Raw genomic sequence first — 115,343 nt, 5'->3', positions numbered from 1 at the left:
TCTTCTCTTGTTGATTGGTGTGATTGCCTTTGCTGTTATCTACTTTGTTGTATTTATGGAGCGTGGTCAGCGTCGTATCGTCGTTAACTATGCGAAGCGTCAACAAGGTCGTAAAGTTTTTGCAGCACAAAGCACTCATCTACCTTTGAAGATTAATATGGCAGGTGTTATTCCTGCGATATTTGCATCAAGTATTATTCTTTTCCCTGGTACCTTAGCTCAATGGCTAGGTCAAAACGGAGAGAGTGCAACCTTTGGTTGGTTAACAGATGTTTCTTTGGCGTTAAGCCCAGGTCAACCTCTGTATACTATACTTTATGCTTCAGCAATTATTTTCTTCTGTTTCTTCTACACAGCGTTGGTATTTAACCCTCGTGAAACAGCAGATAATTTGAAGAAGTCCGGTGCATTTATACCCGGTATCCGCCCAGGCGAGCAGACAGCGAGATATATTGATAAAGTTATGACTAGATTAACTCTAGCTGGCGCTCTTTATATCACCTTTATCTGTTTGATTCCTGAGTTTATGATGGTCGCTTGGAACGTTCGTTTCTATTTCGGCGGCACATCACTACTAATCGTAGTGGTTGTTATCATGGACTTTATGGCACAGGTACAGACTCATCTGATGTCTCAACAGTATGATTCTGTGTTGAAAAAAGCGAATCTTAAAAACTACAGTCGTTAATAACTAGTTTTCTAGTGTTTAGTAACCCATTGTTTTTAGATTAGATTTACGGAGTTTAGCAATGAAAGTTCGTGCTTCCGTTAAAAAAATCTGCCGTAACTGTAAAGTTATCAAGCGCAACGGTGTTGTGCGTGTAATTTGCAGTGAGCCAAAGCATAAACAACGCCAAGGCTAATTAGCAGAAATTTTTACTTGAAAAATTAGGCTAGGCCGAGTATGATTCTCGGCCTACCCTTTTGTGTGTGAAAGAAGTAGCAAGTCGCAGCGTATCCTCAACGGGCTTTGCTGTGACAATTTCTTTTTTGTAAATACTAGGAGTGAATAGTGGCCCGTATAGCAGGCATTAACATTCCTGATCAAAAGCATGCTGTAATCGCATTAACTGCAATCTACGGCATCGGTAAAACTCGTTCTCAAGCTATTCTAGCTGAAGTGGGTATTGCTGAAAATGTTAAGATCAGTGAACTAACTGAAGAGCAGATCAACCAGCTGCGTGATGGTGTTGCCAAGTACACTGTAGAAGGCGATCTACGTCGTGAAGTTTCCATGAACATCAAGCGTCTAATGGATCTTGGTTGTTACCGTGGTCTTCGTCACCGTCGCAGTCTACCGTTACGTGGACAGCGTACTAAAACCAACGCTCGTACCCGTAAAGGTCCGCGCAAACCGATCAAAAAATAATCGGATAAGGTAGAGAGTACAATGGCAAAGCAACCTACTCGCGCTCGTAAGCGCGTTCGTAAGCAAGTCGCAGATGGCGTCGCGCACATTCATGCGTCTTTCAATAATACAATCGTTACCATCACTGACCGTCAAGGTAATGCACTAGCTTGGGCTACTGCAGGTGGTAGTGGTTTCCGCGGTTCTCGTAAATCTACTCCGTTCGCAGCGCAAGTTGCAGCAGAACGTTGTGGTGAAATGGCCAAAGAATATGGCTTAAAGAACTTGGAAGTTATGGTTAAGGGCCCAGGTCCTGGTCGTGAGTCTACAATCCGCGCTCTAAACGCAGCGGGTTTCCGTATCACAAACATTGTTGATGCGACTCCGATCCCTCATAACGGTTGTCGTCCACCTAAGAAACGTCGCGTTTAATTCGTTTCTAGGAATATTGGAGAAAGATCATGGCAAGATATTTGGGTCCTAAGCTGAAGCTTAGCCGTCGCGAAGGTACTGACTTATTCCTTAAGTCTGGTGTCCGTGCGATCGATACCAAGTGTAAAATTGATAACGCACCAGGTGTACACGGCGCTCGTCGCGGTCGTCTATCTGAGTTTGGCGTTCAGCTTCGTGAGAAGCAAAAAGTTCGTCGTATGTACGGCGTTCTAGAAAAACAATTCCGCAACTACTATAAAGAAGCTGCACGCCTTAAAGGCAACACAGGTGAAAACCTGCTTCAACTTCTTGAAGGTCGTCTAGATAATGTTGTTTACCGTATGGGTTTTGGTGCTACTCGCGCTGAATCTCGTCAGCTAGTTAGCCACAAAGCTATTCTAGTAAACGGCAAAGTAGTTAACGTTCCTTCATTCAAAGTTTCGGCGAATGACGTTGTTTCTATCCGTGAAAAAGCTAAACAGCAATCACGTATTAAGGCTGCTCTAGAAGTTGCTGAACAACGCGAAAAACCAACTTGGATTGAAGTAGATGCTAGCAAGATGGAAGGTACATACAAACGTATCCCAGAGCGTTCTGATCTATCTGCTGACATCAATGAACACTTGATCGTCGAACTTTACTCTAAGTAAGGTTTAAATAAAAGAGAGGACACAATGCAGGGTTCTGTAACAGAATTTCTTAAGCCACGTCTAGTTGATATTGAACAAGTTAACTCGACACATGCAAAAGTAACTCTTGAGCCTTTAGAGCGTGGTTTTGGCCACACTTTAGGTAATGCACTTCGCCGAATTCTTCTATCTTCAATGCCAGGTTGTGCAGTGACAGAAGTTGAAATCGACGGCGTTCTACACGAGTACAGTACTAAAGAAGGCGTTCAAGAAGATATTCTTGAGATTCTTCTAAACCTTAAAGGTTTAGCTGTAAGCGTTGCCGAAGGCAAAGATGAAGTGTTTATTACACTGAATAAATCAGGCTCAGGCCCTGTTGTTGCAGGTGACATCACCCATGATGGTGATGTAGAGATCGCTAACCCTGATCACGTTATCTGTCATCTTACTGATGACAAATCTGATATCGCTATGCGTATCAAGGTTGAACGTGGTCGTGGTTATGTTCCGTCTTCAGCTCGTATCCATACAGAAGAAGATGAGCGTCCAATTGGTCGTCTACTTGTTGATGCTACTTACAGCCCGGTGGATAAAATCGCCTACTCTGTAGAAGCAGCACGTGACGGTGGTCGTACAGATTTGGACAAGCTTGTTATCGATATGGAAACGAACGGTACACTTGAACCTGAGGAAGCAATTCGTCGTGCAGCAACTATTCTTGCTGAACAACTTGATGCGTTCGTAGATCTACGTGATGTACGTGTACCTGAGGAGAAAGAAGAGAAGCCGGAATTCGATCCTATTCTTCTGCGTCCTGTAGACGATCTTGAACTAACAGTTCGCTCTGCTAACTGTTTGAAAGCAGAAGCGATTCACTACATCGGTGATCTTGTACAGCGTACTGAGGTAGAGCTTCTTAAAACGCCAAACCTTGGTAAGAAGTCTTTAACAGAAATTAAAGATGTTCTAGCGTCTCGCGGTCTTTCTCTAGGTATGCGCCTAGAAAACTGGCCACCAGCGTCGATTGCTGAAGATTAATTGATATTAGTTAGAAGGATTAGGTCATGCGCCATCGTAAGAGTGGTCGTCAACTCAACCGCAACAGCAGCCATCGTAAAGCGATGTTTAGCAATATGGCTAGCTCATTAGTTCGTCATGAAATTATCAAGACAACTTTGCCTAAAGCAAAAGAGCTACGCCGCGTAGTTGAGCCTTTGATTACATTAGCTAAGACAGACAGTGTTGCTAACCGTCGTCTAGCATTTGCACGCACTCGTGATAACGAAGTTGTTGCAAAACTATTTACAGAACTAGGTCCACGTTTCGCGAGCCGTCAAGGCGGTTATACTCGCATTCTTAAATGTGGTTTCCGTGCAGGTGATAAAGCTCCAATGGCATACATTGAGCTTGTAGATCGCCCTGAAGCTGCAGCTGAAGAAGCGGCAGAATAAGACGCATAAGTTCTTAAAATTAAAAAACCGAGCCTAGGCTCGGTTTTTTTTATATCTAAATTTTAAGGTGCAATTAAGCCATAACTTGAAATGAGTTCTAAAATAAACGCTCTAGGGTTCAGTTACCAATAGAGCGTTATATTTTTGAGTTCTTTTTAAGTATGCTGTGTTTTTATTTTGCAGACCAAGCGCTAGATAGCGCAGATAACAATGAACTATCCACGCCTTGTCCTTCTAAGTAGCTTTGAATGATAGGTGTAAATTGAGAAACCATATCTGAATCTAGGCCTAATTGCTCAAAAACACTCTTAACTGAGCTTAGATTTGTGATTGAATCTAGGCTGTCTGAGCTGTTTAATAACGTATCTAGACCTGGAACACTTTCACTCAATGCTTTCATATTTTCGCTTGAAAGGTTTTCTTGTGCCAGAGCAAGCAGTGCAGCGCTGCCACCCGCAGCTTGTTTGGTTGAGATACCGAGTTGGTCGGTCAATTGATTTACTAGCTGCATACCTTGTTCACCAGAATTCATGACATCGGTGATCTTATCTACGCTAGATGTATCGACACCCATTGATGATGCTGCACTTTTTAAAGAATCAGTGCTTTCATCACTCAGACCAAATAAAGCATAACTTGGGCTAGATACAACAGCTGTCATAAGGATGAGAGAGGCGAGTGTTTTTTTCATAATAAAGTCCATCTTGATGTTAATAACATGTATTTGTTTTGTGTGACTTTAGTTATACAGGAATTATGGATATAAAAAAAGCGACACAAGGCCGCTTTACAATTTTATACAAGTTTTGATGACTTATATTTTATATAACTTATTTTTTATTAAAGAATCGCTAGAAGCTCAACTTCAAATACTAGTGCTGCAAATGGAGGGATTGCAGCGCCAGCGCCACGCTCACCATATGCAAGATCTTGTGGGATATATAGTTTCCACTTAGAGCCTACAGGCATAAGTTGAAGAGCTTCAACCCAACCTTTAATTACGCCAGTTACTGGGAACTCAGCAGGTTGACCGCGCTCAACAGAGCTATCAAATACAGTGCCGTCAGTTAGTTGACCGTGGTAATGAACACGTACTTGCTTGTCTGAAGTTGGGATTTCACCTTCGCCTTTTGTAAGTACTTCATATTGAAGACCTGACTCAAGAACAGTAACTTCAGAGCGAAGCGCATTGTCTTTTAGGAATGCTTCACCATCAGCTGCCGCAGCTTTTGCTGCATCGGCACGTGCTGCTTCTGCACGAGTGTGGATTTCACGAAGAGCGTTGTTGATATCATCAACTTCGATCTCAGGCATATCGCCTGTAAGCGCTGTTGCAATACCTTTAGCGATAGCGTCTACGTTTAGACCTTCTAGGCCACTACCTGCAAGTTGTTGACCCATTTGTAGACCAATACCATAGCTTGCTTTTTGCTCAACAGTTTCTAGTTTTACTTCAGACATGAAAATCTCTTGTTATCTTTAGTGAATGAGGCATAAGAATAGCAGTTATGCTTCCTATTCTCAAACTAGATATATCTATGTAAGCCTTAGCTAGTGTAAGATGTTTTGCTTTGACTTGTATATATATTGAACCTTGCTTGGCATGAATATACAATCAAACTATATGTTAAATAAATTTAGTTTGAATGAGGGCGTGAAATGAACAAAAGAAGACGTCAGAAAGGGAATACTCGCAAGACTAATGCCCCATCTATGAATTTAGAAAAGATCAAAAATTCGACTCCAGTATTGTATTTTAAATCTTTCTGGCAAAAACTACCTAAGCTTCATCAAAAGATCTTAAGCATCTTAGTTCCAGTGTTACTTGTGATTTGGATTCTGCCTTTAGGATCAAGCGAGCAAGTTAGCGAAGAGGTTGTTCTTGAGCCGCCACAAGATTCAAGTCAAACGCGAGTGGCGATTGGTTTAGATATTCCTGGTGTAGAAAAAGAGCCAGCTGCAAGCGCAAAAGATAAGCCTGCGCGTGTGAGTTTAAATCCCGAGCAAGAGCAAGCTCTTGAAGAGAAAGAAGACACGACAGCAGGGCCTAAACCTTGGACTGAATATGTCGTCCAAGCTGGAGATAACCTTTCGAGTATCTTCCGTCGTTATGATTTAGACCCACATGAGCTGAATGCATTATTAAAAGTCGAAGGCAAGGGCAAGCCTCTAACACAATTAGCTGTCGGTCAGACGGTTCGCTTTCGTAAAACCAATCGTGGTTACTTAGATATTTTACAACTTCGCAGTGCGCAAGGTGAAGTCATGTATTTCCGCTTGTCTTCTGGCGGTTTTGCTCGCGGCGACTAACGCTATTGTCTTTGGCACTTACTTAAATAATAGCTAAGTGCCAAGTTTCTTTACTCTTAATTTAATTCTTGAGTGATAGCGAATAGCTTTTCGCAGATCAATTAAGCTTCACGGATCATTTTGATGTGTTCAATATTGTCTTCAAGGTAAATTTCAGAAGCTTTCTCAAAGCCATGTTTGGCATAAAACTTTTCTAAATGTGCTTGTGCACTGATCACAATTCTTTGCTTACCCCATATTTTCTGCGCGTCATCCACTGCCTTTGCCATCAAAACGTGTCCAAGTTTTTGCGCTCGTGCGCTTTCTAAGACACAAACCCTACCGATATGAATGTCTTGATCAATAATGCCTTGCGGGATCAGGCGAGCGGTTGCAAGAATATTTTGCTCTTCATCTTGGCACCATAATTGATAAACCTCTGGCTTAAGATCTATACCATCAAGATCTAAGTAAGGGCAGTCTTGCTCGACCACAAAAATATCACATCTTAACGCGAGTATTTTGTACAAGGTATGGCTTGTCAGTTGGTCAAAGGAGCTCGTATTCCAGACTAAATTTTCCATTTAAGATCCTGTTTTTTCATTATTTGTATTGTTGGTTTTATATCTATTTATTATATTAAATGAATATACAAAACTAGTGGCAGAGATCAAGGTCTGATATATATCTATCTTCGTCGTGATCTCTTTAACATCGCCAATCATATAAGGATATAAGATGTTGGAACTCTATTTTGTTGTCATGTTGCTTTGTGCCATGCTGATTGGCTTGGTTGGCACGTCTATTCAAGCGAGTTATATCTTTGGTTGGGCAGCGATTGCTATGTTTCTGTCTGGCTTTGTATCTATCGATAAATTAGCAGGAAATTTTGCTAATCCTTCATTACTGACACTTGTTTTGTTGATGCTGGCATCTTGCAGCTTGGAAAAAACACGACTTGTGAGCACCATTAGCCATAAAATATCCAAGGGGAACCTAGCGACTGTAATCACCAAACTAACGCTTTCTACCGCTTTTTTGTCTTCCTTTACTAATAATACAGCAATAGTTGTTGCCTTAATTGGTGCGATTAAACGCAATTTAACACATCCGCCATCTAAACTTTTAATTCCTTTGTCTTATGCTGCTATTTTAGGTGGCACTTTAACCTTGATAGGCACCTCGACCAACTTAATAATTAATAGCTTTGTGATTGATGCTGGCCTACCTAGCCTAAGTTTTTTTGCGCCAACTTTAATCGGCCTTGCTGTATTGCTTGTCGGTGTGTGTGTCTTGATCCCTATGAGTTATACCTTGGATAAGCAAAAGTCAGATACAGAACAAGATCTCCCGTATTTTATTGAAGCGCGCGTGTGCCAAGACTCTCCCTTGATCGGCAAAACGATCCAAGAAAATAATCTTAGATCACTACGTCAATTATATTTAGCTGAAGTGATCCGTGAAAAGCAAAGTTTTGCTTGGGTCGATCCAAACTTGATCTTGCATGCAGATGATAGGTTAATGTTTTGCGGAGATGTCGATAGCGTTTCAACCTTACAAGAAATTTCAGGCTTAGAGTTTTTCAGCCAGCATCACTTGGATGGGCAAAACTTAGTTGAAGTGGTTGTTAGCCAATCAGCCACGATACGTTATCAAAGCTTAAAATCATGCCAATTTCGTGAGCGTTTTGATGCGGTTGTAGTCGCTATTCGTCGGGGGCATGAGCAATTAAAAGGTGGGTTAGGCAATATACGTCTGATTGCGGGCGATGTATTAGTATTGGTTCCAGGAAAAAATTTCTCAAGTATGCGTGAGAGTTTCAGCCGCGAGTTTGTATTTATCAACGATCTTGATAGTTCAACCAAGCTAACGACTAAAAAGTCTTGGATGGTACTCGTCGGGTTTGCAACCGCATTAACGCTTGGGATCACAAATGTGGTGCCAATTTTAGATGCTTTGTTGGTTTACACTATTTTTGTATTATCGATAAAGGCCGTGACCTTAAATGAGCTTAAACGTCGTTTTCCACTAGATATCTTTATGATAGTTGGCGCTGCATTATCTATGGCGCAACTCATGACCTCATCTGGGCTTTCTAATATTATTGGCCAGTTCTTTATGACGAGTTTTTCGGACTATGGCGTGTTTGGTGCTTTGGTGGCGACTTATTTACTTACCTTGGTGATGACCGAATTTATCACCAATAATGCCGCAGCAGCTTTAGCTTTTCCGATTGGCTTATCTATGGCTCAGGCATATGGCGCTGATCCTATGCCATTTATTATGGCAGTGCTTTTTGGGGCAAGCGCAAGTTTCATTTCTCCTTATGGTTACCAAACGAATTTATTAGTTTACCGAGTGGGAGGCTACCAATTAAAAGACTACTTTAAAATGGGCTTGCCGATGTCATTAGCCTATTCTATCGTGGTGTTAACTTTGATCCCTATTTTGTATCCTTTCTAAACATAAATTCTCAAGATGTAAAAAAGCCGCTTTGCAAAATTACAAGGCGGCTTTAGATTCAGGTTATAAATAGCTTAGAGTTGTGCTTTAACTAAATTTAGTACTTGCTCAATTTCACTATCTGATAATTTTCCTTCTTTAAAATAAAGCACTTTGCCGGCTTTATCTTGCACAATAATTGCAGAGTTTTCAGGTGCTAATGCCCATGCTTTAGCCGCCACGCCATTTTCATCTAAGACAACAGATGACCAACTAAATTCTTTTTTACTTGATTCTGCTGATGACTTAACAAAGCTACCGGTTCCCCAAATCGAATCACTTTGATTGACTATAGTGGTTGTTTGGTAGTTTGCTGGATCAAATTTTGCAGCAGTAATTGCTGTGGTGAGAGGCTCGTTCATTGCTTTGGCGCCAGAGCGGCCTGCAATCGCCTGAATGACTCTCACTTTACCTTGCATGCTTTTGCTAGCCCAAGTTTGATAAGTGATCGCATCGTTTTGAACCATCATCTCACCGGCTTTACTTACTGTGACAGATGGCAAGCTTTGACCAACCTTTACATTGGCAGCAAAGGCCGAGCAACTAACGGCTAGGCTCAGTCCAAGAATGCAAGATTTTAGAAAAGAGTTTTGAGATAAAGCTGTTTTAATCGAAGCCTTGTGCATGTGCGCCATAGTTGTACCTATAAAATGAAGGGTTGTCTTTTTAAGGTAGGCGATAATACAGCGACTTGTAGTGTTCAGCTATAAAATTGTGGTCTGACAAGCATAAAAAAGCACAACCTTAAAAGATAAGATTGCGCTTAAATGATGGTGAAAATTAGAAATTTACGCGAGTGAACTTGGGTAACAGACGCCTGTACCACCAATGCCACAATAACCATTTGGGTTACGCGCTAGGTATTGTTGATGGTAAGTTTCAGCAAAGTAATACTCACCTAGCGGTGCAATTTCAGTGGTAATTGCTTGTGCTTGCTGTTTAGAAAGCTCACCTTGATAAACTTCTAAACTAAGTTTTGCTGCAGCAAGTTGCTCGTCACTTGTTGTATAAATGGCAGAGCGATACTGGGTGCCAACATCATTACCTTGGCGCATTCCCTGGGTTGGGTCATGGTGTTCCCAAAAGACAGCAAGTAATTTTTCAAGTGAGATGACTTCAGGGTTGAAAATGACTCGTACAACTTCAGTGTGACCCGTTTCGCCAGTGCAAACTTCTTGATAGGTCGGGTTTGGTGTGTAGCCCCCGCTATACCCAACAGAGGTGCTATATACGCCGTCTAATTGCCAAAAAATACGTTCAGCACCCCAAAAACAGCCTAAACCAAAAACAATTTCTTGATGACCGGCTGGCACTGGGGCAGTTAAATCCGTTTGATTGACAAAGTGAGGTTCAATCACTGGCATAGTGTCGCTGCGACCTGGTAGTGCGTTTGTCGGGTCGATCATTTGTGTTTTTTTATGCATAACAGCCTCATGACATTTGAATGTGAATAACTCGTTTATCTCAAAATTTATTCATGTAATAATTGAGCGAAGCATTCACTATTCGTCGCTTAAAAGAAAATTAGAATCTAAATCCTTAAGATTCAATATTTCACTGGTCTAAATGATAACCAAGGAAGGAAATACTTAGCCTTACTTTTACATAAAAAGTAATAGATATTAAGTATACTCACAAGACCTTTTAGTTACGGTTTTCATTTCTTAGTTTAGGTTACATGAATGTAACTGTTTGTTTCAACTACTTGTGAGTTTTTATCAGGGTGTAAATTTAGTAAACATGAAAAACATAACTCCTATTTTTTTAGCGAGCTTGATCTACTTGTCAATCACGCCCCAAGCGTTAGCTGAAACAACGTCTGACTCTGCTACTGATCTTGCTACGCAAGAAGAAGGAGAGAAAGCGAATATACAGCAGGACGCTAATCAAGCCACTCCCATAAATAATGTTTCTGATGATGATTTAGATGATGAGTTCGATGATAATGACGCGGCATCACAACACTTAACGCCAGAAGAAAAAAAGGCCCAACGTGCTGAGCGCCGCAAAGCAAGGCAAGAAGCCCAAAAACGTGCCAACCTTAAAACTGATATTAGTATTGAAGGTTTATCCGGTGCGTTAGAGGATAACGTTGATGCCTACATTTCAAATATTCCGGAAGATAGCTATTCTACTTCTTTACGTTTCCAATCTGAGCTAACTGAGAATATTGAAAATGCATTAAAAGCTTTGGGCTATTATAGTCCGACTATTTCTTATGAAGTGGTTGAAGAAAGCCAAGATGAAAATGAGCTGATTGCCCACATCGATGCTGGTGAACCGACGATGATATATCAAAGTGATATTGTTATTTTGGGTGAAGCGGCTGATGATCCTGACTTTCAAAAAGCGATTGATGAGTCGAAATTAAATTTAGGTCGAACGTTAAACCACGCCAATTACGAAGCTCTAAAAAGTAAGCTTGCGAGCCTTGCCTTGCAAAAAGGTTACTTTAAAGGTGATTTCACTCAAAACCTATTTCAAGTCTCTCCAACGCGTAATCAAGCGATTATCAAAATTACTTACGATAGTGGACCTAGATATAAATTTGGTTATACCGAAATACTGAATAGCCAAATTGAAAATCACAGAGTCGAGTCTTTGATCCCTTATAAAGAAGGGGATTACTATAATGCGAACAGCATAGGTGAGCTGAATCAAAACCTTTCCGGCACTAAGTGGTTCTCAAGTATTGCTGTGGAACCGCAGCCTCAAGGCGTGAATGAAGAACTTGAATTGCCGATGAAGGTACACCTTAAACCTGAGATCCGTAACCAAATGGAAATGGGCTTAGGTTACTCAACAGATGTTGGGGTGCGTGGTAAGTTTTCTTGGACCAAGCCTTGGCTGAACAAATATGGGCATAGCTTAAATATTAGTACTGAGCTTTCACAGCCTGAGCAGCAAATTACCGCAAGTTATAAAATCCCACTCGAAGATGCGCTCAATGAGTACTATCAAATTCAATATGGCTTTAAAAATGAAGATAACCGTGACACAGACAGTTTAGAACAAAACTTAACTTTTGAACGTCACTGGTTATATGAAAACGGCTGGCACCAAACCGTATTTATGCGTTTACTTTATGAAGACTTTACTCAAGGTGAGTTATCGGGACAATCATTGTTTGTGTTACCAGGCGTAACGTGGAGCCGTATTCGCCAACGTGGTGAAGGTTTACCTATGTGGGGCGATAGCCAAAGTTTCACGCTTGAATATGGCGATCCAGGTTTCTTCTCGGATGCACGTATTATTCGAACGCAAGCGCATACAGGTTGGATCCGTGGACTTGGTGAAAACCATAGGTTCCTTACTCGCATTGATGTTGGCGCTAACTTTGTTGAAGATGATGATTGGGATGACGTGCCGCCGTCGTTGCGTTTCTTTGCTGGTGGTTTGAACTCGCTTCGTGGTTATGGCTATGAAGAAGTTTCACCACTTGATGACTCTGGCGATCTCGCTGGTGGTCAATACATGGCAACATCGACCCTTGAATACCAATATCGCTTAGTCGGCAATTGGTGGGGGGCTATGTTTATGGATTATGGTGATGCATGGACAGACTCCGTGGACTGGAAAACTGGCGTTGGGGTAGGTGTACGTTGGGCATCGCCTGTCGGGCCGGTACGTTTTGATATTGCTTATGGCCCAGATGTGGTCTTTGGTGATGATAAGTATCAATTCCACTTCTCTATTGGACCTGAGTTTTAGTCTTTGGACCTTAAATTTTAGAAAAAAGGTATTTCATGATTTCTGTTCCTCGCTGGTTTAAACGTGTATTGGTTGCTGTGCCGGTTACACTTTTGATTTTTGTTTTATTACTCGGCGGCTTGACTTTAACGCATACAGGTCTAGTCGCTGTTTTGTGGGCTGCACAAAAATTTGTTCCAAGCCTATCGGTTGGTTCAAGTGAAGGTCGCCTGTTAACAGGTTTTACCTTGTATGATCTTGCTTATCAAGATGAGGCGCAAACCACAGATCTTAAAGTTAAAGAAGTAGGTTTTCATATTGGCCCAGGGTGTTTGCTTGAGCGCTCGATCTGTATCGACGATCTAAATTTAAATGGCGTTGACTTTAGGCTAACAGAAGTGCCGGCAAGCACTGAAGAAGTTGAGGAAGAAGAGGATTCAACTTCAAGCCGTATTTTTATTCCACTTCCAATCTCTATCTCAAACGTGAATATCAATGATATCTCTCTTGATATTCTAGATAACCAAGCTTCTTGGAAAGTCTTCCATACCGGCATGTATTTACAAGGTAGCAAACTAACAATCGAGCCAACGACTTGGCAAGATATCTTAGTTAAGCTTGCTGATCCGACCGATGTTGATGAAACTGACATTGAAGAAGCAAAACAAGAAGCTGAAACTGGCGTTGAAACCAATCAACAAACTCAAGTTGCAAATTCAGATGCTGACTCGCAAGAAACTTTAGATGTGAAGCAAGAAGTCACGGATGAAGCAGTAGAGACAAGTCAAGAAGTAGCGCAAGCGACTAAAGAAGAAGCGCAGGAGCGCATTGAAGCTGAGGTCCCGCTGAGTGAAAAGCCAGATATTGAACTTCCTGAAATTGTTTTGCCACTGGATATTGAGCTCAAACCTTTTGTGATTGAAAACTTTAAACTCGAAGGTGAAACACCGGTTGAGGTGAATCGCTTAAGCTTAGCTGCAAATATTGAAAATCAAAATGTTGAAATTTCTGAGTTTAAGATTTTGATGCCACAAGGTGACCTAGATCTAACTGCAAAGGTAGGTTTAGAAGATGAGTTTCCTTTGGATGTAAAAGCTAAGCTTAATGTTGAAGATCCTATGGCGCCAGGACAAAGCCTAGATTTAGCATTATCAGGCAGTGTTGAAAACCTTGCAGCTAATCTAGCTCTCGATGGACCAGCTAAAGCTAAGCTTGAAGCTAATTTACAGCCGCTGAAAGCGATTTTACCTTTCGATATCGCATTAACTAATGTTGATGTGAGCTGGCCTTTAGTTGGGGATGCTGAGTATGATTTAGATGTACCAAGCTTAACCGCAAAAGGGAATCTAGAAGGTTATGAGTTTAATCTCGACGCTGCAGCGAAAGGGTTGACGATCCCAGATATTGCGTTAAACCTAGATGCCAAAGGTGATCTTGAAAAAATTGATTTAACTCAGCTTGCGATCAATACCTTAGGTGGCTCGATTAATGGCAAATTGAATGCGACTTGGGCTCCGGGTATTACTTGGAATACTGAGCTTGCGATTAAAAATATTCAGCCAAATAAACAATGGCCAGATATTCAAGGTGATATTAGCGCGGACATAAAAACCTCAGGTAATTTAACCGATAAAGGCGGCTGGGCAATTAAACTTCCACAGCTTAAGCTTGATGGCAGCATTATGAATAATCCAATAGCAATTGATGCGAGCTTAGATGCAAGCGATAGCGATGCAGATGGTTTATTCTTTGTTAAAACTCCGGGCGTGAAAATTTCGCATGGCGTCAACCATGTCTCACTTGTGGGTAAACTAAATAAAAATTGGGACATGAACCTAGATGTGAATGCGCCTGATTTAGCCAAAAGTGTGCCGGGATTAAAAGGTAAATCTGTCGGTACATTAAAACTAACCGGTCCGCAAAATACGCCAAAAATAGATACCGACCTAAATGTGTCAGGCATCGACTGGCAAGGTCAAACTAAGGTTGAATCGGTTGCCTTAAAGGGCAGTATTAAGCCTTTACCCGTTCCTGATGGCGATCTTGATTTAGTTGTGCGTAATATCCAGTCAGGTACACAAAAAATAGATAGTGTTATTTTAGATTTGAAAGGCGGCTCTGAAAGTCACCAAGTTCAACTTGATGTCAAATCTGCGGATATTAATAGCCACCTAAAACTAACTGGTAGCTTAGATCAAAAACCAAGTATGAAGTGGTCAGGCAGTTTAGCGGATGCTTGGGTTCAGCTTGGTAAGAGCCGCTGGGCGATCGATCATCCAGTGAAGCTTGGTTATGATGTTGATAAGGCGAGCGCTTTTGTTCAAGCGCACTGTTGGCAGCAAAACCCAAGTAAAATTTGTATCACCAAAGATGTGAATGCTGGTGAGTCAGGCGAAGCAAATCTTGCGATTCAAAACTTCAAGTTTTCTAAAATTAGCCAGTTGATCCCACCTGACTTCCGCCTACGTGGTGAAGTTAATGCGACGGCGCAAGCAAAATGGTCACCAAAAGCTGCACCAGCAGTCAAAGTGAATGTTGACTTACCTGAAGGCTTAGCGCGTCAGCGTGGCGCTCAAGGGGTCAAGCTTGCATGGGATAAAATCCAACTTGCAGCAAATTTGGCAAATAACAAGTTGGATGTGAGCTGGTTGCTTGATTTTAGTAATAACGGCAACATTCAAGGTCAAGCAAGCATCCCAGATGTTCGCCAAGAAAATATGTCGATATCAGGGACGAATAAGATCACTCCAATCAGTTTTGATTTCTTAAAACCGGCAATTGGGGATGGCAATAATATTCAAGCTAAGCTGCAATCAGATGTTAGCTTTAGTGGCCCAATCATGCAGCCTAAAGTGAATGGGAAGCTTGATATTATAGATATTGATCTTGAAGGCCGCGCCTTCCCGCTTGATATTGATAACTCAAGTCTACAGCTTTTGTTCAATGGTTATTCGGCGCAATTGAGCTCAGACTTAATGACCCAAGATGGGAAACTAGCTCTGACGGGAGATGCGAATTGGGCACAATTAGAGAACTGGCGTTTAAACTTAGGCATTTTAGCAGACAAACTCTATGTTGAAGTCCCGCCTATGGTGAAACTACGCACCGATACAGATCTAAAGATTAATGTGACGCCGCAAGCGGCTAAAATCTCAGGGACTGTCGGTGTACCATATGCACGGATTAAAGTTGCTCAATTGCCAGCAAGCGCTGTTGGCACATCAAGCGATGAAGTGATTTTGGATGAAAATCTAAAGCCCGTTGTCGAAGATGAAGGTTTACCTATGCTAATGGATTTAGCGATTGCTGTGAGTATCGGTGATGATGTGCATGTTTCAGCATTTGGTTTAGAAACTAATCTTGAAGGTAATTTACGCGTCAGTCAGAAAAACAAAGGACCTTTTGTCTTAGGTGATATTGAAATGATTGACGGGACATATAAGTCATTTGGTCAAGATTTACAGATCACTGAAGGTAAGATCACCATGAATGGTCCTGTTGATCAGCCATATGTGTCGATTAAAGCAATTCGTAATCCTGATAGCACCGAAGATGATGTGATTGCAGGTATTCAAGTGACAGGCCCAGCGTCTGAGCCAAAAGCTGAAGTCTTCTCTGAGCCATCTATGTCACAAACTAATGCCTTGTCTTACCTATTAAGAGGCCGCGGTGTGGATGATGATTCAGGCGGCAGTAGTATGACCACAGCCTTGCTTGGCCTAACTCTTGCACAAGGCAACCAAGCAGTTGGTAGTGTCGGTGAAAAGGTGGGTATCGAAGATATGCAACTTGGTACTGCAGGGACAGGTGATGATGCGCAAGTGACTGTTAGTGGTTATATTGCACCGGGTCTGCAAGTTATGTATGGCATGGGGATCTTTGATGCGGTCGGTGAATTTACCGTTCGTTATGAATTATTCAAAGATTTCTATGTGCAAGCCGTGACTGGGGTAGATAGCGCAGTTGATGCCTTGTATCAATTTGAGTTTGATGATTGGTGGTAATAAGCACTAATCATTAGATGCTAAAAAGCTCATACAGTGTCTCTCTTCATTTTTAGAGATGGCTGTATGAGCTTTTTTATTTATACTTTAATTTTAATCAGAATGCTTCAAGCAATGATTAAGCTTTTTGCGCACGCTCATAAGAGGTCAAGATTTCTTGGCGAGCCGCTTCAACATCTTCCCAGCCGTCAACTTTTACCCACTTGCCAGCTTCTAGATCTTTATAATGCTCAAAGAAGTGAGTGATTTGTGCTTTTAGCAATTCATCAATATCACCGACATCTTGAATGTGATCATATTCTTTTGACAGTTTGCTATGTGGAACAGCGATAACTTTCGCATCTTCACCAGATTCATCTGTCATTTTTAAAACGCCAACAGGGCGGCAACGTATCACAGCGCCAGGCATTAATGGGAAAGGCGTTGGGACAAGTACGTCTACCGGATCACCATCAAGCGAAAGCGTGTCATTTACATAACCGTAGTTACATGGATAAAACATAGGTGCAGACATAAAACGATCAACAAATACTGCGCCAGTATCCTTGTCAACTTCATACTTGATTGGATCTGCATTCGCAGGGATTTCAATCACAACATACAAGTCATCAGGAAGTGAAAGACCAGCGGGAATATGTTTTAAACTCATGAGTAAGATTTCCTTATGTTAAAATTTGGTGTACTTAGTTAAATCTAAGTGACGCCAGCCGATTATATATGAGTTTGTATAAAATATAACCCAATAAAGTATAAGTTTATTGGTCTTCGTTTGGATAAGCCTTCATAAACTCTTCAATTTTATCAACCATTTTAGTTGAGCCGACAAAGAAAGGTACACGCTGGTGTAGCTCGGTTGGCTTGATATCTAAGATTCTTTGATAACCATCAGAAGCTTTTCCGCCAGCTTGTTCAGCTAAGAAAGCAATAGGGTTGCACTCATATAAAAGGCGCAGCTTACCTTGCGGGTAGCTTTGTGTGCTTGGGTACATATAGATCCCACCTTTTAGAAGATTACGGTGAAAATCTGATACTAAAGAACCGATATAACGAGAGGTATAAGGACGATTGTCTGCAGGCACAGATTCCTGGCAATATTTAATATATTTTTTAACCCCTTGTGGGAAGCGAATATAGTTGCCTTCATTTATCGAATAAATATTACCATCTTGTGGGTGCTGAATGCTTTGATGAGAAAGGCAATAAACCCCAAGTGACGGATCATAAGTAAAGCCATGAACACCATTCCCTGTTGTGTAGACAAGCATGGTAGATGAACCATAAATGACATATCCGGCAGCGACTTGCTTGTTACCTGGCTGTAAGAAGTCTTCTTCTACTGCAGGGGTTCCAATAGGAGATATGCGGCGATAGATAGAAAAGATTGTACCAACCGATACATTCACATCTATATTACTTGAGCCATCAAGCGGATCCATCAAGACGACATACTTAGCATTTTGATTGAGCTCTTTGTTAAATGCGACTGCTTCATCTTCTTCTTCACTGGCAACGCCACAGACTTGATCACGAGCTTCAAGCGCTGCTTTGAATTTATCATTGGCATAGACATCAAGTTTTTGCTGTGCCTCACCTTGAATATTTTCACTGCCAAATGCACCTGTAATATCGACCAAACCGGCTTTGTTGATTTCCCTGTTTACAATTTTTGCAGCCAATTGAATTGAGCTTAGAAGTGAAGATAATTCACCACTGGCATGTGGGAAGTCATGTTGCTTTTCAATAATAAATTCACCTAAGGTGCACATATTTGACATGGAGCAGTCCTTTAAAAGTATATAGTTTTATGTGTCATTTGTCTGACAATATACTACTCCATGGTATTTTTTTAGCGTATTGAAGTAATTCATTTTGTGTAGAAAATACAATCTGTAGCGTACTTTTTAGGAAAAATCGGTTAATATGCGGCATTATTTAGATTAATAAACTTCACTAATTTGGAAGAGCTTTATGCATATTCATATTCTTGGTATTTGCGGCACATTTATGGGCGGCGCTGCAATGCTTGCACGTCAACTTGGGCACAAGGTGACAGGTTGTGATGCCAACGTTTACCCACCGATGAGCACCTTGCTTGAGTCACAAGGAATTGAAATTATTCAAGGCTTTGATCCGTCGCAACTGGAGCCAGCACCTGATTTAGTTGTGATAGGCAATGCGATGAGCCGTGGCAACCCTTGCGTTGAATATGTTTTAGATAAAAATTTAAAATACACTTCTGGGCCACAATGGTTACAAGATTTCTTGCTACATGACCGTTGGGTGCTGGGCGTATCTGGCACGCATGGCAAAACCACGACAGCAAGCATGCTGACTTGGATTTTAGAAGATTGTGGTTACCAACCAGGTTTTTTAGTGGGCGGTGTTTTAGGCAACTTTGGCATTTCGGCGCGTTTAGGTGAAAGTATGTTCTTCGTGGTCGAATCCGATGAATACGACAGCGCCTTTTTTGATAAACGTTCTAAGTTTGTCCATTATCACCCTCGCACACTGATTATGAATAATCTTGAGTTTGATCATGCGGATATTTTTGATGATCTTGAAGCGATCAAGCGTCAATTTCACCATTTAGTACGAACTGTGCCAAGCAATGGGCGAATTTTAGTTCCGGCTCATGATGAGGCACTTGATGATGTGATTCAACGCGGTTGTTGGAGTGAGCTCGAAACCATTGGTGCATCTGAAGATAAATCTGGTCATTGGTATGCGAATAAATTGATTGCGGATGGCAGTGAATTTGAAGTGTTACTTGATGGCAATATTGTTGGCACAGTTAAATGGGATATTATCGGTGAGCACAATGTGAATAATGCCTTAATGGCGATTTCTGCGGCGCGTCATGTAGGCGTTGACCCATCACTTGCATGTGAGTCTTTAGCTAAATTTATCAATACAAAACGCCGCCTTGAAGTCAAAGGTATTGAAGCCGACGTAACTGTTTATGATGACTTTGCACATCACCCAACTGCGATTCACCTCACTTTAGATGGGTTGCGTAAAAAAGTTGGTGAGCAAAAGATCATTGCCGTGTTTGAGCCAAGATCAAGCACAATGAAAATGGGCGTGCATAAGGATACCTTAGCAAAATCTTTTGCTTTGGCTGATGAAGTTTTCTTATATCAACCTAGTAACATTAAGTGGTCAGTACAAGATGTCGCGAATGCTTGTCCGCAACCAAGCCAAGTTGGGGATGAAATCGATAGCTTTGTCGATTCGATTATCAAAAATGCTCAAGCAGGTGATCACATCTTAGTGATGAGTAACGGTGGCTTTGAAGGCATTCATGGCAAAATTTTAGCAAAATTAGCTGAAAATAAAGCCTGATTTGAATTTGGCTGACGAAGAGATGATATGACAGAAACAACTAAGAAAATGTTGAAAAAGCAAAAATCAATTACATTAGCGTGGACTGGCGCTTCAGGTGCTCCCTATGGCCTGAGACTGCTCCAGCAATTGCTCGCGGCTGATTATCGTGTCTATCTTTTGATCTCTTCCGCTGCGCGTGTGGTTATGGCTACAGAGCATCAATTGAAATTACCAAGTGGTGAGAAGGCGGCTGAAATATTACGTAAGCATCTGCAAATTGATTCGGGTGAGTTAATTGTATGCGGCAAAGATGATTGGTTTTCGCCGGTTGCTTCGGGATCGGCTGCGCCAAAGCAGATGATAGTTTGCCCATGCTCAGCAGGAAGCTTGGCATCCATTGCACACGGGATGTCAGATAATCTACTTGAGCGCGCAGCGGATGTGGTGCTTAAAGAGCGTGGCCAATTATTGCTAATGGTACGCGAAACACCGTTTTCAACCTTACATCTTGAGAATATGCTAAAGCTCTCCAAGATGGGCGTGACGATTATGCCCGCAGCACCAGGTTTTTATCACAACCCTGAGTCGATTGATGATTTGATTGATTTTATGGTTGCGCGTATTTTGGATCATTTAGGCATCGAGCAAGCGCTTGTGCCGCGTTGGGGCTATGATCAGCGCTAATTTCAAACCTAGATATTACATAGGCTAGATACAAAAAAGCTAGAGCACGTTCGATAAGCGTCTCTAGCTTTTTTTATACTTCAAAGCATTTGATGCATTAAGCTTTTACGCCATCAATTGCTTCTTGTTTTTGTGTTGCAAAGCTTATCTCTTGGCTTGCTTTAAATTCAGATAAATAACTTAATCCTGAATATAAAAGTACGCAATAAGCCATTAATTCGGTCGACTCTTCAATACTGCTTTTTACTGCGCCTAAATTATCGCCAAGTAGATAGTGCCAGTAGCTAGACATACCTTGCAAACGAGAGAACACAAGTAAAAGAGCTAAGCCTAGACATAAGGTTGTAAAGTGACGGCATTGAATAAAACGCACAAAGCCTTCAAGACACTTATCAATATTACGGCTCGCTTTATATATACAATAGGTTGCAGTGATAATCACAGGGCCTTTCCAAGTACCAGGCAATAAATCATCAAAGTAGCTATCTAGCTCGCGCAAGAGCATGCACGCAAAAAAACCACAAGCGAGAAAACCGAAATAGCGCAAGTCTGTGCTTTTACGAGTGATATACCAAAAACAGCCGAGCGTCATAGCAAGAAATATTTGTTGGGTTGCCTCGGTGACGGAGACTTCCCCTATATTATTATTCAATACCATCACATCGATTCGCATTGCAATAATAGGGATTGTCATCATCAAAGCGAGCATAAAGAAGCGGCCCGCAGCTTTCAAAATTGTATGATATGCCTGATTGCGAGACATAAATCCTCCAAGATAAATTAACCGATAAATAAGTTAACTCGAGTAAGTGTTTAAGCTTGCATGGTTAGTATCCTTTCTTACCCGCTCTAAGCTTGAGAGATTAATGCCTAAAAATGATACGCCTTGATTAAAAAAACTCAATAAATTTTCTTAATTTTTTAAGTTTCATTGATGTATAACAAAGCTCCATCAAAGGATTTGCGCTATTTGCATTTTGTTACATTTATTTTGTTTCACTGGATCACGGTAAAATCAAGAGTGAAAATTGCCTATAATAGTGAGTGATTTTATTGTAAGCATCACGTAAAATATGTTCCTTTTTAAGAAAGTTAACGAAGAGGTTATCTAAATGACATTTGCGATCGGTCAGCGTTGGATTAGCGATACAGAAAGCGATTTAGGACTTGGAACTGTGATAGACCTTGATGGACGAACAGTGACCTTGATGTTTGCTGCATCGGAAGAAAATCGCGTTTATGCGCGTACAGACGCTCCGATCACCCGAGTGATTTTTCAAGTCGGCGATGAAATTGATAGCCAAGAAGGTTGGCGCTTAACCGTTTCAAATGTAGAAATTAATGATGGTTTGTGTACGTATCAAGGTATACGTCAAGATACTGAGCAAGAAGCTGAGTTACGTGAAATCTTTTTAAGCCACCAAATTCGCTTTAGTAAACCTCAAGATAAAATGTTTGCCGGCCAAATTGGCCGCATGGATAACTTTGTTCTTCGTTATCAGTCACTTGAAAATCAACATGCGCAAATGAAAAGCCCTATGCGCGGCCTTGTCGGAATGCGCGCAGGTTTAATTCCGCATCAGCTATATATCGCACATGAAGTCGGACGTCGTTACGCGCCACGCGTTTTACTTGCAGATGAAGTCGGCTTAGGCAAAACCATTGAAGCTGGGATGATTATTCATCAACAAGTCCTTTCTGGACGCGCTTCGCGTATTCTTATTCTCGTCCCAGAAACTCTGCAACATCAGTGGCTGGTCGAAATGCTACGCCGCTTTAATTTACATTTTTCAGTATTTGATGAAGAGCGCTGCCTTGAATCTGCGCATGAGGCAACAAATCCTTTTGATACGCAACAGTTTGTTCTGTGTTCGATTGATTTCTTGCGTAAAAATGAAAAGCGCTTTCAGCAAGCGTTCGCCTCAAGTTGGGACTTGCTAGTTGTTGATGAAGCGCACCACTTGGAGTGGTCGGTTGATGCACCAAGCGCTGAATATCAAATGGTTGAGTCACTTTCACAAAAAATCGCATCTGTTCTACTATTGACGGCAACACCTGAGCAGCTTGGACACGAAAGTCACTTTGCGCGTTTGCGCCTGCTTGACCCGGATCGCTTCTTTGATTATCCAACCTTCGTTAAAGAAGAAGAGCAATATGCACCGGTAGCAGAGTCCGTTGAGTTTTTGATGTCTGAAACTAAGCTCACCAATGAAGCGAAAAACGCAATAACTGAGCTATTGTCAGAGCAAGATGCTGAGCCTTTATTTCGCGTTTTAGATAGTCAAAGTGCATCAGATGATGAGAAGGCGTCAGCGCGTCAAGAACTTATTGATAACCTGATGGACAGACATGGCACAGGGCGTATTTTGTTCCGTAACACCCGCGCTGCGATTAAAGGTTTCCCAAAACGTGAACTGCATTTGATTGAGCTTGAAATGCCATCTCAATATCAACGTGCGTTACGTGTATCGAACATGATGGATGGGGATTTATTACCGCAAGCGCAAGCAATGAAAAACCTTTACCCTGAAGCGGTACTACAAGAGCTTGAAGGGGATAAAACCTCATGGTGGAGTTTTGATCCGCGCGTCTCTTGGTTAATTGACAAAGCGCTCGCCAAGCGTAATGAGAAAATTTTGGTGATAGCATCAAAAGCAGAAACTGCCTTACAGCTTGAACAAGCTTTGCGTGAGCGTGAGGGGATCCGAGCGACTGTCTTCCATGAAGGCATGAGTATTTTAGAGCGTGATAAAGCGGCGGCATATTTTGCTCAAGAAGAAGCTGGCGCACAGATCTTAATTTGTTCTGAAATTGGCTCAGAAGGGCGCAACTTCCAGTTTGCGAATCAGTTGGTAATGTTTGATTTACCTTTCAACCCAGACTTACTTGAGCAGCGTATTGGTCGCTTGGATCGTATCGGACAAAAAAATGATATCGACGTGCATGTGCCTTATTTAACAGGCTCTGCGCAAATGATGCTGGCTAAGTGGTATCACTATGGTCTGAATGCTTTTTGTGAAACCTGCCCAACAGGGCGCAATGTGTATGATCGCCATTTTGAAGACTTAGTTGATATTTTGGCTGATCTTGATGCAGAGAATAAGCTTGAAGATCTGATCGCAGACAGTGCAAAATTTAATGCGAGTCTAAAAGCGCAAATGGATAAAGGACGTGATCGCCTGCTTGAAATGCATTCTCATGGTGGTGAAAAAGCACATCAAATTGCAGAGCAAATCGCAAGCCATGATGGGGATGTCAAGCTTGTGACTTTTGCCTTTAGCTTATTTGATAGCGTTGGTTTAAACCAAGATGATAAAGGTGATAATGCGCTTGTGGTGAAACCATCTGAGCATATGTTAGTTTCAAGCTATCCGGGTTTACCTTCGGATGGCGCAACCATTACCTTTGATCGCGATACTGCGCTATCACGTGAGGATATGCATTTTATCAGTTGGGAACACCCAATGATCCAAGGTGGTATGGAGCTGCTCTTTAGTGAAGGCGTTGGTACCAATGCTGTTTCCTTACTTAAAAATAAAGCGCTTCCAGTCGGTACACTTTTCCTTGAGCTCGTTTATGTTGTGGATGCGCAAGCACCGAAAAACTCAGGCATTAGCCAGTTCTTACCGAAAACGCCAATTCGTTTATTGCTTGATGCAAAAGGTAATGATTTATCTGCGCAAGTGCCGTTTGATAGCTTTAACCGTCAGCTAAGCCCAATTAACCGTCATATGGCGAGTAAGTTAGTTGCATCTGTGCAGCCAAACATCGCAAGTTTAATTGAGGCGGGTGAAAAAGCAGTTCAGCCTGAAATTCAAAAAGTACGCGATACAGCTTTGATGGAAATGAAGCAAAATCTACAAGCTGAGCTTGATCGTCTGTTAGCTTTGAAAGCTGTGAACCCAAATATTCGTGATGAAGAAATCCAGATCATTGAATCACAAATTGAATCACTGACGGGATACATTCAAGGCGCGCAATGGCAGCTCGACTCATTACGCGTTATCGTTGTGACGCATCAATAATTCATAAGGCGTAAACTTATGGCTATGCTTGCCTATGATCCACCTGTGTCACCTTGGTTAGATATACACTATCAAGATGATGATATTTTAATTGCAAATAAACCGGCAGGGCTTTTGTCTGTGCCGGGACGTTTGCCTGAACATCAAGATAGTTTGTGGCGCAGACTAAGGGAAGAGTATCCTGAAATTGAAGTCGTGCATCGCCTTGATATGGCCACCTCTGGTTTAATGTTGCTGGCAAAGCATAAAGACGCAGAGCGACATTTGAAAAAACAGTTTCAATACCGCTTAACGCATAAAACTTATTATGCACGTGTACTTGGGCATATTTTTGATGACGAAGGAGAGGTGGATTTACCTTTAATTTGTGATTGGCCAAATCGACCAAGGCAAAAAGTTTGCTTTGACGATGGCAAGCCGTCACAGACGCGTTATCAAGTGGTGAGCCGAGATGAAGATGAGAATGGGGTGCTAACAAGCTTAGTGCGTTTGCTACCCATAACTGGGCGTTCGCATCAATTAAGGGTGCACATGATGGCACTTGGACATCCGATTTTAGGCGATGAATTTTATGCGGATACGCAGGGGCGAGAGCTAAGTGAGCGTTTACTGCTGCATTCAGCTGAGCTTAGTTTCTATCACCCAGCGACAGATAAACTCACTTATGCATTAGTTGAAAGTGAGTTTTATCCGCAGGCCAAGCCTATGCTTGCAACCCTTTATCAGCAAGCAGAAAGCCTGCCTGATTATAAGCTATTAGTGTCGAGCTAAATGATATTTGTGAGGAGATTAACCTTTAAACTCAAATAACTCACATACAGAAGCAAAGAGCTCTTCAGTTGTCATATCTAGTGTCGGAGTGATAAAAATCGTATCATCTCCGGCAACAACACCTAAGATGCCTTCTGATTTACCCAGTGAGTCCAATAGGCGGGCGATTAACTGTGCAGCGCCAGGGCCTGTATTGATGACAACCAAGGCATTGTTATAACCTACATCTAACACTAATTCACGTAGTGAGCTTGACGCCGTTGGCACGCCAAGTTCAGCAGGTAAACAATACACCATTTCCATTTTCGCATTACGCGTACGTACCGCGCCAAATTTAGTCAGCATACGTGAGACTTTAGATTGGTTGATATTATCGAAGCCTTCTTGCTTAAGCGCTTCAACAATTTCACTTTGAGAACCAAAACTTTCAGCCTTGAGTAACGCTTTAAATGAGCGTACTAAATTATCTTGCTTATCGTGTGTTTTCATAATCTTCTTTCAATTATATACATAGTTTTGCACCATTTTCGCATAAAGTATCACTTTATACCAAGTTTAGATGAGATATTTTTGAGACAGAGTTAGCATCTCGAAGCTTCTATTAGACTGTTTCCTTGTTTCTTTTTAAAAATATTCCAAGTATGCGAACCAAGACAAAGCTTAATTTTGTTAACTTGATCGTGTCTTGTTTAAATCCTTTGTTTTCAGTTCGCAAAGGTTATTTGTTTATATTGTAATCGTTTCTTGAATCAGTTAGCTTATGTTTATTCAGTGTAAAAAAGGACATAAGTCACTATTTTATTTATGGTTTTTTGGTGTTTATAAATGCTTTTTGAGCTTTTAAGTGGGATAATTTAAGGAAGATAATAAGTGGCTTATGCTCATCATTATTGCTGCTAAGCATCAAGGGTGAAGAGTATATAACTGAAAAATTAGTGATTATTATTTTAATAACGAACAAAAGGAGAAATCCATGAAAGTTTCTGTCATTGGTGCTGCTGGTGGTATTGGCCAAGCACTCGCTTTGCTGTTAAAAAATGGTTTACCAGCGGGCTCTGAACTTGCTTTATATGATATTGCACCTGTCACGCCTGGTGTGGCAGCAGATCTTAGCCATATCCCAACTCCTGTTTCGATCAAAGGCTTCTCCGGTGAAGATCCGACGCCTGCGCTTGAAGGTGCGGATGTTGTTTTAATCTCTGCTGGGGTGGCGCGTAAACCTGGAATGGATCGTAGTGATCTGTTTAATGTCAACGCTGGGATCGTTAAATCTTTAGCGGAAAAAATCGCAGTGACATGTCCTAAAGCTTGTGTTGGGATTATCACCAACCCAGTCAACACGACTGTTGCAATTGCTGCGGAAGTACTTAAAAAGGCCGGCGTTTATGATAAAAACCGTCTCTTTGGGGTAACGACTTTAGATGTGATCCGCTCTGAAACTTTTGTTGCTGAGCTTAAAGGTAAAGCGCCAAGTGAAGTCAAAGTTCCTGTGATTGGTGGTCACTCAGGCGTCACAATTCTACCTTTGCTTTCTCAAATTGAAGGCGTTTCATTTACTGCTGAAGAAACCGCAGCACTAACTAAGCGTATTCAAAACGCGGGCACAGAAGTGGTTGAAGCAAAAGCTGGTGGCGGCTCAGCGACCCTATCTATGGGGCAGGCAGCGTATCGCTTTGGTCTATCACTGGTTAAAGCGCTAAATGGTGAAGAGGGCGTGGTTGAATGTGCATATGTGGAAGGCTCTGGTGAGCATGCTCGTTTCTTCGCGCAACCTGTACGTTTAGGTAAAAACGGCATCGAAGAGATTTTAGACTTTGGTGAGTTAAGTGCATTTGAGAAAGAAGCTTTTGACAGCATGCTCGATACACTAAAAGGTGATATTGCTCTTGGCGAGGAATTCGCTGCCAAATAAAATTATCTTCATATTTGAAATTATTGCTGCGTTAGCTGCACTGCAAAGACCTAGTCACATATTGTTATATGCTTCTAGGCTCTTTTCGTTTGCTTCCTTGCATTAAATTCAACTATTTGATAATTAATCTTATTCATATTTAAAGTGCTAGCTATGTAAATTTTGCTAGCACTCTAATTAATTCTTCAGTAATTATTTGTTGCGCTTAACCGCTGAATGCGCGAGTGCAATCAGCGCTTCTTTATATTCCGAATCTGGTAAGATCTTTAATTGATCTATGGCTTTATCTGCTTCTTGGTGCGCTTTTTGAGTCGTATATTCAAGTGATCCTGTCGCATGCATCGCAGCTAAGATCTCATCCAAACGCTCCATACCATTAGAGTGCTCAATCGCCTCACGGATCATCTGCGCCTGCTCTGGTGTGCCATTTCGCATTGCATATAAAAGCGGTAGCGTTGGTTTACCTTCTGCAAGATCATCCCCGACGTTTTTACCCATTTCTTTACCATCTGCAGTGTAATCGAGGACATCGTCAATTAATTGGAACGCAGTGCCAAGGTAGCGACCATAGTTTTGCATCGCGATTTCCACTTCAGGGTTTGACTCAGCTAAGATTGCACCGATCTGCGTAGCAACTTCAAATAAGCGAGCTGTTTTGGAATAGATCACTTGCATATAGTTTTCTTCAGTCGTTTCAGGATCATTGCAATTCATTAATTGCTGAACTTCACCTTCTGCGATCACATTTACCGCATCGCTCATTAACTTGAGGATCTTCATTGATCCTAGCTCTGTCATCATTTGAAATGAGCGCGTATAGATATAATCACCCACCAAGACGCTGGCAGCGTTGCCAAAGGCTGCATTGGCCGTTTCTTTACCACGACGCATGTCTGATTCATCCACCACGTCATCGTGCAGCAGAGTCGCTGTATGGATAAACTCAACAAATGATGCCGCCATAATATGACCGTCACCTTGGTAACCAACAGCCTTAGCCGATAATAAAGCGAGTAGGGGGCGAATACGTTTGCCACCGCTACTGACAATATAAAAGCCAAGTTGGTTGATCAGAGAGACTTCTGAATTTAACTGTGCGTGAATCGTTTGGTTTACTTTTGCCATGTCATCGGCGGTTAATTCTTGGATTGCTTTAAAGTCCATGGTTCTTCCAGCTGCTGAGCTTTTTAAGTAATAAGATCGGTTAAATTTTCATCAAAAAATGAAAAAAAGTCCTGATTCGACTAAAAAATAAAAATTCTTTTGCATAATACACGAAAAAACGTTGATAAAAATAGCACTAAACGGCATCATTAGAGCACTTTTTACAGGCGATGAAGTTTTCGCCATTTTTTTTAATAATTGTCTTGTCAAATGGTTCAGACTCCAGTAGAATCTGCGCCCTATTGATGACAAGTTTAAGCGCACACCCGATATGCCAAAATAAAGGCATGAAGCTGTGCGGAAAAAGCGGAGTAAAATATGTACGCTGTTTTCCAATCTGGTGGTAAACAACACCGTGTAAGCGAAGGTCAAACTCTTCGTTTAGAGAAATTGGACGTAGAAACTGGTGCAAGCGTTGAGTTTGACACAGTTCTTTTAATTGCTAACGGTGAAGAAATCACTGTTGGTGCACCATTAGTTGCTGGCGGTAAAGTAACTGCGGAAGTAGTTAAGCACGGTCGTGGCGATAAAGTTAAAATCGTTAAGTTCCGTCGTCGTAAGCATTCTCGTAAGCAAATGGGCCATCGTCAATGGTTCACTGAAGTCAAAATTACTGGCATCAGCGCTTAATTAATTTCTAAGGAGAAGCTAACATGGCACACAAAAAAGCTGGTGGTTCTACTCGTAACGGTCGCGACTCAGAAAGCAAACGCCTAGGTGTTAAGCGTTTTGGTGGCGAATCAGTTCTAGCTGGTAACATCATCGTTCGTCAACGTGGTACTAAATTCCACGCTGGTAACAATGTAGGTATCGGTAAAGATCACACTCTTTTTGCTTTAACTGAAGGTAAAGTAAAATTTGAAGTGAAAGGTCCTAAGAACCGCAAATTTGTAAGCATCGAATCTGAATAAGTTTCGTTGACTACAAGCTAAAATTTAAAAGCCCTGCCTTTATGGTGGGGTTTTTTATTTACTCAAAAATTTGAGTAAACTGATTATATAAGCGAGATCTTAGACGATAGGATGCATTGGGCTATTGATTAATCCTAGTCTAAAATTAAGATTATCGTCTGTGATTTTGCTTTCCCTGTAAGTGGAGTAAAAAATGAAATTCGTTGATGAATCTATTGTAAAAGTTGAAGCTGGTGACGGCGGCAATGGTGTTGTAAGTTTTTGGCGTGAAAAATTCGTTGCTAAAGGCGGCCCTGATGGTGGCGACGGCGGTGATGGCGGCGATGTATATATGATTGCTGATGAAAACCTAAACACACTTGTTGATTATCGTTTCGAGCGCTTCCACAAAGCTGAACGCGGAAAAAATGGTAGCGGCGGTAACTGTACGGGTAAACGTGGGCAAGATAAGGTCTTGAAAGTGCCAGTCGGTACGCGCGCTGTCGACATTCACACCAATGAAGTTGTGGGTGAAGTCACCGAGCATGGTAAAAAAGTTATGCTTGCCAAAGGCGGCTGGCATGGTTTAGGTAACACGCGCTTTAAGTCTTCAGTCAACCGTGCGCCACGTCAAAAGACTATGGGTACGCCGGGCGAAGTACGTGAACTACGTTTAGAGCTTCTACTTCTTGCTGATGTGGGCATGCTAGGTTTGCCGAATGCGGGTAAATCAACCTTTATTCGCGCTGTCTCTGCGGCAAAACCAAAAGTTGCGGACTACCCGTTTACAACACTTATTCCAAGTTTAGGTGTGGTACGTGTTGGCTCTGAAAATAGCTTTGTGGTGGCCGATATTCCAGGTCTTATTGAAGGCGCAGCCGATGGCGCAGGTCTTGGCGTACGCTTCTTAAAACACTTAGAGCGTTGTCGCGTGCTTTTACACGTGATTGACCTAATGCCAGTTGATCAAAGCGATCCAATCGAAAATGCGTTAACTATTTTTGCTGAGCTTGAGCAATATAGCGAAAAAGTAGCAGCTAAACCTTGTTGGTTATTGTTCAACAAAGTTGATTTGATGTCTGAAGAAGAAGCGGATGAAAAGATCCAAGGGATCTTAGATGCGCTAGCTTGGGAAGGCGAATATGCGAAGATTTCTGCGGTAAATAAACAAGGCACGAAAGAGCTTTGTTATAAACTTGCTGACTTCATGAAAACTCTGCCTGTTGAAGATGAAGCTGAAGAAGCTGCACAAGATGTTGAGTTCATGTGGGATGATTACCATAAGAATGCAATGAGTGGTAAAAACGTTGTCACTGAAGAATGGGATGACGATGATGATTGGGATGACGAAGAAGATGACGGACACGTTATCTATGTTCGTGATTAAGTCTCATTACCTGATTAATAGACCTTAGTCTAAACTTGATATATCAAAGAGCTGCTCGAAAGGGCGGCTTTTTTTGTTTTTATGCATTAAATTTTATTTAAATCATCATTTTTGCGATGGACTTTGGGTATATTATAGGCATTAGTGTAATTTTTAATTCAAGGATAGAGACAGATGTCAGCCCCAGGAGCGGATGCACAGCAGCCCAATTTAAACTATTCCACCCAACTTCCTTTTGAAACCTATATCAAACTCGAAGAAAAACAGCGTCAGAGAACTCGTCTTGTGGTGCGTGCGGGGCAATTGCTCCATAGCCATGGCGCAGAGACACGTTTAATTGTCGGCGTCGTTGAGCGTATGGGACGAGCGGTTCACTTTGATGAAATAGATGTTTCACTGTCTGCTCGCGCTATGGTCGTGACTACAATCGATAAACGACATTGCATCACAACAGCAAGACGTTGCCCTGACTTGGGGATAAACATGCGCGTGGTGACTGAAGTGCAGCGAATCTGTATTTTGCTTGAAAAATCTATTATTGATATGGAGCAAGCGGATCAGAAGCTATCACAAATTCAGCCTAAACATTATCCTAAGCCGCTTGTTGTTTTAATGGTAGGCTTATCTTGCGCCTCGTTTGCGCGTCTTGCTGGCGCAGATTGGTCAGTTTTCTTGATTACTTTTATCGCTTCTGCTTTAGCCATGATGGTGCGTCAGCGCTTAGCACGGCTACACTTTAACCCTTTCTTAAATTTCTGTATTACAGCCTTTGTTGCGACTTGTGTGTCCTCTCAAGCTGTGATCTTTGAAGTCGGTAATGATCCTTTTCTTGCGATGGCATCTTCAGTGCTTTTATTGGTTCCTGGTTTCCCATTAATTAACTCCATTGCTGATTTATTAAAAGGTCACACTAACATGGGCGTCGCAAGGTTCTTAACTGCAAGTATGTTAAGTTTTGCAACTTGTCTTGGGATTTTATTAGCAATGTCAGTTACGCAGACATGGGGATGGGTTAATTAATGGAGCTATTACTTGGCCTTTTAAATGATATGTTCTTTGCAGCTATTCCTGCGATTGGCTTTGCACTTATTTTTAATGTGCCGCAAAAAGCACTGAAATATTGCGCATTAGGTGGCGCGCTTGCTCACGGTAGCCGTTTCTTAATGCTGCATTTTGGGATGCCAATTGAGTGGGCTACTTTTATTGCCGCGAGCCTTGTCGGCTCAATTGGGGTGTATTGGTCGCATCGATTTTTGGCCCACCCTAAAGTCTTTACTGTGGCTGCGATGATCCCTATGGTGCCGGGTGTGTTTGTTTTTCGCGCCATGCTTGCTTTTGTGCAAATTAACCGTTTAGGTTATTCAGAAGAGTTGTTTGCTGCGGGGATCACTAACTTTTTGCAGGCACTATTTATTATCGCCTCGCTTGCGGTAGGGCTTGCTATGCCTGGTTTATTATTCTATCGACGTAAGCCAGTGGTTTAAATCTAGTTAGTTTTTAGGCATACTTGCTTGAACCTGTACCGGCTTCACAAAGGCGCTGCAAGCCATCCTTGGGCGCTTTACTCAGCACATCTATGTGCTTCGACCCTTTGTTGCGCTGGTACAAGCACAAGCAAGTTGAACGAAACATTAAAACTAATAATGGAAGCCAAGAATGATCATCAGCATGATAGCTGCTGTAGCAAGCTGCGCAGAAAAGAAAGATAAATACGTCATCGGCAAAGATAACCAAATGTTATGGCACCTACCTGCTGATTTTGCATGGTTTAAACAGCAAACCTTAGGCAAACCTATCGTGATGGGGCGTAAGACTTATGAGTCGATAGGTCGACCGCTTCCTGGGCGTTTAAATATAGTGATCACGCGCGATCCTGCGTTAAAGATAGAAGGCTGTACTTGTGTGACTAGCCTTGAGCAAGCACTGCAAACCGCTCAAACTGAAGGCGCAGAAGAATTAATGGTCATAGGTGGCGGGGCGATTTATGAAGCCTTCTTACCCCTTGCTGAGCGCTTATATCTGACCTTTGTTGAGACTGAGCTTAAAGGCGATACTTATTTCCCTAACTGGCAACAAGCGCAAGTGACTTGGCAAGAAACAAGCTCTCAAAGCTATTTTGCAGATGAAAAGAATCCATACAATATGCGCTTTACGATATTAGAAAAGCAAGCTTCTTAGTTCTTAAACAGTTAAAAACTAACGATTGAGCGCTGCTTGAGTAAAGTAGCGTTTATCTTCCCAACGTAGAATCGTTAAATGCTCTCCCCATACACAACCAGTATCTAAACCTATCACATTGGCTTTAGGATCATCACAACCCATCAGCGCCGCCCAATGCCCAAAAATAACGGTTTTTTCAAGCTCTACGCGTTTTGGAACTTTAAACCAAGGCAAGATATTTGGATTAGTGATTTCATCGGGTGGCAACTTACACTTCATCTCAAAACTGCCATCGGTGTAGCAAAAACGCATCCGCGTAAAAGCATTGATGGTATATCTAAGTTTATCAACCTTTTCGAGATCTTTGCTCCAAGTCGTTGGGCTATTGCCATACATATTGGTGATAAGACTTTGCCAATCTTTCCCTTTAAGTTCTTTTTCGACTTTTTTTGCGTATTTACGCGCAGTTTTAAGATCCCAAACCGGCGAAATTCCAGCATGGCAAATCACAAACTCATCGGTTTCACGAAGTAAAGGTTGATGGCGTAACCAATCTAAAAGGGTATCCCGATCTGGGGCTGAGAAGATATTCTCGGTATGATCTTTGGGATTCAGTTTGTGGATCCCTGAGGCGACAGCCAACAAATGCAGATCATGGTTGCCTAAAATGCAGCGTGCGCTATCCCCAAGATCATATAAAAATCTTAGCGTTTCAAGAGATTGCGGACCTCGTGCAACAAGATCGCCGGCAACGTATAAGGTGTCTGTTTGCGGGGTAAATTTGATTTGTTCAAGAAGGGCTTGAAGCTCTGCAAAGCAGCCTTGAATATCACCTACAATATAAGTTGCCATCAGTTTTCCTATTACAAGAAGTTTTATTTAATGTATCAAAAACTTAGCAATAAAAAAACTGATAGCAAAAAATTAGTCGATTCAAGACATTATGAGTTTGAAAAGATCTTAAGCAAAGGTACGGCGAAGGTATTCAATAATATCTGAAGACTCATACATCCATTGATCTTTTTGACCTTCTTCTTCCATGCGTAGGCAAGGGATCATGCGCTTACCCGCATTGGCAACTAAAAAATCATAGCTAGCAGGATCTGCGTAGACATCCACAAGCGGGATTTGCTCACTTAAACCAAGCTCTTCAATCACAGCGCGAACTTTCAAGCAGTAAGGACAAGTTTGCTTGTGGTATAGGCTATATTTCATTGTATTTCCTTATATTGTTGGAGTTAGGTGCAAATTATCATGCCAGTTTCATTGAAACGAAAGCGTCAAGCATTTCATTCTCTCTACTTTATATCTGAAAGCAATCAATGAAACTAGCATCTTGCTCACTATTTTTGAGCTTCAGCTTTATTTGCTTGATCTTGGGCGTGCAACTTGTTAGCTAAGTCAACGAATTGATCAAGTCTTAAACCTTCAGGGCGCATGCTTGGATCAATGCCAAGATCTTCTAGGCCTTGCGCATCAATGAGCTTTTTAAAGCAGTTACGCACAGTTTTACGACGTTGGTTGAACCCTTCACGGCATACGCGATCAAGCCATTTTAAGCTTGTTGCAGGGTATGGCAGAGTTTCATATGGACTCAAGCGTACAACTGCTGAATCAACTTTAGGTGGCGGCACAAATGCTGTTGGCGGCACTTCAAGGACTGGCGTCACTTTACAGTAATATTGCGCCATCACAGTTAAGCGGCCATAAGCTTTGCTGCCTGGGCCTGCTGCGAGACGATTGACCACTTCTTTTTGCAGCATAAAGTGCATGTCTTGGACATCTTTATGGAACTCAAATAAGTGGAACATCAAAGGCGTTGAAATGTTATATGGTAAGTTACCAAAAATGCGCAGCTTATTGTTTGGCTTAACCAGTTGGTTGAAGTCGAAACGCATTGCATCGCCTTCATGGATCGTCAGTTTATCACCGAGTTCAGGGTGATGACGTAAGCGATCCGCCAAGTCGCGGTCAAGCTCGATAACAGTGAATTTATCGACTAGACGGCCAACAGGTTCAGTAATTGCTGCAAGGCCTGGGCCGATCTCGACAAGATTTTGACCCGGAAGTGGGTTAATCGCTGAAACGATACCATCGATAATATAAGGATCGTTTAAAAAGTTCTGACCAAAGCGTTTTCTTGCTTTATGCCCTAAATGAACATCATTGCTCATAAAAATTCTCTTTTATTAATAAATAGGATATGCATGGCGCTGCAATGGGTACATTATATTGAACCGATTAAGCTTTATGATGCTTTGCATTCGCCATTGTGATTGCTTGAGTTATAGCTGTATAAAAGCTACCCGTATCGGCTATCCCTTTGCCTGCAAGATCAAGCGCAGTGCCATGATCGACCGAGGTTCGAATAAAAGGCAAACCTAAGGTTATGTTGACTGCATTGCCAAAGCCTTTATATTTTAGAACCGGTAAACCTTGATCATGGTACATAGCTAAAATGCTATCTGCTTGTTCCAAATAATTGGGGTTGAAAATAGTATCTGCAGGTAATGGGCCCACTAGATCTATCCCTTCTTCTTGCTTTAATTGGTTCAAACAAGGAATGATAATATCTATCTCTTCACGGCCTAGATGACCATCTTCCCCTGCGTGAGGATTTAAGCCGCAGACATAAATTTTCGGCTGCTTAATTCCAAATTTTTGTTTGAGATCTGTGTTTAATATACGGATCACTAACTTGAGTTTATCAGGTGTGATAGCGGCGCTAATATCTTTTAGCGGCAAATGTGTTGTGACCAAAGAAACGCGCAAACCTTCGGTTGCAAGCATCATCACAACTTGCTTTGTGTTTGATATATCAGCAAAAAACTCAGTATGACCACTGAAACTTACACCTGCATCATTAATGACACCTTTATGTACAGGGGCGGTAACCAAAGCATCAAATTCTGTATTTAAACAAGCCAAGGCGCCGTATTCTAATGTGTTGAGCACGTATTGGCTATTATTTTTATCAAGTTTACCTGCTATAACTGGGGTCGATGTCGGGATATGAGCAACATATATTTGGCCAGCTTTTGCTGGAGATGTATGTATATCTTTTTGATAATCAATTATTTCGACATCAATATTGAGATCTTTGGCGCGCTCTAAAAGCATCTCTTTATCTGCGCAGACAACAATTTTATCATCCCATTGTTGCTGACAAAGACTTAAACAAAGATCTGGGCCAATCCCGGCAGGTTCACCTGATGTGATAATAATTGATTTCATAAATCCCTCTTAAAATAAAAACGCTCTGCTTTAGATAAATTTATCACAGGCAGAGCGTTTTTTATATGTATTGCGCATACTAGGTTGATTTTGTTATGCGGCTTATTCTGGTGCTAGGCTTGGATCTTTGTACTCGATATAAGCTGCAGCACGTAACTCTTGTAGCCAAGCGCCTGCTTCATCATTAAACTTACGCTTCATAAGCACTTGATAAGCTTGATTACGCATCGCATCTTGAGTTCTATCTACTTCACGGCGATCTAGTACTTCTAAGATATGCCAGCCATATTGAGTTTTAAATGGTTGACTGATTTGACCCGTTGGCAGCGTCTCAACTTGCTTTCTAAACTCTGGGACATAAGTATCTGGGGTTTGATAATCTAGTACACCATCTGCAATTGCAGAGCCTGTATCTTGACTATATTTGCGCGCGAGTTCAGCAAAGGTTTTTTCGCCAGATTTGATTTCGCGAATATATTCATTTAGCTGAGCTTTTGCACCTTCATCACTTAAAATTACTGAAGGTTTAATCAAAATATGACGAACTTTAGCTTCAGTCACAGAGACACTTGGCATTCCGCGGGTATCTTCAATCTTTAGAATATGGTAACCCACACCACTGCGAAATGGACCAATTAAAGCGCCTTTGCCTTGAGTCGTGATATGATCAGCAAAGATAGTTGGCATTTCTTCTTTACGCATCCAACCCCAATCACCACCTTCTAGGGCGTGTTCACCTTTGGAATAACTATAAGCTAAGGTTGCAAAATCTTCACCTTTCTGAAGGCGTTTGAACAGATCTTGAGCTTCTTTTTCAGTCGCTTTTTTGTCATCACCAAATTCAACTTGGATATGACTGAGTTTATATTGCACTTGCGCTGTGGTTTGCTCTGCCATCATTGCAGCAAGGCTGTCAATTTCGGCATCAGAAGCAGTAATACGGCGACGCACTGATGCATTACGAACTTCGCTGATCATAATCTCTTTGCGGATTTGCTCACGGAAAGTATTGTAATCTTGTCCTTGTGCTTCGATAGTTGCGCGAAGTTGTGGCACTGTTTTTTTATTTTCAATAGCGATATTTGCGATTGCATCATTTAAACGTGCATCGTCAATCTCAACACCAATGCGTTTGGCTTCTTGAACTTGCAACTCATCAAGAATAAGTTTATCTAAGATTTGGTTATCCAAAACATCTCGGCTTGGTAAGCTTTTACCTTGCTTATTTGCTTGGAGTTGGATGTTTTGCACTGCATTATCAATATCGCTTTGCAAAATCACGCCATTATTAACCACAACAACAACTTTATTAAGCTCTGTCATTGCTTGCGCTTGAATTCCGCTTAATAGCAAAATGCTTGCAAACAATCCCTGATACCATTTTTGCTTTAAACTATGGTTTGGTTTAAAAAAACTGATTTTCATTTAAAATTCCAAATTACTCTAATTATTCAAACTAAATGGGCGTGTGTAACCAAGCGCATTATCATCTTCACCACGTTCAACGGTAAAGTTCGTGCCAAACCCGCGGATCCCAACAGTGATCCCCCATTCTTGTTCATTATTATCCCCAAAGCGGTCTGTTTCGACTTTTGGTGCTTCAATATGACGGCTATAGGTGACGCCAACTGTCCAGCAATCATCTGTATAGGTTAGGCCTGCGACACCTTCAAGCATGATGTTTTCTTTGACATCATGAAAGTACTCAAGTTTCGCACTCACTTTATCTGTTATTTTTGCTTGGCTGGTAATGCCAACTTGGGAAATCCCTTCATTGGTAATAGTGCCATAGTCTGTATCATCTTTTGAGATGTTATTTAAGTTGGTCGCATTATCTTCGATATAAGATTTGGCGACATAACGATAACTTAACTGGGCAAAGCCAAAAGGTTTACGGTATTCAATTGCCGCATTGGCAATCTGCATATCAGATAAATCTGTATCGTATTGCAGTTCTCCGTCAAAGAACCAAGTGTCAGCAAAGTTAAACTCTGTATTGGCCGCAATAGCTGAGAAATCTTCTCTTTCTTCCTCATCCACATCTAAGTAATCAGAGGTGTTGTGATTTAGATAAATGATCTGACCGATAGAGAAGTTAAAGCGCTCTTTATAGTTGCTATCATAAAAACGCGTGGTAGCACCATAGCTAAACTGGTTAGCAGGGGCGATATAGTCGATACTACTATATTGGCGATCGCGGAACAGACCATAATAATCGCCTTGTAACTGAGTTGTATCGTAGCCACTGTATATATCACGCTGATCTTTATCCTCAACATATAGATATTGAAGTTGCGGTTCAATCGTTTGAGTATACCCGTGCCAAGTGGTTTTCTTATCTATATTCAGATTACCTTTGACGCGCACTTCGGGGATGAAACGATCGACATGCTCTTTTAGATCATCATTGGTGCTATCTTTGAGATCCTGATCATAATAGGTATAAAGCATCTTCGCTTCGGTCGTCAGCGAGCCCCAAGGTTTATTGAGTGGTAATACAAGACCCGGCTCGATGTGCACACGCGTGGCATCCGGCAGTCTTTCGCTATCGGTATCAAAGCGACTGATATGGGCATCAAGTTCCACATCAAGTGGACCTAACTGTTCAATCCCATAATATTTACTGCGTAGTTGTGGCAATAAACGATATGGAGTTGCATTGGTTAAAGCTTGGAAATCACGCGCCAATAAGGTGGTCGAAGAGTTTGTGGTACGGTACGAAACTTCACCTGTTTGCAATAGCTGACTATCTTCACGTTCACCGATATCTGAGCTTAAATCTTGGAAGTAGTCTTTATCGCTGACGCGAGAGAAATCGACTTCATATTTCCAATGTGAATCATAAATGCCTTCGTGGGTCCAGTTAAAGCCCCAGCGATCGCCATCACCGTCATAATCTCTATCATTTGGCATATAGTCAAATAGGATACGACCTGAACCAAAACCTTCAGTGAGATAGCGGAAGGTGTTTTCAAACTGCACCCCTTGGTGCTGATAAACATTAACTTTAGTCGTTAAGTCATAGTTTGGTGCGAGGTTAAAGTAAATCGGAACATTGATTTCATAACCATCGTCTGAGTTATAGCTAAAGCTTGGAAATAAAAAGCCGGTTTTACGCTTATCGCCAATTGGAACGGTGACATATGGCCAATAAAAGACAGGCACATCGAGAATTTCAAAACGCGTATGTTTTAAGGTGGCTTCTTCAGCTTCGTTATCGATATCAATTGATGATGATTTTACGCGCCAAGACTGATCACCTTCAGGGCAAGACGTTAAAGAGCCATCTTGCATACGATAAATGGATTGACCATCTTTTAAAATATATGCCGCATCGCCACGTCCTGGTTGGCAAAGCAACTGGTATTTCGTTTCGGTAAGCTCAGTTTGATTTCCTTCTAGATCAGAAACTGCTAAGTTAGAGATAGAATGAAGTTGCCCATCATTAAAATAAACATTACCGCGCGCCGTGACGTTGTCTTGAGATTGGTTCACCGTAATGGTGTCGGCCTTCATCGTCTTATCACCTTGGGTGACGACGACATCGCCCGTATAAGTCGCTTGGTTTTGTCCAAAAGCTTGCGCATTATTCGCTTCAATATTAACAGGTAACTGCTGTGAGTCTTGATTAGACGTTGGCGCAATACATTGCCCTGCAGGAGGCAAGGTTAGGTTTTCTCGACTAACATTCTGCGGGTTATCTTCGGCAAGTGCGCTTGGAATATGCGAAAACACAGCGCCAATAACGGCGGCTAAAAGGGTGCGGGACATTGGCTGCATGTTAATGAATTCATCCTATGAAACTAAAAACCATGGGCTAGAGATTAGCCAAACGAAAAAAGGTATCATATCATACACTGAAATGGGGGATAGATGCGAGTCCTGAGCAAGATTCTCGTAGCTAGGTGGGATCTAAATAGAAGTTAGGTAGTTTAATGATAGGTAAAATATTAGGTTTTATTTTTGGTTATATGCTTCTCAAAAGTTTTTTTGGTGGCTTAATCGGTTTATTTATTGGCCATCAATTTGATAAGGCCATACGTCGCAATGCATTCAATAATACATTTAGTGGTTTTGGACAAAAAAATACTGCTGATAACCAAGCTGAATTTTTTAAAGCGGCGTTTGCCGTGATGGGGCATGTGGCCAAAGCGAGCGGACAAGTGACGCAAGAAGAGATCACACTCGCAGCCATGATGATGGATAAGATGAATCTTAATCCGGAACAAAAACGTGCAGCTCAACAAGCATTTAGAGAAGGCAAAGATCCAGGTTTCCCGTTAGTTGATACGGTTCGTCGAGTTCGCTTTGCTGCGGGTCGTCGTCGTGATTTATTGCAATTTTTCTTGGAGCTACAAATATCTTCAGCTTTTGCGGATGGTTCACTCGATCCAAAAGAAGTTGATGTACTGAAAATTGTTGCGATTGAGCTTGGCTTTAGCGAAATGTATTTGCAGCAACGTATTCGCATGCAAGAAGCTGCATTTCGTTTTCAACAAGGCGGCGGTTTTGGTGGTTATTCAAATGGCGGTTACGCTGGTGGACAGGGCGGTTTTAATCAAGCCAGTACTCAAAGTCAACTTGATGATGCGTATAAACTATTAAACGTTGATAAAGACGCAGATCCTAAAACGATTAAGAGGGCGCATCGTAAATTAATGAATGAACACCACCCAGATAAGCTTGAAGCCAAAGGTTTGCCACCTGAAATGAAAGAGATGGCAAAACAAAAAGCGCAAGAAATTCAAAGTGCTTACGACTTAATTAAAACAGCCAAAGGCTTCAAATAGTCGCTTAACTAGGTGAATAGCGTTAAATACTTATTTAGCGTCATTTAAAGCCCAGTTATAATCATACTCAGGCTTGGTTGGTATTGCTTTTAAATCATTACGTTTTGATTGCAAATACTGCCAAGCCTTTGCTTTGCTACCTGCGCCAAACTTGCCGCCAAAATCTGCTGCATACCAGTCAAAAATGCTCGAAACTATAACTCCTTCAGGTGTGACTCTCGCACCTTTATTACTATGAATAAATTCTATTTCTGCTTGGGCGAGTAAGCCTGCACTATTTTTTGCGCTGAAGGCTTTTTGCTGCAAGTTCGGGCAACCTAAACTCGCACAGTTGACGGCATAATGAATGCGATAATCTTGCCAAATCGGGCGTAAGACTCGATGCTCAATGTCATTTAAACTCAGTTTTTGTCCCGTGATTGTTAACGATTTTTCATCCCAAGGCCCATAGCTAAATAGGCCGCCAAGCTTAGTTATCGATTTTAAAGGATAATTTTTTAGGATGAGTTGAACCGTATGCGCATTATATAAGTTTACCCAATACGCAAATTGCTCTTTTTTATTGTATTGTCTCGGGTCAAGTGAGATGAGAGATTGCACGTAGGCATTGAGGACGGATTTATCAGCGGGCGTCACTTTTGAATAGCGAAATAGAGTGTTTTCACCTTGTTTAATAAGGTATTTATCGAGTAAGTTTTGCCATGCTTGATGAGAGATAGTTTGAGCGTTGGCTTGATTCGTTTGATTCCAATACGTCCAAAGGTCTGATTTTGGCGCAGCATAGCTATGAAAGCTAAACAAAATTAAAATTGAGGTGAAGAAAGAGAGAGACGTTAGTTGTTTTCTCTTGCGAGTAAAGCCAGTTAGCATAATACTTTCCTTGTGATTCGTTTCGAAGTTAAAGTTTCTCAACATAGATGACAGGGGAAGTTAATAAAAAAGCTCCAGCCAAAACGACTAGAGCTTAATTTTTTCGCTTTAATATTCAGATAACTAAGTTTAAAGCTAGCTAAATTTAAGCATAGCTAGACTTAAACCAGAAAGCTTGGGATCGCAGCTTCATATTCGGAAATTTTGGCTTCATGCTGCAAGGTTAGACCAATATTATCTAAACCGTTTAACAAGCAGTGGCGACGAAACTCATCGATTTCAAATGAATAGGTTTTGCCGTTAGCAAGTACTTGCATGCTTTCTAAATCAACTGTTACCTCAGCGCCTTCGTTAGCTTCAACAAAGTTAAAGATTTCATCAACTTCTGCTTCAGTTAAACGTACAGGCACCATTTGGTTATTGATACTATTGCCATAGAAGATATCGGCAAAGCTTGGCGCGATCATAACTTGGATGCCGTAATCTGCCAGTGCCCAAGGGGCGTGTTCACGCGATGAGCCACAACCAAAGTTTTCACGAGCAAGTAGGATGCTCGCACCTTGATAGCGAGGTTTATTCATCACAAACTCAGGGTTTGGCTGCTGACCTGCATCATCTAAAAAACGCCAGTCATGGAAGAGGTGCTGGCCAAAGCCGAGGCGAGTCACTTTTTGTAGAAACTGCTTCGGAATGATTGCATCTGTATCAATGTTAGCAATATCTAATGGCACCACAAGGCCTGTGTGTTGTTTAAATCCTGACATATTATCTCCTTACGCCTTGCTTGTTTGGTTGGTATTAGCTAGTTCACGAATATCAACAAAATGACCAGCAATCGCTGCCGCAGCTGCCATTGCAGGGCTCACCAAGTGAGTACGTCCACCACGACCTTGACGGCCTTCAAAGTTACGGTTACTGGTTGATGCACAACGCTCACCTGCGCCTAATCTATCATTGTTCATCGCAAGGCACATAGAGCAGCCCGGTAAGCGCCATTCAAAGCCAGCTTCAAGGAAGATTTTATCTAAGCCTTCTTCTTCTGCTTGGCGTTTTACTTGCTCAGAGCCCGGAACGATTAGCGCTTGCACATGGCTTGCAACTTGACGACCCTTTGCGACTTGCGCTGCTGCGCGAATATCTTCGATACGTGAGTTAGTGCAAGAGCCGACAAAGACTTTATCCACGCTATAATCAGTTAGTTTTTTACCTGCTTCAAGTCCCATATAGGCCAATGCTTTGGCAGCAGAGGCTTGCTCGACTGGGTCACTAAAGCTTTCAGGTGCAGGGATAATGCCATCCACTGCCATTACTTGGCCTGGGTTAGTTCCCCAAGTGACTTGCGGCGTGATCTCGCTTGCATCTAAGATCACTTCGTGATCAAATTTGGCGTCTGGATCAGTTTTTAGCGTTTTCCAATACTCGACAGCTTTTTCAAAGTCTTCGCCTTTTGGCGCAAATTTACGATCTTTGATGTAATCAAATGTGGTTTGATCCGGCGCTATAAGGCCAGCTTTTGCGCCAAGCTCGATTGCCATGTTACAAACCGTCATGCGACCTTCCATAGATAAATCAGAAATCGCTTCACCCATAAACTCAACTACATAACCAGTACCACCAGCAGCCGTAGTTTTGCCGATAATCGCAAGCACAATATCTTTTGCCGTAATGCCTGGCGCTACTTTGCCTCGCACTTCGATTTTCATTGTTTTCGCTTTGGCTTGTTTTAAGGTTTGAGTAGCAAGTACGTGCTCAACTTCTGAAGTGCCAATGCCAAACGCAAGTGAGCCGAATGCGCCGTGAGTTGCGGTATGTGAGTCCCCACAAACAATCGTCATGCCTGGTAGGGTAATGCCAAGTTCAGGCCCCATTACATGCACAATGCCTTGATATTTGTGGTTTAAATCATACAGACGGACCCCAAATTCTTCGCAGTTTTTTGCCAAGGTTTGCATTTGAATACGCGCCATTTCACCCGAAGCATTGATATCTTTGGTTGTTGTGGAGACGTTGTGATCCATAGTTGCAAAGGTTTTGTTCACTTGACGGACTTTACGTCCTTTCTCACGCAGACCATCAAAGGCTTGTGGAGAGGTCACTTCATGCACCAAGTGACGGTCAATATAAAGAATTGGGTTTTCGCCTTGCGCTGCCACGGCAACGTGCGCATCATAAACTTTTTCGTATAGTGTTTTAGCCATAATTATATCCTGTGCTTATACTTTCGCGATTGCTCTGCTTCTTATCTTTGTTTATCGTTGCACTTGCTTGGTGTTATGCGCTCGCCACATAAGCAGCAATTTTATCGCCCATTTCAGAAGTAGTAAGTGCTTGCTTATTGCCAGAGAGATCTGCGGTTAATTCACCTGCAGCAAGGGCTTTAGATACTGCATTTTCAATCGCTTGAGCTGCATCTTCTTCGCCTAAGCTATAACGTAGCATTAAGGCTGCTGACAAGATTTGCGCGACAGGGTTCGCAATATTTTTACCTGCGATATCTGGCGCACTACCACCTGCTGGTTCATATAGGCCAAACTTAGAGTCGTTTAGACTTGCAGAAGGTAGCATACCCATTGAGCCTGTGATCATTGCGCATTCATCGGAGATAATATCGCCGAAGATGTTTGAGCAAAGCAGGACATCAAACTGGCTTGGATCTTTAATTAGCTGCATGGTCGCATTGTCGATATAGATATGTGAAAGCTCGACATCTGGATAATCTTTAGCAATGTCTTCGACTACTTCGCGCCATAAAATAGAGCTTTGTAGAACGTTTGCTTTATCGACAGAGCAAACTTTTTTTGAACGTAAACGCGCAGATTCAAACGCAATTTTTGCAATACGTTCTATTTCATAGCGATGATAGATTTCAGTATCAAATGCTTTTTCTTGTGCGCCTTCGCCTTCACGGCCTTTTGGCTGACCAAAATAGATGCCGCCAGTGAGTTCGCGTACCACAACAATATCAAAACCGCGCTCAGAGATGTCTGCGCGTAGTGGTGAGAAGCTTTCTAGACCTTGGTGGATTTGAGCAGGGCGCAGGTTACAAAAGAGTTGGAAGTGTTTACGTAGTGGAAGCAGTGCGCCACGCTCTGGTTGTTCGTTTGGTGGTAAGTTTTCCCATTTCGGGCCGCCAACTGAGCCAAATAAAATTGCATCAGAATCTTCACAAGCTTTTAGCGTTGAGGCGGGTAATGGGCTGCCGTGGTTGTCGATTGCAATCCCGCCGACATCATGCGCTTCGCGCTCTAGTGTGATATTGAATTTTGTTTCTACCGCATCAAGCACCTTGTGTGCCTGCGCCATAACTTCTGGGCCAATTCCATCTCCGGGTAGAACAGCAATTTTGTACTTGCTCATCAATTTATTTCCTTATTTGTATAATATTGTGTTTTTATATTTGTTTATTGCGACGATTCAGTTTAGCTCGATTGTGTCTGTATCATGGAACAAAGTTTAGAAATACAAGGATGTATTTCTCAAAGCGACCATGGATGGCTTGAGCGTCTTTGTGTAGTGATACAGACATGAGCGAGTTTCCTCGAAGCCAACTATTTTGAATTCAGCTTAATCTGCTCGATTTGCTCAGCGCGATAAATGCTATTGATCACATGCAGTAGCGCTTGGCCTGAAGCTTCAACAATATCCGTCGCAAGGCCAGTACCGTGATATTTACGACCTTTATAGTTAGCAATAATATCCGCTTGACCTAAACCATCTTCGCCTTCGCCTTTTGCGGTTAAATCAAACTTATCCAAGACAATGTCATAACCAGTTAGGCGATAAATACACTGGTATAAAGCATCAACCGGACCGTTTCCGACTGCCGCTTCTGACTTCTCTTCATCACCACATTGAAGCTTGACACTGGTTGTTGCCATAATGCTACCAGATTGCACACTTAGATAATTTAGTTTGAAATAATCATCTTCATCACGCAAATTAGCAAAGAACATTAAAGATTCTAAATCATAATCAAAGACTTGACCTTTACGGTCAGCTAATTTCAAAAAGTCTTCATAAAGCGTGTCTAGGTCATATTGATCTTCGTTGTAACCCATCGCATCCATGTGACTTTTCACTGCAGCGCGGCCTGAACGACTAGTCAAGTTCAATGCTTGCTTTTTCAAACCAATTGACTCTGGAGTCATGATTTCATATGTGTTTTTATTTTTTAGCATGCCATCTTGGTGAATACCAGAAGAATGACTAAATGCATTCGCGCCAACAATCGCTTTATTACTTTGAATTGGCATATTACATAGCTGGCTGACAAGTTTGCTAGTGCGATGAATTTCATCATATTTAAGGTTCGTGCCGACACCTAAAAGCTCTGAGCGGGTACGAATAGCCATAGCGACTTCTTCTAGAGCGCAGTTGCCCGCGCGTTCACCAATACCATTAATTGTGCCTTCAACTTGACGTGCGCCGGCTTGGATAGCGGAAAGTGAATTCGCAACCGACATGCCTAAATCATCATGGCAGTGCACAGAAATCACGGCTTTATCTATATTTGGAACACGGTTAAATAGGTTTTCGATGATGCCGCCAAATTCACTTGGAAGGGTATAACCAACTGTATCGGGAATATTTACTGTGGTTGCGCCAGCGTTAATTGCAGCTTCCACCATGCGGCATAAGTTATCGATATGAGTACGCCCAGCATCTTCACATGAAAACTCGACATCATCTGTATAACGACGTGCGCGTTTCACAGCATTGATTGCCATTTCAATCACATCATCATAGCTTTTCTTTAGTTTGTCTTGAACATGGATATTCGAGGTGGAGATAAAGGTGTGGATTCGAAATGCTTCAGCAACTTTTAGCGCTTCGGCAGCAACATCAATGTCTTTTTCTACTGCGCGGGACAAGCCACAAATACGGCTATTTTTAATTTCACGAGCGATCGTTTGTACAGACTCAAAATCACCAGGCGAAGAAACAGGGAAGCCTGCTTCAATCACATCGATTCCAAGACGCTCTAAAGCGAACGCAATTTGTAGTTTTTCTTTGACCGTTAAACTTGCAGATAGCGCTTGCTCACCATCGCGTAATGTCGTATCAAAAAATATTACCTTGTCATCTTTCATGATGTATTCCTTATCCCTGTGTGTCTAGTCAGTCGATTGCTGTTGCAATGTCCATAGATTTTAAATACAAAAAAGCCCGCGTTGATGATTGCGGGCTAGTCGTAAACTTGTGTTTTTGCAGTGCACAGCCTACCCGCGTGAAATATCCACGAGAAGCAGGAGGAGGTTTGCTTTGCTGATTGTTGCTGTTTGTTTAGCATTATCAAAAAACATATAAAGTCCGATGCACTGTTAAAAAAATAAACTGATTAAATTATTACCGCATCTTAGGGGGCAGAGTCAAGGGTTAAGGTGAAAAAGATCAGATTAATTACTTATTCGGGGCAAATCGGTTTGAATCAAACTCGCCATATATTGATACTTTATATATAACACAACTATAGGATTAACTATTTGGGTACATATTTAATGCATAAACTTGAATATTTATATGGTGAATATGTGCTCGAATGGATAAATCAAAACGGCGTTCAAATGTTACAGAGGATGACAAAAGATTGACCTTGATGACAAAAGCATGACTTTTTTTATAAAAATTTTATGTTTTTCGCTTTTTAGGATTTTTTAGAAAATTATTATATTTTTGATTTTTATAGGTTTTATTGTGGTATGGGTAAAATGTTGTCAAATCTTCTCAAAGTATTTGTGGTTTTAATGAAATATAAGGGATAGTTATCCCAAGACAATGATTCCCAAGTGTTTGCAGAAAAATTAATCTATTTTTGATTTGCTCAAGCTACAGCGGGTATTCATTAAATAAATCAATTACAAAAGGATAGAGTGATGAGTATTCAGGATAGAATTGGCGACTCAATGGGAATGAAGAGTGAAACTGAGTCAAAACTACGTAGTGTTGATTTAAACCTACTGACTGTCTTTGACGCTGTGATGCAAGAGCAAAACATTACCCGTGCAGCGCAATACTTAGGAATGTCTCAACCTGCAGTAAGTAATGCTGTTTCTCGTTTAAAGCTGATGTTTAATGATGAGTTATTTATTCGTCATGGGCGTGGCATTCAACCAACAGAGCGTGCTCGTCAATTATTTGGCCCAGTTCGTCAATCTCTACAATTGATTTTAAATGAATTACCTGGCTCTGTGTTTGAAGCAAGTTCATCGACTCGAACTTTTAAATTGGCCTTGTGTTCGCCTTCTGATTTACGTTTTGCGCCATCAATCATGCGCGCCGTCGAAGCGAAAGCACCAAATGTTGAGTTGAATGTGACGGCAGATCTTAATGAAAAATTGGCCGAAAAACTAAAATATCAACAACTCGATTTTGTTGTCGACTATTTACATTTTGATGAACCTGGCTTTCGTAGCACAGAAATTTTTCGTGATGAATTAGTTGTTGTCGCTGCGCACACACACCCAAGACTGAGCGATAAAATTAACCAAACTGAATTTTTGGCAGAAAAGCATGCATCGCTTTCAAAGGTAGAAGGTGTACGTAGTTTCTTTGACCATGTATATGGCAATTTAGATTATTCATGCGCATATCAAGGTACAAGTCTAAGCAATATTTTATATGTGGTGAGTCAATCTGACATGATCACAGTAGCGCCTCGTTGGTTAGCTGAAAGTCTGCCGAACCAAGAACAATATAAAATCTTTGATTACCCATTCGCTGATAATCAAGTTTCGGGTTACCTGAGTTGGCACGACTCTAGCGAAAAAGATAAAGGCCATATTTGGATGCGTGAAAAATTAATGAAAGTTTGCGGCAAAGAATTAAATTCTAGCCTATAACAGATTTAATCTAGATCTTTAGTATAAAGCTTCATTGTCAGTTTATTTGCCCTGCCATTATGGTGGGGCTTTTTGTATCTGCTTGACGCATATTGTATAAATCGTGACCTTTATGACATTTTAGGCGTAGACAAAGTGGTTAAAATTTAGTTAATCTCTAAGCTAGCTTGTGAGTTTAAACTTGGAGACAAACCTCACGACTGAGTGTTGAGAAGATTATATCTGAAGTTCTCAACTTGCTAGGCGTTATCACGCTTAGTGCAACATAGTCTTTTCCTTTGTAGAGCACGAGCATTTGCAGCCTTGCAAAATAAAGGATGTATTTTTTAGGCTAAAAATAAGCCCTAACTATGTAAATCTTATACAGGCTCAACCATACATTGGGTGGGTGTAAGGTTTAAGGAGATAAAATGGAATATTTATCTGGCGCGGACATGATTGTTCGCTCTTTAATTGATGAAGGTGTGGAACACATCTTTGGTTATCCTGGCGGCTCAGTGTTAGATATCTATGATGCGCTGCATGAAAAAAGTGATATTGAGCATGTGCTGGTGCGTCATGAACAAGCGGCAGTGCATATGGCTGATGGTTACGCGAGGGCAACCGGTGAAGTCGGTGTCGTTCTCGTTACTTCTGGCCCTGGCGCAACAAATGCCATCACAGGTATTGCAACGGCTTATATGGACTCAGCGCCTATGGTGGTTTTATCGGGTCAAGTGCCAAGCAGCCTTATCGGCAATGATGCTTTCCAAGAGTGTGATATGGTTGGGATCTCCCGTCCAGTAGTTAAACATAGCTTTTTAGTTACCAAAGCTGAAGATATCCCTGAAACCATTAAAAAAGCATTTTATCTTGCTTCAACCGGTCGCCCTGGACCCGTCGTTGTCGACTTACCTAAAAATGTTCTAAATCCTTTAGAAACATTCCCTTATCATTATCCTGAATCGATTAAAATGCGTTCTTATAACCCGACCACAACAGGGCACAAAGGACAAATTAAAAAAGCATTTAAAGCTTTGGTTGAAGCTAAAAAACCAGTGCTTTATGTCGGTGGTGGTGCAATTATCTCAGGTGCAGAGAAATATTTACTCCAATTAGCTGAAAAGCTGAATATTCCTGTCGTGAGTACCTTAATGGGCTTGGGAGCTTTTCCAGGGACACATGAGCAATCTCTTGGAATGCTTGGAATGCACGGCACCTTTGAAGCCAACAGTGCAATGCACAATAGTGACTTGATCTTCGGGGTAGGCGTGCGCTTTGATGACCGCACCACAAATAATGTTGAAAAGTATTGCCCAAATGCGAAGATCATTCATATAGACATAGATCCTTCTTCGATCTCTAAAACCGTACGCGTGGATCTACCTATTGTTGGTTCTGCGGAAATTGTATTAGAGCAAATGCTTAAACTACTTGAAGAGTGCGAATGTGAGCAAGATTCACAAGCGATTGAAGCGTGGTGGCAAGAGATCCAAACGTGGCGCGCACGTCAATGTCTTGAGTTTGATCGCACCTCAGACAAGATTAAGCCGCAAGAAGTGATTGAAACGCTTTATAAGCTCACTCATGGCAATGCATATGTTGCTTCCGATGTTGGCCAGCATCAGATGTTTGCCGCACTTTATTATCCATTTGATAAACCAAGACGTTGGATCAACTCTGGCGGGCTTGGCACTATGGGCTTTGGCTTACCAGCGGCGCTTGGGGTTAAGTTTGCGATGCCTGATGAAGAGGTGGTTTGCGTTACCGGTGATGGCAGTATTCAGATGAATATTCAAGAGCTTTCGACTGCGATGCAATATGATATTCCGGTGAAGATCATCAACTTGAATAACAGATTTCTAGGTATGGTGAAGCAGTGGCAAGATATGATTTATCAAGGTCGCCACTCTTCTTCTTATATGGACTCTGTGCCAGACTTTGCTGCGATAGCAGAAGCTTATGGCCATGTTGGGATCCGCATTAATACTAAAGATGAGCTTGAAGCTGGGCTTGAAAAGGCGTTAGCGATGAAAGATCGCCTAGTCTTTGTTGATATTAATGTTGATGAAACGGAGCATGTTCATCCAATGCAAATTAAGGGTGAGGCGATGGATAAAATGTGGTTAAGCAAGACGGAGCGCAGCTAATGAGACATATCATTTCTCTTTTATTAGAAAACCAACCAGGTTCTTTATCACGCGTTGTCGGGCTTTTCTCACAGCGTGGTTATAATATCGAATCACTGACAGTATCCCCAACCGATGATGCAACGCTTTCACGTATCAATATTACGACGGCGAGTGACGCCATGGTACTTGAGCAAATTCAAAAGCAGTTACATAAGCTTGTTGATGTATTAAAAGTTCAAGAAGTGACAGAGTGCCCACATATTGAGCGTGAATTGATGTTGGTAAAAGTCAAAGCGAATGGCGCAAGTCGTTCTGAAGTGCATCGAATCTCTGATATTTTCCGTGGCCAGATTGTCGATACAACAGCGACCCTGTTTACGGTTCAACTTACTGGTGACAGCGCTAAGCTTGATGCTTTTATTCGCGCTATGTCTGAGGTCACTGAAGTGATCGAAGTTGCGCGTAGTGGCGTGGTTGGGATAACTCGAGGTGAGCGCGCTCTAAAAGCTTAAATTAGTGCACTTAACATGAGCGCGATTCACGATATAAAAGCCAGCCAAGTGCTGGTTTTTTTGTCCTTATTTTTATACTTGGTCATTTTTATTTGCTTTAAAAGTAGTTTAATCGACACACTTTTTAGGTGTGAGGAATATATGTCACGAAAGTATCTTGTAAGTTTCACTGAATATTCAATTAAGAGAAGATTATTCAATACAAAAACAAGTGATATTGCTCAAGGTTTAAACACTTAAAATCATTTTTAGATTAAATTTATACTTCTGATAAATTTCTATCTTTTATCTATCTGTTTGATTTATATATTTAATATAACATTGTTTGATTGTCCTTATTAACATCTAATTCTTTCATTTTTATGGCGAAAATTCGTGATATAGCTCGAATTTTTTCATGGAAGTGTCACATTTATTGGTTGTAATAGCCTCACTTTTGAAGCAACTTGATTTGCTTCGATTTAATGAGCTAATTAAATTGATAATAAGGATATTCCCTTGAAAACTTTCTATAAATCTTTAATCGCTAGCGCTGTTTTAGCTTCTTCTATGTCGGCTTTTGCTGTTGATCTACCTGTTACTGTTTACGGTAAATTAAACATTTCGGCGCAGTCGAATGATGATGATGTTGATGATGAAACTCGTATTCAATCAAACGCATCGCGCCTAGGTGTGAAAGGTGATTTTGATATCAACCAAAGCGTAACTGGTTTTTATCTTTTAGAATATGAACTGGTTACTGATAATGATGGTGGTGATGATTTTAAAGCGCGTAACATCTATGCGGGTCTTAAAGGTGACAGCTGGGGTCAGATGATGCTTGGCCGTAATGATACGGTATTGAAAAACTCTCAAGGTAAGGTTGATCAATTTAACGATTTAAGTGGTGATCTTAAAAATCTATTTAAAGGTGACAACCGTTTTGATCAAACTTTTACTTACCTAACACCTAAATGGAATCAACTCCAAGCTGGCTTTACTTATGTTGCATCGGATGATGAAGACCAAGATAAAGCTTATTCAGATTATGATATGGATGGTAAAGATGGTTTCAGCTCTGCATTGATGTATGGTGACTCAGGCCTGAAAGACACACCAATTTTTGCCTCAGTTGCTTATGATACACAAGTTAAAGGCTATGATATTATCCGCGCAAGCATTCAAGGTAAGATCGGCGATCTAACCTTAGGCGGCATGTATCAAGATCAAGAAAAGTCTGAAGGTTCAAGCGATAGCACAGATGGTTACTTACTAAGCGCTGCATATCAAATTAGCGCTGTAACGCTTAAAGCACAATGGCAAGATATGGACGAGGTGGGTGATTCATGGTCTGTCGGCGCAGATTATAAACTAGCAGACCCAACCAAGCTTTACGCTTTCTATACGGCGCGCACTATGGAAGATGACTTAGATGTGTTAGATGATGCTGGCGCAGCTATTGGCTATAAAGACCGTGACGAGACTTACTTCGGCGTTGGTATCGAGCATAAATTCAGCATGTAATTGCTGAGCGTAGTAAAATAAAAACTTATGTGCTAATCAAAAGGGTCTCTTAGAGGCTCTTTTTTTATGTTTGTGGTATCTGAAATCAAGATACAAAAAAAGGAGCCACAATGGACTCCTTTAATCAAATTCAAATATGACGAATTTTTATAGAACGTGAACAGATGAAGTGTTTGTAGTGCCAGATGGAACAAGCGCACCTGAAACCATCACTGCAATCTCACCTTTCTCACCAGCACCTTGCTCAAGAGCAATTGCCATACCTTGACGGTAGAAGTCATCAGTGCTTTCGATTTTATCAACAACAACTGGTGTAACACCTTTAGATAGGCAAAGTTGCGCAGCAGTTTTAGTGTTAGTTGTTACAGCAATGATTTTTGCAGTTGGGAAGTATTTACGGATTGAGCGCGCAGACTTACCAGCTTCAGTTGCCACAACGATAACTGGCGCAGCTAGTTTCTCTGCAGTTTCAACTGCTGATTTACATACTGCTTCAGTGATACGTAGGCGATCGCTGTCTAGACGAGAACCTAGCTCAGCTTTAAGAGCGCGGTCAGTGCGAGAACAGATTTGCGCCATGATAGTCACTGCTTCAACTGGGTATTTACCTTTCGCAGACTCACCAGAAAGCATTACTGCATCTGTACCATCCATGATTGCGTTTGCAACGTCACCCGCTTCAGCGCGTGTTGGACGTGGGTTTTTGATCATTGAATCAAGCATTTGAGTTGCAGTGATAACAACTTTACGTGCGCGATTACATTTTTCAATCATCATTTTTTGAGCGAAGATTACTTCTTCAACTGGGATCTCAACACCTAGGTCACCACGAGCAACCATGATGCCGTCAGAAGCTTCTAGGATCTCATCGAAGTTGTCCACACCTTCTTGGTTTTCGATTTTAGAGATGATTTGGATATTCTCGCCACCGTTCGCGCAAAGTAGTTCGCGGATTTCTTTCACGTCTTGTGCTTTACGGATGAAAGAAGCAGCTACGAAATCAACGCCTTGCTCACAACCAAATTTAAGGTCAGCTTTATCTTTTTCTGCAAGAGCAGGAAGCTGAACAGAAACGCCAGGAAGGTTAACACCTTTGTTTTCGCCTAGGTCACCGTTGTTAAGTACTTTACATTTAACTTCAGTATCAGTTGTTGCAAGCACTTCCATTTCGATTAGACCATCGTCAACTAGGATAGTATCGCCAGCTGTTAGATCTTTAGCAAAACCTGGGTAAGTTACTGCAACTGTGTTTTTGTTACCAACAACGCTAGTATCAGTTGTGAAAGTAAACTCTTGACCAGCAGTAAGAGCAACATCATCACCGTTTTCTAGTTTGATAGTACGGATTTCAGGACCTTTAGTATCAAGTAGAATAGCAAGTTGCTTGCCAGTGTTTTTCATCACTTGACGTAGATTCGCAATACGGTTGCCGTGTTCTTCAAAGTCACCGTGAGAGAAGTTCAAACGCATAACGTTCATGCCAGCGTTAGCAAGTTCAGTTAGTTTCTCAACAGACTCAGTTTTAGGGCCAATCGTACAAACGATTTTGGTCTTTTTCATGGAAGATTATCTCCGGTTAATATTATATAAAATTGGTTTACGGTTCCCTAAATATTGCTATGTCGGGAGTATAAGTATTCTTCAAACCATTCTGCGGACCGTGTTATTTGGTGCTGTGCAGCTTCTGCGTGTCGATTTATGTTTGAACATAAAAGACGCAGGTGTAACGGGGACAAATTCTAGCAGTTTTTAGTTATAAAATCACGGTCGATAATTGTTTTAAAACAATATTTCGTTAAATAATCTGCTTTTTGTGAAAATTTTGTTGTTAATTTACGAAAATATCGGCAAAAGAGGTGTGGTTTTCGTTATTTATTTACATTTTCTCACAATTCTCCCTTTTTGCCTGAATTATTTATATAGGACTGAAAATAAAAACTAGACAAAAAGGTTTCGTTTTATGTATTATCTTTCGAAACGAAACTTATCTAGCGAATCGAAACTTATGTCTAAACGAAATACTCAACTGCGTCGTCATCATATTGTCCAACTGATCAATCAGCAGGGCGAAGTAAGTGTAGATGCTTTAACAAAAGAGTTTGATATTTCTGAAGTTACGATTCGTAAAGACTTAGCTGCATTGGAAACAAACGGATTACTGTTACGCCGTTATGGTGGTGCTATTGCGATTCCACAAGAGATTGTGACTGAAGAATCGTCAAATGAAGTTTCGAAACGAAAGTTATCGATTGCAAAACTTGCTGCCACCCTGATTTCAGATCATCACCGCATCATTATTGATAGTGGCCGCACAACCGCAGCGCTGATTGAGCAGTTTGAATCTAAGCGTGGTTTGATTGTGATGACTAATTCCTTGCATGTTGCCAATGCATTAAATGCGCTTGAAAGTGAACCGACCTTATTAATGACTGGTGGCACTTGGGATGCGCATTCCGAATCTTTCCAAGGCAAGGTGGCAGAGTCAGTTTTACGTGCTTATGACTTTGATACGCTCTTTATTGGCGCAGATGGTCTGGATTTAGAGCGCGGCACAACATCCTTTAATGAATTATTAGGCCTTAGCCAAGTGATGGCTGAAGTCGCGCGCCAAGTCGTGGTGATGATCACCTCAGATAAAATTGGCCGCAAAATCCCAAATTTAGAATTAGCTTGGGAACATATAGATATTCTCGTTACCGATGACGGGATCACCCAAGAACAAATTCAAGTCATTGAAGCGCAGGGCGTTAAAGTCTTAGCTTCGGATCAATAAAATTTAATCAAGGAAATTATTATGTGTGGAATCGTTGGCGCTGTGGCGCAAAGAGATGTAGCGGATATTTTAGTTCAAGGCTTACAACGCCTAGAATATCGTGGTTATGACTCAGCTGGTCTTGCAGTATTGAGCGCACAGGGCGACTTTTTACGTCAACGTCGTGTAGGTAAAGTGCAAAGCTTAAAAGATAGCTTAGCTGAACAAGAAGTTGTTGGCGGTACAGGTATTGCACATACACGTTGGGCAACACACGGTGAACCTTCAGAAGAAAACGCTCACCCACACGTTTCTGGCAGCCGCATCGTTGTGGTTCACAATGGTATTATTGAAAACCATGAAGTGCTACGTGAAGAGCTTCAAGGTTTAGGTTATGTATTTGTTTCTCAAACAGATACTGAAGTTATTGCGCACATGGTTGATCACCAACTAAAAACTGCTTCAAGCCTGATGGAAGCGGTGCAAGCAACCACGAAATTACTCGACGGTGCTTATGGCATGGTTGTGATGGATAAAGAAAACGCTGAGCATCTAATCGTTGCGCGTTCAGGTAGCCCACTGGTTATCGGTCTTGGTATCGGTGAAAACTTCTTGGCATCAGATCAATTAGCACTACTTAGCGTGACACGTCGTTTCATCTACCTAGAAGAAGGTGATGTGGCTGAAATTACGCGTAAAGAAGTATCTATTTTTGATCATAACGGCGACAGTGTTGAGCGTGAAATCGTTGAATCAAGTGCTGAGCACGATGCAGGTGATAAAGGTAAATACCGTCACTTCATGGAAAAAGAAATGTATGACCAACCTAAAGCTATTACTGATACTTTAGAAGGTCGTATCACAAAAGATAGCGTGATCACTGAAAGCATTGGCGTACATGCAACTGAAATTCTTGAAAAAGTTGAACACGTACAAATCATCGCTTGTGGCACTTCTTATAACTCAGGTATGGCTGCGCGTTATTGGTTTGAATCGCTTGCCGGCGTAAGTTGTGATGTCGAAATCGCTTCTGAGTTCCGCTACCGTAAATTCGTAACCCGCCCAAACAGCTTACTTATCACCTTGTCACAATCAGGTGAAACCGCTGATACATTAGCGGCGCTGCGTATTGCAAAAGAAAATGGCTATATGGCGGCAATGTCTATTTGTAACGTTGCCGGTTCTTCATTAGTACGTGAATCTGATATTGCTTTCATGACCCGCGCTGGTGTTGAAATTGGTGTGGCTTCAACTAAAGCATTTACGACTCAACTTGCATCAATGCTGATGTTTGTTACGGCGCTTGGTAAGCAAAAAGGCGTGATCGATAAGACGAAAGAAAAAGAAATCGTTGAAGCGCTACACGCTCTACCTGCTCAAATTGAAAAAGCGTTAGAGCTAGATCCAAAAATTGAAGCACTAGCAACTGATTTTGCTGATAAGCATCACACGTTATTCTTAGGTCGTGGTGAATATTACCCAATCGCAATGGAAGCTGCGCTGAAATTGAAAGAAATTTCATATATTCACGCTGAAGCCTATGCGGCAGGTGAGCTTAAACACGGTCCATTAGCGCTGATTGATGCAGATATGCCAGTTGTGGTGATTGCACCAACCAATGATTTGCTTGAAAAACTAAAATCAAACATTGAAGAAGTACGTGCTCGTGGCGGTCTGCTTTATGTCTTTGCTGATGAAAATGCTGGTTTTGTGGAAGATGAAACAATGAAAATCATCACGCTGCCACACGTTAGTGAGTTAACCGCGCCGATCTTCTACACAGTGCCAATGCAGCAACTGTCTTATCACGTTGCGTTAATTAAAGGTACGGATGTGGATCAGCCACGTAACCTTGCCAAAGCTGTAACGGTTGAATAAGTTAACTAATTGATTTATATGAAATATAAAAAGCACTACTGATAAAAGGTAGTGCTTTTTTGTTTACAATAAGAATATTACGAATCAAGCATCAAGCGGCCAAACCTCATTGGCAATCTCAATCACATGTTCTAGCTTACGCCATTGCTGCTGCTCAGTTAAAATATTGCCTTCTTCCGTTGAAGCAAAGCCACATTGAGGGCTAAGACGCAATTGCTCAAGTGGGATAAATTGAGACGCCTCTCGAATGCGTTGTTTGATCTGCTCTTTATCTTCAAGCTCAGCGGTTTTCGATGTAATCAGTCCAAGCACGATAAAAAGATCTTTGCGCGTCACATGCTTTAAGACTTCAAAACTGCCCGATCTTTCATCATCAAATTCAAGAAATAAACCATCCACTTTCAGGTTGTTAAAAATACTCGTTGCTGCTGCCTCATAGCCACCCGAACCAAAATAAGTCGAGCGAAAATTCCCACGGCAAATATGCATAGTGATCACTAGATCTTCAGGCTTATATTTGATTGATTCATTGAGCAAAATTTCAAAAATAGAGACAGCTTGCTCTGGCGTTAATCCTGCTTCTTTTAAGCCTTGCTTGCCTTCTTCAGAAAATAAGGATGCCCAAGCGGTATCATCGAGTTGTAGGTAACGACAGCCTAGGTCATAAAAAGCTTGAATCGCATCTTGGTAAGTTTGAATAAGATCTAAAATCAGCTGTTTGGGATTATCTTGATAGCACTTTGCTTCATTTTTGGCTCTTAAAAACAACATGTTAGGACTTGGGATCGTCTGTTTTGCAATATGCGTAGCAGGATCTATGAGCGAGTTTAAATATGTAAAATCACTTAAAAAAGGGTGATTTGATTGAAAACTGACTCTATCCGTAATTTTGATGCTGTGGGTTTTTGGCTTGGTGCCTTTAAAGTTAAGCGGCGCATCTGGAGTATAGCCTTGCACACCATTTAACCCCTCCAAAAAGTCAAAGTGCCACCAAGCGCGCGAATATTCGCCATCAGTGATTGCAATCAAACCTGTATCTATTTGTGCTTGAACATGTTTTTGGATTTCTTGGCGTTGGATGCGAATCAGCTCATCTTGCGAGATGTCACCTTTTTGCTTTTGCAGGCGCGCTTCTTTTAAAGCATCACTTCGTAATAAGCTGCCGACTTGATCAAAATAAAGCGGGGTTTGGTGTAAGTTAAGCGATTGGCTTGGGCGAACATCTTGTCGTGACATAGTATTTCCTTATGGACATTAATAAACGTCTAGATGGCTAAATTTGCTATGTCTTTATCTTTGCTTTTTATGTGGGTTTAATCAATCACAAAAAATTCATGATGGATTGAAATAAATTCATATAGGAAATTAAACAGGAAAGTTTACATCGGGGGCGGATTTTGTTTTAACTCATCTAAAGTTAAATAAGTTTTGCCACCTTGGCGCGTCCATTGGTTATTCGCTTCATATAGAAAGTTGCCTTGCGCATCTTTTTGCGTTGGGCTGCTTAGATTTGCCATATAAAACCAAGTTGGACTTGTTGTGAGCAGTTCAAAGCGACTACCACCAGCACCGGGTAAATAGTTTACACCGACTAAATCTTGTGAGCGAACATTCGCATCAGGGTAATAATCTGCGCCAACTGACATTAACACTTGAGTGTGTGGTTGAGGATCTTCTAGCCAAGCTTTGACTTTGACAAATACGCCTAAAATATCCGCATCTTGCAAGCATTGATTCGCGTCAGTTTTCATGCCCTGGATGCAATAAGTATCCGAGCCACCATGAATTGGAGTGTTTGACATTTGATATTGAGCTTGGGTGTTTGAACCTTGGTTGGGTCTATCTTGAATATAATTAATTAAATCAAATTGATAATCACCCGCCCAAAGCGGCGCAGCTTCATTAATGACGTGTTGCCATTTCGCTTTGCGTACATCTTTTGGATATTGCGCATCAGCGACTAAAACCCAAGCATTGAGATCACTTACATTTATTCTCGCTTGCGCTGCTTTGTTTTGCGCCCCTGGGTAGAGCACAAACCAAGTCGTCATCGCACGCCAAGCACCTTGGGTGTATTGGATATTTTTACCCGAAGCCTTAATCGCTTGGGTCCAATAATCCGGCGCAGCTTCACCTTTAGGGATCCCTTGGGTGACGACACCTCGTTTTGACCAAGATGTGTCACTTGGCGCATTTAAAAGCGCTGCTTGGTTATCGGCTGTCATCGCTTGGTAGATGGCATTGATATCGGCTGCGCTTGCCAAAGGAGCAATCAATGCGCAACCAAACCAAATCAGGCTAGAAATAGTTTTCATCTTAATGACGTTTTGGGCCATTTTGAACCATGTCTTTGCCGGTCTCAAAGATTTCATCTGTTACCCAGCGGGTTAAGAGTAGGGCGTGATTGTCACCAAAGACAGCAACAAAGTGGCGACCATCTTTATTACTCGTTGCCATGCCAACACCTGCAACCCCTTGAAGGCCAAAACTGCCGTTTTCAAGAGCGACTAAGAAAGCTTCAAGCTCTTCGAGGGTATCAATAGGTGGAAGTTCGTTTTGCATAAAAAGTGCCTCGTTTAAACTGTTGGCTGGGGATTATACCTTTTTTTAAATTAATTTGTCTCAAATCAATGTTCAAGGTAAGCTTTTGATGAAGACTAAGGCTGCATATTTGAAGTCGCCGCTATTTTGAATGTAGCAAAGCTATTACTTTTAGAGATTTGAATGTACTTTTATCGTCAACGCATGAGTTTCATCACTAAGATGACATTAACAGTTTTATTACTGCTTAGTGCGATGACGGCTAACTCTAGCTTTTCTTCTCCTATGCTGATGCAAAATAAAAGTGAGATAATGCATCACAAGGATACACACTCTGATATCTCTCATTTGAATACGTGCCCTGAGTGTGAATCTCATACCAATGATGTGAATTGTAATATGGATCAATGTGCGCATAGCATTTCTTGCGCAAGCGTATTGGCTATTTTACCGCTACCTTTGTGTGAGAATCAGTTTGCCCCAAACCATTTAAAACGCACCTTAGCAGCTGGATTTCAGTTGCCGCTTTATAGCCACTCTTTATACCGACCTCCTATAGTTTAGTTTTTGATTTTTAAATAAATATTTACTCAATTAATTAAATTGTGCGTGGATTACTGCGCCTATAGGAAATCAAAATGAAAATTTTAAATAAAGTTATCCTTACCAGCTTAATTGCTTTTTCTACTTCTGTTTTAGCAGCGCCAACAATCGACTTATATAAGCAAGAGCAATGTGGTTGCTGCTCAAAATGGGCAGAGATCATGCAAGAAAAAGGCTATGAGGTGAAGACTCATGTGCAAAACGACTGGAGTGATGTAAAGCAAGCGCATGGGTTAAGCGCAGATCTTGTCTCTTGCCATAGCGCGATTATTGATGGTTATTTGATTGAAGGCCATGTGCCCGAGGCAGATATCGCGCGTTTATTAAAAGAAAAGCCTGAAGGCGTAAAAGGATTGAGCGCACCAGGCATGCCAGCACATTCACCAGGTATGGCAGCGCAAGGGGAAGCGTATCAAGGCTATGATGTTTTAGCTTTTGGTGATGTGGATACTTATGTCTTTACGAGTTACTAAATACTTGAGTGCTTGAACTTGGAAGTGAGGTTTGCGGTATTAACTTTGCAATCTTCATTTCGGCGATAGCATTCATCAAACAAGCGCCTTTTATGAGAAAAAGTAAAAGGTGCTTTTTACGTCTAGACGTCTAGATGTTGACACGGCTTTCATTCATGTTTAGTCTATGCTTAATATTTTTTATTTATGAGCTTTTTTGATGTCTGTTCTACACCCAAACCAAGAAGATACTGCACTTATTCGTCCTAACGGTATGGCTTTATTGCCACTTGTTTTATTCCTCGTCCTTTTTATCGGGACGGGCGTTTATATGACAATGCAAGGTGTAGATATGGCGTTTTACCAATTGCCAGCGCCAATTGCGGCATTACCCGCGGTGATCCTTGCGATTATTTTAAGTAAAGACGGCATCAACAAAGCGATTGAACAATTTTTATCTGGTGTCGGGCATTTAGATATCATAGCCATGTGCATGATTTACCTGCTCGCTGGCGCATTTTCAGCGGTCGCAAGCGCAACTGGCGGAGTCGATGCAACAGTAAATCTTGGTCTTTCGATGATCCCATCTGGCTTGATCTTGCCTGGTCTTTTTGTTATTTCAGCTTTTATCGCGACTTCTATGGGGACATCCATGGGAACAATTGCTGCTGTTGCGCCCGTTGCTTTAGGGATAGCAACTGCAGCGGATATCGACATAGCTTTGGCTGCTGGGGTTGTATTAAGTGGCGCTATGTTTGGTGATAACCTCTCGATTATTTCAGATACTACGATTGCCGCCACACGCTCTCAAGGCTGTCAGATGCGTGATAAATTTAAAGAGAATATCCGCATTGCACTGCCAGCGGCCATCGTTGCGATTTTAGTGTTTGGCTTCTTAAGTGCATCTTCTGATACGCCTGCAACAACGGATATTGAATGGCTCAAAGTTGCGCCTTATCTCAGCATTTTGATTTTAGCTGTCTCAGGATTAAATGTATTTGTGGTTTTAAGCTTTGGGATTGTCTTTGCTGGCATCGTTGGTATGCTAGGCGCAGATTATAGCCTGACAAGTATGAGCCAAGATATCTATAAAGGCTTTGGTAATATGCAGGAGATCTTCTTGCTCTCGATGCTGATTGGTGGCCTTAGTGAGCTTATGCGCCGTCAAGGCGGGCTTGCATTTATGACCGCTTTTATTAGTAAACTGATCAAAGGTAAATCAAATAATCAAGCTGGCACGGAAGTTGGTATTTCAGCTTTAGTTGGTTTAACCAATATCTGCACAGCAAATAACACAGTCGCTATCATTGTCAGTGGCGGTGTTGCGCGTGAACTCGCACAGAAAAACCAAGTAACTGCACGTCGCAGTGCAAGCTTGCTTGATATTTTTTCTTGCGTGGTGCAAGGGTTGTTGCCTTATGGCGCACAGGCCTTGCTGCTAGGCTCTGTGTTTGAGCTCTCGCCGTTGGAGATTGTTAGCCATTCTTACTATAGTTTCTTTTTAATGTTTGCAGCATTAGTGAGTATTTTTATTACTAAACGCGCAAAATAAACCAAAGCTTCTCAATAATTTAAAACCATGCGACAGGTGCTTACATAGCAGTCCGTTGCATGGTTTTTATTTATCTAATTAAAATGGCATAGCCACCAAGTTCTTCAATCTTATAATCTAAACCTTGGAATTTGGATGCAAATCTATTTTTTCGGTTTTTCGCTAGGACGAGACTGCCTTTAGGGAGGTGATTCACCGCCTCGACACTTTCTACGCGCTTTAATCTTTTTCCTAAGTACACATCTATACTTTGGGTTTTCTTGTCGTAAATGTATATCGCTGACTTAGGCTGAGATTCGGTTAAGCTGCTTACTCGCTGGGCAAGGTTTTTGATCCCTATGTACTGGTTGTATTTAGGAAGCTTTATTGCGGTAACAGCTAAACTTAAAATGATCCCAATACTTATGATTTGAATACTTTGATAGTGCTTATTTTGTTTCAACAGATAAAAACAAATCATTACACTGAAAAGTAAGCATAAAGCCGCGCCCAAGATATCGTTCTTTTGAATAAAACTTGGTAAGACTAAGCTAGGTTTGAGGATTAAAGTAAGGGCTAAATATAAAAATAAAGTATTGATAATAGCTAGGTGAATACTGGTGAAAAGCTTGCTTTTGAACTTTGCGATAATCAATATGCAGCCAAAACTCATAAAAGGCAGTACAGGCAGTAAATAAATATCTAGCTTACTACTTGAAACTGACAACAAGACTAAGGTACTGAAGATACAAGTAAAGAAGAATTTGATGAGGTTATCTTGATAAACTTTTTGTTTTACTCCCCAGGCAAGAGTGCTCATAATTAATAAGGACCAAGGGAGTGATATTTTGAATAGGCTGATTAAATAGTAATACCAAGGCTCAGGATGAGCACTGCCTTTTACTCCTCGATTAACCAATTGCTCAATAGTTAATTGATATAAATAGTCACTACCGGCTTCAAGATAAACACATATAAACCAAGTTGCCACTAAGCTTAGAAACACAAGAATAGGTTTGATTTGAAAGATTAATCTTAAACTTTCGAGCTGTTTGTTGACGAGTCCATATACGAGCACACAAAGTATGGGCATCAGTAACCCAACAGGGCCTTTAGTGAAGAGCGCAAAAAATACAGCTACCCAAAATAGATAAGCTGCTTGTTTTGAGGCTTTTTTCTCAAAAATTAAATAGCCTTGGTAAAGGGCGATAATGATAAAAAAGCACATCAATATATCCATGCGTAAGATAGCGCTTGCCCCTAAAAATAAACCAGATGTGAGGGTGATCCCTATTCCTGCAAGGCGCGCATCTTGGTTGAGTCGAGTTTTGCTCCATTGATAGAATATTTCACAAATCCCAATCGCTGGTAATACGCTAAATAAACCTACAAAAACAACGCTTTGTTTTAAATTGAAAAGCTTTAATCCGAGCATGATGAGCCAAAAATACAGCGGTGGTTTATCTGAATAAGCTTCCCCTTGAAAGTAAAAGCTGAACCAGTCGCCGTTAGCTAAACTATCTATCGCAATCGAGTAGTATTTGAGCTCATTGATTGGGGTTAAATCTCTTTGGTATAAGGTAAATAAAAAAACAAAGCCGACGATGCAATAGTAGCTAAGTCTTGAGTGTAAAATAGTTTTGAACATATAAGCCCTTGTTTATATATATTTCAAAGAGATACAGGCGAGCCAAGCCCCAACACTATGTTTAGTAAGTTAAGATGGGGTTTTGGTTATTAGCGCTTGAGAGGGAAGCTCAATTTTGTGTTTTATATGTTTGCGGTAAATCACGGCCGTCAGCAAGATGCTCGTTAAGCTCAATGCAATACTCATTTGGATCACTAGCGGATCTGAGTTATTAATACCATCGCCGAGCCAAGCAAACATTCCAACTTGTGGTAGGTAGCCGATAAAACTAGCGGCTAGAAATGGTGCTAAAGGTAAAGCTACTGCGCCAGAAAGTGAATTTGTGACTAAGTTGCTACCAAGTGGAAAGATGCGTAAGAGTAGAATTTTGTAAAATGGATTTTGATGTGAGAAACGATAAAACCATTTGATATTTGACGCCGAGTTTTGGTGGATTTTGGCATTAAATATAAAAAGCGCCAGATAGTAGTTAATCACAGCGCCCGTAAGACAGGCTAAAACACTAAACAGGCTCCCGTCTATAATGCCATATAAGTAACCTAAGAGTGCTGCGACTGCTTGTTTGGGACCACCGACTAATAGGAAGAGGCTTGCGCTTAAAAAGATTAAAAATTGCGCCTTATAACCACTGGTTTTTAAGTAATGGAAAATCCAATGTTTATCATTAAAGTGAGTAAATAATAGCGAAATTTCGCTCTTAAAGTACAAGCCAAGCAAGAAAATAAAACCTAAGCTTAAAAATGCTTTTTTTGACATTTCTGAACCCATTTAAGTGTAAGCATCTAGCATGCTAAGTTTATCTATGCTCTTTATTCTTGAAGTGATGACTCCAATTACTTTGAGCCTATTGCTTAACTATATCGAGCAATACTTAATAAAGACTTAACATGCTAGCTTACTTGCAAATATATTTTTATTTCTTTTTTATCAGTTTGTTAGGGCGTGTTTGTGGCTTCGTTTAGAATTTTTTTAACTATGCTATTAATGATTAATACAGTTAAGCCAATGCCACATGTGATGATTAACCAGTGCGGTAGAAGTTCGAACTCTTCCCCTATTTGCGGTGTCACTTGAAAACCAAAGTTAGCCACTAAATAGTTCACAACAAAGCCTGAAATAAGGGCTACTCCCATCACGCCAGCTAAATAGCCAAACAGGGCGCGTTTGCCAAGTTCTTTATAGACGACGCCAAGACTTGCAATATTACTCGCAGGTCCCGCTAGCATAAACACCAACACTGCGCCCGGTGACACACCGGCTAAGAGTAAACCTGCTGCAATTGGTGTTGAGGCGGTTGCGCAAATATACATAGGGATTGAAATAACAACCATGACCAGCATAGCAACAATGCCTTGTCCCCATTCAGTGAAAAAACCATCCGGTACATAAGCATCCACTAAGGCTGCAAATCCAAGACCGACCAATAACCAAAGCGCGGTATCATCAATTAATTCTGTGGCTGCAAAGTGTAAGCCTTTCTTAATTTTCTGAACAAAGTTTAGAGACTCGGTATCCACTTCAGATCCGCAGCAGCTAGCATCTTCCGCGCCACAACTAGAATTAGTCTTTGCGCTCGAACTCGAGCAAGTCGAACCCGCAGAACTGCAACAAGATGAAGCACTGGCTTTGGGGTTGACTTTAGTTTGAGTGATATTTAGCGCACTGACTGAAGTTCTCGCTTGTGCGAGAGGGGAACTTGCCGGTTTTGCTGCTGTAAAGCTATAACTCTTGGATTCTTTTTCTTCTTTTGGATCATCGCCGACAAGAATGCCAGCCGTAATGGCACTTAAAATCGCCGCAATAGGACGTACTATTGCCATAAATGGACCAAGTAGGACGTAAGAAATTGAAATTGAGTCCACACCAGTTTCAGGTGTTGATATCAAAAAAGAAGTGGTTGCTGCTTTGGATGCGCCAGAGCGTCTTAAACCAACTGCTGCTGGGATCACGCCACATGAACAAAGCGGCAACGGGGCGCCAAAGATAGCTGCTTTTACCGTCGCGCCAATGCCATTACCACCTAATTGTTTATTCATCCACGCCATAGGCACAAACATTTTAATTAAGCCTGCAATCACAAGCCCAAGCAATAACCAAGGTGCAGATTCTAAAAATAATGCTAAAAAGCTCTCTAAAAATGCCATAATCGTTTCCTATTCGTTCTCGTTGCCATTTTTAATGGTGATGTTCCGGCTTTATGTTTTCGATATCTGTTTCAAGCGCTTGCAAAATGGTGCAGTCTCCCGCACTTTGTGCTGAGCCACAACAGGCTTGCGAAAGCTTAGATAAGGATTGTTTAAAGCGTGTTAGTTCATCTATTTTTTCTTGCACATCAATAATTTTTGCATCAATAAAGTCCTTTACATCCGAGCATGAGTTTTGTTCTTTTTGAATATCAATCATTAATAAGTCATTGATTTCAGATAAATTAAATCCTAACTTCTTCGCTTGTAAGATAAACTTTAAGGCCGCTTTATCTTGCTCACTATAAAGGCGATAGCCTGACTGAGTTCGCTCACTCGGACGCAAGAGGCCCGTTTTTTCATAAAAGCGTAGCGTGTCTGTTTTGATGTCGCATAACTTTGCGAGTTCGCCAATTTTATACATATGCTTAGGAACCTATTCTTCAACTTTCTGATGATTAGTATAAAGCTTAGACTATGGTCAAAGGTCAACTATTAATGAGATTATTTTTCATTTAAATAATAAATTTTGATCTTGGTGCTTTTTTGTTAACTTAATGGCTCAATTGAAATTGATATCAACAAGAGATGATCACGTGTTAGATAAATTAAAAAAAGAATGGTTTTTAGTCGGCATGCTCGTCATGATGGTGCTTGCAGCTTTCACTCCCGATCTGGGGCGCTCTGACGGACTGCTCCATTTAGATAAGGTGACAAGCCTTGGGATAGGGCTGATCTTTTTCTTACACGGCTTGGGTCTTTCGCCACAAGCGATTAAAGCTGGGGCTGGGCATTGGCGTTTGCATCTATTTATCCAAATCGCCACTTTTGTTGCTTATCCACTGTTATGGGTTATTTTCGGTGATGCATTCTTGGCTGTCTTGCCACAAGCATTGGCGTTTGGTTTTTGTTACTTGTTTGCTCTACCTGGGACTATTTCTTCTTCTGTCGCCATGACAAGTATCGGTAAAGGTAATATTGCGGGCGCTATTTTTAATGCTTCACTCTCAAGTATTTTAGGGATTGTCGTGACGCCATTTTTTGTCCAATTATTTATGGGTGTAGAAGGTGGCAGTTTAGATTTTGTCGACTCAATTCAATCTATTGCTGTGATGCTTTTACTGCCGATTATTCTTGGACAAATTGCACGACCTTATTTGTTTAGCTTTTATCAAAAGCACAAGGCGGTGATCAATAAATTAGATAAATGCATCATTTTGCTCATTGTCTTTAATGCATTTTGTGATTCCTTTGCACAGAAAATCTGGTCGAGTTTTAGCTGGCAAGATCTAGTATTAAGCTTAGTTTTTTGTGTATTGGTTCTATTGGTGATGGTTCATGCTATCGTCTGGTGTGCGCGTCGTTTTGGCTTTTCGCATCAAGATGAAGTCGCGGCAGTTTTTTGTGGCAGTAAAAAGACCTTAGCCGCAGGCGTGCCGATGGCGAAAGTTATCTTTGGAGATAACCCACACCTTGGAATGATCTTACTACCTATTATGCTTTATCATCCGATTCAAATTTTTTACTGTGCATTGTTGGCTAATCGTTACGCGCAGAAAGCGGCGGAGTTAGAGAAGGCGAATGCTCCCTCTTAAGTGAAAAAAGTGGGGCAAAAAAAGATGAAAAAGTGCGCTTAAGCAAGATAAGTGCCACTTTTGATACCTTTGTTTAATTTTATTGCAAAATCATATTTACAATAAACCGGTGATCGGGAATAATACGCCACCTTATTTTGTCCACTTTTTAATCTAACGATATTTTATTTGGTAACCCAATTATGACTGCAAAAGTTTCAAATCCAGCTCCATTAGGCCTAATGGGCTTTGGCATGACAACTATCTTATTAAACCTACATAACTTTGGTTTATTCCCAATGAGCTCTGTTATTTTAGCTATGGGTATTTTCTATGGCGGCATTGCGCAAGTAATCGCTGGTATCATGGAATATAAGAATGGCAATACTTTTGGTACAACTTCTTTTACTTCTTACGGTATGTTCTGGTTGTCACTTGTTGGTCTATTATGGTTGCCTGAACTAGGTTTTGGTGAGCCAACGTCGGCTAACTTCCTTGCAACTTACCTACTTATCTGGGGCATCTTCACAGGTTTCCTATTCATCGCAACACTGGCGCGCTATCCACGTGCAAAACAAGTTGTATTTGGTAGCCTAACTCTACTTTTCTTCTTGCTTGCTGCTGGCGATTATACAGGTAACCACTCAATCACGCACATCGCTGGTATCGTTGGTATCTTCTGTGGCTCAAGTGCAATTTACCTAGCAATGGCTATCATTGTAAATGGTGAGTTTGGTCGTGAAATCATGCCAATCGGTGAGCTAAACAAAGCACCAGCAATGGAAAAAGCTGCGGCTTAATTCAAGCTTTTGCTTTATAAATAATTTCGAAATAGAAAAAGATCTGCCTAAGGGTGGATCTTTTTTTTATCTTATTTAAACTAGCTATGCTTTTGCCTTAGAGCTAAACGATTTGAAATATCAAAGACGAAGCAGGCAAAGGTAAACAATTTTAATTATTCTCAGGGCGGGGCGAAATTCCCCACCGGCGGTATAGCCCGCGAGCGCTTTTGTTTGCTCCTAGCAGCAAAAGGTCAAGCAGATCTGGTTGGATTCCAGAGCCGACAGTTATAGTCTGGATGGGAGAGGGTAAATCAAGTCAAGCTAGCATTCTTATATGCTCGGCTGAGCTTTTGCTATGTAAGCGCTTACTTTATTGTATGTGCTTGCTAGTGCATGCCTACATATCTTCAAAGCCCTGATTCTGGTATCAATAGAGGAATTACCATGGATCAGAACATCAATTTATCTACTCAAGACTCACCACTTGCCGAATTTGGCAACCCGATTGAGCGTGTCGAACGTGCGCTTAATGCTATCAAACAAGGTCAAGGCGTATTAGTTCTTGATGATGAAGATCGTGAAAATGAAGGCGATTTGATTTATAGCGCTGAGACCATGACAGATGCACAAATGGCATTGATGATCCGCGAATGTAGCGGGATTGTGTGCTTATGCGTGACAGATGAAATGGCGCAACAACTCGAATTACCGCCAATGGTGACAAACAATAACAGTCAAAACCAAACGGCATTTACTGTTTCCATTGAAGCGAAACAAGGTGTCACTACTGGTGTTTCTGCGCAAGATCGCAACACGACAATTAAAACTGCGATTGCAGATGGTGCAAAAGCCGATGATCTGGCGCGCCCTGGACATGTTTTCCCATTACGAGCACGTGCTGGCGGCGTTTTGGAGCGTCGCGGTCACACGGAAGGGACGGTTGATTTGATGCGTTTAGCGGGTCTAAAACCTGCAGGCGTTTTGTGTGAAGTGGCAAATGAAGATGGCTCAATGGCGCGTACACCTGAAATTATTGAATTTGGTCGTAAGCACGATATGCCAGTCCTAACAATCGAAGATATTGCCCAGTACCGCTTATTACAATCTGCGCAGCAGCCGGCTCAAGTTGAAGCTGAAATTGCTTAACTTTGATTTTGTTGAATAAAAACCAAGCATAAAAAAAGCCACCTCAAGCAAGGGTGGCTGATGAAAAAATCACATAAGTTAGGAAAATGTGATGTTCAACAAAAACACAAAAGGAGTAAAGCTCATTAGGCTAGGTGGTGCATCATATTTTGAGTTCGCCCAACTCTCAAAATCGTTAAATTTATATTGGCACGGAATAAAACATCTGTCGTATTGTGTAGCTAAGATTGTGGCAAAGATCGATTGATCTGGAAAAAACTTGAACTAGGCAGAAAGAGGGCTCACAAAATAACTTAATTTTGAGGCATTAAGCAGCTATTAATTGATGGCACTTTTTGTGATCTTAGCTATGTTATTTTGTTTTTTGTGAGCAATATAAGGTTTTTTCGCTGAATATATAAAATTAAAAAAGGTGAATAACTTCAAATTTTAAGAAGTTATTCACCTTTATTTATATAGTAGCTTTATATTTTTGATTAGATCATTGCGCTAGCAATAAAGAGAAGCACCAAACCGATAACACCTAAAATTGCACCGACTTTTGCCATATCTGAAGTGGTAATAAAACCAGTTGAATAAGCTAAAGAGTTCGGTGGTGTAGAGATAGGTAAAATCATACCTAAGGATGCTGAGAAAGCGACGATAACAAGCACGCCTTCGACGCCATAAGTCGAAGAGAGGCCTTCCATCGACATAGTGATTGCAAGCGCTATTGGTAAGATTAAGTTTGCAGATGCTGTATGTGACATAAAGTTCGCCATAATCCAACATAAGCAGCTTAATGCAACCAGTACGCCAAGTGAGCTTAAGGTATCATATTTAACTGCATGCGCTAATAATGCGGCTAGACCTGTCGCATCCAACGCATGGCCAATTGCAATCCCCCCGGCAACGAGCATAAGCACATCCCAGTTAATTTGTTTAAACTCTTCCTTGCCGATAATTCCTGTTAATGTGAAGACAGCGATAGGCAGCACCGCAATGACATAAGAATTCATCCCATGAACAGAACTTGTCAGCCACAACAGGACAGTACAAGCAAAGGTGACGTAGACAATCCATGCTTTGGAGCTTTGTTCAAACTCACCTTCAAGCTTTAAGATAATTGGATCTTCACGCATTTTGAAAAGCTTTTGTAATAAAACCCAACCTAAGAAAAGTTGTACTATAACAAAAGGTAAACCAAACCCCATCCATGTCATAAAGTCGATATTTGCAGCGCCATCAAGATAGCTAAGTGCAATCGCATTCGGTGGGGTGCCGATTGGTGTCGCAATCCCGCCCGTATTAGCAGCAACTGGAATCGCCATTACAAATGCTTTTTTAGTGCCATCTTCATCTGGCAGACTCGCCATGACAGGAGCAAGAATTGAAAGCATCATTACGGTTGTTGCTGTGTTAGACATAAACATCGAAAAGATTGCAGTGATCACCATCAAACCTAACATCAGATATTTAGGGTTTGAGCCAAAAGGCTTAAGTAGGACACGCGCTAAGTTGTTATCAAGGGTGTATTTGGACGCTGCAATCGCAAGGCTAAAGCCACCTAAGAATAAAATAATAATAGGTGAGGAGAAGGCATTCATTATTGCCTGATACGGAATAAGTTCAGCGACCTCTTTATCTGATAGGTTACTAATAAAGACCCCTAAGCCTTGATTGGAAACACTGATTAAGAGTAGAGCAATAATAAGAATGGAGGTGGCAAAAACCGGCACAGGTTCGAGCACCCAAAGTAATGCTGCAAGGAAGAAAATGCACATGACACGGTGTTGGATGACTGTCATTGCGCCACCAAAAAAGCTTTCAGTTGGGATCATCCAGACAAATAATGGAAGCAAGCAGCAGACCAATATCTTGATCATATGCTTGGGGGAAGTCGAAATCTTAGGGACTATTTTTTTTTCTTGAGTCGATTTTTTATCAGAGATCGTTTGTTCCATATGAAGCACCTCAAAAGCAATGGATAGACTTAGCTTATCAACTTTAGAGGTGTCAAAAGTTGATTTAAAAAGGCAAGTCTATTACTTAAGAGGTATAAAATTAATTCACATCGTAAAGCTGAGAAGCAGATCACTGTATGAGGGAAATATAGATTTTAAGTCTTTAAAACGGTTTTTCTTGGACTAGACGTTTGAAGTCTTGAAAGCTAATGACATTTGCAACATTGTAGATATTTTCATACTGAAACTCAGGCTCAAGGAACTCTTCATAATCAGAGTCTGATAGGAAGCTGTTAAGCCAATACAGATAATAAATGTTTTGAATGGGTAGTTTATGCTCAGGATGATTTTGCTGAACCCAATCTTGCGTCAGGCGTTCTAAGTCTGCTTGTGTACTTGGGCTTTGATCGGCAATTCGCTTAAGTAAAACCTCTAATTTGATTTGAGTGATAGGCTCTTGGTGTTGATAAAACCCATATGGACCAGCAAGATAATCAAAATTATCAAAGCATTCTTCGATTAATTCTGGCAGCATTTTATTTTGTAAGGCAATTTTTTTAAAGCTACGTTTTAAGTTTGCTTCAAATTTATTATATAAAGTTTGAGTGGTTTCATTTTTAGCTGCTTTTAATATTAAGCAAAAATTTGACTTCAAGCTAAAAAAAATGAAATAAGACTTGTCTGTTACATGGAACATTTCAATAGACCATATCCAATTTGAGTTATCATGATCTAAGTTATTATTTCCTGTTGCTTGCGTGCAAGGCGTGAAATCAACATTAGGTATTTGTAATGGAACTTGTTCTACTTGGCCAATTTTTGTGTTTTTATTAATATACTCAGATACTTGTTTGCTGGCAAAGAAAGTGATCATGGTAAGTTCCTTGGTGAATGAAGATATTATAAATATAGATATATACTTATATTATGTGGTTATTCTTGATACGTCTATATAATTAGTTATCACTAAAGAGTTAATTCTTTAGTTTGTATGGCATTGTATATAGTGTGGTTATTTAAATCTAAAGGAATAACTAAACTTAATTATACCACTTTTATATCCGATATAAACTAGATGATTGAAAGGGGATATATTTTAAATCTATGTTTATATAAAGATATTATTTTAAAATTGTTGATTTACTTATCAAATTTCTATTTGTTTGTGACAAATAAATGAAGTTTTTGTTAAAAGCCAAACCAACACTTGACCTCTTGATAAAACAAATTAGTATATATGGATATACGCATATAAGGTTATCTATGTTACCACATCAATTTTTTAAACTGTTAGCTGATGAAACGCGTGTCCGCTGCTTGCTGATGATAGCGCGTGAGCAAAAAGTTTGTGTTGCAGAGCTCACCGCTGCATTAGATGAAAGCCAACCAAAAGTTTCACGCCACCTTGCGATGTTACGCGCAAGCGGCATTTTGGTCGATGAGCGTCAAGGGCAATGGGTGTTTTATAGTCTGGCACAAGATTTACCTGGCTGGATGGCAAAGCAGATTCAAGATTTAGCTGCGTCGAAATGCTTAAAAGAGGCATATCTAGCAGATGAAGAAAGATTAAAGCAGATGGCAAGTCGCCCTGCGTGTTGCACTTAACCTGTCACTTTAGGTTAACACTACAAATATAAAGTATTTAAACTGATATCAGAATTGATAAAGGATCAAGACATGACAATTAAGATTGGGATTAATGGTTTTGGACGTATTGGCCGCTTAGTAATGCGCGCTGCATTTGATTGGCCTGAAGTTGAATTTGTGCAAATTAATGATGTTGCGGGTGACGCAGCAACGCTTGCACACTTACTTGAGTTTGATTCAGTTCAAGGTCGTTGGCACCACAGTGTTGAAACCGATGGCAATGCACTGATTGTCGATGGCAAAAAGATCATCGCAACCCAAGAGAAAGAGATCCAAGCGATCGATTGGTCAAACTGTGATGTAGTGATTGAGTCAACAGGTAAGCACCGTAAAACTTCTTTCTTAAATCAATATCTTGAGCAAGGTGTGAAGCGTGTTGTGGTATCAGCGCCGGTGAAAGAAGAAGGCATTGCCAACATTGTTGTGGGCGTCAATGATCAGATTTTCGATCCTGCAAAACACCAGATCGTCACCGCGGCTTCATGTACTACAAACTGCATCGCGCCAGTTGTGAAAGTGATCCATGAAAAACTTGGCATTGAGCAAGCGGCATTCACGACAATCCACGATCTCACGAACACCCAAACAATTTTAGATGCGCCGCATAAAGATCTGCGTCGTGCGCGTGCCTGTGGCATGAGCCTTATCCCAACCACAACAGGTTCAGCAACAGCTATCGTTGAGATCTTCCCGGATCTAAAAGACAAGATTAATGGCCACGCAGTACGTGTACCGCTTGCTAATGCATCATTGACTGACATCATTTTCGATCTAAAACGTGATACCACAGTTGAAGAAGTAAATAACTTGCTGAAAGAAGCGTCACAAGGTGAGCTCAAAGGCATTCTAGGCTATGAAGAAAAACCTTTAGTTTCAATAGACTATAAAGGTGACCAACGCTCAACCATCGTCGATGCGCAATCAACTATGTTAGTCGGCAAACGCATGCTGAAAATCTATGCTTGGTATGACAATGAAATGGGTTATGCAACCCGTACCGCAGAACTTGCGCGTACTGTTGGCCTCGCTTAATTAAGTAAAATAACGAATAGATATAAAGAGATAGATATGACACATCCAACTTGGGAACTGCCACTTGAAACTGGCGCATTGATTTTAACGCCATGTCCTGGCACCAAAGGTGTTTCACTAACTGAAAGCCTAGCCGAGCTGAAAGCGCAAGGCGTGACCACAATCGTCACTGCTTTGAACCAAGCTGAAATGATTGAGGCTGGTGTGAGTGAGTTAGCAAGTGAAGCGCAAGCTCAGGGGATTGTATGGCTACATGCTCCAATTGAAGATGATAAAGCGCCAGCAGAAGACTTTGCGCAAAACTGGCAACAGGTTGCGCCTAAAGTTGAAGCTGCGCTTGCTCAAGGTGATAAAGTTGCGCTGCATTGCATGGGCGGCTCAGGTCGTACAGGTTTACTTGCTGCGCACGTGCTTTTAGCTAAAGGTTGGGATCTAGATACCATCATTACTAAGGTGCAAGCCTTGCGTGAAGGTGCATTTAGAAAACCAGTGCAAATTGAATACATTCAAGGTGTTGCGAAGCAATTTGCTTAATTAATACGAAGCATAACCAAGCAAAATAAATAGCTGCTAGGCGTGCGTCTGGCGGCTTTTTTTAAACCTAAGGAGCAAAGATGTTTGCGAATTTAAGTGCTAGCGTGCGCCAATACATGCTCGTTACCTTTAATTATTGGAATTTTACCATCACAGATGGCGCATTGCGCATGTTGGTGGTGCTGTATTTTTATGATCTGGGTTACTCGACGCTTGAGATCGCCTCACTCTTTTTGTTCTATGAATTTTTTGGCGTTGTCACAAACTTAATCGGTGGTTGGCTTGGTGCAAGACTTGGTTTAAATAAAACCATGAATATGGGTCTTGCGATGCAGATCTTCTCGCTCTTAATGCTCGCACTACCAAGTAGTTATCTCACGATTCCTTGGGTGATGGCAGCGCAAGCGATTTCTGGGATCGCCAAAGATCTTAATAAAATGAGTGCCAAAAGCTCGATTAAGACATTGGTGCCAGAAGATGCTCAAGGCGCATTATATAAATGGATTGCGATCTTAACGGGATCTAAAAATGCCTTGAAAGGTGTTGGTTTCTTTATCGGTGGCGCATTGCTAGCATGGATTGGTTTCCAATATGCTGTGCTTGCTATGGCTTTGGTGCTTGTAGCTGTCTTTATTTCAAGTTTGATCTTCTTGGATGCGGATCTAGGTAAAGCGAAATCTAAACCTAAGTTCTCACAAATTTTCTCTAAATCGCCAAGTATCAATATCTTATCTGCGGCACGTATGTTCTTGTTTGGTGCGCGTGATGTGTGGTTTGTGGTGGCGCTACCGATTTATCTGGCGAGTGTGTTCAAGTGGGATCACAGCGCTGTCGGTGGCTTCTTGGCAATTTGGGTGATTGGTTACGGCATAGTGCAAGGTTTTGCGCCTAAATTAACCGGCAAAGCGCAAGGAAAAGTACCAGATGGTCGCGCTGCAACTTGGTGGGCGTTGGTCTTGGCTATCGTGACAGCGGGCGTTGCATACGGGGTGCAGATCCAATGGCAACCTGAGCTTGTGATCGTTGGCGGTTTGATGATCTTCGGCGCTATTTTTGCTGTGAATTCTTCGCTGCACTCTTACCTAATAGTGAGTTATGCAAAAGGCGATGGGGTTTCAATGGATGTTGGCTTTTATTATATGGCGAATGCGATGGGACGTTTGATCGGCACGGTTTTATCTGGCTGGGTATTCCAAATTGCTGGCCTTGCTGCATGTCTCTGGATTTCGTTTGCCTTTATTGCGTTAACGACGGTGATTTCACTTTGGTTACCTAAGGCGCCAGCAACTCAAAGCGCGGTCTAAACCATTTAGTTCTAAGCTTGGCTATCCATTAGGATAAAACTCTAAAGTTTAAAAGCTCGCATAGGTTGAGATATACCTAGCGAGCTTTTTTGATTTTAATGATTATTTATTTAAGCTTTTAACCATTAACTGCGCCACTTCAGTTGCTGAAGATGGGTTTTGACCTGTCACGAGTCTACCATCCACAACAGCGTAAGAAGTAAAGTCTTCATTTGCTTGTGAATACTGAGCTTTAGCAGCCTTTAAGTCTTGCTCGAGTGAGAAAGGTACGACTTTATCTAGCTTGATTGCTTGCTCTTCTTCATCCGAAAAGCCAGTGATTTTTTTGTTTTCAATTAAAGGCTTACCTTCGGCATCTGTCGCAGTTAATAAACCAGCAACACCGTGACAGACAGCGCCAATGATCGCATTGTTCGTATCTGCCTTAGTGATGATTTTATCTAGCTCAGGGTTGCCTTTAAAATCCCACATCACGCCATGGCCACCGATTAGGTAGATGGCATCATATTTTTTATTCAGAGCTTCAGTTAAGGAAAGTACAGCTTCATCGCTTAACATTTCACGCGCTTTTTCTGACGTTAGGAAGCTTTTAGCGCTCAAATCCATATCATCTAAACTACCAGGATCAAGCGGAAAGCCTTTGCCATCAATGCTTGCAAAGTCTACTTGCATGTCTGCTTGAGTAAATTGGTCATAAGCATGGGTAAGCTCTGATAACCAAACACCAGTCGTGTTACCAGTTTCGCCAAGAGCTTGGTGGCTTGTACCTATCATTAAAACGTTGGATTGTGCAAAAGCAAGGTTACTAAAAAATGCGCAAGCTAAAATTAACTTTTTCATGGTTTTTCCTTTTTGATTTTTAATTGCTATAACGAATATAAGGAAAAATAAAGATAAATGTAAATTATGATTTTTTATTATGATGATAATGAAATGTTTGATAAGGTTTGACGAAAGGGCTAACTTGACCCAATACTTGACCCAAAGCGCAAGACAACAAAAAAGGCGTAGCGGTGATTAACCTGCTACGCCTTTTCGAATTTGGTGGCCCCACACAGACTTGAACTGTGGACCAATCGATTATGAGTCGACTGCTCTAACCACTGAGCTATGGGGCCGAATTGAGCAAAGATTATAGGCCTTTAGCCCATCAGTGTCTAGACTGAAGTGATTGATTTTTATCCAAACAAGTACAAATCTAAATGAAATAATAAAAAAGGTGAGCTAGTGCCCACCTTAGATATTTATTACTTGTTTGTGCTTACTCGTCTAAGAAGCTGCGCAACGTTTCAGAGCGGCTTGGGTGACGCAGTTTACGCAAAGCTTTCGCTTCAATCTGACGAATACGCTCACGCGTTACATCAAACTGTTTACCTACTTCTTCTAGCGTATGGTCAGTGTTCATATCGATACCAAAACGCATACGTAAAACTTTCGCTTCACGTGGCGTTAGGCCAGCTAACACGTCTTTAGTTGCAAACTTAAGACTGGTTGCTGTTGCAGAATCAAGCGGTAGCTCAATTGTGCTATCTTCAATGAAATCACCAATGCTTGAATCGTCATCTTCACCGACTGGATTCTCAAGAGAAATAGGCTCTTTTGCGATTTTCAATACCTTACGGATCTTATCTTCTGGCATTTGCATGCGCTCAGCAAGTTCTTCTGGTAATGGCTCACGACCCATTTCTTGTAGCATTTGACGAGAAATACGGTTTAGTTTGTTGATCGTCTCGATCATGTGCACAGGGATACGGATCGTACGTGCTTGGTCAGCGATAGAACGCGTGATTGCCTGACGGATCCACCATGTTGCATAAGTTGAGAACTTATAACCACGACGATATTCAAACTTATCAACCGCTTTCATTAGGCCGATGTTACCTTCTTGGATCAGATCCAAGAATTGTAGGCCACGGTTGGTGTATTTTTTCGCAATCGAAATAACCAGACGTAAGTTCGCCTCGACCATTTCTTTTTTCGCACGACGTGCTTTCGCTTCACCAATCGACATACGACGACTGATATCTTTAATACTTTGCACGCTTAGCGATGTTTCTTCTTCGATGCTCTTCAATTTAGAAATTGAGCGGCGAAGATCATCTTCATTTTGGCGGATCTTATCTGCATATGGTTTATCTGATGCTAAAACATCATCCAACCAGTTATCAGAAGATTCATTGCCAGTAAAGACTTTGATAAATTCTTTCTTCGGCATTTTACCGTATTCAACACAAGTACGAATAATTAGACGCTCTTGTGTGCGAACGCGGTCCATTGAGCCTTTAAGCGAGTTGACCAAGTGATCAAACTGTTTAGGGATCAAACGGAACTGACGGAATACTTCTAAAAATGCTTCTTTGTCAGCAGCGATAGCTGGGCTATGACGACCATGCGTATCAATTGCAGATTGCAGACTTTGATAAGTATCACGAAGTTCAGTGAAGCGCTCTAAAGCGAGTTCAGGGTCGATCCCTACATCTGCTTCATCTTCATCTTCGGTATCATCTTTTTCTTCGTCTTCTTCGTCGTCTTCATCAATGATCTCATCATCGATCGCAAGTTCAGAACCAATGTGTGTCGCGGTTGGCGCAGCATTGCCTTCATCATTTGGATCAACAAAACCTGAGATAATATCCGTCAGGCGAAGTTCTTCAGCTTGAACTTTGTCAAACTGTTCTAAAATATAGCTAATTGCACCAGGGAACTCTGCGACTGAGCATTGAACTTGGTTGATGCCATCTTCAATGCGCTTAGCGATGTCGATTTCGCCTTCACGAGTAAGCAGTTCAACTGTACCCATTTCACGCATATACATACGAACAGGATCGGTAGTACGACCTATTTCGCTTTCAACGCTAGAAAGGGCAGCAGCAGCAGCTTCAGCGGCATCTTCGTCAGCCACTGCCTCATTAAGCATGAGATCATCTGCATCTGGTGCTGTTTCAACGACCTGGATACCCATGTCATTGATCATTTGAATAATATCTTCCACCTGCTCAGAGTCGACAATTTCTTCTGGGAGGTGGTCATTTACTTCGGCGTAGGTCAAATAGCCTTGTTCCTTACCTTTGGCGACAAGTAACTTGAGCTGTGACTGCGGGTTTTGATCCATCGACGATATCCAACTTGAGGTTTAATTGAAGAATGTAGTATGCATTTTAAAAATGTGCAAACCACCATGATAACAAATTTTAGCCAGATAAGCTATTTTTGGCTAGTAGTGCTTGCTGTATTTACTGAAAGTTCTGCATGATTAACTCTTGCAGCTCTCGTTTTTCTTCGACTGATAAGCCAAAGTTTCTTTCTTTTGTTTGTAAATTTTCAATTTGTAATTCGATACAAGCCAAAATGACTTTATCTAATGTATCGAGAAAGACATCTTGCTCATTCTCTGCATCAATTGGGATATCCCAATTCATCAGACGCATCAGCAAGTGTTGATTTGGGTGCTCACGCCAATGTTCCATGAGCTGACCTGCATTAATATTGGGGTTTTGATAGCAAATTTCAAGCAGCTCAATAAATAAACTTAATCCAGGTAACGCTATATGTGATACCGCTGACAAGTCAGGTACAAGCGCGCTGTAACTCGGCTTTTGCAGTAATAATGCGATTAATACACGCATTGGTGTACGCTTAATATGCTGCTGATTTTTCTTAGCTTGTGGCTTGTTATCGGCTTTAATGAGTTTTTCAACTTGCGCAATATCTAAGATCCCAAGACGTCTGCCTAATTCTTCTTTAAGGTACAGACTTAAGGTTTCACCTGGGATTTTGCTAATAATTGGCGCGGCCAGTGTAGCAAGTTTAGCACGTCCTTCTTGACTTGCATTATCCACTTGTTGCATCAAGGTGCTAAATACAAACTCAGATAAGCCCATAGCTTGCTGCATCATAGCTTCAAGCGCATCTTTACCATTGGCGCGAACATAAGTGTCTGGGTCTTCGCCATCAGGCAAAAACATAAACTTAAGCTGACGCCCATCGGTTAAATAAGGCAGGGCATTTTCCAGTGCGCGCCATGCGGCTTCGCGGCCGGCTCTATCGCCATCATAGCAACAAACCACAGTACCGGTTTGACGAAACAGCATTTGCATATGTTCGCCAGTGGTCGAAGTGCCAAGAGAGGCCACAGCATAATCAATGCCGTATTGAGCGAGTGCCACCACATCCATATAGCCTTCCACAACAAGCACTTGTGGCACATCGCGGTAACTTTGCAAGACTTCATAAAAGCCGTATAACTCACGCCCTTTATGGAACACTGGTGTTTCAGGGGAGTTGAGATATTTTGGCTTTTCATCGCCTAATACTCGTCCACCAAAACCTATCACGCGACCGCGACGATCCCGAATCGGGAACATTACACGGGCACGAAATCTATCGTAAACTCGACCATTGTCATTTTTAACTAACATGCCAGCTTCAAGCAGCATTTCATGCACGCTTGGATTTTTAGCAAAGTTTTGCCCAACTAAGTTCCACTCATCGGGCACATAACCTATACCAAATTTATGGATCACTTCAGCAGACAAACCACGCTTAGCGAGGTATTGAACGGCTTGTTTATTTTGTGATGACTTAAGTAGTTTACGATAGAATTCGCTAATTTGAGCGAGAAGCTCATAAATATCACGCTTTTTTTCAAAACTGACGCGAGGTTGATTAGATTGCTGATTTGGGCTGCTTGCTTCACGCGGCACTTCAAGACTGAGTTTAGATGCGAGCTCTTCGACAGCTTCAACAAACTCAAGTCGTTCATATTCCATTAAAAAGCTTAGCGCATTGCCACTGACGCCACAGCCAAAACAGTGATAAAACTGCTTTTCTTGGCTCACGCTAAAGGAAGGTGATTTTTCATTGTGGAAAGGGCAGCATGCCGCATAATTTTTGCCTTGTTTCTTGAGTTTGACACGTGAGTCAATCACATCAACAATATCTGTTCTGGCAAGTAAATCATCAATAAAGCGACGTGGAATAAGACCAGCCATTGAGTTTGCCTCCAAATAATAGAAAAGAAATGGACAAAAATATAAATAGGCTATAAATACAAACAAGCCGCGCACTCAATAAAGAATACACGGCTTGCTATAAATTATAAACAGCTTGGGTAATAAGTGATTAAGCGAGCTTAGCTCGAACTAGTTTACTTACGTTACCCATATCTGTACGACCTTGAAGCTGAGGTTTTAGAACCCCCATGAGCTTACCCATGTCCTGCATACTTGCAGCGCCAGAAGATTCGATGCCCGCTTCAATAATAGCGATCACTTCTTCTTCAGTTAAAGGTTGAGGCAAAAATTCCTCAAGCACTTTAATTTCAGCACTTTCTGCATCGGCAAGATCTTGACGGCTTGCAGCTTCAAATTGAGCGACAGAATCACGACGTTGTTTAACCATTTTTGTCAGCACAGCAATGATGTCGTCGTCGCTAAGCGTAATTTGCTCATCGACTTCGCGTTGCTTGATTGCAGACAAAGCTAAACGTATAGTGCCAAGGCGCGGTTTGTCCTTGGCTTTCATCGCAAGCTTTTGCTCTTCTTTGAGTTGTTCAATCAGAGCCATAACTTATTATCCTTATTGAATGATAAGTTATTAGTACAGACGTACGCGACGTGCGTTTTCACGAGCAAGCTTTTTAGCGTGACGCTTTTGTGCTGCTGCTTTAGCGCGTTTGCGAACTGTCGTTGGTTTTTCATAGTGCTCACGGCGACGTACTTCAGAAAGAACGCCTGCTTTTTCGCAAGAGCGTTTGAAACGACGTAGTGCTACGTCAAACGGTTCGTTATCACGGACTTTAACTACTGGCATATGCCTTTCACCTCAGGGGTTGTTTCGTTAACGCTGACATACACCAACAACCTTCATTGGTGTGGGATTGGTCAGCTTGATCTAAATTGGTGCGCAATTTTAATCCGATCTGATACCAATTGTAAAGCATTTATTTAAACGTTAAGATGTGCGCGATTGATTTTTTTAGCCTGTGAGACAAAATATGCGCCTATTAGGGATTGAAACCTCTTGTGATGAAACTGGTATCGCAATTTATGATGATAATGCCGGACTGCTTTCACATCAACTATATAGCCAAGTAAAACTGCATGCCGATTATGGCGGTGTGGTGCCTGAACTCGCCTCGCGCGATCATGTCAAAAAGACCTTGCCTTTGATTCAAGCGGCTTTAGATGAAGCAAATTTAACCGCGCAAGATATTGATGGCGTTGCTTATACTGCAGGGCCTGGTTTAGTTGGCGCATTGTTAGTTGGCGCAACCATTGGTCGCAGTCTTGCATATGCTTGGGATGTTCCAGCGATTGCCGTGCACCATATGGAAGGGCACTTGCTTGCGCCTATGCTTGAAGATAATCCACCAGAATTTCCATTTGTCGCGCTGCTTGTTTCAGGCGGACATACCATGATGGTGGAAGTAAAAGCCATCGGTGACTATCGCATTTTAGGTGAATCGATTGATGACGCCGCAGGTGAAGCTTTTGATAAAACTGCAAAATTAATGGGACTGGATTATCCAGGTGGCCCACTTTTAGCTAAACTTGCGCAAGATGGCACGCCGGGTCGTTTTCGCTTTCCGCGTCCAATGACAGACAGACCAGGGCTTGATTTTAGTTTCTCTGGTTTAAAAACCTTTGCTGCGAATACGATTCGTGACAATAACGCCTTAGAAGATACGCCAGAGGCTGCGCAAACTCGCGCAGATATTGCTTACGCTTTCCAAGAAGCTGTGTGCGATACGTTAGTGATTAAATGCAAACGCGCTTTGATTGAAACCGGCTTAAATCGCATTGTCATTGCGGGTGGTGTGAGCGCGAATAAAAACCTGCAAAAGTCGCTTGGTGAACTGGCGAAGAAAATGGGCGGCGCTGTGTATTATCCGCGTACTGAGTTTTGTACCGATAACGGCGCAATGATTGCCTATGCTGGAATGCAACGTTTGAAAAATGGTGAAGGTCAGGACTTGAGTCTTGATGCAAAACCACGTTGGCCGATTGATCAACTCGAACCAATTAAAGCAAGCTAATTCAGTTAGCCTTTAATCTTCTTTAAGGTTAGAGGCTGCTTCTTTATCTTGTTTTGGTTTTTTAGCACCGACTTGAGGCTCATTACCATCGATGAGCCTTTTTATATTCTCTTTATGCCTGAAAATAATCAAACAGGATAGCATTGCCACTGGAATCGTATATTGAGGTTTGATCATCCAAGTATAAAAGGGTGCGAGCAAAGCGGTAATAATTGCTGCTAGAGATGAATAGCGTGAGACAAAAAAGCTCACCACCCAAGTTAAGATGATCAGCAGTGACAAATCATAGCCAATCGGCGCCATGGTTCCAATTGCGGTTGCCACACCTTTACCACCTTGAAAGTGGAAAAAGATTGGATAAATGTGTCCAAGGCAAGCTGCGATCCCGATAAAGCCAAGCATTAAAGGTGGGATCCCCATAAAATACCCCGCCCACACTGGCAACATGCCTTTTAAAATATCAAAAACCAACACACCAATTGCAGCGCCGCGCCCACCAATTCTTAGTACATTCGTCGCGCCCGGATTTTTAGAACCTTGCTCTCTTGGATCAGGAAGGCGAACTAAGCGGCAAATAAGAACGGCACTCGAAATCGACCCAAGTAAATAGGCGATAATTATCATGCTAAGTGCCAATACGGACATAAATTTCCTTGTTCGAGCGCTGGGGGGTATTACTTGGTTATCTTACGTGCTTTTCTTGGTTTTGGGTATCGGATCAGTTTGATCTGATGAAATTTTATCTCTTAAACTGCCTTGAGGTTGTCTTTTTGGCTTAATTTGTGATCTTGTTTTGTGATTCGTTTAACTTATGATTGAATAAGGCTTTCATTTATAGCAGTCAAAAGGTAGTCGCATGGCGTACGATATTGTGTTTATTCAAGGTTTGGAAGTAATTACAACAATAGGTGTTTATGATTGGGAAAAAGGGATCAAGCAAAAGCTTATCTTAAATCTTGAAATGGCACATGATAACCGCCCAGCAGGCTTGAGTGATGATGTCAATGATGCGCTAGATTATGCAAAAGTCAGCCAAGCTGTTTTAACTCATATTGAAACGGGTCGTTTTGAACTTGTTGAACGTGTCGCAGAAGAAGTCGCTGCGCTTATTATGCAAGAGTTTAATGTGCCTTGGATAAAAGTGCATTTGATTAAACCTGGCGCTGTTGTGCAAGCACAAGGTGTTGGGGTTATCATCGAGCGAGGCAAGCGATGACCCCAGTGTTTGTCGGTGTTGGGAGCAACCAGTACCCCAAGCGACATATGCGCATCGCCTTTAAAGAGGTGTCGATGCTCGGAGATAATTGCCGAGCGTCGAGCGTATATACGAGTGCCCCGGTTTGCTCAGATCCAAGTTTTGATGCTGCGCGAACCAAGCTGTATCCAGATCTTAAGTTTTATAATATGGTGCTTAGCCTTGAAACTGAGCTCGAATTAGACGTTTTTTATCAAGCTTTAAAGAAAATTGAACGTAAATGGGGGCGCTCGAGTAAAGCGAAAGGCGATCTTTTACATACTCTTGATCTTGATTTGCTTATTTTTGGTCAGCTCTCGCAAGCAGGAAAACCAGAGCTCCCAAGCCAAGATATTCAAGACTATGCCTTTGTTTTAAAACCTTTAGCTGAACTTGCACCACACTTTTACCTTTCTGAATCTGATTGTGATTTGGCGCAATTATATAACCAAAGAAAACCTCAGCTATTAGGTGAGCCATTGTCAAAAGTTGAGTTAAAGCTCACAAATTAATAGTATCTTAAAAAAGATGTGTATAATGCAGCCTTCATATTTTATCTTTTTTGTATATTTCTAAGGCAACAAAATGAGTTATTTTGAAGCGATTTGCTTAGCTTTAATTCAAGGCTTAACTGAGTTTTTACCTGTCTCAAGCTCGGCGCACCTTATTCTTCCCTCTGCCGTGTTAGGTTGGCCTGATCAAGGGTTAGCATTTGATGTCTCAGTGCATGTTGGCACTTTATTAGCAGTGATGATCTATTTTCGCACTGAAGTGGTCACACTCCTTCAAGCGTTTTTCGGTTCGATTTTCAAAGGTGATCGTTCAAAAGAAGCGAAACTTGCGTGGATGCTAATCATTGCAACAATTCCAGCCGCAGCGTTTGGTTATTTGATGAATGACTTCATCGAAACTTATTCACGCAGCGCTGCAATTATTGCGACCACAACCATTATTTTTGGTTTGCTTTTAGGCTATGCAGATAAAACCGCAACAGAAAAAGCGGATGAATATCAAGTCGGTTGGAAGCATGCGGTGATGCTAGGTTTTGCCCAAGCGATGGCGATGATCCCAGGAACTTCGCGCTCTGGTGCAACCATTACCGCAGCGCTAATGCTAGGCTTTACCCGTGAAGCAGCGGCAAGATTTTCATTTTTAATGTCGATTCCAATCATTATGCTAGCGGGCGGCTATAAAGGTCTGCAACTTGTTTTAAGTGATGATCCAGTGAACTTTGGCTTCTTGTCAGTAGGCATCTTAGTTTCATTTGTGAGTGCCTATATCTGCATTCACTATTTCTTGAAGATTATTTCGCGCATGGGCATGATGCCGTTTGTGATTTATCGTCTGTTGTTAGGTGCGGGGTTAACGGCATTTTTGCTCTTCGGCTAAATCCTCTTCATATTTGAAACTACAGCTGCGTTAACTGCGCAAATTCGCCCTAGTCACATATTCTTATATGCTCCTAGGGTCTCATTGCTTGTTGCCTTGCTGTAATTCCAACTATTTTGAGGATTTATGTGCTCTTATTTGCAAGAACCTTCTGAATATTTAAAGCTACAGCGGCGTTAACTGCGCAAATTCGCCCTAGTCACATATTCTTATATGCTCCTAGGGCCTCATTGATTGTTGCCTTGCTGTAATTCCAACTATTTTGAGGATTTTATGTGCTTGATTTACTGGAATCCTCGTCATATTTGAAACTACAGCGGCGTTAACTGCGCTACTGAGCCCTAGTCACATATTCTTATTTTTATATGTTTCTAGGGCTTAATTATTTGTTTTAATTAGAACTATTTTGTCGCCTCGGTACGCTCTTGATTTTCTTTTTTGATTTTATCAATCGCTTCAATTCTTTGTTTCTCTAACTCTTCTCGAATCTCTTTACCTTGAAAGCCTTGGGCGATAATCGCTTGCACATCAATTTGTTTTGCCGCTTGATAATATTCTTGCATGAGTTCTCGTTGTGAGTAGTCATGATTTTCAAATCCAGTGCGCCCACGCACATCCGCGACGCCAGCTTGCAGCACCAGCTCAAAGCGTTCTGGCTTGCGCCATACATCTATTTTATTCAAGATTTTTAAGACGGTTTTCGCTTTTAAAATCGCAGCATTATGGATCTCGATATGATGCTCACTGACAGCTAAAGCAAGCTCAAGGTAGGCTTTGGGTACTTTTAAGCGATTACAAAGCTGTTTAATTGGCTTTAAGCCGCGCATGCCGTGCATTTTATGGCTCGGGAGTTCTTCTTTCGGCGTGAGTGCTTTACCAAGATCATGCGTTTGCGCGGCAAATTGGAGTAAAGTGGTTTGCTCTGAGTTTAACTTTTCTCGCATCGCTAATTGTTTGGCTTGCGCTGCAACCAACAAAGTATGAATACCTGTATCGACTTCTGGGTGCCACTTCTTAGTTTGTGGGATCCCAAATAAGGCATCAATCTCAGGCAAAATTACCGCCAGTGCGCCAACCTCACGTAAGACTTCTAAAAAGCGCTCTGGGTTTGGGGTACTCATAGATTTGTGCCACTCTTGCCACACTCGCTCAGCGGTTAAATGCGCTAATTCCCCTTGTTTGGTCATGTCGCGCATTAAGGCTTGGGTTTCAGGCGCAACTTGAAAACCTAAGTGAGCGAGCTTTGCGGCAAAACGCGCAACACGTAACACGCGCACAGGATCTTCGGCAAATGCATCGGAGACATGGCGCAGAACTTTATTTTGAATATCAGCTTGACCATTATAAGGATCGATTAAGTTGCCTTGATCATCTTGTGCAATCGCATTGATGGTTAAATCACGGCGCGCAAGATCTTCTTCAAGCGTGACATCTGGCGCATAGAAGCATTCAAAGCCAGTATAACCTTGGCCAGATTTACGCTCAGTACGGGCAAGGGCATGCTCTTGTTTGGTTTTAGGGTGCAAAAAAACGGGGAAGTCTTGCCCGACACTGATAAACCCGTTTGCGTGCATTTCTTCTGGGCTCGATCCTACGACCACCCAATCTTGATCATAACATTCAATATTAAGCAGTTTATCTCTGACTGCGCCACCGACTAGATAGATTTGCATGCACCCTCAACTTATTTTCTTGATTCAATAGACATCATTCTAACTTGATACATAGGAATTTCATCAAAATAAGATTATCATTAGGGATATTTTTTATTCACCTTACCCCATACTGAGAGTTGACATGTACAAGGATTTTTTTGGTTTACGCGAATTACCTTTCTCTATCGTTCCCAATTCTAGATTTATCTTTTTAAGTGGACGTCACCGCGAGGCCATGAATCATTTACAGTTGGGGCTTGGCAGTGGCGGTGGATTTGCCTTACTCACAGGTGAAGTCGGGACGGGTAAGACGACTGTTTCAAAAGCTTTATTAAGCCACCTTGATGCCAATACACAAGCGGGCTTATTACTTAATCCGACCTATACCAGTAATGAGCTTTTAGAAGCTATTTGTGATGAATTTTCAGTTGCTTACCCAGAAGATGCAAGTCTTAAACAACTCACCCAAGCGATTTCCGCTTTTTTGCTCGATAATCACGCCAAAGGGATCCAAACCTTAGTCTTAATTGATGAAGCCCAACATTTGTCTGCGGATGTGCTAGAGCAGTTGCGCCTTCTAACCAACCTTGAAACCGACTCACAAAAGCTGTTAAGGGTGCTATTGGTTGGTCAGCCAGAGCTGCAACAAAAGCTGCAAACGCCAGAACTGCGTCAATTAGCACAGCGGATTACAGGTCGTTATCATTTATTGCCTTTGTCAGCAGAAGAAGTAGGGCAGTATATTGAGTTTCGTATGCAAATTGCTGGTGGGGTAGAGCAAGTCTTTTCAACTAAGGCATTGAAACATATCACCCAAGCGACCCAAGGGGTGCCGCGTTTAATTAACTTGGTGTGCGATAAATGTTTGCAATACGCTTATTACTCAAATAGCAAAGAAGTGGATTTAACGACCGCGCAAAAGGCGTGTAAAGATGTAATGAGCTTTCAAAGCCCTGTGGCGAATAACCCACAAGTGACGGATGAAGCGCCAAAACGAAATCTTTCACCTTATCTGCTCTCCCTTGGTATCGGGGCTTTAGTTGCCGCGGCTGCGTATTTGTATCTTCCAGACTTATTAGCCAAAAATCATGATGCCGATGTCGCCCAGACGCAAGCGATGGAAAAGCTAACAGAACAAGCGTCAGAACTTGCGGCGCTCGAAGAGTCGGTTGACGTTGCGCAAGAAACTGAGTCTGTTGTGACGAGTCCAGAGACGACTGATATCTCTGAGCCTGATGATTTAGTACCTTTGCTTCCAGCTAGCAACGCCAGTGCTGATTCTAGTCTCGCACAAGAAATGCAAGATCACTTAAAGCAGAGCTACCAAAGGGCTGATAGTTTACAGCTTTTATTTAACCTTTGGGGTTATCAAGTTGAAAAGAGCCAAGCAAGTTGCCAAAACGCACAACGTGCAGATCTCTTTTGTTTTGAAGAGCGCGGCACCTTGAGTGACTTAAGATTACTCAATCGCCCAGCCATTCTAAACTTTTATCAAGAACAGCGCGCAAGCTTTGCCGTGTTATATCAATTGGATGAAGCGACACAAAGTGCTCAGCTATTGGTTGCAGGCAAACGTATTCAAGTGCCACTGGATTGGCTGACGGAAAACTGGAGTGGCGAGTTTTTAATTTTCTGGAAAAATGATGTCTCCAAGCGCACCTTAAAGCAGGGGGATAATGGCCAAGATGTGGTGCGATTGGACCAAAAATTATCACAAGTACTCGGTGAATCGCAAGCGAATACACATAGCTTTAACGCCGCGATTAAACGTAAAGTTGAAGCTTTTCAAATGTGGCAAGGGATCAAAGTGGATGGCATTGCCGGCACACAGACCTTGATGCTGCTCGATTCATATTCTAACCAAGCCGCGCCATCTTTAGATAACCCTCAAGGTGAATTCTAATGTCACAGGTTTTATCTGCGTTAAAACGCTCTGAGCAAGCGCACCAAGCGCAAAAAAATGCTTTTCAGCAAGCACAGACCTCAAAGCCGGCGCCCAAGGCTGCAAATAAACTCATCTTAGCTGCGTGCTTAATTGTGCCCATCAGTGCAGCGCTTGGGGCCGCAATTTGGCAGGCTCAAGCCTCTCGCCTAGCTGTATCAACGGATGCACATCACTCGCAACCAAAGGCTGTCGAATCAAAGCAAGCTTCAATTGAGCTTAATCCTGTATCCTCGAGCTCCCAACTAGAGCAATTAAAAACATTGCCAAAGACAAGCGATGACGCGCAACTTCTTGCAGCCAATGAGTCATTGATTTATTTGAAATATCCAGACTTTGGGCATTTAGATACTCTGCCTGCTCCGGTTGCGCCTAAGCCGGTTGAAAAAACTCAAAATGTTGCCAATAAAGCTCAGTCAGCAGAGCCTGTGATTCAGGAAGAAGATGTCGATTTTTCTGATATTTCACCAGCATTGGCTGCGCAATTAAAAGCTGCGCTACAAGGTGGTGTCGATCCAAGTGCGAGCAATTCAGTGCAAACAGCTTCAGATAGCAACGCAATTGCCTTGGATAAAAATACCAATCAGTTTAGAGGGCGTTTGCCAGCAATGAACTTTGCAGCGCATGTCTATGTGTCGGATCCAGCTAAGCGTTGGGTAAAGGTGAATGGACGAGAAGTAAAACTGGGCGAATGGCTGGTGCCAAATGAAGTCAAGCTTGAAAAAATGACCCCAAGAGATTTAGTCGCAAGCTTTCGTGGGCAATATATTTTAATTCCTGCTTTATATGAGTGGCAGGGGTAATTGGATTTTAATCTTCGTATCTAACAAAAGGAAATTTTAACATGATGCAGGTACTTATCGGCGCTCAAATGTTATTTGTTGCATTTGGCGCGCTTGTACTCGTCCCGCTTTTAACCGGGCTTGACCCAAGTGTTGCACTCTTTGGTGCAGGCTTTGGTACCTTACTTTTTCAAATGATCACTAAACGCAGTGTGCCTATCTTTCTTGCTTCATCTTTTGCATTCGTTGCGCCAATGATCTACGGCATTCAAGCTTGGGGCGTTGCTGCGACCATGGGCGGGTTAATTTTTGCAGGTCTTGTGTATGTGATCATGGGTGGGATTATTAAGCTGCGTGGCGTTGGTTTTATTCACCGTTTATTGCCGCCAGTGGTTGTAGGGCCTGTGATTATGGTGATTGGCTTAGGTTTAGCGCCAAGTGCGGTGCATATGGCAACGGGGCAAACAGGAGATGGCAGCACACAATTGATTATGCGTGATACGGCACTCTGGATCTCAGGAGTCTCCCTTAGCGTGACGATTATCTTAAGCGTTTTTGCTCGCGGTATTTTAAAGCTAATGCCAATTCTCGGCGGGATCGTCGCAGGCTACAGCGTAAGCTACTTTTTTGGCGTGGTTGATTTTACTCCTATTCATCAAGCAAGCTGGTTATCTGTGCCGAACTTTACTTTCCCTGAATTTAAGCTCGAAGCGATTTTATTTATGTTGCCGGTAGCGATAGCACCTGCTGTGGAGCATGTTGGCGATATGCTAGCGATTTCAAATGTGACGGGCAAAGATTACCTTAAAAAGCCGGGACTACATCGCACTATGGCAGGTGATGGGGTTGCGACTATGGCTGCTGCGATGCTCGGCGCGCCACCAAATACAACTTACTCAGAAGTGACTGGCGCAGTGGTGCTAACCAAAGCCTTTAACCCTGCAATTATGACTTGGGCTGCCTTTACCGCTATTTTATTAGCTTTTGTTGGTAAGCTTGGCGCTGTATTGCAAACGATTCCTGGGCCGGTAATGGGCGGTATCATGATCTTGCTCTTTGGCTCGATTGCGGCTGTCGGCTTAAATACTTTAATCAAAAACCAAGTTGATTTACATAAAGCGCGTAATTTAGTGATCGTAGCTGTGACTTTAGTCTTTGGGATTGGTGGTATGGCCTTTGGTATGGGAGATTTCAGTCTGCAAGGTGTGAGCCTTTGTGGCGTAGTGGCGATTCTCCTAAACTTAGTTTTACCTAAAGATCTTGGTGAAACACATATCGTCGATAACGCTCAGATTGAGCCAGAAGCTGTCGAAGATAACCCATTTGTGGATGAATATGCGGATACTGACATGGATAAAAATATTCGACTTAATGATAACCACAAATAAAAAGATACTTTTTAACTATTTAGCTAAATTTTAACTTTTCTAACAAGTTGAAAACATTCTATACTAGAGCTGCAATTGCGCATTGATGAATTTTTTAATCATTGATAGGGCATTGCAGCTTTTTTGTTGTATCTAGTTGAATGTTATCTCAATTTGAGAACTTCCATTTGTTTGGCATTCATAGATATAAAGTTAGGATGAATTAAAGGAATGTCTTATGCGCCTTGGAAACTCAAGAAAAAGTGATAACGTAGAGGATCGCCGTGGCGACAGCCCGATGCAAGCAAGCAGTGGTAACCCAGCGATATTGATGTTGTTGGTGCGCTTTTTACCTATGTTATTACGCACTAAATTTGGCAAAGTGATTGCTTTGGGCGCTGCAGCCTTTTTTGCATATCAACAATTTACAGGCGGCTCGCTTACAACTAACTTGACTCCAAACTCAAGCCAAGTCACGAATCAAACGGGCTTAAAAGATGATAACCCAAATGCGGAGTTCGCATCTAAAGTGCTGGCAACGACTGAAGATATTTGGGATAAGGTCTTCCAGGGGCAATATCAAGCTCCAAAAATGGTCCTCTATTCAAACATGACGCATACAGGCTGTGGCCAAGGTAGCGCGCAAACAGGGCCTTTTTATTGTCCAGTCGATAAGACGATTTATATTGATTTAAGCTTTATGCAAGAGCTAAATAAATTGGGCGCACCGGGTGATTTTGCTTTTGCTTATGTGATTGCACATGAAGTGGGTCATCACTTACAAACTTTGCTTGGCACAAGCCAGAAGGTCACAACTGCGCAGCGTCAGTCGAGTAAAATCGAAGCCAATGCACTGAGTGTGAAACTTGAGCTGCAAGCGGACTGTTATGCTGGTGTTTGGGGTTATTATGCGAAATCTGAGCTCAATGTGTTAGAGCCAGGCGATATGGAAGAAGCTTTACAAGCGGCAGGTTCAATTGGGGATGACACCTTAATGAAAAATGCCGGCCAAGTGGTTCGCCCTGAAGCCTTTACCCATGGAACATCGGCTGAGCGTGTGAAGTGGTTTAATGCCGGCTTTACCAGTGGCGATGTGAACGTGTGCAATACGTTTAGCGCTTAAGTTAATCTCTCCTCATCACTGATTCAGTGATATGGAGGTATAAAAAAGCCCTAGTCTGATGCCATACAAGATTTACTGTATTGGCTGAGGCTAGGGCTTTTTAGTGGGCAAGGGATAGTCACGAATGAGCTATCAACTTCTCGAAAGAATTATGCCCAACCGTTGTTTTTCTTACGACGCGGGATCATATGTGGCAGAATGAGACCAAAGATAAGACCTAGACCTGCAACACCACCGCCATACATAAACCAACGCATAAGAAGATCATCTTCTTGAGTGTTAATCTTAGCGCTTAGTTCGCGAATTTGAGTTTGCGCAGCAATCAGCTCATCATTTGCATCTTGGTAGCTTGCTTCAAGTTTTTTGATTTGCTCGTTGCGTTGCTTGAGCGATGTCGCTAGACCTTCTTGCTCTGCATTGGCTTTATCTTCAGCATTAGCAAGTAAGCCTTTCACGCGTGCGAGTTCAGCTTCAAGCTCAGGTAAGCGTGCCGCATTGCTAACATTTGATGAAACAAACTTGCTTTCAACCCAACCTGTGCGGCCACGTGGGTCGACAATTTGAGTGTATTTGCCACTGCGCGTTTTAAGTTGAACTTTATCACCAGCATTGACACTACCAATGATACGATGTTGATCGCTTGCGCCTGAACGCATATAGGTAAATAGCTTGTCTGAGATGTAATAATCTTGCGCATAAGTTAATGGTGCGAACGTGAGTGCAAGTAAGATGAAGCAAAAGAGCTTTTTCACAATATGTCCTTTTTTGAGGCCGAAAATCTATAACAACAAATAGTAAGAATTTTAAACCCTTTGTGCAACAAAAGAGGGAGCATTTGCCCCCCCTTTTTTGGATTTAAATTCAAAGCTAACCTAAATTTGACATATAGATCACTAGATGTTCACTTTTTAAGTTTAATCTTTCAGTGTTTTCATGGTCATATCAAATTCAAATCACTTTGTTATCTCAGCGCGCCTTTACATGAATACAGCTTCAAGACCGTAGAAGAATACGATAGCAAGGCCCGCACCTGCAGGCAGCGTGACAATCCAAGATGCAACAATGTTACGTACAACGCCAAGGTTAAGCGCGGCAATACCACGAGCAAAACCTACACCTAAAACTGCGCCAACAAGCGTTTGCGTTGTTGAGATTGGAAGGCCTGTACCAGAAGCTAATACCACTGTCGAAGCTGTTGCAAGCTGCGCTGCAAAGCCGCGGCTAGGTGTTAGTTCGGTAATACCTGTACCAACAGTTGCCATTACTTTGTGACCCATAGTCGCCAGACCCACAACGATACCAAAACCGCCAAGAGGCAGAATCCACCAAGCAATTTCGCTTTTCTCTGCGATCTCACCCATGTGTGCAACGGTTGAGGCTACGGCAGACAGTGGACCGATAGCATTGGCTACATCGTTTGAGCCGTGCGCAAATGCCATCGCACAAGCAGTGATAACCATTAGCGTACTAAAAATGCTTTCAACGCCGGCAAAACCATGCTCTTCACTTTGGTCGGCAAATTTCTTCTGGATATAAATATAACCACCAACCATGATCACGGCAGAAAACGCAATTGAGGTGCCCCATGCTTGCATCGTTGTAAGATCAAGACCAACGTGGGTTAAACCTTTTTTGATTGTCACAAGACTGATAATCAAAGTGGTTAAGAACATATATACAGGCACGAAACGTTTTGCATTGAAAAGTGGTTTTTCAGTATCAAATATCAGTCGCTGGGCGCTGATAAATATCATATAAGCAAAAATACCGGAAATAAGTGGCGTGATAATCCAACTGCCCACAATGCCTTGAACTGAATGCCAATCGACAGCTTCAGAGCCAACCGATACGCATGCAAAACCGATAATCGCACCGATAATCGAGTGGGTAGTTGACACCGGCCAACCCATATATGAAGCAAGTAATAGCCATGTGCCCGCTGCAAGCAGGGCTGACATCATCCCAAAGACTAAGACTTCAGGTTGATCGGCATATAAAGATGTTTCAATTACACCTTTACGAATCGTATCTGTGACTTCGCCGCCAGCAAGGTATGCGCCAGCAAATTCAAAGATCATCGCAATAATAATTGCTTGTTTAACTGTTAGCGCTTTTGAGCCGACAGAAGTACCCATTGCATTGGCAACATCATTTGCACCAATACCAATAGCCATCAGGAAACCAAATAAAGCGGCCACTAAGACAATAGTTGAGCCATAATTAGCTAGGATATCCATTGTTACACCTAATTGTTAAAGATGTACCTAAATAAGTTTTATTCAGGCATCAATAATTACCCATAAGTAAAGGCTTATAGGTAACCGAGAGTAGTGATAATTAAGAACGCGAGAGCATGACCTCAAGACGCGCACCAACACGCTGTGCTTGATCTGCAATTGCACCGACCCATTCAATGATTTTGTATAAGAACATCACATCGATAGGATTAAACTTTGATTCCATAGCAAGTAGTTGCTGACGCAGACTAATCTGCATGGTATCCGTATCATCCTCGATCTCATCTAATTGATGGATCATCTCGGCAACTAGTGTGACTTCGCGGCCTTTAAAGCCAGTCTCTAATAGCTCATCTAGCTCACCGATAACTTTTTCGGCTTGCTTAGCGGCGTCAAGACAACGCGAAACATAAGCAATAAACTCAGCATTCATTGCTTCAGGGATTTGGAGATGGCGACCAATAACTCGGCCTGCAATATCTTTGGTTAGGTTTGCAAGTTTGTCTTGTTGGGTCAATAGCTCTAACATGTCGCTACGATCAACAGGCATAAATAAACCACGAGGTAGCTTCAAACGAATTTCACGTTTCAGGCTATCCGCTTCACGCTCAAGACCAGAGATAGTTTCTCGAATATCCTCTGCTTTATCCCAGTCATTTTCCGCGCAAGCGTGGAAGAACGGAATCAAATGTGAACAACATTCGTTGACGCAGACAACATGTTCTTGAAGTGGTTTAATCGGGGATTTCGCAAAAAGCCCCATAATAGTATTTACTGGCATGGTGATTTCAACCTAAGTAAAGTAAATCAAATAAACGAAGTAAATTGTCATCTAAGTGAATTAATTTGTTCACACTAAATTCACCTAAATATGTTAAACGCTCATCAAAGTGGCGCATATTACCTTAAATACTAGCTCAAGCATACACCTAGAGGCGATTTTTTACCCGATCAATGCTGTAAACTATTGTTTAATGTTATGAAATAATCCTTTCTTGGCTTGCTGTAAAATATATTTGGCAATATTCTTGGTAGTATTGAATTTTCCGCAGACATTGTGATTGCCAGATCAAGGCTGTGGGAGCTAATTATTTTTATATAGGTCGTATGATGGAAACAGAAATCGAGCTTAAATTTTTTGTTTCAAGTGACTTTTCCAAGACGCTGAAATCAAAAATATTAGAAACAAAAGTCCTGCAGCACAGTTGCCGTCAGTTAGGGAATACTTACTTCGATACAGAAGACCATTGGCTGCGTGAGCATGATATAGGGATGCGTATCCGTCGTTATGATGATGTGTTTGTACAGACGGTTAAAACCGCCGGACGCGTCATCGCAGGTTTGCATCAAAGACCGGAATACAATGCAGAGCATACTAGTGATGAACCAGATTTGAGTCTGCATCCGCAAGATATTTGGCCACAGGGACGAGATTTAGACACACTGGCTAGTCAAATTAAACCTATTTTTTCCACCGACTTTCAGCGTGAGCAATGGTTGGTGAGCATGCCTGATGGGACTCAAATCGAAGTCGCATTTGATCAAGGGGAAGTGCGCGCAGGTGATTTAACTGACCCGATTTGCGAGGTTGAGCTTGAGCTAAAATCGGGTCAAACCGATACCTTATTTACCCTTGCGCGTCAGCTGAGTAATGAAGGTGGCATGCGCCTTGGAAATTTAAGCAAGGCTGCGCGTGGTTATCGCTTAGCCTTCGGGTATGAAGAAGAGCTCGCGCAAAGTTTTGATTCGATTCAAACCAAGCCTGAACATAGTGTTGAAGATTGCTTGATTATCTCGTTAGAAAAAGCGCTTTCACATTGGCACTATCATGAGCAGTTATATACAGATCAAGATTCAGACCAAGCACTTGAAGCGTTAAAACAAATCAATTATTCAGTTGGTTTTATTCGCCAGCTGTTGCAAACCTATCGCTCACTTATTCCAAAACGCGCAACCGCTATTTTGCGTCAGGAACTTTCATGGCTTGAGGATGAACTCGACTGGTTGACGAACTATGATTGTTACCAAGACTTAATTGAAAACAAAGGTCATGTACTGCGTAAGCTTGATGGCCAGAAGTTTTTAGTCGCGCAAATCTCTGAAAAAGTAGAGAATCTTCCATCACGTGAGCAAATGCTTACTATGTTTCATGGTGCCCGTTATACGGGGCTTTTACTTGACTTGAGTCGTTGGATTTTATCTCGCGGGTGGCAGCCGTTTTTAGATGAAAAAGGTCGTCAAAAAATGTCGGGTGAGCTGAAAGCATTTGCCTCAAAGCGTTTAGCTAGTGCTTGGGCCAAACTCATTGAGGTGTTTCCACCAGAGCGCGTGATGAGCAGGCAAGATTACCTAGAGCAGCGTGAAGTGCTCAGCCATAACCTATATACAGGGTTAGCTTTTTCTTCACTCTTTGATAATGACTCAAGAATGAAGTTTCGCTTGCCTTGGGTAGATCTGTTGCAAGGGGTGGATGATTTATTTACCTTGGTTATCTTGGAGGAGATCTTACCGCAACTCAATGAAGATGAGCAGTTGCAACTTGAGCGTTGGCTGCAACGACAAGAAATGTCACTCTTGCATGCGATGGAGCAAACACGCGCGGTGTGCATCGAGCAAGAGCCATATTGGGAGCATTAATCGCACTCTGATTTTCAAGTCCGAGCTTGATTTGCTCCCAAAACTTGATGGGTTATAAGCTCGATGGATTATTTGTGTTTTAACTCATTCACTTGATGTTCGAGATCTTTTACTTTGGTCAAGAGTTGCTGTTGCTCAGTTAACAGTTGCTCTTGGCTTGCTTGCATCTTTTTTATCTCAGCAAGGAGAAGTTTGTCTCTTTGCTCATCTTCTTCGATATCTGCTTTGATATCTTGTTGTGCTTGTTCGATTTTCTGTACGCTTTTATTTTCTTTCTCAGGGGTTGCAAGCATCGAAGCAACCAGACCTGAAATCATACCGAAAATCCCGACCCCAGCGAGAATCATCACGCCTGCAATTAAACGCCCGACAAAAGTCACCGGATAATAATCGCCGTAACCAACGGTTGAAATGGTGACAAAGGCCCACCAAAGCGCATCGGCTGCATCGGTAATATTGGCATCTGGATTTTTGCCTTCAACCACCAAGACTAGGCTTGAACCTATGGTCATCAAGAGCACCATTAAGGTTAAGATGGTCGCAATTGTCGCTTCTTTGCGATTGGTCAGGTATTGGGACAAAAAATAATGACTAGCTCGGATCACCATTAATAAGCGTAAGACTTGGAAAATACGTGCAAAACGTAGCGCTTCAATCATAGGTATGCTGGCGAGAATATCGATCCAATGTACTTTTAAAAATTCTTTTTTATTTGCACTGCGGAAAAAGTCGATACATATCTGAAGTAAAAATAGGCAGCAAATCAAGGTGTCTAGGCCGCGAAAAACATGTTTAGTTTCGGGCTCGGCTTTTGAGAAAAGTAAAAAAGAGACAATAGATAATGAAATAAAGGATAAGCATAAAGACATTAAACTCATAGGCTTAAAGTCACTATTGGTCGCTTTTAACTGCATAAACGGCTCGGTATTTGGTATGAGTGAAAAAACATCAGTATAACACTTTATTTTGGACTAAAAATCAGCAAGTTTATTTTATCTTTGAGACTGAAACAGGTATCTTGAGTATAAGCAAGAATTCTATAGGGATATTCAATACATGGACGCATCCGCAAAGCAAATCTCACAGCTTGGTGAACTCGCTTATCAAACGCTAATTGAAGAGCATCAGGCTACAATCTCAACTTGGCCACAAACACTCCAAGAACAGCTTCCTATCGCTGTTGGTTTTAGCCCCTTTATTGCACAATCTTTACAAAGTGCACCAGAACTGCTTCAAGACTTGCCTCGTTTAATCGAAGCGACAAAAGATTATCAAAAGGATCTTAAATCACTCCTTAGCGATGACGACCCGTTTGCACCTTTAAATGAAGATAAAGTGATGCAACTTTTACGTAGCTATCGACGTCAAGAAATGCTCACTATTGCATGGCGCGACTTGTTTGAAATCTGGCCTTTAGAACAGAGTCTGGCACATTTATCTTTACTCGCCGAGCGTTTGATTATGGCGGCTTATCACTGGCATTACGCCGATTGCTGCAAGCTTTGGGGGACGCCACATTGCTTTGATGGCAAGCCACAACCTATGCTGATTTTAGGTATGGGTAAACTTGGTGGTGGAGAGCTCAACTTTTCCTCGGATATCGACCTTATTTTTACTTATCCAGAAAATGGTGAAACTCAAGGAGCGCGTCGCAGTATAGATAATTCTCAGTTTTTCACTCGCCTTGGACAAAGACTGATTAAAGCCCTTGATCAAGTGACTCAAGATGGCTTTTGTTATCGCGTTGATATGCGTTTGCGTCCTTTTGGCGAGAGCGGGCCTTTAGCCATGAGTTACAGCGCCTTAGAAGATTATTATCAAGAACAAGGCCGAGATTGGGAGCGCTATGCAATGATCAAAGCGCGGGTCATGGGTGATAGCAGTTCGCGTGAATATTACCAACTGCAAAAGATGCTGATGCCATTTGTGTTTCGCCGTTATATTGACTTTAGTGCGATTGATTCACTCAGACGAATGAAATCAATGATCCGCAGTGAAGTTAGACGCCGCGGCCTTGTGAATAATATTAAACTTGGCGCTGGCGGGATCCGCGAAATCGAATTTATCGTACAAGTTTTTCAGCTGATCCGCGGTGGGCGTGAGCCTAGCTTGCGTGGGCGCAGTTTACTTGCGACCTTATTTGAGATCCAAGCGCTTGATTTGTTATCCAAAAAAGAAACAGATGAGTTACGTCAAGCCTATTTATTTTTACGCCGTTTAGAGAATCTACTCCAAGCGATTGACGATCAACAAACTCAAACCTTACCCGATGATCCTGAAAACCAAGCTCGCTTATATTTTGCGATGGGCTTTGAGTCTTGGGATCAGCTTTTAAGTCAGACGCAGCAGCATATGCAAGCAGTCAGTGAGGTGTTTGAGGGCGTGATCGGCGAAGATCCGGAAAGTGAATGTCCGCAACAAGCCTGCTTTACTGAGTTGTGGGAGCAAGCGTCAGATAAAACTGCCTTGATCACCATTTTGGAGCAAGAAGATCTTCTCGCCAATGCGCAAGGAGAGCAAGCTGAGGTGATTGATGCACAAGCAAGTGCGATTCATGGTTTTAAATATGATTTAAGCAAAAAGACAATCGGGCCTCGTGGGCGTGAAGTTTTGATCCGTCTTATGCCGAAAGTATTTCAAGCCGTGTTTGCGCGCAAAGATGCCCAATTTGGGTTGAGCCGAGTCTTATCTTTACTCCAGCATATTGTCACCCGAACTGCTTATTTAGAGCTTTTAGAAACCAACCAAGGCGCGCTGATCCAGCTAGTACGTTTGTGCAGTGAAAGCCCAATGATCTCCGAGCAATTATCTCGTTATCCGATTTTGCTTGATGAGCTGCTTGATCCACAGCAGTTATATCAACCGATTCCGCTCGATCAATACAAGATCCAATTGCGCGAGTTTTTAGCTCGTATTCCAGAAGAGGATATGGAGCAGCAAATGGAAGCCTTGCGTCAGTTTAAGCAAATCAGCATCTTAAAAATTGCCGCGGCTGATGTCGCTGATGCCATGCCTGTGATGCAAATTAGCGATCACTTAACCTACTTGGCACAAGCCATTGTTGAGCAAGTCATTGAACAGGCTTGGTTTCAAGTGCGAGCTAAGTTTGGTGTGCCACGTTATTTACAAAATAAACAAGATAAAGGTCTTGGAGTGTTAGCTTACGGGAAAATGGGTGGCTTTGAGCTTGGGTATCAATCCGATCTTGATTTAGTGTTTTTACATCAAGCACCTGCGGGGGATACCACTGATGGCGAGAAAGAAATAGATAGTTTTCAGTTTTATCTACGTTTAGTGCAGCGAATCGTGCATATTTTCTCGGTGCGTATGCCGTCTGGGATTTTATATGAAGTGGATATGCGTTTGCGCCCAAGTGGTGAGTCAGGTTTACTCGCTTGTTCTTTGCAAACATTTTTAGAATACCAAGAGACAGAAGCGTGGACTTGGGAGCATCAATCTTTAGTCCGTGCGCGTATGATCTATGGATCGTCAGATTACATTCATGAATATCAAGATGTTAGAAAGCAGGTTCTGACGAAAGTACGTGATCCGCAAACGCTAAAACAAGATATTGCAGGAATGCGCGAAAAAATGCGCAATCATTTGGATAAATCGACAGCGGAGCGCTTTTACTTAAAACAAGGTAAGGGCGGGATCACGGATATAGAATTCTTGGTTCAATACTGGGTGCTTTCTTTAGGTAAAGATTATCCGAGCTTGCTCGAATGGTCTGACAATGTGCGGATCATTCAAGAAATGGCGAAACAAGGTTTGGTCAAGCAAGAAGTGGCAGAGCAGTTGATCCATGCTTATACCCAGATGCGTGATGAAGTTCATCGACGTAACTTGCTAAATCTTACCGCGCATGTAGATAACCAAATGTTTGTGGTGGAAAGGGAGCAGGTGATAAGTGTTTGGCAAAGCTATTTTGCTTAAGACTTGGTCTAACCATTTTGGGGTTATATACAGCTGTGGTATGATCCGCGCAAAGAATATAGACCTTATATACATTTAATTTCTGCGGAGATCTCTATGAAACCAATTTTGCCTGATTACAAAACTTCAGGTGTGCTAATTATTGGCGATGTGATGCTAGATAGATATTGGTATGGCCCAACGGGACGTATTTCTCCTGAAGCGCCTGTTCCAGTTGTAAAAGTTGATCAATGTGAAGAGCGCCCTGGTGGTGCGGCAAACGTTGCGATGAATATTGCAGCATTAGGTGGTCACGCAACTTTGGTTGGTTTAACTGGCATCGATGAGCCCGCGCAACTACTCTCCAATAAACTCGAAGCATTAAAAGTAAATTGTGATTTTGTGGGCTTAGCTGATCTCCCGACGATCACTAAATTACGCGTTATTAGCCGTGGTCAGCAGTTATTACGACTTGATTTTGAAGAAGGTTTTGAAAATGTAGCCGTTGATCCACTACAAGAACGTTTAGCCAAACATATTGATGCTGCCGGCACTGTGATCTTCTCTGATTATGGCAAAGGTGCACTTGAGCATATCCAAACCTTAATTGTCCAAGCTAAGCAAGCGAATAAGCCTATCTTTATTGACCCTAAGGGGACGGACTTTGAGCGCTATCGTGGTGCGACCTTATTAACTCCAAATCTATCTGAATTTGAAGCGGTTGCAGGCAAGGTGAAAGATGAAGCGGACTTAGTCGTTAAAGCGCATGAGCTTATTGAACGCTTTGATTTTGAAGCGATGTTGGTGACACGAAGTGAACACGGTATGAGCTTAATGCGCCGTGATCAAAAACCTTTCCATTTACCAACACAAGCGAAAGAAGTTTTTGATGTGACAGGTGCTGGGGATACGGTGATCTCTGTACTCGCAGCATCTGTGGCAGCGGGCAAAGACTTAGAAGAAGCTTGCGCCCTAGCTAATGCTGCAGCAGGTGTTGTGGTCGGTAAGCTTGGTACTTCAACCCTTTCTACGATTGAACTTGCCGAAGCGATTCACGGCAGTAGTGAAATTGATTTTGGGATCATGAGTGAGTCAGGCTTACATGAAGCAATGCAGCGTGCGAAGGCACGTGGTGAAAAAATCGTAATGACTAACGGCTGCTTTGATATTTTACATGCGGGACATGTTTCTTATTTAAACCATGCAGCAGAGCTTGGCGATCGCTTAATTGTCGCGGTGAATACAGATGATTCCGTCAAACGTTTGAAAGGGCCTGCGCGTCCAGTCAATCCAACCGATCGCCGTATGGCTGTTTTGGCTGGTCTTGGCGCTGTCGATTGGGTGGTGCCTTTTGATGAGGATACGCCACAGCGTTTAATCGCTAGCTTATTGCCTGATGTCTTGGTTAAAGGCGGCGATTATGAAATTGATGAAATCGCAGGCGGTGCAGAAGTCATGGCTGCTGGCGGTGAAGTGAAAGTGCTTGGCTTTGAAGATGGCTGCTCAACCACTGGAATTATCGAAGCGATACAAGGCAAGAAGAAATAAGACTTGAAGAAGTTAGTTATAAGTAAATAGCTTTTAAAAGTAATAGATATAAAAATGCCACAAGTTGAATTCTCACTTGTGGCATTTTTTGTATCCGAATATCTACTAGCTATATATATTCAAAATAGTTGCGCTTATAGCGAGGCGACAAGTGAACGAGTCCCTAGGAGCATATAATAATATGTGACTAGGGGGAGTGAACGCCGTCAACAAAGCTATAAGCCCAACTATGAAGAATATTAGCCTTGGATTTTCAGACCCTGATTAATATCCAAAACATCCTGCTCGCTAAGCGTACCTAGCGCTTGCTTCAACTGAAGCACATTAATGATGTAATCGTAACGTGAGTTCGCTAGGTTACGGTTTGCATCATACAAGCTACGCGTTGCATCCAACACATCAACAATCGTACGCGTACCCACTTCAAAGCCAGCTTCTGATGCATCTAAAGAAGATTGCGCAGAAATCACAGCTTGTTGATAAGCGTTAATCGCACCAATGCTTGCATTGATGTTGTTATAGTATTGACGAACGTTACGAACCACACTGCGATAAGTTGCTTCTAAATCTTCGCTTGCCGCAACATATTGGTTTTCAGCTGTGCGAACATCGGCAGATGTTGAACCACCAGAGTAGACAGGTAAGCTTAAGTTAACGCCAGCATTATAAGCACCATAATCTTGGCCGCTGTAGTTGCTATTTGGGTTATCTGAATCTGTATATTGATAACCTGCATCAAAAGATAAGCTAGGTAGGTGGCCTGAGCTTGCTAGAGAAATATTATCTTTAGCAATATCTTGGCTAATGCGCATTGCTAGCAAGTCTAAGTTAGTCTTTTGCGCAGCTTGAACTAAAGAGTCTGCTGTTCTTGCTGGCAGGCTTGGTGAGAAAGTTTGAGTATCCAATACTTTCAGATCATCATGCAGCTGACCTGTGATTTCACGCAAAGCTTCATAGCTATTGGTTAAATCATTTTGACCGATGATTTCATCTGCTAATACGCTATCGTATTGTGCTTGCGCATCATGTACATCAGTAATTGCAGATAAACCCACATCAAAGCGTTGTTTGGTTTGTTCTAGTTGGCGACCAACCGCTGCTTTTTCTGCGCGAATAAAGCTTAAGTTATCTTGTGCACGAAGCACGCCAAAATACGCTTGCGCCACGTTTAAAATGGTAGCCTGCTGTTGTGCGGCATAATAAGAGTCGAACTGGCGCGCTTGTTTTTCGGCGATATCTAAATTCACCCAACTTGCTCGGTTATAAATAACTTGTGAAAGACCAAGACCTGCGGTGAGATCATCAGACTCTTGTGACTTCAGTGAGCTTTCAGTGTTGCGAGTGATGTTATAGCCTGCAGTCAAATCGATTTGGGGTAATAACACACCACGTGCTGATTTGATTTGCTCGAACGCCGCATCACGCTCAGCTTGTGAACGTAAGAGTTGAGGATCATTTTGTTTGGCTTCGTTATAAACTTCAGCTAAATCATCTGCAAAGCTTAATGAAGATGCGCTAGATAAGGCAAGGCCCACCATCAGGGGGATTAGCTTTTTCATATTCATTGGGTTCGATTTCTCGCATTTAAAAGTGGAAATTGGGTGAATACCTAAGATAAGGCTTCATAGCTGTGTCAATTGTAACCTATCTCAAGGGGGGAAAGTAAGCAAAATTGTGTAAGTTTTAACAAATATGCTATCCATCTGGATAATAAATTAAGGTAAAATTTAAAAAAACACAATCTTTATCAAATAAATTTACATTCATACTTGTGATGAATATCTCATCATGTTTACATTAACGGATTTTTAGATCAGAGACGAAAGCATGCAAAATCAAGCTCAAGATAAGTCTACTGTGCATCAATTTGACCGCCAAGATATTGAAATTATAGAAACAAAATCAGTCTTTAATGGCTTTTTTAAACTCTTTAAATATACCTTTCGTCATCGCCTTTTTGCTGGTGGTTGGAGTGAGCCGGTTGAACGTGAATTACTCGAACGTGGTCATGCCGTTGCAGTACTGGCATTTGATCCTAAGTTAGATGAAGTGGTTTTAGTTGAGCAAATCCGAGTGGGCGCTTTAGCACATCAAGCACCATGGCAGTTTGAAATTATTGCTGGCATGGTTGAAGAAGGCCAAAGCCCTGAAGAAGCCGCACGTCGTGAGTCTTTAGAGGAAGCTGGTTTAGAGCTTTTAAGCCTTGAGAGTATTAGCCGTTTTTATCCATCAAGTGGCGGCTGCACAGAACAAATCGAGGTTTTTGTTGCCAAAGTGGATAGCTCTAATGCTGGTGGTGTTCATGGGCTTGATTCTGAACACGAAGATATTTTGGTGCATCGGGTGCCACGCACAGAAGCTATGGCTATGCTTAAAGATGGAAGAATTGAAAATGCCTCGACCATTATTGCTTTGCAATGGCTTGCATTGAATATAGAGAGATTCGGAGAATAAGATGACAAAGGCTGTTGGATCGCCTCAAGCGACTCAAAGCATGCATAAAAGCAATTATCATGTTGATCTTGCTGCGCTCATGCGAACTTATGAAACTAACTATGCCAAACTCAACGCATTGATTTCGCATCGTCTTGAAGTGGGCGATATAAAAGAGTATCAGGTTCAAAATCGATTTTATCGAATTAAAATTTTGGAAATTACGCGTTATACGAGCTTGGTAGAAGTTACTGAAGTTCCGCAAGATAAGCCTTTGCAATATCCTTTACCTTCTATGACAGTACGCTTATATCATGACGCTAAGGTTGCAGAAGTGTGTGCAAGTCAACAGATTTCAAATATCAAAGCAACATATAATTATCCTAATCCTAAAATGATGCAACAAGATGAAAAACATCAAATAAATCAGTTTTTGGGAGATTGGTTAAGTTTTTGCTTACGATATGGCATAACAAAGTCATGGATTTATTAATCACTTTAGGCTTATTGTAGTATTATATGCTTAATTGTTTTTTGTTTTTATCATCCTTAGAAATCGCGCCTATAAGTTCACGCAGATAAGAGTAATAAAATTTGACTAACTCAAGCTTTAATCAAAACAAAGCACCGACAAAGTATAAAATTGTGCAAATTTCAGATACCCATCTTTTTGAACATCAACAAGATGAGCTTCTGGGCATCAATACATTACATAGTTTTCATGCTGTTTTAGATCTGATTTCTGAAAATCATCTAGACATGGATGCGCTGTTTATGACAGGGGATGTTTCGCAAGATCATACACCTACCTCTTATCTGAGATTTGAAGAAGCGATTGCTGAGTTAGATACAGATGCGCCTTGCTATTGGTTGCCGGGGAATCATGATGATAAAGCCAACATGATTAATCAAACCTTATGTTCTCGAATCAAGCAAGATACGCATGTGCTGCTTAATGATAAATGGCAAGCAATTTTACTTGATAGTCAAGTTTACAGTGTGCCACACGGTCGCTTGTCCGATGAGCAGCTTAGCTTTTTGGATAAAACTTTATCTGAGTTTACCCAACACCATGCTATAGTTCTTATGCATCATCACCCTTTGCTCGCAGGAAGTGATTGGTTAGATAATCACTGTCTTAAAAACCTTGATGCGTTCTGGGAAATTATCGATAAATATAAGCATGTGAAGCTTGTTGTATGCGGCCATATCCACCAAGAAATGCATAAAGAGCACAATGGCGTTTCTGTACTCAGTGTGCCTTCAACCTGCGTTCAATTTAAGCCGAATAATGATGACTTTTCTGTCGATCACCAAACCCCTGGTTTTCGTGTGTTTGAGCTTGCCGAAGACGGTAGCTTTGAAAGCCATGTTGAGCGTTTACCGCAAGGATCTTTCCTGCCTGACCTATTTTCTAAGGGGTACTAAGCTTTTATTGGATGACGTATGAATGGGCTAAAGTCTGTGAAAAATGCGTCAGACAAGATCCCAAGACACGCTAAAAGTTACCCAAAGATTGTATTTTTTGTTATGCTTCGTGCCATGATCTAGCATCCATTCATTCTGGTTTACGAGGTATGCATATCTATGCCCCAACAAAAGCGGCTAATGTTGATTTACCTACATGGTTTTCATAGCTCTCCCTTGTCCTATAAAGCAAGTTTGCTACGTGATTACTGTCAACAGCAACGCCCTGATATTCAATTTATTTGTCCGCAATTACCTGTGTTACCGCAAGCGATGGCAAAATGTGTAAGAAACTTAATTATTGCACATCAAGACGAATATCAAATTGGTTTAGTTGGCGGCTCCTTGGGTGGGTATTTATGCACTTGGCTGAATCAAGAATTTGGCCTAAAAGCTGTTTTAATTAACCCTGCCGTGCGTCCATATGAGCTATTTAGTGACTATCTTGGTCAGCAAACGCACCCTTACACCCAAGAAGACTATCAATTAACACCTCAGAATTTATCCCAGCTTCAAGCATTGGATGTTGAGAAAATAAAGAACCCCAAGGACTTTTGGCTGCTCTTGCAAAAGCAAGATGAAGTTTTAGATTACAAGCAAGCAGCAGAAAAATTTGCCCAAAGTCGTATATGGATTGAGGAAGGTGGCGATCATAGTTTTGTTGGTTTCGCCTCTTTTATCCCACAAATTATAGAATTTTTAGAATTAGACCTAACCTAAAAAGATTAAGAGATAAACACATGAGTGATCAATATAATGCTCAGGCCATTGAGGTTTTAAATGGTCTAGAGCCTGTGCGCCGTCGTCCGGGCATGTATACAGATACAGTTCGCCCGAACCACTTAGCGCAAGAAGTTATAGATAACAGTGTCGATGAGGCGCTGGCTGGCCACGCGAATAAAGTGGAAGTTATTTTACACCCAGACCAATCGATTCAAGTGATTGATAATGGTCGTGGTATGCCTGTCGATATTCACCCTGAAGAAAAAATCTCAGGGGTTGAGCTGATTTTCTGTAAGCTGCACGCCGGTGGTAAGTTCTCAAATAAAAACTATCAGTTCTCAGGTGGTTTGCACGGGGTTGGGATTTCAGTGGTGAACGCCTTATCTACCCGTGTGGATGTTGAAATCAAGCGTGATGGTCAAGTCTACCAAATCGCATTTGAAAATGGCGCCAAGGTTAAAGAGCTTGAAGTTGTTGGCACTTGCGGACGACGTAATCGCGGCACCAGTGTGCATTTCCATCCTGATGCGTCTTATTTTGATAGCGCTAATTTCTCTGTTTCTCGCCTAATTAATAACTTACGCGCTAAAGCCGTGTTATGCCCAGGCCTTGAAGTTATCTTTACCGACAAGGTTAATGATAAAACCCACCAATGGCACTATGAAGATGGTTTAAAAGACTACCTTGCCGAAGGCGTCAAAGGCTATCCACTCCTGCCTGAAACACCATTTACCGGCGCGTTTTCTGCAACAAGTGAAGCTGCGGACTGGGCGATTATTTGGTTGCCTGAAGGCGGTGAGCTGATCACAGAAAGCTATGTCAACTTAATCCCAACGGCGCAAGGCGGTACTCACGTCAATGGTTTACGTCAAGGTCTGTTGGATGCAATGCGCGAATTCTGTGAATTTCGTAACTTATTGCCGCGTGGCGTGAAGCTCACTGGTGATGATATTTTTGACCGCTGCGCTTATGTGTTATCAGTCAAAATGCAAGATCCACAATTTGCTGGTCAAACGAAAGAGCGTTTATCGTCACGTCAGTGCGCTGCCTTTGTTTCTGGCGTGGTGAAAGATGCCTTTAGCTTGTGGTTAAACGAATCGCCACAAATTGCAGAGCTACTTGCTGAAAGCTGCATTAATAATGCGCAACGCCGCATGCGTGCAAGCAAAAAAGTAGTACGCAAGAAAATCGCTTCAGGTCCAGCATTGCCGGGTAAGCTGACCGATTGTTCACAACAAGATTTAAACCGTACCGAGCTTTTCTTAGTGGAAGGGGACTCGGCAGGCGGGAGTGCGAAACAGGCGCGTGATCGAGAGTTCCAAGCGATTATGCCACTGCGTGGTAAGATCTTAAATACATGGGAAGTTTCGCCTGATCAAGTGCTTGCATCGGATGAGGTGCATAATATTTCAATTGCTTTAGGGATTGATCCTGACTCGGATGATTTAAGCGGCTTACGCTATGGTAAGGTGTGTATCCTTGCCGATGCGGATTCGGATGGTTTGCATATCGCCACGCTTTTATGTGCGCTCTTTATGCGTCATTTTGAGTCTTTGGTGCGCTCAGGTCACGTCTATGTAGCGATGCCACCTTTGTATCGTATTGATTGCGGGAAAGAAGTTTTTTACGCATTAGATGACGGTGAAAAAGAAGCCGTATTGGATCGCCTCAGTAAGAAAAAAGCAAAAATTAATGTTCAGCGATTCAAAGGTCTAGGTGAGATGAACCCACTCCAATTGCGTGAAACCACTATGGATCCTAACACTCGCCGTCTGGTTCAGTTAACGATCGATGATGATGAACAAACGATCGAAATGATGGATATGCTGCTTGGTAAAAAACGCGCGGAAGATCGCCGAGCATGGCTGCAAAGCAATGGCGATCAAGCGGAGGTTTAAAGGTTAAATTATGAGTTCTGAAATGAGTTTTGATGGCGTAGAGCAACTTGCCCTGCGCAAATTTACCGAAGACGCATACTTAAATTATTCTATGTATGTGATCATGGATAGGGCATTGCCATATATTGGTGATGGTCTTAAACCTGTGCAGCGTCGCATTATTTATGCGATGTCTGAATTGGGCCTCTCTGCTGCGGCAAAATACAAAAAATCAGCACGTACTGTTGGTGATGTATTAGGTAAATACCACCCGCACGGCGACAGTGCTTGTTATGAAGCTATGGTCTTGATGGCGCAGCCTTTTTCTTATCGCTATCCACTTGTCGATGGGCAAGGGAACTGGGGCGCGCCAGATGATCCTAAGTCATTTGCAGCGATGCGTTATACCGAAGCCAAATTGTCTAAATTTGCAGAAGTCTTACTCGGTGAACTTGGTCAAGGCACGGTTGAATGGCAACCAAACTTTGACGGCACGATGCAAGAGCCAAAAATGCTGCCAGCACGTTTGCCACATATTTTGCTGAATGGGATCACAGGGATCGCCGTCGGTATGGCAACCGATATTCCGCCGCACAATGTGCGTGAAGTGGCCAATGCAGCAATCCATTTGATTGATAACCCGAAAGCTGAATTAACCGAGGTCATGGATCATATTCAAGGCCCGGATTATCCAACTGAAGCTGAAATTATTTCGCCTAAAACTGATATAGAGAAAATTTATCGCACCGGTCGCGGCTCAATTAAGATGCGCGCGGTCTGGCATAAAGAAGGCTCTGATATTGTGATTTCAGCGCTGCCGCATCAGGTTTCTGGAGCGAAATTACTTGAGCAAATCGCCAACCAAATGCGCGCGAAAAAACTGCCTATGGTGGATGACTTGCGTGATGAGTCGGATCATGAAAACCCAACTCGTATCGTGATCGTTCCAAGATCAAATCGGATCGATTGCGATCAGCTGATGAATCACTTGTTTGCGTCAACCGATCTTGAGAAAAACTATCGTGTAAACTTAAACATGATAGGTCTTGATCAACGCCCTGAAGTCAAAGGCTTGGTTCAGATCTTAGGTGAGTGGATCCAATTTCGCCGCACCACGGTTCGTCGCCGTCTGCAATATCGTTTAGATAAAGTCTTAGCACGCCTACATATCTTAGAAGGTTTGCTCATCGCTTATCTCAACCTTGATGAAGTGATTGAAATTATCCGCACCGCAGATGAGCCAAAAGAAGAGTTGATGTCTCGCTTTGGTTTATCAGAAATTCAAGCCAATGCAATTTTAGATACGCGTTTACGTAACTTAGCTAAGCTTGAAGAAATGAAGCTACGCGGCGAGCAAGATGAACTTGAAAAAGAGCGTGCAAAACTCGAGCAATTGCTTGGCTCTGAGCGCCGTTTAAATACACTAATCAAGAAAGAGCTCCAAGCAGACGCTGATAAATATGGTGATGATCGTCGTACGCCACTGATTGAACGCGCTGAAGCCAAAGCATTGACTGAGCGTGATTTAGTGCCGAGTGAACCTATCACTGTGGTCTTGTCTGAAAAAGGTTGGATCCGTCATGCCAAAGGTCATGATGTCGATGCGAAAGGGTTAAATTATAAATCTGGTGATGAGTATCTGGCGCATGCTCATGGTAAGAGCAATCAGCAGGCAATCTTAATTGCGAGCGATGGGCGCAGTTACTCTCTTGAGTCTCATTCGTTGCCATCGGCGCGTAGCCAAGGTGAGCCAGTAACAGGGCGTTTGAATATCCAACCGGGCACTCAGATTAAGCATCTCCTTATGGGTGAAGATGAGCAGTTATGGCTCGTTGCCTCGGATGCAGGTTATGGATTTGTCTGTCAAGGCAAAGACTTACTCTCTAAAAACAAGAGTGGTAAGGCTTTGATCAACACACCTGAAAACGCAGAAGTCTTAACTCCAAGTGCTATCCAAGATATTGAGCAAGATGAAATCATGGTGATCACAACCGAAGGTAAGATGCTGCTCTTCCCACTCAAAGACTTGCCACAGCTAAGCAAAGGTAAAGGCAATAAGATCATCAATATTCCTGCGGCAAAAGCCAAAGCGCGTGAAGAATATGTCGCGCATATGTTAGCGCTGCCAAAAGGTGCGAATGTGACGCTTTATGCCGGCAAACGTAAGCTTGGCTTGAAAGCCTCTGATCTCGATAACTTCAGAGGTGAACGTGGTCGCCGCGGCGGTACCTTGCCAAGAGGTTTGCAACGCGTGACGACAATTGAAGTGGACTTGCCAGATAGCGAATAAGATCTAGCCTTTAATGCTTTGATATCAGCCCTCGTATATTTACGGGGGCTTTTTTATATCTGGGAGAATAAAGCAAACGTTATGGCATTCGATTGCGTTCTCATCGTTTTTATTAGTGGTTTGAAATAAATACTAAGGGATTACCTTAGAGGTTAAATCAAGTTAAGGTGAGTCTCCATCAAGGATGATGCTAAAGATACTTTTTACAAATGTATCCATAACCATAATAAAAGAGCTTAACTCCTATGACGTACTTACACTTTCTACTTGGTCTTTCCCTCGTGCTTGGATTTGCATTGCTTGCAAGTCGTAATAAATCACAAATTAAAATTCGCTATATTATTCAACTCCTAGTTGTGGAGCTTGCCCTTGCTTATTTTTTGCTGAACTCGAGTGTGGGAACGGGCATTGTCCGCCAAGTTTCTGCTGCCTTTGAAGCCTTGATGAGCTTTGCTGCAGAAGGCACAAATTTTGTATTCGGCGGATTAACCAATGCTGATGAATTTAATTTTTTTCTTGGCGTGTTAATGCCAATTGTGCTGATTTCGGCACTAATTGGTATCTTACAGCATATCAAGTTACTACCTTTTATTATTAAAGGGATTGGTTATGGGTTATCGAAAATCAATGGTATGGGACGTCTAGAGTCTTTTAATGCTGTGAGTGCATTAATGGTTGGGCAGTCTGAAAATTTCATTACCTATAAATCAATTTTAGGCAAAATGTCTGAGCAGCGTATGTACACCTTGGCCGCTACTGCGATGTCGACAGTATCGATGTCAATTGTTGGTTCGTATATGCAATTGATTGAGCCTAGATATGTCGTCACAGCTTTGATTTTAAATATGTTTAGTAGCTTTACGATATTATCAATTATCAACCCGTATGATTATGACGCAGAAGTTGATTTTGATGACATGGTAAATGAAGAAGCGCAAGCGCAGCCGAAAGAAAGTTTTTTTGAGATGTTAGGCGAATACATTCTTACGGGCTTTAAGGTTGCAGTGATTGTTGCAGCTATGCTAATTGGTTTTATTTCTCTAATTGCCTTAATAAATAAAGGCTTTGACCTTGCTTTTGGGATGAGTTTTCAAGCTGTTTTAGGTTATGTTTTTTATCCAATTGCTTGGCTGATGGGGATCCCAGCAGCAGAATCATTGCAAGCTGGCAGCATTATGGCAACTAAATTAGTGACCAATGAGTTTGTGGCTATGCTAGCACTTAAAGATCAAATGGCGGGTTTATCTGAAGTGACTATCGGCACTATTTCTGTGTTTTTAGTTTCCTTTGCGAACTTTAGCTCGATTGGTATTATTGCTGGGGCTGTGAAAGGGGTGAATGAAGAAAAGGGCAATCAAGTCGCTCGCTTCGGTCTACGCCTTTTGTATGGCGCCACTTTAGTCAGCATTTTATCTGCGATGATTGCTAACTTAGTGATTGCATAAAAATAATCGTATTTAAATAAAAATAGCGCTCAATTCTGGGCGCTATTTATATCTTGATGAAGAGTTTCTGGTTGAAGCTTTAATTTACCGGAGGTGCTTCTTCAACATTGACCTCGATCGTCAACTCTTTGCCTTGACGAATCACTTTGACCGGGATTTGAGTACCAGGACGTAAATTCGTAATCAGCTCTGCAATACGATTACTGCCAGTAACTTTCTCACCGTTGATCTCTGTGATCACATCTTGTTCTTGAATACCGGCTTTGTCTGCTGGGGCGCCCGGTGTTGCTTTTAACACAATTAAACCAGAGACATAGTTAATTCCCAGTAGTCGCGCGGCTATCGGGTTCATATCTTGACCTTCGATGCCAATATAGCCTCGGATCACACGCCCATCAGCAATGATCTTTTTCATGATAGTGCTAGCAAGATGAAACGGAATGGCGAAAGATATTCCATAGGTTTCAAATTCGGTCGCTTGTTGGAAAGAGGCGGTGTTGATCCCAACCAATTCGCCACGAGTATTCACCAATGCACCGCCGGAGTTGCCTTCATTGATTGCAGCATCAGTTTGAATAAAGGCTTGGCGGCCGTCGGCGCTAATGGATGAGCGGCCGGTGGCAGAGATAATTCCAAAAGTGGTTGTTTGGCCTAAGTTATACGGGTTACCGATAGCCAGAACTATATCCCCAACCTTAGCTTTGTAATTATCATTAAGTGGGATCACTGGAAGATCCTCCATCTCAATTTTTAATACCGCAATATCCGTTTGCTTATCACTACCAATCAGCTGAGCATTCGAGACGCGGCCATCTTGCAAGGCAACGATGACTTGATCGGCCTGGGCGATAACATGGTAATTGGTAATGATGTAGCCGCCTTTACTGACGATAACGCCTGAGCCTAACCCTTGGGTTTTTAAGCGGCGCTCATCTTGTCCATCATTGACATATTGGCGGCTGTAAATGTTAACCACAGCAGGGGCGGCGCGATGCACCGCATGACTAAAAGAAACCTGCATATCATCATAAGTTTCAACGGGAAGGCTAGCTTCTTTTTTCCAGAGCTTGATAGCATCTTGGCGAAGTGAGGGAACTGTTGCAATGAGAAGTGCTGCCGTTACAAGGCCGAGTAAGATTGGTCGCAGCAAATATTTAAACATTGGATCCCCACAAGCGAAGCACTAACTGATTAAAAAAGAAAAAAGGGAGCTCAGATTGAACCCCCTTAATAGGTGATTGTTCAGCCGGCTATTTTATGCCAGTTTATACTGAACACCAAGTTTTAGCTAAGTATTATCGTGATTTTATTAACGAATCACTAAGTAAATACGTGCGTTACCGCGTTGAATATTTAGAGCAATTACACCGGCTTTCTTCTCCAGTGCTTCTTTTGCTTCTTTCATATTTCTAACTCGGTCGCGGTTGATACCGATAATAATATCACCTTCTTGGAGTTGATATTGCTCAGCTTCCGAGCCTTTCTCGATGCTGACAATTTTCACCCCTTGAATCGGATCTTTATCTGTTGTGTTGCTTAATTTTGCACCTTCCAGACCATCGTGTAGACCGCTAGCAGTGGTTACCATAGAATCAGATTCACCAAGGGTGACTTCAACTTCTTTCGCTTTGCCATCGCGGACTAAGCCTAATGTGACTTTTTTGCCAGCGCCAATGCTTGCGATTTTGGCGCGTAGTTCACCAAAGGTGGTGATACTTTTACCATTTACAGAAGTGATCACATCACCAGCTTCAATTCCAGCTTTATCGGCAGCGCTTTTCGCAATCACTTCACTCACAAAGGCGCCACGACTGCTTTCATAGCCCATAGCTTCAGCGAGTTCTGCTGTCACTTCACCACCTTTCACGCCGAGTACGCCACGCTTAACTTCACCAAACTCAATGATTTGTTGGGTTAGGTTTTTCACCATGTTGGCTGGAATTGCAAAACCAATCCCAACATTACCGCCACTTGGACCTAAAATTGCGGTATTGATACCAATCAGTTCACCTTTAAGGTTAACTAAAGCGCCACCTGAGTTACCGCTGTTGATTGCTGCATCGGTTTGAATGAAGTTTTCAAAGTTTTCAATATTTAAGCCGCTGCGACCGAGGGCGGAGATGATCCCAGAAGTGACAGTTTGACCTACGCCGAATGGGTTACCAATAGCAA

Annotated in this window: 100 protein-coding genes, 1 tRNA gene, 1 pseudogene and 1 riboswitch (2 of these 103 cut by a window edge); of the genes and pseudogenes, 56 read left to right on the top strand and 46 right to left on the bottom strand. The window is 41.9% G+C overall.

The window, feature by feature from the left end:
* From secY to rplQ, 7 genes are all read left to right on the top strand, one after another.
* Positions 1–688 carry the 3' portion of a preprotein translocase subunit SecY gene (secY, locus tag AC2VOY_RS05345; RefSeq protein ID WP_491832823.1) on the top strand. 647 nt of this gene lie to the left of the window's left edge, so the window shows 688 of its 1,335 coding nt (coding positions 648–1,335); its start codon lies off the left edge, out of view; it ends in the stop codon at positions 686–688.
* Between the two features lie 61 nt (positions 689–749).
* On the top strand, positions 750–863 hold the full coding sequence (gene rpmJ / locus AC2VOY_RS05340; protein ID WP_000868186.1) for a 50S ribosomal protein L36: 114 nt from the start codon (positions 750–752) through the stop codon (positions 861–863).
* 149 nt (positions 864–1,012) lie between these two features.
* Positions 1,013–1,369, top strand: a complete 357-nt coding sequence (rpsM, locus tag AC2VOY_RS05335) for a 30S ribosomal protein S13 (RefSeq protein ID WP_390196534.1) — start codon at positions 1,013–1,015, stop codon at positions 1,367–1,369.
* Between the two features lie 21 nt (positions 1,370–1,390).
* Positions 1,391–1,780: a 30S ribosomal protein S11 gene (gene rpsK / locus AC2VOY_RS05330; RefSeq protein ID WP_101111171.1), complete on the top strand. Its 390-nt coding sequence runs from the start codon at positions 1,391–1,393 to the stop codon at positions 1,778–1,780.
* 29 nt (positions 1,781–1,809) lie between these two features.
* Entirely contained in the window at positions 1,810–2,430 is a 621-nt protein-coding gene (gene rpsD, locus AC2VOY_RS05325) for a 30S ribosomal protein S4 (RefSeq protein WP_491832818.1), read from the top strand.
* Between the two features lie 24 nt (positions 2,431–2,454).
* On the top strand, positions 2,455–3,447 hold the full coding sequence (locus AC2VOY_RS05320) for a DNA-directed RNA polymerase subunit alpha (protein WP_491832816.1): 993 nt from the start codon (positions 2,455–2,457) through the stop codon (positions 3,445–3,447).
* A gap of 26 nt (positions 3,448–3,473) precedes the next feature.
* Positions 3,474–3,860, top strand: a complete 387-nt coding sequence (rplQ, locus tag AC2VOY_RS05315) for a 50S ribosomal protein L17 (RefSeq protein WP_491832814.1) — start codon at positions 3,474–3,476, stop codon at positions 3,858–3,860.
* A 172-nt stretch (positions 3,861–4,032) separates the two neighbouring features.
* Here the strand turns inward: rplQ and AC2VOY_RS05310 are convergent, their stop codons facing one another.
* Both AC2VOY_RS05310 and bamJ read right to left on the bottom strand, forming a co-directional pair.
* A complete protein-coding gene (locus AC2VOY_RS05310) occupies positions 4,033–4,551 on the bottom strand; it encodes a DUF2780 domain-containing protein (protein ID WP_491832812.1) in 519 nt (172 codons plus the stop codon).
* Positions 4,552–4,700: 149 nt separating this feature from the next.
* Positions 4,701–5,321 carry a BamJ family beta-barrel-assembly machinery protein gene (gene bamJ, locus AC2VOY_RS05305; protein ID WP_491832810.1) on the bottom strand — a complete coding sequence of 207 codons (621 nt, stop codon included), beginning with the start codon at positions 5,319–5,321 and terminating at the stop codon, positions 4,701–4,703.
* A 252-nt stretch (positions 5,322–5,573) separates the two neighbouring features.
* On the opposite strand from bamJ, the gene AC2VOY_RS05300 reads away from it, so the two are divergent.
* Positions 5,574–6,170, top strand: a complete 597-nt coding sequence (locus tag AC2VOY_RS05300; protein WP_491832808.1) for a LysM-like peptidoglycan-binding domain-containing protein — start codon at positions 5,574–5,576, stop codon at positions 6,168–6,170.
* Between the two features lie 101 nt (positions 6,171–6,271).
* Here the strand turns inward: AC2VOY_RS05300 and AC2VOY_RS05295 are convergent, their stop codons facing one another.
* Positions 6,272–6,733, bottom strand: coding sequence for a GNAT family N-acetyltransferase (locus AC2VOY_RS05295; protein ID WP_491832806.1), 462 nt, complete (start codon positions 6,731–6,733; stop codon positions 6,272–6,274).
* Positions 6,734–6,887: 154 nt separating this feature from the next.
* Here AC2VOY_RS05295 and AC2VOY_RS05290 point away from each other — a divergent pair, with 154 nt between their 5' ends.
* Positions 6,888–8,612, top strand: coding sequence for an SLC13 family permease (locus tag AC2VOY_RS05290; RefSeq protein WP_491832804.1), 1,725 nt, complete (start codon positions 6,888–6,890; stop codon positions 8,610–8,612).
* 74 nt (positions 8,613–8,686) lie between these two features.
* Here the strand turns inward: AC2VOY_RS05290 and AC2VOY_RS05285 are convergent, their stop codons facing one another.
* On the bottom strand, positions 8,687–9,277 hold the full coding sequence (locus tag AC2VOY_RS05285; protein ID WP_491833024.1) for a YtfJ family protein: 591 nt from the start codon (positions 9,275–9,277) through the stop codon (positions 8,687–8,689).
* Positions 9,278–9,439: 162 nt separating this feature from the next.
* Positions 9,440–10,075 (bottom strand): peptide-methionine (S)-S-oxide reductase MsrA, encoded by a 636-nt coding sequence (gene msrA / locus AC2VOY_RS05280; protein WP_491832802.1) that lies wholly within the window; start codon positions 10,073–10,075, stop codon positions 9,440–9,442.
* A 316-nt stretch (positions 10,076–10,391) separates the two neighbouring features.
* On the opposite strand from msrA, the gene tamA reads away from it, so the two are divergent.
* Together tamA and tamB are read left to right on the top strand one after the other, a co-directional pair.
* Positions 10,392–12,362 carry an autotransporter assembly complex protein TamA gene (gene tamA / locus AC2VOY_RS05275; RefSeq protein ID WP_491832800.1) on the top strand — a complete coding sequence of 657 codons (1,971 nt, stop codon included), beginning with the start codon at positions 10,392–10,394 and terminating at the stop codon, positions 12,360–12,362.
* 35 nt (positions 12,363–12,397) lie between these two features.
* Entirely contained in the window at positions 12,398–16,345 is a 3,948-nt protein-coding gene (tamB, locus tag AC2VOY_RS05270; protein WP_491832798.1) for an autotransporter assembly complex protein TamB, read from the top strand.
* 118 nt (positions 16,346–16,463) lie between these two features.
* Here tamB and ppa read toward each other — a convergent pair whose 3' ends face one another.
* Entirely contained in the window at positions 16,464–16,994 is a 531-nt protein-coding gene (gene ppa, locus AC2VOY_RS05265; protein ID WP_491832796.1) for an inorganic diphosphatase, read from the bottom strand.
* A gap of 106 nt (positions 16,995–17,100) precedes the next feature.
* Positions 17,101–18,120 carry a class 1 fructose-bisphosphatase gene (gene fbp / locus AC2VOY_RS05260; RefSeq protein ID WP_491832794.1) on the bottom strand — a complete coding sequence of 340 codons (1,020 nt, stop codon included), beginning with the start codon at positions 18,118–18,120 and terminating at the stop codon, positions 17,101–17,103.
* 193 nt (positions 18,121–18,313) lie between these two features.
* Between fbp and mpl the strand changes: the two genes are divergently transcribed.
* Positions 18,314–19,687: a UDP-N-acetylmuramate:L-alanyl-gamma-D-glutamyl-meso-diaminopimelate ligase gene (gene mpl, locus AC2VOY_RS05255; RefSeq protein WP_491832792.1), complete on the top strand. Its 1,374-nt coding sequence runs from the start codon at positions 18,314–18,316 to the stop codon at positions 19,685–19,687.
* Positions 19,688–19,735: 48 nt separating this feature from the next.
* On the top strand, positions 19,736–20,353 hold the full coding sequence (locus tag AC2VOY_RS05250) for a flavin prenyltransferase UbiX (RefSeq protein ID WP_491833022.1): 618 nt from the start codon (positions 19,736–19,738) through the stop codon (positions 20,351–20,353).
* Positions 20,354–20,450: 97 nt separating this feature from the next.
* Here AC2VOY_RS05250 and AC2VOY_RS05245 read toward each other — a convergent pair whose 3' ends face one another.
* On the bottom strand, positions 20,451–21,116 hold the full coding sequence (locus tag AC2VOY_RS05245) for a hypothetical protein (RefSeq protein WP_491832790.1): 666 nt from the start codon (positions 21,114–21,116) through the stop codon (positions 20,451–20,453).
* 349 nt (positions 21,117–21,465) lie between these two features.
* Here AC2VOY_RS05245 and rapA point away from each other — a divergent pair, with 349 nt between their 5' ends.
* Together rapA and rluA are read left to right on the top strand one after the other, a co-directional pair.
* Complete coding sequence (gene rapA / locus AC2VOY_RS05240) at positions 21,466–24,378, top strand: RNA polymerase-associated protein RapA (protein WP_491832788.1); 2,913 nt, start codon at positions 21,466–21,468, stop codon at positions 24,376–24,378.
* Between the two features lie 18 nt (positions 24,379–24,396).
* On the top strand, positions 24,397–25,149 hold the full coding sequence (gene rluA, locus AC2VOY_RS05235) for a bifunctional tRNA pseudouridine(32) synthase/23S rRNA pseudouridine(746) synthase RluA (RefSeq protein ID WP_491832787.1): 753 nt from the start codon (positions 24,397–24,399) through the stop codon (positions 25,147–25,149).
* Between the two features lie 18 nt (positions 25,150–25,167).
* Here rluA and argR read toward each other — a convergent pair whose 3' ends face one another.
* Positions 25,168–25,638 carry a transcriptional regulator ArgR gene (gene argR, locus AC2VOY_RS05230; RefSeq protein WP_491832786.1) on the bottom strand — a complete coding sequence of 157 codons (471 nt, stop codon included), beginning with the start codon at positions 25,636–25,638 and terminating at the stop codon, positions 25,168–25,170.
* Positions 25,639–26,122: 484 nt separating this feature from the next.
* On the opposite strand from argR, the gene mdh reads away from it, so the two are divergent.
* On the top strand, positions 26,123–27,061 hold the full coding sequence (gene mdh / locus AC2VOY_RS05225; RefSeq protein ID WP_491832784.1) for a malate dehydrogenase: 939 nt from the start codon (positions 26,123–26,125) through the stop codon (positions 27,059–27,061).
* A gap of 192 nt (positions 27,062–27,253) precedes the next feature.
* Here mdh and ispB read toward each other — a convergent pair whose 3' ends face one another.
* A complete protein-coding gene (gene ispB / locus AC2VOY_RS05220; protein ID WP_491832782.1) occupies positions 27,254–28,225 on the bottom strand; it encodes an octaprenyl diphosphate synthase in 972 nt (323 codons plus the stop codon).
* A gap of 318 nt (positions 28,226–28,543) precedes the next feature.
* Between ispB and rplU the strand changes: the two genes are divergently transcribed.
* The 6 genes from rplU (at position 28,544) to folA (ending at position 32,680) form a co-directional block, all read left to right on the top strand.
* Complete coding sequence (gene rplU / locus AC2VOY_RS05215) at positions 28,544–28,855, top strand: 50S ribosomal protein L21 (protein ID WP_491832780.1); 312 nt, start codon at positions 28,544–28,546, stop codon at positions 28,853–28,855.
* A gap of 23 nt (positions 28,856–28,878) precedes the next feature.
* A complete protein-coding gene (gene rpmA, locus AC2VOY_RS05210; RefSeq protein ID WP_491832778.1) occupies positions 28,879–29,136 on the top strand; it encodes a 50S ribosomal protein L27 in 258 nt (85 codons plus the stop codon).
* 193 nt (positions 29,137–29,329) lie between these two features.
* Positions 29,330–30,502, top strand: a complete 1,173-nt coding sequence (cgtA, locus tag AC2VOY_RS05205; RefSeq protein ID WP_491832777.1) for an Obg family GTPase CgtA — start codon at positions 29,330–29,332, stop codon at positions 30,500–30,502.
* Positions 30,503–30,676: 174 nt separating this feature from the next.
* Positions 30,677–31,522: a threonine/serine exporter family protein gene (locus tag AC2VOY_RS05200; RefSeq protein ID WP_491832775.1), complete on the top strand. Its 846-nt coding sequence runs from the start codon at positions 30,677–30,679 to the stop codon at positions 31,520–31,522.
* Complete coding sequence (locus AC2VOY_RS05195) at positions 31,522–31,986, top strand: threonine/serine exporter family protein (RefSeq protein ID WP_491832773.1); 465 nt, start codon at positions 31,522–31,524, stop codon at positions 31,984–31,986. Before AC2VOY_RS05200 ends, AC2VOY_RS05195 begins: the two co-directional genes overlap by 1 nt.
* Before the next feature lie 172 nt (positions 31,987–32,158).
* Positions 32,159–32,680, top strand: a complete 522-nt coding sequence (gene folA, locus AC2VOY_RS05190) for a type 3 dihydrofolate reductase (protein ID WP_491832771.1) — start codon at positions 32,159–32,161, stop codon at positions 32,678–32,680.
* An 18-nt stretch (positions 32,681–32,698) separates the two neighbouring features.
* On the opposite strand, the gene AC2VOY_RS05185 is transcribed toward folA, so the two are convergent.
* The 6 genes from AC2VOY_RS05185 to lptD form a co-directional block, all read right to left on the bottom strand.
* Positions 32,699–33,514, bottom strand: a complete 816-nt coding sequence (locus AC2VOY_RS05185; protein ID WP_491832769.1) for a symmetrical bis(5'-nucleosyl)-tetraphosphatase — start codon at positions 33,512–33,514, stop codon at positions 32,699–32,701.
* A 108-nt stretch (positions 33,515–33,622) separates the two neighbouring features.
* Positions 33,623–33,877, bottom strand: a complete 255-nt coding sequence (locus AC2VOY_RS05180) for a glutathione S-transferase N-terminal domain-containing protein (protein WP_491832767.1) — start codon at positions 33,875–33,877, stop codon at positions 33,623–33,625.
* A 128-nt stretch (positions 33,878–34,005) separates the two neighbouring features.
* Positions 34,006–34,836: a 16S rRNA (adenine(1518)-N(6)/adenine(1519)-N(6))-dimethyltransferase RsmA gene (rsmA, locus tag AC2VOY_RS05175; RefSeq protein WP_491832765.1), complete on the bottom strand. Its 831-nt coding sequence runs from the start codon at positions 34,834–34,836 to the stop codon at positions 34,006–34,008.
* A gap of 67 nt (positions 34,837–34,903) precedes the next feature.
* Entirely contained in the window at positions 34,904–35,896 is a 993-nt protein-coding gene (gene pdxA / locus AC2VOY_RS05170) for a 4-hydroxythreonine-4-phosphate dehydrogenase PdxA (protein WP_491832763.1), read from the bottom strand.
* 102 nt (positions 35,897–35,998) lie between these two features.
* Complete coding sequence (surA, locus tag AC2VOY_RS05165; RefSeq protein WP_491832762.1) at positions 35,999–37,321, bottom strand: peptidylprolyl isomerase SurA; 1,323 nt, start codon at positions 37,319–37,321, stop codon at positions 35,999–36,001.
* An 18-nt stretch (positions 37,322–37,339) separates the two neighbouring features.
* Entirely contained in the window at positions 37,340–39,676 is a 2,337-nt protein-coding gene (gene lptD / locus AC2VOY_RS05160) for an LPS assembly protein LptD (RefSeq protein WP_491832760.1), read from the bottom strand.
* A 155-nt stretch (positions 39,677–39,831) separates the two neighbouring features.
* On the opposite strand from lptD, the gene djlA reads away from it, so the two are divergent.
* Positions 39,832–40,686: a co-chaperone DjlA gene (djlA, locus tag AC2VOY_RS05155; protein WP_491832758.1), complete on the top strand. Its 855-nt coding sequence runs from the start codon at positions 39,832–39,834 to the stop codon at positions 40,684–40,686.
* A gap of 30 nt (positions 40,687–40,716) precedes the next feature.
* On the opposite strand, the gene AC2VOY_RS05150 is transcribed toward djlA, so the two are convergent.
* From AC2VOY_RS05150 to leuA, 5 genes are all read right to left on the bottom strand, one after another.
* The gene (locus AC2VOY_RS05150) at positions 40,717–41,556 is read right to left on the bottom strand and encodes a DUF547 domain-containing protein (RefSeq protein ID WP_491832756.1); all 840 of its coding nucleotides are present in this window, start codon (positions 41,554–41,556) and stop codon (positions 40,717–40,719) included.
* Between the two features lie 161 nt (positions 41,557–41,717).
* The gene (leuD, locus tag AC2VOY_RS05145) at positions 41,718–42,320 is read right to left on the bottom strand and encodes a 3-isopropylmalate dehydratase small subunit (protein ID WP_491832754.1); all 603 of its coding nucleotides are present in this window, start codon (positions 42,318–42,320) and stop codon (positions 41,718–41,720) included.
* A gap of 9 nt (positions 42,321–42,329) precedes the next feature.
* Positions 42,330–43,754 carry a 3-isopropylmalate dehydratase large subunit gene (leuC, locus tag AC2VOY_RS05140; protein WP_491832752.1) on the bottom strand — a complete coding sequence of 475 codons (1,425 nt, stop codon included), beginning with the start codon at positions 43,752–43,754 and terminating at the stop codon, positions 42,330–42,332.
* A 73-nt stretch (positions 43,755–43,827) separates the two neighbouring features.
* The gene (leuB, locus tag AC2VOY_RS05135; protein ID WP_491832750.1) at positions 43,828–44,913 is read right to left on the bottom strand and encodes a 3-isopropylmalate dehydrogenase; all 1,086 of its coding nucleotides are present in this window, start codon (positions 44,911–44,913) and stop codon (positions 43,828–43,830) included.
* A gap of 191 nt (positions 44,914–45,104) precedes the next feature.
* Entirely contained in the window at positions 45,105–46,646 is a 1,542-nt protein-coding gene (gene leuA, locus AC2VOY_RS05130; RefSeq protein ID WP_491832748.1) for a 2-isopropylmalate synthase, read from the bottom strand.
* A gap of 783 nt (positions 46,647–47,429) precedes the next feature.
* On the opposite strand from leuA, the gene leuO reads away from it, so the two are divergent.
* The 4 genes from leuO to AC2VOY_RS05110 all read left to right on the top strand — a co-directional run bounded on the left by leuO (position 47,430) and on the right by AC2VOY_RS05110 (position 52,521).
* Positions 47,430–48,395, top strand: coding sequence for a transcriptional regulator LeuO (gene leuO, locus AC2VOY_RS05125; protein WP_491832746.1), 966 nt, complete (start codon positions 47,430–47,432; stop codon positions 48,393–48,395).
* Between the two features lie 410 nt (positions 48,396–48,805).
* Complete coding sequence (locus AC2VOY_RS05120) at positions 48,806–50,524, top strand: acetolactate synthase 3 large subunit (protein WP_491832744.1); 1,719 nt, start codon at positions 48,806–48,808, stop codon at positions 50,522–50,524.
* The gene (gene ilvN / locus AC2VOY_RS05115) at positions 50,524–51,018 is read left to right on the top strand and encodes an acetolactate synthase small subunit (RefSeq protein WP_491832743.1); all 495 of its coding nucleotides are present in this window, start codon (positions 50,524–50,526) and stop codon (positions 51,016–51,018) included. The genes AC2VOY_RS05120 and ilvN overlap by 1 nt, the downstream gene beginning before the upstream one ends.
* A gap of 498 nt (positions 51,019–51,516) precedes the next feature.
* A complete protein-coding gene (locus AC2VOY_RS05110) occupies positions 51,517–52,521 on the top strand; it encodes a porin (RefSeq protein WP_491832741.1) in 1,005 nt (334 codons plus the stop codon).
* Between the two features lie 147 nt (positions 52,522–52,668).
* On the opposite strand, the gene pykF is transcribed toward AC2VOY_RS05110, so the two are convergent.
* The gene (gene pykF, locus AC2VOY_RS05105) at positions 52,669–54,081 is read right to left on the bottom strand and encodes a pyruvate kinase PykF (RefSeq protein ID WP_491832740.1); all 1,413 of its coding nucleotides are present in this window, start codon (positions 54,079–54,081) and stop codon (positions 52,669–52,671) included.
* A 445-nt stretch (positions 54,082–54,526) separates the two neighbouring features.
* Between pykF and AC2VOY_RS05100 the strand changes: the two genes are divergently transcribed.
* Both AC2VOY_RS05100 and glmS read left to right on the top strand, forming a co-directional pair.
* The gene (locus tag AC2VOY_RS05100; RefSeq protein ID WP_491832738.1) at positions 54,527–55,294 is read left to right on the top strand and encodes a DeoR/GlpR family DNA-binding transcription regulator; all 768 of its coding nucleotides are present in this window, start codon (positions 54,527–54,529) and stop codon (positions 55,292–55,294) included.
* 21 nt (positions 55,295–55,315) lie between these two features.
* A complete protein-coding gene (glmS, locus tag AC2VOY_RS05095) occupies positions 55,316–57,151 on the top strand; it encodes a glutamine--fructose-6-phosphate transaminase (isomerizing) (protein ID WP_491832737.1) in 1,836 nt (611 codons plus the stop codon).
* 84 nt (positions 57,152–57,235) lie between these two features.
* Here glmS and AC2VOY_RS05090 read toward each other — a convergent pair whose 3' ends face one another.
* From AC2VOY_RS05090 to AC2VOY_RS05080, 3 genes are all read right to left on the bottom strand, one after another.
* Complete coding sequence (locus AC2VOY_RS05090) at positions 57,236–58,387, bottom strand: 5-methyltetrahydropteroyltriglutamate--homocysteine S-methyltransferase (RefSeq protein WP_491832736.1); 1,152 nt, start codon at positions 58,385–58,387, stop codon at positions 57,236–57,238.
* A 143-nt stretch (positions 58,388–58,530) separates the two neighbouring features.
* Complete coding sequence (locus tag AC2VOY_RS05085; protein ID WP_491832734.1) at positions 58,531–59,487, bottom strand: hypothetical protein; 957 nt, start codon at positions 59,485–59,487, stop codon at positions 58,531–58,533.
* Positions 59,468–59,713: a hypothetical protein gene (locus AC2VOY_RS05080; RefSeq protein ID WP_491832732.1), complete on the bottom strand. Its 246-nt coding sequence runs from the start codon at positions 59,711–59,713 to the stop codon at positions 59,468–59,470. Before AC2VOY_RS05080 ends, AC2VOY_RS05085 begins: the two co-directional genes overlap by 20 nt.
* A gap of 617 nt (positions 59,714–60,330) precedes the next feature.
* On the opposite strand from AC2VOY_RS05080, the gene AC2VOY_RS05075 reads away from it, so the two are divergent.
* Together AC2VOY_RS05075 and AC2VOY_RS05070 are read left to right on the top strand one after the other, a co-directional pair.
* A complete protein-coding gene (locus AC2VOY_RS05075; protein ID WP_491832731.1) occupies positions 60,331–60,768 on the top strand; it encodes a DUF411 domain-containing protein in 438 nt (145 codons plus the stop codon).
* A 199-nt stretch (positions 60,769–60,967) separates the two neighbouring features.
* Positions 60,968–62,299: a Na+/H+ antiporter NhaC family protein gene (locus tag AC2VOY_RS05070; protein ID WP_491832729.1), complete on the top strand. Its 1,332-nt coding sequence runs from the start codon at positions 60,968–60,970 to the stop codon at positions 62,297–62,299.
* A 70-nt stretch (positions 62,300–62,369) separates the two neighbouring features.
* On the opposite strand, the gene AC2VOY_RS05065 is transcribed toward AC2VOY_RS05070, so the two are convergent.
* The 4 genes from AC2VOY_RS05065 to zntR form a co-directional block, all read right to left on the bottom strand.
* Complete coding sequence (locus tag AC2VOY_RS05065) at positions 62,370–63,926, bottom strand: ArnT family glycosyltransferase (protein WP_491832727.1); 1,557 nt, start codon at positions 63,924–63,926, stop codon at positions 62,370–62,372.
* Positions 63,927–63,995: 69 nt separating this feature from the next.
* Positions 63,996–64,682 carry a TVP38/TMEM64 family protein gene (locus tag AC2VOY_RS05060; RefSeq protein ID WP_491832726.1) on the bottom strand — a complete coding sequence of 229 codons (687 nt, stop codon included), beginning with the start codon at positions 64,680–64,682 and terminating at the stop codon, positions 63,996–63,998.
* A gap of 179 nt (positions 64,683–64,861) precedes the next feature.
* Positions 64,862–66,070: an SO_0444 family Cu/Zn efflux transporter gene (locus tag AC2VOY_RS05055; RefSeq protein WP_491832724.1), complete on the bottom strand. Its 1,209-nt coding sequence runs from the start codon at positions 66,068–66,070 to the stop codon at positions 64,862–64,864.
* Positions 66,071–66,101: 31 nt separating this feature from the next.
* Positions 66,102–66,533, bottom strand: a complete 432-nt coding sequence (zntR, locus tag AC2VOY_RS05050; RefSeq protein ID WP_491832723.1) for a Zn(2+)-responsive transcriptional regulator — start codon at positions 66,531–66,533, stop codon at positions 66,102–66,104.
* Between the two features lie 133 nt (positions 66,534–66,666).
* Here zntR and AC2VOY_RS05045 point away from each other — a divergent pair, with 133 nt between their 5' ends.
* From AC2VOY_RS05045 to ribB, 3 genes are all read left to right on the top strand, one after another.
* A complete protein-coding gene (locus AC2VOY_RS05045) occupies positions 66,667–67,704 on the top strand; it encodes a bile acid:sodium symporter family protein (protein WP_491832721.1) in 1,038 nt (345 codons plus the stop codon).
* A 182-nt stretch (positions 67,705–67,886) separates the two neighbouring features.
* Positions 67,887–68,483: an acetate uptake transporter gene (locus tag AC2VOY_RS05040; protein WP_491832719.1), complete on the top strand. Its 597-nt coding sequence runs from the start codon at positions 67,887–67,889 to the stop codon at positions 68,481–68,483.
* Positions 68,484–68,636: 153 nt separating this feature from the next.
* Positions 68,637–68,777, top strand: a riboswitch (FMN riboswitch).
* 132 nt (positions 68,778–68,909) lie between these two features.
* On the top strand, positions 68,910–69,611 hold the full coding sequence (gene ribB, locus AC2VOY_RS05035; protein WP_491832717.1) for a 3,4-dihydroxy-2-butanone-4-phosphate synthase: 702 nt from the start codon (positions 68,910–68,912) through the stop codon (positions 69,609–69,611).
* A 476-nt stretch (positions 69,612–70,087) separates the two neighbouring features.
* On the opposite strand, the gene AC2VOY_RS05030 is transcribed toward ribB, so the two are convergent.
* Both AC2VOY_RS05030 and AC2VOY_RS05025 read right to left on the bottom strand, forming a co-directional pair.
* A complete protein-coding gene (locus tag AC2VOY_RS05030) occupies positions 70,088–71,476 on the bottom strand; it encodes an SLC13 family permease (RefSeq protein ID WP_491833020.1) in 1,389 nt (462 codons plus the stop codon).
* A gap of 241 nt (positions 71,477–71,717) precedes the next feature.
* Complete coding sequence (locus AC2VOY_RS05025; RefSeq protein WP_491832716.1) at positions 71,718–72,428, bottom strand: hypothetical protein; 711 nt, start codon at positions 72,426–72,428, stop codon at positions 71,718–71,720.
* A 389-nt stretch (positions 72,429–72,817) separates the two neighbouring features.
* Between AC2VOY_RS05025 and AC2VOY_RS05020 the strand changes: the two genes are divergently transcribed.
* The 4 genes from AC2VOY_RS05020 (at position 72,818) to arsJ (ending at position 76,071) form a co-directional block, all read left to right on the top strand.
* Entirely contained in the window at positions 72,818–73,159 is a 342-nt protein-coding gene (locus AC2VOY_RS05020) for a metalloregulator ArsR/SmtB family transcription factor (protein WP_491832714.1), read from the top strand.
* Between the two features lie 72 nt (positions 73,160–73,231).
* Entirely contained in the window at positions 73,232–74,233 is a 1,002-nt protein-coding gene (locus AC2VOY_RS05015; RefSeq protein WP_491832712.1) for an ArsJ-associated glyceraldehyde-3-phosphate dehydrogenase, read from the top strand.
* A gap of 36 nt (positions 74,234–74,269) precedes the next feature.
* Positions 74,270–74,767 carry a cyclin-dependent kinase inhibitor 3 family protein gene (locus AC2VOY_RS05010; RefSeq protein WP_491832710.1) on the top strand — a complete coding sequence of 166 codons (498 nt, stop codon included), beginning with the start codon at positions 74,270–74,272 and terminating at the stop codon, positions 74,765–74,767.
* Between the two features lie 80 nt (positions 74,768–74,847).
* Complete coding sequence (arsJ, locus tag AC2VOY_RS05005) at positions 74,848–76,071, top strand: organoarsenical effux MFS transporter ArsJ (RefSeq protein ID WP_491832708.1); 1,224 nt, start codon at positions 74,848–74,850, stop codon at positions 76,069–76,071.
* 102 nt (positions 76,072–76,173) lie between these two features.
* On the opposite strand, the gene AC2VOY_RS05000 is transcribed toward arsJ, so the two are convergent.
* The 6 genes from AC2VOY_RS05000 to rpsU form a co-directional block, all read right to left on the bottom strand.
* Positions 76,174–76,911, bottom strand: a complete 738-nt coding sequence (locus AC2VOY_RS05000; protein ID WP_491832706.1) for a type 1 glutamine amidotransferase domain-containing protein — start codon at positions 76,909–76,911, stop codon at positions 76,174–76,176.
* Positions 76,912–77,113: 202 nt separating this feature from the next.
* Positions 77,114–77,189 (bottom strand) — tRNA-Ile (locus tag AC2VOY_RS04995).
* 143 nt (positions 77,190–77,332) lie between these two features.
* The gene (gene rpoD, locus AC2VOY_RS04990; protein ID WP_491832704.1) at positions 77,333–79,183 is read right to left on the bottom strand and encodes an RNA polymerase sigma factor RpoD; all 1,851 of its coding nucleotides are present in this window, start codon (positions 79,181–79,183) and stop codon (positions 77,333–77,335) included.
* 121 nt (positions 79,184–79,304) lie between these two features.
* Positions 79,305–81,062 carry a DNA primase gene (dnaG, locus tag AC2VOY_RS04985; protein ID WP_491832703.1) on the bottom strand — a complete coding sequence of 586 codons (1,758 nt, stop codon included), beginning with the start codon at positions 81,060–81,062 and terminating at the stop codon, positions 79,305–79,307.
* A 130-nt stretch (positions 81,063–81,192) separates the two neighbouring features.
* Complete coding sequence (locus tag AC2VOY_RS04980) at positions 81,193–81,636, bottom strand: GatB/YqeY domain-containing protein (RefSeq protein ID WP_491832701.1); 444 nt, start codon at positions 81,634–81,636, stop codon at positions 81,193–81,195.
* A gap of 30 nt (positions 81,637–81,666) precedes the next feature.
* Positions 81,667–81,882, bottom strand: a complete 216-nt coding sequence (gene rpsU / locus AC2VOY_RS04975; RefSeq protein WP_017024921.1) for a 30S ribosomal protein S21 — start codon at positions 81,880–81,882, stop codon at positions 81,667–81,669.
* A gap of 184 nt (positions 81,883–82,066) precedes the next feature.
* Here rpsU and tsaD point away from each other — a divergent pair, with 184 nt between their 5' ends.
* On the top strand, positions 82,067–83,107 hold the full coding sequence (gene tsaD / locus AC2VOY_RS04970) for a tRNA (adenosine(37)-N6)-threonylcarbamoyltransferase complex transferase subunit TsaD (RefSeq protein ID WP_491832698.1): 1,041 nt from the start codon (positions 82,067–82,069) through the stop codon (positions 83,105–83,107).
* 12 nt (positions 83,108–83,119) lie between these two features.
* Here tsaD and plsY read toward each other — a convergent pair whose 3' ends face one another.
* Positions 83,120–83,752, bottom strand: a complete 633-nt coding sequence (gene plsY / locus AC2VOY_RS04965; protein WP_491832696.1) for a glycerol-3-phosphate 1-O-acyltransferase PlsY — start codon at positions 83,750–83,752, stop codon at positions 83,120–83,122.
* Positions 83,753–83,963: 211 nt separating this feature from the next.
* Here plsY and folB point away from each other — a divergent pair, with 211 nt between their 5' ends.
* From folB to AC2VOY_RS04950, 3 genes are all read left to right on the top strand, one after another.
* On the top strand, positions 83,964–84,323 hold the full coding sequence (folB, locus tag AC2VOY_RS04960) for a dihydroneopterin aldolase (protein WP_491832694.1): 360 nt from the start codon (positions 83,964–83,966) through the stop codon (positions 84,321–84,323).
* Positions 84,320–84,853: a 2-amino-4-hydroxy-6-hydroxymethyldihydropteridine diphosphokinase gene (gene folK / locus AC2VOY_RS04955; RefSeq protein ID WP_491832692.1), complete on the top strand. Its 534-nt coding sequence runs from the start codon at positions 84,320–84,322 to the stop codon at positions 84,851–84,853. Before folB ends, folK begins: the two co-directional genes overlap by 4 nt.
* A gap of 73 nt (positions 84,854–84,926) precedes the next feature.
* Entirely contained in the window at positions 84,927–85,730 is an 804-nt protein-coding gene (locus AC2VOY_RS04950) for an undecaprenyl-diphosphate phosphatase (protein ID WP_491832690.1), read from the top strand.
* Positions 85,731–86,131: 401 nt separating this feature from the next.
* Here the strand turns inward: AC2VOY_RS04950 and AC2VOY_RS04945 are convergent, their stop codons facing one another.
* Positions 86,132–87,403, bottom strand: a complete 1,272-nt coding sequence (locus AC2VOY_RS04945) for a multifunctional CCA addition/repair protein (protein WP_491832688.1) — start codon at positions 87,401–87,403, stop codon at positions 86,132–86,134.
* Positions 87,404–87,527: 124 nt separating this feature from the next.
* Between AC2VOY_RS04945 and AC2VOY_RS04940 the strand changes: the two genes are divergently transcribed.
* The 4 genes and pseudogenes from AC2VOY_RS04940 to ypfJ all read left to right on the top strand — a co-directional run bounded on the left by AC2VOY_RS04940 (position 87,528) and on the right by ypfJ (position 92,599).
* The gene (locus AC2VOY_RS04940) at positions 87,528–89,288 is read left to right on the top strand and encodes an AAA family ATPase (protein ID WP_491832686.1); all 1,761 of its coding nucleotides are present in this window, start codon (positions 87,528–87,530) and stop codon (positions 89,286–89,288) included.
* The gene (locus tag AC2VOY_RS04935; RefSeq protein ID WP_491832684.1) at positions 89,288–90,130 is read left to right on the top strand and encodes a general secretion pathway protein GspB; all 843 of its coding nucleotides are present in this window, start codon (positions 89,288–89,290) and stop codon (positions 90,128–90,130) included. The genes AC2VOY_RS04940 and AC2VOY_RS04935 overlap by 1 nt, the downstream gene beginning before the upstream one ends.
* Before the next feature lie 41 nt (positions 90,131–90,171).
* Positions 90,172–91,407 (top strand): annotated as a pseudogene (locus tag AC2VOY_RS04930) (uracil-xanthine permease family protein); the annotation flags it as partial.
* A gap of 307 nt (positions 91,408–91,714) precedes the next feature.
* Positions 91,715–92,599 carry a KPN_02809 family neutral zinc metallopeptidase gene (gene ypfJ, locus AC2VOY_RS04925; RefSeq protein ID WP_491832682.1) on the top strand — a complete coding sequence of 295 codons (885 nt, stop codon included), beginning with the start codon at positions 91,715–91,717 and terminating at the stop codon, positions 92,597–92,599.
* Positions 92,600–92,748: 149 nt separating this feature from the next.
* Here the strand turns inward: ypfJ and AC2VOY_RS04920 are convergent, their stop codons facing one another.
* From AC2VOY_RS04920 to AC2VOY_RS04910, 3 genes are all read right to left on the bottom strand, one after another.
* Positions 92,749–93,351: a TIGR04211 family SH3 domain-containing protein gene (locus tag AC2VOY_RS04920; RefSeq protein WP_491832680.1), complete on the bottom strand. Its 603-nt coding sequence runs from the start codon at positions 93,349–93,351 to the stop codon at positions 92,749–92,751.
* A 225-nt stretch (positions 93,352–93,576) separates the two neighbouring features.
* Positions 93,577–94,836, bottom strand: a complete 1,260-nt coding sequence (locus tag AC2VOY_RS04915; RefSeq protein ID WP_491832678.1) for an inorganic phosphate transporter — start codon at positions 94,834–94,836, stop codon at positions 93,577–93,579.
* Between the two features lie 100 nt (positions 94,837–94,936).
* A complete protein-coding gene (locus AC2VOY_RS04910; protein WP_491832676.1) occupies positions 94,937–95,617 on the bottom strand; it encodes a TIGR00153 family protein in 681 nt (226 codons plus the stop codon).
* Positions 95,618–95,946: 329 nt separating this feature from the next.
* Between AC2VOY_RS04910 and AC2VOY_RS04905 the strand changes: the two genes are divergently transcribed.
* Complete coding sequence (locus AC2VOY_RS04905; protein ID WP_491832674.1) at positions 95,947–97,473, top strand: CYTH and CHAD domain-containing protein; 1,527 nt, start codon at positions 95,947–95,949, stop codon at positions 97,471–97,473.
* 68 nt (positions 97,474–97,541) lie between these two features.
* On the opposite strand, the gene AC2VOY_RS04900 is transcribed toward AC2VOY_RS04905, so the two are convergent.
* Complete coding sequence (locus tag AC2VOY_RS04900; protein WP_491832672.1) at positions 97,542–98,387, bottom strand: potassium channel family protein; 846 nt, start codon at positions 98,385–98,387, stop codon at positions 97,542–97,544.
* A 142-nt stretch (positions 98,388–98,529) separates the two neighbouring features.
* Here AC2VOY_RS04900 and glnE point away from each other — a divergent pair, with 142 nt between their 5' ends.
* The gene (gene glnE, locus AC2VOY_RS04895; protein ID WP_491832670.1) at positions 98,530–101,409 is read left to right on the top strand and encodes a bifunctional [glutamate--ammonia ligase]-adenylyl-L-tyrosine phosphorylase/[glutamate--ammonia-ligase] adenylyltransferase; all 2,880 of its coding nucleotides are present in this window, start codon (positions 98,530–98,532) and stop codon (positions 101,407–101,409) included.
* A gap of 96 nt (positions 101,410–101,505) precedes the next feature.
* Positions 101,506–102,936 (top strand): bifunctional D-glycero-beta-D-manno-heptose-7-phosphate kinase/D-glycero-beta-D-manno-heptose 1-phosphate adenylyltransferase HldE, encoded by a 1,431-nt coding sequence (hldE, locus tag AC2VOY_RS04890; RefSeq protein WP_491832668.1) that lies wholly within the window; start codon positions 101,506–101,508, stop codon positions 102,934–102,936.
* A gap of 239 nt (positions 102,937–103,175) precedes the next feature.
* Here hldE and tolC read toward each other — a convergent pair whose 3' ends face one another.
* Entirely contained in the window at positions 103,176–104,495 is a 1,320-nt protein-coding gene (gene tolC / locus AC2VOY_RS04885) for an outer membrane channel protein TolC (RefSeq protein WP_491832666.1), read from the bottom strand.
* Positions 104,496–104,763: 268 nt separating this feature from the next.
* Between tolC and AC2VOY_RS04880 the strand changes: the two genes are divergently transcribed.
* From AC2VOY_RS04880 to AC2VOY_RS04850, 7 genes are all read left to right on the top strand, one after another.
* Positions 104,764–105,390 carry an NUDIX domain-containing protein gene (locus AC2VOY_RS04880; protein ID WP_491832664.1) on the top strand — a complete coding sequence of 209 codons (627 nt, stop codon included), beginning with the start codon at positions 104,764–104,766 and terminating at the stop codon, positions 105,388–105,390.
* 1 nt (position 105,391) lies between these two features.
* The gene (locus AC2VOY_RS04875) at positions 105,392–105,862 is read left to right on the top strand and encodes a DUF1249 family protein (RefSeq protein ID WP_491832662.1); all 471 of its coding nucleotides are present in this window, start codon (positions 105,392–105,394) and stop codon (positions 105,860–105,862) included.
* A 101-nt stretch (positions 105,863–105,963) separates the two neighbouring features.
* Positions 105,964–106,797 (top strand): 3',5'-cyclic-AMP phosphodiesterase, encoded by an 834-nt coding sequence (gene cpdA, locus AC2VOY_RS04870; RefSeq protein WP_491832660.1) that lies wholly within the window; start codon positions 105,964–105,966, stop codon positions 106,795–106,797.
* A 159-nt stretch (positions 106,798–106,956) separates the two neighbouring features.
* Positions 106,957–107,556 (top strand): esterase YqiA, encoded by a 600-nt coding sequence (gene yqiA, locus AC2VOY_RS04865; protein ID WP_491832658.1) that lies wholly within the window; start codon positions 106,957–106,959, stop codon positions 107,554–107,556.
* Positions 107,557–107,576: 20 nt separating this feature from the next.
* The gene (gene parE, locus AC2VOY_RS04860; RefSeq protein ID WP_491832656.1) at positions 107,577–109,457 is read left to right on the top strand and encodes a DNA topoisomerase IV subunit B; all 1,881 of its coding nucleotides are present in this window, start codon (positions 107,577–107,579) and stop codon (positions 109,455–109,457) included.
* A gap of 10 nt (positions 109,458–109,467) precedes the next feature.
* Positions 109,468–111,726 (top strand): DNA topoisomerase IV subunit A, encoded by a 2,259-nt coding sequence (parC, locus tag AC2VOY_RS04855; RefSeq protein WP_491832654.1) that lies wholly within the window; start codon positions 109,468–109,470, stop codon positions 111,724–111,726.
* Positions 111,727–111,971: 245 nt separating this feature from the next.
* Complete coding sequence (locus AC2VOY_RS04850; RefSeq protein WP_491832652.1) at positions 111,972–113,171, top strand: NupC/NupG family nucleoside CNT transporter; 1,200 nt, start codon at positions 111,972–111,974, stop codon at positions 113,169–113,171.
* A gap of 79 nt (positions 113,172–113,250) precedes the next feature.
* Here the strand turns inward: AC2VOY_RS04850 and degS are convergent, their stop codons facing one another.
* The gene (gene degS / locus AC2VOY_RS04845) at positions 113,251–114,333 is read right to left on the bottom strand and encodes an outer membrane-stress sensor serine endopeptidase DegS (RefSeq protein ID WP_491832650.1); all 1,083 of its coding nucleotides are present in this window, start codon (positions 114,331–114,333) and stop codon (positions 113,251–113,253) included.
* Positions 114,334–114,480: 147 nt separating this feature from the next.
* A protein-coding gene (locus AC2VOY_RS04840) for a Do family serine endopeptidase (RefSeq protein ID WP_491832648.1) crosses the window boundary here: on the bottom strand, positions 114,481–115,343 show its 3' portion. The gene runs 496 nt beyond the window's last position; only the last 863 of its 1,359 coding nucleotides appear in the window; the start codon falls outside the window, past its right edge — the gene reads right to left on this strand; its stop codon occupies positions 114,481–114,483.

Source organism: Vibrio sp. KMM 9700 (assembly GCF_058545285.1).
Note: the sequence above shows the minus strand (reverse complement) of the source record. Positions and strands in the feature narration are given on the sequence as shown.

What these genes read in the sequence shown, in the direction of transcription:
- AC2VOY_RS05120 (WP_491832744.1), top strand. Translation starts at nt 48,806, where the DNA reads ATGGAATATTTATCTGGCGCGGACATGATTGTTCGCTCTTTAATTGAT.
- AC2VOY_RS05040 (WP_491832719.1), top strand. Translation starts at nt 67,887, where the DNA reads ATGACTGCAAAAGTTTCAAATCCAGCTCCATTAGGCCTAATGGGCTTT.
- yqiA (WP_491832658.1), top strand. Translation starts at nt 106,957, where the DNA reads ATGCCCCAACAAAAGCGGCTAATGTTGATTTACCTACATGGTTTTCAT.
- rpmA (WP_491832778.1), top strand. Translation starts at nt 28,879, where the DNA reads ATGGCACACAAAAAAGCTGGTGGTTCTACTCGTAACGGTCGCGACTCA.
- ypfJ (WP_491832682.1), top strand. Translation starts at nt 91,715, where the DNA reads ATGCGCCTTGGAAACTCAAGAAAAAGTGATAACGTAGAGGATCGCCGT.
- AC2VOY_RS05310 (WP_491832812.1), bottom strand. Translation starts at nt 4,551, where the DNA reads ATGAAAAAAACACTCGCCTCTCTCATCCTTATGACAGCTGTTGTATCT.
- AC2VOY_RS04935 (WP_491832684.1), top strand. Translation starts at nt 89,288, where the DNA reads ATGTCACAGGTTTTATCTGCGTTAAAACGCTCTGAGCAAGCGCACCAA.
- hldE (WP_491832668.1), top strand. Translation starts at nt 101,506, where the DNA reads ATGAAACCAATTTTGCCTGATTACAAAACTTCAGGTGTGCTAATTATT.
- leuA (WP_491832748.1), bottom strand. Translation starts at nt 46,646, where the DNA reads ATGAAAGATGACAAGGTAATATTTTTTGATACGACATTACGCGATGGT.
- cgtA (WP_491832777.1), top strand. Translation starts at nt 29,330, where the DNA reads ATGAAATTCGTTGATGAATCTATTGTAAAAGTTGAAGCTGGTGACGGC.
- AC2VOY_RS04950 (WP_491832690.1), top strand. Translation starts at nt 84,927, where the DNA reads ATGAGTTATTTTGAAGCGATTTGCTTAGCTTTAATTCAAGGCTTAACT.
- AC2VOY_RS04875 (WP_491832662.1), top strand. Translation starts at nt 105,392, where the DNA reads ATGACAAAGGCTGTTGGATCGCCTCAAGCGACTCAAAGCATGCATAAA.
- rluA (WP_491832787.1), top strand. Translation starts at nt 24,397, where the DNA reads ATGGCTATGCTTGCCTATGATCCACCTGTGTCACCTTGGTTAGATATA.
- AC2VOY_RS04915 (WP_491832678.1), bottom strand. Translation starts at nt 94,836, where the DNA reads ATGGATATCCTAGCTAATTATGGCTCAACTATTGTCTTAGTGGCCGCT.
- AC2VOY_RS05295 (WP_491832806.1), bottom strand. Translation starts at nt 6,733, where the DNA reads ATGGAAAATTTAGTCTGGAATACGAGCTCCTTTGACCAACTGACAAGC.
- ribB (WP_491832717.1), top strand. Translation starts at nt 68,910, where the DNA reads ATGGATCAGAACATCAATTTATCTACTCAAGACTCACCACTTGCCGAA.
- mpl (WP_491832792.1), top strand. Translation starts at nt 18,314, where the DNA reads ATGCATATTCATATTCTTGGTATTTGCGGCACATTTATGGGCGGCGCT.
- leuB (WP_491832750.1), bottom strand. Translation starts at nt 44,913, where the DNA reads ATGAGCAAGTACAAAATTGCTGTTCTACCCGGAGATGGAATTGGCCCA.
- mdh (WP_491832784.1), top strand. Translation starts at nt 26,123, where the DNA reads ATGAAAGTTTCTGTCATTGGTGCTGCTGGTGGTATTGGCCAAGCACTC.
- AC2VOY_RS04905 (WP_491832674.1), top strand. Translation starts at nt 95,947, where the DNA reads ATGGAAACAGAAATCGAGCTTAAATTTTTTGTTTCAAGTGACTTTTCC.
- ilvN (WP_491832743.1), top strand. Translation starts at nt 50,524, where the DNA reads ATGAGACATATCATTTCTCTTTTATTAGAAAACCAACCAGGTTCTTTA.
- msrA (WP_491832802.1), bottom strand. Translation starts at nt 10,075, where the DNA reads ATGCATAAAAAAACACAAATGATCGACCCGACAAACGCACTACCAGGT.
- rplQ (WP_491832814.1), top strand. Translation starts at nt 3,474, where the DNA reads ATGCGCCATCGTAAGAGTGGTCGTCAACTCAACCGCAACAGCAGCCAT.
- AC2VOY_RS05185 (WP_491832769.1), bottom strand. Translation starts at nt 33,514, where the DNA reads ATGGCAACTTATATTGTAGGTGATATTCAAGGCTGCTTTGCAGAGCTT.
- AC2VOY_RS04880 (WP_491832664.1), top strand. Translation starts at nt 104,764, where the DNA reads ATGCAAAATCAAGCTCAAGATAAGTCTACTGTGCATCAATTTGACCGC.
- dnaG (WP_491832703.1), bottom strand. Translation starts at nt 81,062, where the DNA reads ATGGCTGGTCTTATTCCACGTCGCTTTATTGATGATTTACTTGCCAGA.
- zntR (WP_491832723.1), bottom strand. Translation starts at nt 66,533, where the DNA reads ATGTATAAAATTGGCGAACTCGCAAAGTTATGCGACATCAAAACAGAC.
- arsJ (WP_491832708.1), top strand. Translation starts at nt 74,848, where the DNA reads ATGTTTGCGAATTTAAGTGCTAGCGTGCGCCAATACATGCTCGTTACC.
- AC2VOY_RS05245 (WP_491832790.1), bottom strand. Translation starts at nt 21,116, where the DNA reads ATGTCTCGCAATCAGGCATATCATACAATTTTGAAAGCTGCGGGCCGC.
- AC2VOY_RS05320 (WP_491832816.1), top strand. Translation starts at nt 2,455, where the DNA reads ATGCAGGGTTCTGTAACAGAATTTCTTAAGCCACGTCTAGTTGATATT.
- pdxA (WP_491832763.1), bottom strand. Translation starts at nt 35,896, where the DNA reads ATGAAATCAATTATTATCACATCAGGTGAACCTGCCGGGATTGGCCCA.
- rplU (WP_491832780.1), top strand. Translation starts at nt 28,544, where the DNA reads ATGTACGCTGTTTTCCAATCTGGTGGTAAACAACACCGTGTAAGCGAA.
- rpsK (WP_101111171.1), top strand. Translation starts at nt 1,391, where the DNA reads ATGGCAAAGCAACCTACTCGCGCTCGTAAGCGCGTTCGTAAGCAAGTC.
- rpmJ (WP_000868186.1), top strand. Translation starts at nt 750, where the DNA reads ATGAAAGTTCGTGCTTCCGTTAAAAAAATCTGCCGTAACTGTAAAGTT.
- argR (WP_491832786.1), bottom strand. Translation starts at nt 25,638, where the DNA reads ATGAAAACACACGATAAGCAAGATAATTTAGTACGCTCATTTAAAGCG.
- ppa (WP_491832796.1), bottom strand. Translation starts at nt 16,994, where the DNA reads ATGAGTTTAAAACATATTCCCGCTGGTCTTTCACTTCCTGATGACTTG.
- tamA (WP_491832800.1), top strand. Translation starts at nt 10,392, where the DNA reads ATGAAAAACATAACTCCTATTTTTTTAGCGAGCTTGATCTACTTGTCA.
- leuC (WP_491832752.1), bottom strand. Translation starts at nt 43,754, where the DNA reads ATGGCTAAAACACTATACGAAAAAGTTTATGATGCGCACGTTGCCGTG.
- ispB (WP_491832782.1), bottom strand. Translation starts at nt 28,225, where the DNA reads ATGGACTTTAAAGCAATCCAAGAATTAACCGCCGATGACATGGCAAAA.
- AC2VOY_RS05285 (WP_491833024.1), bottom strand. Translation starts at nt 9,277, where the DNA reads ATGCACAAGGCTTCGATTAAAACAGCTTTATCTCAAAACTCTTTTCTA.
- tamB (WP_491832798.1), top strand. Translation starts at nt 12,398, where the DNA reads ATGATTTCTGTTCCTCGCTGGTTTAAACGTGTATTGGTTGCTGTGCCG.
- AC2VOY_RS05015 (WP_491832712.1), top strand. Translation starts at nt 73,232, where the DNA reads ATGACAATTAAGATTGGGATTAATGGTTTTGGACGTATTGGCCGCTTA.
- AC2VOY_RS05300 (WP_491832808.1), top strand. Translation starts at nt 5,574, where the DNA reads ATGAATTTAGAAAAGATCAAAAATTCGACTCCAGTATTGTATTTTAAA.
- surA (WP_491832762.1), bottom strand. Translation starts at nt 37,321, where the DNA reads ATGAAAATCAGTTTTTTTAAACCAAACCATAGTTTAAAGCAAAAATGG.
- djlA (WP_491832758.1), top strand. Translation starts at nt 39,832, where the DNA reads ATGATAGGTAAAATATTAGGTTTTATTTTTGGTTATATGCTTCTCAAA.
- AC2VOY_RS05065 (WP_491832727.1), bottom strand. Translation starts at nt 63,926, where the DNA reads ATGTTCAAAACTATTTTACACTCAAGACTTAGCTACTATTGCATCGTC.
- AC2VOY_RS04900 (WP_491832672.1), bottom strand. Translation starts at nt 98,387, where the DNA reads ATGCAGTTAAAAGCGACCAATAGTGACTTTAAGCCTATGAGTTTAATG.
- parC (WP_491832654.1), top strand. Translation starts at nt 109,468, where the DNA reads ATGAGTTCTGAAATGAGTTTTGATGGCGTAGAGCAACTTGCCCTGCGC.
- rpoD (WP_491832704.1), bottom strand. Translation starts at nt 79,183, where the DNA reads ATGGATCAAAACCCGCAGTCACAGCTCAAGTTACTTGTCGCCAAAGGT.
- AC2VOY_RS04910 (WP_491832676.1), bottom strand. Translation starts at nt 95,617, where the DNA reads ATGCCAGTAAATACTATTATGGGGCTTTTTGCGAAATCCCCGATTAAA.
- folK (WP_491832692.1), top strand. Translation starts at nt 84,320, where the DNA reads ATGACCCCAGTGTTTGTCGGTGTTGGGAGCAACCAGTACCCCAAGCGA.
- glnE (WP_491832670.1), top strand. Translation starts at nt 98,530, where the DNA reads ATGGACGCATCCGCAAAGCAAATCTCACAGCTTGGTGAACTCGCTTAT.
- tolC (WP_491832666.1), bottom strand. Translation starts at nt 104,495, where the DNA reads ATGAAAAAGCTAATCCCCCTGATGGTGGGCCTTGCCTTATCTAGCGCA.
- leuO (WP_491832746.1), top strand. Translation starts at nt 47,430, where the DNA reads ATGAGTATTCAGGATAGAATTGGCGACTCAATGGGAATGAAGAGTGAA.
- AC2VOY_RS05070 (WP_491832729.1), top strand. Translation starts at nt 60,968, where the DNA reads ATGTCTGTTCTACACCCAAACCAAGAAGATACTGCACTTATTCGTCCT.
- AC2VOY_RS04940 (WP_491832686.1), top strand. Translation starts at nt 87,528, where the DNA reads ATGTACAAGGATTTTTTTGGTTTACGCGAATTACCTTTCTCTATCGTT.
- AC2VOY_RS05180 (WP_491832767.1), bottom strand. Translation starts at nt 33,877, where the DNA reads ATGAAATATAGCCTATACCACAAGCAAACTTGTCCTTACTGCTTGAAA.
- leuD (WP_491832754.1), bottom strand. Translation starts at nt 42,320, where the DNA reads ATGTCAGGATTTAAACAACACACAGGCCTTGTGGTGCCATTAGATATT.
- glmS (WP_491832737.1), top strand. Translation starts at nt 55,316, where the DNA reads ATGTGTGGAATCGTTGGCGCTGTGGCGCAAAGAGATGTAGCGGATATT.
- rpsU (WP_017024921.1), bottom strand. Translation starts at nt 81,882, where the DNA reads ATGCCAGTAGTTAAAGTCCGTGATAACGAACCGTTTGACGTAGCACTA.
- rsmA (WP_491832765.1), bottom strand. Translation starts at nt 34,836, where the DNA reads ATGAGCAATGATGTTCATTTAGGGCATAAAGCAAGAAAACGCTTTGGT.
- parE (WP_491832656.1), top strand. Translation starts at nt 107,577, where the DNA reads ATGAGTGATCAATATAATGCTCAGGCCATTGAGGTTTTAAATGGTCTA.
- AC2VOY_RS05030 (WP_491833020.1), bottom strand. Translation starts at nt 71,476, where the DNA reads ATGATCAAGATATTGGTCTGCTGCTTGCTTCCATTATTTGTCTGGATG.
- AC2VOY_RS05055 (WP_491832724.1), bottom strand. Translation starts at nt 66,070, where the DNA reads ATGGCATTTTTAGAGAGCTTTTTAGCATTATTTTTAGAATCTGCACCT.
- bamJ (WP_491832810.1), bottom strand. Translation starts at nt 5,321, where the DNA reads ATGTCTGAAGTAAAACTAGAAACTGTTGAGCAAAAAGCAAGCTATGGT.
- rpsD (WP_491832818.1), top strand. Translation starts at nt 1,810, where the DNA reads ATGGCAAGATATTTGGGTCCTAAGCTGAAGCTTAGCCGTCGCGAAGGT.
- plsY (WP_491832696.1), bottom strand. Translation starts at nt 83,752, where the DNA reads ATGTCCGTATTGGCACTTAGCATGATAATTATCGCCTATTTACTTGGG.
- folA (WP_491832771.1), top strand. Translation starts at nt 32,159, where the DNA reads ATGATCATCAGCATGATAGCTGCTGTAGCAAGCTGCGCAGAAAAGAAA.
- AC2VOY_RS05195 (WP_491832773.1), top strand. Translation starts at nt 31,522, where the DNA reads ATGGAGCTATTACTTGGCCTTTTAAATGATATGTTCTTTGCAGCTATT.
- AC2VOY_RS05150 (WP_491832756.1), bottom strand. Translation starts at nt 41,556, where the DNA reads ATGCTAACTGGCTTTACTCGCAAGAGAAAACAACTAACGTCTCTCTCT.
- AC2VOY_RS05250 (WP_491833022.1), top strand. Translation starts at nt 19,736, where the DNA reads ATGTTGAAAAAGCAAAAATCAATTACATTAGCGTGGACTGGCGCTTCA.
- AC2VOY_RS05290 (WP_491832804.1), top strand. Translation starts at nt 6,888, where the DNA reads ATGTTGGAACTCTATTTTGTTGTCATGTTGCTTTGTGCCATGCTGATT.
- AC2VOY_RS05090 (WP_491832736.1), bottom strand. Translation starts at nt 58,387, where the DNA reads ATGTCACGACAAGATGTTCGCCCAAGCCAATCGCTTAACTTACACCAA.
- AC2VOY_RS04945 (WP_491832688.1), bottom strand. Translation starts at nt 87,403, where the DNA reads ATGCAAATCTATCTAGTCGGTGGCGCAGTCAGAGATAAACTGCTTAAT.
- AC2VOY_RS05080 (WP_491832732.1), bottom strand. Translation starts at nt 59,713, where the DNA reads ATGCAAAACGAACTTCCACCTATTGATACCCTCGAAGAGCTTGAAGCT.
- AC2VOY_RS05025 (WP_491832716.1), bottom strand. Translation starts at nt 72,428, where the DNA reads ATGATCACTTTCTTTGCCAGCAAACAAGTATCTGAGTATATTAATAAA.
- degS (WP_491832650.1), bottom strand. Translation starts at nt 114,333, where the DNA reads ATGTTTAAATATTTGCTGCGACCAATCTTACTCGGCCTTGTAACGGCA.
- tsaD (WP_491832698.1), top strand. Translation starts at nt 82,067, where the DNA reads ATGCGCCTATTAGGGATTGAAACCTCTTGTGATGAAACTGGTATCGCA.
- AC2VOY_RS05085 (WP_491832734.1), bottom strand. Translation starts at nt 59,487, where the DNA reads ATGGCCCAAAACGTCATTAAGATGAAAACTATTTCTAGCCTGATTTGG.
- AC2VOY_RS05200 (WP_491832775.1), top strand. Translation starts at nt 30,677, where the DNA reads ATGTCAGCCCCAGGAGCGGATGCACAGCAGCCCAATTTAAACTATTCC.
- rapA (WP_491832788.1), top strand. Translation starts at nt 21,466, where the DNA reads ATGACATTTGCGATCGGTCAGCGTTGGATTAGCGATACAGAAAGCGAT.
- folB (WP_491832694.1), top strand. Translation starts at nt 83,964, where the DNA reads ATGGCGTACGATATTGTGTTTATTCAAGGTTTGGAAGTAATTACAACA.
- AC2VOY_RS05010 (WP_491832710.1), top strand. Translation starts at nt 74,270, where the DNA reads ATGACACATCCAACTTGGGAACTGCCACTTGAAACTGGCGCATTGATT.
- pykF (WP_491832740.1), bottom strand. Translation starts at nt 54,081, where the DNA reads ATGAAAAAGACCAAAATCGTTTGTACGATTGGCCCTAAAACTGAGTCT.
- AC2VOY_RS05045 (WP_491832721.1), top strand. Translation starts at nt 66,667, where the DNA reads ATGGCTCAATTGAAATTGATATCAACAAGAGATGATCACGTGTTAGAT.
- AC2VOY_RS05020 (WP_491832714.1), top strand. Translation starts at nt 72,818, where the DNA reads ATGTTACCACATCAATTTTTTAAACTGTTAGCTGATGAAACGCGTGTC.
- AC2VOY_RS05000 (WP_491832706.1), bottom strand. Translation starts at nt 76,911, where the DNA reads ATGAAAAAGTTAATTTTAGCTTGCGCATTTTTTAGTAACCTTGCTTTT.
- AC2VOY_RS04980 (WP_491832701.1), bottom strand. Translation starts at nt 81,636, where the DNA reads ATGGCTCTGATTGAACAACTCAAAGAAGAGCAAAAGCTTGCGATGAAA.
- AC2VOY_RS04850 (WP_491832652.1), top strand. Translation starts at nt 111,972, where the DNA reads ATGACGTACTTACACTTTCTACTTGGTCTTTCCCTCGTGCTTGGATTT.
- AC2VOY_RS05075 (WP_491832731.1), top strand. Translation starts at nt 60,331, where the DNA reads ATGAAAATTTTAAATAAAGTTATCCTTACCAGCTTAATTGCTTTTTCT.
- AC2VOY_RS05060 (WP_491832726.1), bottom strand. Translation starts at nt 64,682, where the DNA reads ATGTCAAAAAAAGCATTTTTAAGCTTAGGTTTTATTTTCTTGCTTGGC.
- fbp (WP_491832794.1), bottom strand. Translation starts at nt 18,120, where the DNA reads ATGTCAAATATGTGCACCTTAGGTGAATTTATTATTGAAAAGCAACAT.
- lptD (WP_491832760.1), bottom strand. Translation starts at nt 39,676, where the DNA reads ATGCAGCCAATGTCCCGCACCCTTTTAGCCGCCGTTATTGGCGCTGTG.
- AC2VOY_RS05100 (WP_491832738.1), top strand. Translation starts at nt 54,527, where the DNA reads ATGTCTAAACGAAATACTCAACTGCGTCGTCATCATATTGTCCAACTG.